Genomic DNA, 115,343 nt, shown 5'->3' on the forward strand with positions numbered 1-115,343 from the left:
CGATCAACTCCGGCATCGCCAAGGTCGACGGGATGCTCCCCGGCTCGCTGCCCAGGATCCCGATGCTGGCGAACGGCGCGATCCTGCGGCAGCCGACGCTGTTCGTCGGCGGTGAGGCCGGCGACGAGGTGGTGGTGCCGCTGACGCGGCCCCGCCGGGCGCGCGAGCTTGCCGAGCAGTCCGGGCTGATGCGGCTGCTCGGCGCGGACGGCGGCGGCGGGGGGTCGATCGTGTTCGCCCGCGACTCGATCCGCGTGACCTTCGAGGGTGCGGTCCCGACCCGGGAGGAGGCGCTGGACACCGGCCGGGCGGTCGGCGAGGGCGTGTTGCAGACGTTGGCCCGGCGGGACGTGGCCACGACAGTGAGGACGATCTGAGTGGGCGAGTACAACCCGGACCGGCCCTACGTGATGGGCATGCAGTGGGCGCCGCTCGTGGGGGACGCGGTGGTGCTCGACACGGCCAGCGAGGTGGGCTACACCTTCCGGGCCCGTGATTCGCACGCGGGCGACGGCGGCTTGCAGCGTGTCCGGCTGGCAGTGGCAGGGCCGCCGCCGGGCCTGCCGACCCGCAAGGAACTGCTGGTCAACCTGTACCCGGCGGACGCGGTGGCAGGCACGGGGCCGGTCCGCAAGCTGGTCATCCCGTGCCGGCAGGGCGAGCTGCTGCCCGGCGCGGCTCTTGCCGGCGGGGCGTCGATGCCGCCCGACGCGGTGCACAACCCGTCCGACCCGCGACACGTCACCCTGACCGGTCCCAACGCGGCGGCCCGCTTCTGGTTCGACACCGGGTCGTCGAGGACGCACGCGGCGCTGGACTACCGGCGGATCCTCGACGTGTCGGTGCTGTACGTGATGTCCGGCCCGTTCGCCGACCTGGCCCCGGCGGTGACGCTCGGGCTGGAGCGGCCGTCGATGGGCGTGAACTGGCTGATGGACGAGACATTGAGCGGCCCGGCGGTCCACCATGGCGTGACGGCCATCGGCCGGTCCCGCCTGGGGGAGCTGAACCCGTGGTGGGACACCACCGCGGCGCCGACGACGCAGCGCGGCCGCCGGCCGTGGCGCCCACAGCTGGTCGCCAGCAGCGGGCCTCCGCCACCGTCGGGGCTGCACTCGCTGCACAGCTCCGGCGGAACGAACATCAACGTGCGGCTCCAGACCAGCGCGGTCGCGCCGGCGAGCGCGGTGTTCCAACTGCACTACCTGGCCTTGGAAGTGACCTACGGGGTGGAGAACCGGATCGGGGCCGGCGGCGTCGACATCTCGCTGGGCGCGTCCTACATCAGCGGCTACTACTACGAGATCCCGATGGCCGAAGTGCGGTTGCTGATTGGGGGCGTGGATCTGGTCCCCGGGCAGGAGTACGCGCTCACGGTCGGCCAGGCGTACGCCGGGCAGTTGTCGGTGGCGTCGCCGGTGCCGGTGAAGGCGGACCGGGCGGGACCGGTCACGCCGTTCCCGACCCACCGGGGTGTGCTGCTGCGCAAGACGCTCCGCGCCGGGTCCGTGCCGAGCGTGGCGACGGTCAACGAGATGCCGTCGATCGTGGCGCTGAACGGGACGTCGGAGCCGGAGCTTGGCTGCCACGGATACCTGACGCAGGTCGTGGCCACGGTGTCGGAGTCGACCCCGCCCGGCTTCACCACGCAGCAGCTCGTCGAGGACGTTGCTGGCTGGTGGGTGTGGGCTCGCTTCTACGCCCGTCGGCTGCCCGAGACGCGCGGTCCGCTGGAGCTGGCGCAGGTCAACCCGGCGAACACGAACCTGCGGCTGGGGCCGCAGGCACGGATCACGGTCGAGGAGTTCGACGCGCTGCCGGAGATCGCCGACGGATGGCGGGAGGTCACCGTCAAGCTCGACCCGCCGTACCAGTCGGCCGGAATTGGAGGGAGGACCTGGTGGGCATGGTCCAGCCCGGCCGACAGTCAAGCGCCGTGGCAGGTCCTCGGCGCCGACGCGAACCCGGCCAACTCAGGCCCGGCCGCGTCGTGGGATGAGGCCGGGTACGGCGGCAAGGCGGCGTTCGCCACCTACGACGGGCAGGCCGACGAGAACGCGGACCTGACGCTGATGGTGGCGCAGGAGATGGACGCGGTGACGGGCCTGACCGTGGTGCCGGCGGTGCAGCCGCTGACCGTCGTCGACCTTGGCTGCCCCCGGCCGGCGGCGCGTATCCCGACCGGCATCCGCTACCACCAGCTGTCCTGGGCGGCGACGAACTCGGCGGTGGTCGGCGGGTGGGCGTACTACGAGGTGCAGCGCCAGGACGACGCGATGGCCGCCGACGAGTGGGAGACCATCGCGAAGGTCGTCGAGCCGGCCGTCACCGCGGTGGACGACTACGAGGCGCGGGTGGGCGTCGAGTCTCGGTACCGCATTCGGATGATGCATCGAACCGGCCTCGCCGGCCCGTGGTCGCCTCCGGTTGCGGCCACGATCGTCGCGCCGGGCGTGACGGGCACGAGGATGGACGCCGGGGTGCTGATCCTGACCAGCAACCACAACCCGGCCGGCAACCTGGCCTACTGCATGGATTGGGACGGGCGGCCCTCCGAGGACTTCACGTTCCCCGAGGCGAGCCAGGTCGAGCTGCAGGAGATGTTCGACCGGGACTACCGGACGGCGTTCCGGCCGCTGGAGCGCGGCGGCGTCGAGTTCACGCGGACGCTGCTGGTCAACGCGGCGGCGGTGCCGCCAGCCACGATGGACAAGGGGTTCCAGGGCCTGCGCGACCTGGCGTGGGACACGGTGCCCTACGTGTGTGTCCGCGACGAGCTGCACAACCGGTGGCTGTCGACGCTGCTGGTGCCGGGCGCTTCGGTGAAGCGCCGCCCCCGCGGCCACCTGCACCTGGCGCAGCTGACCGTGGTGGAGGTGACGGCTACGCCAGCGCCGCTCGACGGCGGGCCCGCCCCCTGCGAGGGCCTGCGGCCCGAGGGCCTCGTCTCGTCGGTCACGGCCAGCACGCCGGCGCCGGCCGACGTCCTCGCCCCCCGGGTGTTCGCCGACCTGTTCGACCGGACCGTGGCGGCCGGGCTCGGGCCGGGCTGGTCGATCCTCAACGGCGCGCCAGCGGACTACTCGGTGGCCGCCGAGAAGGCGACGATCCGGCTGGCGCGACCGCTGAACGCGAACCCGGACTTCGAGGTCAACGCGGCGAACTGGACGGCGTTCGGTGGGACGCTCACGCGGGACACGACGAAGGCGTACCAGGGGTCGGCGTCCGGGCTGCTGAGCCCGGACGGGGTGGCCGCGCTTGTGCGAGCGGAGACGGAGCAGGTCATCGGGATCATCCCCAACGGCACGAGCTACCGGGTCCACGCGAGGGTGTCCTGCCCGGTCGCCAGGGCCGCGCGGATCGGCTTCAACTGGTTCGACGCGGCGGGCACCTACCTGTCGTCGACGTTGGGGCCCGTCGTCAACCTGGCGGCGAACACGTGGACGCGGCTCGACTTCATCGCGTCGGCGCCGGCCGGCGGTGTTCGGGCGGCGCTGAACGTCCAGATGGACGGCACGCCCCCGGTGAGCCACAAGCTGTCCATCGACCGCGCGTTCATCAGCCTGTGGGACCGGCGCTGGGCCGTGGTCGACGCGCCCCGCAGGGACGTCGACGTGCGGGCCCGGTTCCGCTTCAACGAGACTGCGGCGGGCCAGCCGATCAGCGCGTACCTGGTGGCCCGGCACGTCGACGCGGCGAACAACCTTCGGGCTCTGCTGGCGGCGCAGACCGACGGCACGCTGGGCGTGAAGCTCGAATTCACCGCGGGCGGCACGCTGTACTCGCTGGGGAACCTCACGACGGTGCGCACCCCAACGGATGGCTTCCTGGCGTACACGCCCGGGGCCTGGTACTGGCTGCGGTTGCAGGTGCGGGACGAGGCGGTCCGGGCGGCGGTGTGGCCGGACGGGCAGGACCAGTGGCGGTGGGAGACGTACGCGTCGCAAGGGGTGCTGCTGGATCCCGGCCAGGTGGGCGTGCGGGCGCAGCTCACGACCGGCAGCACGAACGAGGACCCGACGGTGGAGTTCGCGGAGCTGCTGGTCGACGAGCCGGTCACCAACGACCTGGACGTGCGGATGGAGCTGCGGCCGACCGGCGATCAGTGGTCCGCCGAGCTGTCGTACCTCTCCGACGGGGTGGGCGGCGAGCCGTCGTCGGGGTGGAGGATGACCGCCGATGCCGTGTCGACCTGCCTCGACATCTTCGGTGGCAACGGGTTCTACGACTGCCACAGCACTGCGGACATGGTGGTGCGCAACCAGCGGCTCTGGTTGCGGCTCACGTATGGCAACGACGCGATGGACGGCGAGGGCTACGGCCAGTGGTGGGCGTCGGAGGACGGGCAGACCTGGACGGCGTTCTGGGCCTACCAGGGGTGGCCCGAGCCGCCGACGGTTGATCCGGGGCGGCTGGCGGTGACGCTGACCGGCGCGGTGACGGTGGCCCGGGCCGAGGTGCGCCGGGGCATCGACGGGCCGCTGCTGGCCAGCCCCGACTTCGAGGCGCAGCCGGCGGCCACGACGCAGTTCACCGACGCGCAGGGCAACGTGTGGGAGGTGGATGGCCTTGGGATCTGCGCACGCGCGTGACCTGCCGGATCTGCCGGCGCACCTCGGGCAGCGGTCGGCGTCGTACCGGTTCGACCTGATCGACGGCCGGACCGGTGTGCGCCGGGGCGCGCTGACGCCGCTGCGGGGCTCGTCGCCGAGCCTGAGCCACGACGGCACGTCGACGATCGCGCGGCGGGTATCCGGGCTGACCCTGGGCGTGGACGACGCCGCGCGGGTGAACCCGGTGACCGACCGGATCGCGGTGTGGATGGTGCTCGGTGATGCGGGCCGGACGGAGTATCCGCTGGGCCGCTACATGATCGGGGACGCGGCGGACCTGGTGACCAGCGCCGGGTCGACGTCCCCGCTGACGCTGTTCGACGAGATGTTCCTCGTCGACCAGGAGATGGAGACCGGCTTCGACGCGGGCGGCCAGCTCGTCGACCAGGCGGTGGCCCGGCTGCTCGACGGGCTGCCCATCGGTGAGGTGATGGTCGACGCGACCGAGTTCACGTCGGTGAGCTCATGGTCGCCCGGCACGTCGCGGGCCAGCGCGCTGCGGGACCTGGCGGCGTCCGGCGGGTACTTCATGCCGTGGTTCGGGCATCAGGGGTTGCTGCGGCTGCGGCGGGCGTTCGACCCGGCCAGCGAGGCGGTGACCATCGACCTGGACGCCTCCGGCCGGGTGATCCGGGGGTCGATCTCGCGGGTGTCGGGCCTGCTGGACGCACCGAACCGGTTCGTGGCGGTCAGCAACGACCCAGGGTCGGACGCGGAACCGGTGGTCGGGGTGTACGACGTGCCGGCGTCGGCGCCGCACTCGATCGCGCGGCGCGGGTTCGTGCTGCCGAAGACGGTCGACGTGCAGGTGCGGTCGCAGGCACAGGCGACGGTGTACGCCCGGACGCTGGGCATCCAGCAGACGGTGTACGAGACGGTGGAGCTGAGCACCCCGGCCGACCCGCGGCACGACGCCTACGACGTGGTGCGGTGGAACGGGCGGCGGTGGCTGGAGGTCGGCTGGACGCTGCCGCTGGTGCCGGGCGGGGCGATGCGGCACACCCTGCGGCGGGCGTACGCGGACACGAACGGCGGCGAAGCATGAGCGGGGGTAGCCCTGTGGCGGGGGTGCCGGTGAAGGCGATCGCAGAAGCCGTCCTCGAGCGCATGGCGCGGCTGGGGCTGACCTGGCGGCTGCGGCCGGCGCGGGTGGTCAGCGTCGCTGGCGACGGTACGGTCCGGGCGCTGCACGACGGCGACACTGTGCCGATCCGGGTGGTGTCGATGGTGGGTCCGGTCGCTGTGGGCGCGCGGGTGATGGTGGTGAAGTCACCGCCGGCGGGGAACCACATCGTGGGGTGGGCGGGCCCGCCGGCGCCGGGCAGCGGGCCGGACGGGCTGGCGTGGTCGGACGCCAACTCCGATCCGGTCACCGCGGTCACGACGATCATGACGGTGCCGATGAGGCTGAGGGCACGGACGGCGTATCGCGTGGAGCTGGGTGGCGGCTTCACCACGTCGACGGCGGGGGCGCTCGTGCAGTTCCGGCTGCGGAGGGGCGGGCAGGCGCTGGGCGAGTTCTACCGGCACCGGGGGGAGGGCGCGTCGGTGATGAGCTGCGACGGGACGCGGTACATCAGGCGGGACGCGGACACCGACCTGGACGCGACGATCGAGGTGACGCTGGAGGCGAGCGCGGGAACGGCGACGCACATCGGCGCGCCGGGACGCCCTCGGTACGTCGAGATCAGGGCCTGTGGGGAGGCGGCGAAGTACCCGCACGCCCCAGCGGTGACGTAGCCCGAGCGAGCCCGAGAAACAGTGCAGCCCCGGACCGCGAAATCCGGGGCTGCTCTGCGTTCACGTGGAGTGGCCAGCATAGCCGCCGGGGCGAGCGGCGGGCAATGCGACCCGCCGGCCGTACATACAATATTGACAGCATGGCCCCCGTCGCATACAATGTCTTTGTACATGTCCCCGCTCTCGACAGGAGGAATGGTGAGCAGGTCACGGCTGAGCATGGCGCGCGACCTGGTGTGTCGCGTGCCGTACTGCGCCGCCAGGGTGGCGGCCTAAGCGTCCCCGGAGGGTGCCGTACATTGACCTTGTATGGCATCCGGCCGTGGGGGGAGAGGAACAGTGAGGGTGAACCAGGTCAAGCTCAAGGCGGTCACGCGGAAGATCGCGGCCGATCTGATGACGCCGGGCCCGCTGGAGCTGCCAGTGATGATCGGGCTCAAGGAGCTGGTCCGCATGTTCGGCGTGAAGGACAACACGCCGTACCAGTGGCGGTCCAAGGGTCAGCTGCCCAAGGAGGACGGCGAGGTCAGCAACAACCCGCAGTGGAAGCTCACGACGATCTACGCCTGGGCCGATGAGACGAAGCGGACGATCGTGTGGGACCCGTGGGACGTCCTCGAAGCCGACGACGAGGCGGCGTAGGTATGAGCACGCCGGAACCCATTGCGGCCGTATATGGCGGGTGTAGGGTGCCGGAAACGCGTCGACCCCGCCAGGCGGTCATCTGGCGGGGCCGGAGTGGAGCCCGCAACGGAGAAACGGGTCGCACGCGCATCGTACGCCAGTTCGGGCGACGGTGCGCTGGCGGCGCTGCACAGAGAGGCCGCCTGCATGGTGGACCGTTGGACGGTCGAGCGCGCGGTGAGGCACGAGCTCTGCACGCTCGACCCTCCCGGCCGGCAGCTCATCCTGACGCTGCTCACGTGGTCCGACGCGGCCACGGCGACGATCCCCGAGCAGTTCACGCCGAGCCTGACCGACTTGCAGAAGGCGACCGGGCTCTCCCGGTCGTCGGTGGCGAAGTATCTGAACCTGCTGGAGGGCAAGGTCGGCGAGGGCGACGAGGAGCGCCCGGAGAACAAGTGGGTGTGGCGCGATCGGCCGACGGTCGCGGACGCCCGGCGCAAGAAGGCCCGCACGGTGTACCGCATGGGAGTGCCGCCGGATCTGTTGCGGAGGCTCACCGAGCGGGGCGTAGTTGGTCCGCGTGCCGGACCAGCCGCGCCCGAATCGCCCAGGTCTGGTAGTCCGGTGGACGGACTAGTGAAGGGCGGTTCTAGTCCGGGTCGCGGACTAGAACTAGTCCGCCAGGCGGACCGAGTTGGTCCGCCACGCGGACGCAAGACATACAGGGAACAAGAAACGGTTGGCCGCCGCGCCGCGAGCGGTGTCGACCACCGGTACGTCGAGGGGCCGAATGGCTCCTGTGCTCATCCCGGGTGCAGGAAGTCGGCTCCGCTGCACGGGCCCGCGCTGCGGGCCGTGCCCGAGGAGGCAAGGAGAGTGATCGGGGAGTGAGGGTCCACCTCGCGCCGGTCGACGTCGCGCAGTGCGTGACGTGCAGCGGCGAACTCGTCCCCGCCGGGGACGACTGGCGACACTCCGAGCAGGGCGGATGCACTGAGCTGGGCGCGCCGGTGATCTGCTGGCGTCCCGACTGCGCCATGCCGGCCGCCGTCGGGAGTGAAGCCTGCGCGGGTCACGCCGCCGTTTTTGTTGCCCTCAGGGTGTAGGGCTACGGTCGTCTATTGCGACCGTATAGAATCTATGTAGGTTCGTTCACGTGGAAAGGAACGAAGGATGAGTTCACGGTTCATGCCAGCCACCCGGAAGAAGGCGAAGGCGCGCATCGCCCTCGCCGGGCCGAGCGGCGCGGGCAAGACGCTGACCGGCCTCAAGCTGCTGTACACGCTGACCGGCGCAATGACGATCGCGGAGGGCATCGAGCGGATCGCTTTCGTCGACACCGAGCGGGACTCGGCCGACAAGTACGCGGTCAACCCGGAGCTGCCCGGCGTCGGCGACATGACGCCCGAGGAGGCCGGCGGCTACGGCTTCTCGAAGATCAGCCCGGTCAGGTACGACCCCCGGCAGCTCGTCGAGCTGATCGACGAGGCGGCGGTGGCGGGCTTCACGGGCTTCATGCTCGACTCGGCCTCGCACTACTGGTTCGGGCCGGGCGGCATCTTGGAGCTGGTCGACCTGTTCGCCCGTAACCACGGCGGCCGGTCGATGGACGGCTGGAAGGACGTGCGCCCGATCGAGCGGGCGTACATCGAGGCGCTGATGAGCTTCCCCGGACACGTCGTGGTGTGCCTGCGGTCCAAGCAGAAGTACGAGATCACCGAAGGCGCGGACGGCCGCAAGCAGGTGTCCAAGCTGGGGATGCAGCCTGACCAGCGCGACGGGCTGGAGTACGAGTTCGACCTGGTGGGCGACCTCGACCAGGGCCACTACCTGCGGGTAACGAAGAGCCGGTGCGACGCCCTGGCCGACCAGGTGATCCACAAGCCGGGCGCGGAGCTGGGCCACCAGCTGCTCGACTGGCTGGACAACGGCGAGCCGCCGAAGGACCTCGACTGGCCGAAGGCCCTCGCGGCGTGCTCGTCGCGCGAGGACCTGGCGGTGCTGTGGCAGCGGGCGCAGCGGCTCGGCAAGACGCAGAGGCTGCGCGACGCCTTCAACCAGCGGGGCGCGGAGATCACGGCCGCCCGGCGCGCGGCGGAGGCCCCGGGCACCCAGCTCGACAGCGCGCTGACCGAGGCGGCCGGCACGCCGGCCGCCAACGGCCGGCAGCCCGAGACGGCGGGAGCGGGCCGGTGAAGGGGCCGCAGGAGCGAGCGATGCGGGCGGCGGTGCTCAAGGCGCTGCTCGACGAGGTGAAGAAGGTCTACGACCTGGCCCGGGCCGAGGCCGACGCCGGCATGGTCGGCTTGAACCAGTCGTTCGGCGTCAAGACGATCGAGGTCCGGCTGCCGGGCCACGACGCGCCCGTGGCGCAGGTGACGCTCTCCGAGCCGAAGACGGGCTACGTGGTCGACGAGGCCGGGTTCCTGGCCTGGTGCAAGCAGGAACACCCCTCGGAGGTCCAGGTGACGACCCCGGCGCCGGTGGAGTCGGTGCGGCCGGCGTGGCGCAAGGCGCTGCTCGGCCGGATGAAGGTCGAGCCGGACGGCACGGTGGTCGACGGCGAGACGGGCCGCGTCCTCGACTTCGTGGAGGTCGCGGAGCCGCCGCCGCCGTCGACGACGCTGACCTTCAAGAAGGGCGGCCGTGAGGAGGTGGCGCGGGCCTACCGGGATGGTCGGCTGGCGCTGCCGGACCTGCTGGCCTTGCCGGCGAGTCCGCAGGAGTAGGGCGGTGCGGGGCCGGGCGAGGGGCGACCTTCGTCCGGCCCCGCTCCACATCGGAGGCCAGGAGGTAGCGGTGGCGATCGACGCGAGGCTGGTGCGTGACGGCCTGGTCGACGTGGAGGCGTTCACCGCGGCCGCCGCGGCCGCCGAGGCCGGCGCGGTGGGCGTGTGCGACGGCTGCGCGGGCCTGCTCGACGGATCGGCGCAGGAGGGCGGCGGCCTGGTGTGGCTGACGACCAACTGCCGGGCGTGCGGCGCCGAACGGACCGCGCCGGGCGGCCGGGCGCTGGCCCGGCCGGCGGGCCTGCGGCCGGGCCCGCCGGCGTGGCTGCTGGAGGCGGCGACCGAGCTGGACGCCCGGCGGCTGGGGGAGCGGTCGGCGCAGTGACCGTCCGCCCCGCCCGGCCACAGCCCGCCTAAGCCGGGTCGCGCCTCCCTCCTCACTCCACTACCCGACCGTGGCCGTTCGGCGGCCTCCGTGGACGGGGGTGGCGCGGCCTGTGTGACCTGCTACACGGCCCGAGGCGTACATAAAAACTGTACGGGAAGAGTGTCGGACGCATACAATGAATATGTATGCACTGCCCCTCATCCTGCGTGAAGGAGTCAGTCCGATGCTGAGCTACGAGGAGATCCTGGAGCGCGCCCTGCGGGTCGCCGTCGAGGACCTCGACCTGGAGACGGCCGCCGAGTCGATCGGCGACGAGCCGCTTGTCGACAACGACGACGAGCCGGTCGAGGTCCGCGAGGTCCAGACGCTGGCCGACGCGGGCTTCATGACGCGGGACAACGGCGTCGTGCTGCGGCTGACCGACGGCCGCGAGTACACGGTGACCCTCAACCGCTACCGCTGACCGAGCCGGCGGGCGCGCCTCGAGCGCGCCCGCCCTTTCCCTGCCCGACCCCGAGCCCGACCTGACCTGAGGAGCCGAAGATGACCGCCCAGACCTGCACCCGCCGCATCGTGATCCCGACCTTCAACGCCGAGTTCGTCCCCGAGGAGGACGGCGGCCGGTGCACCGCGGTGGCCGTCGCCCGCCTGGTGACCGAGCACGACGGCGAGAAGTGCGGGGACGGCGGGCTGTGCCTGCTCGACCCGGAGGAGGGCCTGGAGCTGGACCCATGGAAGCAGACCGAGCTGCTGTGCGTCGACCACCTGTTCGAGCACGAGCGGGCGGTGGCCGAGCGCGGGCCGCTGGTGGGGGAGACGCTCACCCGCCTGTAGTGACCGACGAGGGCCGCCCGGGGCAACCCGGGCGGCCCCGACCTGTTGGAGGAGAACCGATGGAGTGGAACGAGGTGCCGGCAGCTCTGCCGGCACGACTGGCCTTGGCTGCCGGGTAGGTGCAGGAGTGGTTCACGTGGAGAAGACCAACCTGCCGGAGCGGCCAAGCAAGGGCGCGTGGGTGGTCGCCTGGTCGGCATTCGTTGCCGGCATCGGCGCGTCCCTCGCGGCGAACATCGCGCACGCCGGTGCCGGCGTCGGGCAGAAGTTCGTTGCCGGCTGGCCGCCGCTGGCGCTGCTGCTGTGCTCCGAAGTGATGATGCGGGTGCCGGCACCGCGGCACCCGCTGGCGAGGGGCACGCAGATCGTCGGGACGGTGATCGTTGCCGGCGTCGCCGCAGTCGCCAGCTACCGGCACATGAAGGCCCTGGCCCTGGCCTATGGCGAGGACAGCCTTACGGCGAGCACCCTGCCGCTGTCCGTCGACGGCCTGGCGCTGGTGGCGTCGATCGGGCTGATGGTGCTCGCGCACCAGCGGCGCACGGCGGTCGCAGCCGAGCGCGCCCTCGCCCTGGCGGCTGCCGGCGCGTCGGTGCCGCCGGCCCCGGTGCCGTCGCCTGCCGCTGTCGCCTCGGTGCCGGTGCCGGCGGCCGACGCCGACCCGGTGCCGTTGCCGGCGGCCGACGCCGACCCGGTGCCGGTGCCGTTGCCGGCCGCCGACCCGGTGCCGCTGCCGGCTGCCGAGCCCGAGCCGGTGCCGTTGCCGGCTGCCGAGCCCGAGCCGGTGCCGGCGGCCGAGCCCGTGCCGCTGCCGGACCCGGTGCCGCTGCCGGACCCGGTGCCGGTGCCGGCGGCCGAGCCGGTGCCGGATCCGGACCCCGCGCTGGAGCCCGAGCCGGTGTCGCTGCCGGAAGGGCTGCCGGTACCGCTGCCGGCGGCGGCCCGGGTGCCGATGCCGCGCATGGACGCGGTGGTGCCGCCCGAGCCGTGGCCGAACCGGCAGCAGCAGGAGCTGCCGCTGCCGCCGCCCGACCCGGTGCCGGTGTCCCCGGACGCGGCGGCCGAGGAGCTGTGGGCTGCCGCCCGCAAGGAGTGGCGGGACTCAGTGGCCGCCGGGCGCCCGCTGACCGGCCAGGCCCTCGGCCAGAAGTTCCGCCGGAGCGAGCGGTGGGGTCGGAACCGCATCAAGGAGGCGCGGGCCGAGATCCAGGCGATGAAGACAGCCGGCGACGTCGCCGGCGAAACCGACGAGCAGGAAGCCCTGGTGCCGGCCGGCGCCGGGGTCGCGTAGAGGAGGAGAGACAGATGGTGTCGATGGCGATGATCCAGGCCGAGCGGGCGGCCCAGTTCCCCGAGCACCCGTACGCCTGGGTGATTACCCGGGACCGGGATCACGAGCTGCACGGCACGTGGGAGTCGGAGGTCGGCACGGCGGGCCCGCGCCAGGCGACGGAGGCGGTGATCGAGCGCGCCCGTACGGAGGGTCGCCGCTGGCGGATGCTCGACGGCGGCGACATCGACGCGAGCGCGATCGCGGACGGGAAGGACGTCGATCCGGCGGAGCGCGGCGTGGTGTACGAGGGCCTGATCTGGACGCAGGGCGAGCCGGGCAGCGACGAGGACTTCGGACCGCTGGACGACTTCGGCGAGCCGAACTACGGCTGCGTGGAGATCCAGTACCGCGAGGGCGACCAGTGGGTGTCTCTGTAGCCGTTACCCGTATGGGCGCAATCAGGTAATGTGACCGTACTGATCGCGTCCCGGTCGGTCGCTGGGCGGGTCGGCCAGGCCGCAGTCGGGGGACTTAACCCCTGGCCGATCCGCCCAACGGGGTAGCGCGGGGCGGAAGCGTCACGAAGGGCTCGGAATCCCAGCTAATCGGGGATTCCGAGCCCTTCTGGCGTTCCGGGGCGATCCCCCCTGGGTATGAGGTCGGCCGGCAGTATTACGGTCAACTGTGAACGGAACATATACGTAGGCGTACGTAGCACGGTGCGTTGCGGCACTGCTACCGTAGGGGCCAGCCTCTCCCCGGCTGGTGCTCCTGTCGACCGATCGCAGCGGTGATTCCCCCCCGCCGAGGCGACGGGTCTGCTGGTCCCTCCCCGCCAGTTCGGCAGCGTTCGCCGGTCGAGCAGTAGGCGACACATCCGTGCGGCGACTGCCTCCCAGCTCGGCAGGCGGTCGCCCAGGCAGGCCCGGGGGTCGGGGACGTTGCGTTGCTATGGGTACGACGAGACAGGCCGAGAGGTCATTGAGCCTGAGGCGGTAGTGATCCGCGACATCGCCAAGCGGGTGCTGGGCGGCGAGAGTATGCGGTCAGTGGTTGCGGATTTGCGGGCGCGGGATGTCAGGACGTCGGCCGGTCGGCCGTGGACCCAGCAGTCGCTGTCGCGGCTCATGCGGAACCCGCGGCTCGCCGGGCTCAAGACCTACCACGGGGAGGTGGTGGGTGCAGGGCAGTGGGCGGCGATCCTCGACGAGAAGACGCACCATGAGCTGGTCAAGCTCCTGGACGACCCGGCCCGCAAGCAGCCGTTCGCCACCAACGTGCGTAAGTACCTCCTGTCTGGCGGGTTCCTCCAATGTGGGTACCCGCTACAGGGCGCCGACGATAACGGTCCGCACATGTGTGGGAAGTCTCTCTATACGCAGCCGAGCAACAGCGGTAAGCGCGGGTACGTGTGTCGGGCTGGAAGCCCGAGCTACGGGTGTGGTCGCATCCGTATCGCCGCCGAGGCCCTGGAGGAAGAGGTCACGGCGCGGGCGTTGGCCCGGCTGGCGTCGCCGAAGGTGCGTGCCCGCCTGGAGGCGGCGGTCCGTTCCGCCGTGCGCGGCGACGTGCAGGTGGCGGAGGCGCTGGACGCCCTCGACGAGCGCCTGGCCGAGGCCGGCCAGGCGTACGCCAAGCGAGAGATCAGCCTGGTCACGTTGAAAGCGATCGAGGCCGAGGTCAAGGCGGAGCAGAAGGCCATCCGCGAGAACCTGGCCCAGGCGGCGCGGCTGGAGTCCTTGCCGGCCGCCACGCCGGAGGCGCTGGCCGAGTGGTGGGTCGACGCGCCGCTGGAGCGGCGCCGGGAACTGCTCGCGCTGGTGCTCGACCGAGTGATCGTCAAGCCGGCCACCCGGGCGGGGTCGTCGCAGCTTGACCTGGACCGTCTGGAGTTCGTCTGGAAGTGAGCGCGGCATGGTACCAGCCTCGGCGTTTCATTGCTGAAGGGAACTTTGCACTGTCGGTTACAGGCTGAAAGCTTCCTTCGACCTCGCCGACCAAGGCTGTTGCGGTCCGTGTGGTGCGGTTTACGATCTCGTCATCATTCGATTAGGAGCGCCTTAAGTCCGACCGTAGGTAGTGCGGTCACGGTGGGAACGCTGGCGCATCGAAGCGGAATGGCGGGGATCAGGTTTTGCCACGCAAGCGCACGATCGAGGTGCTGACGCTGGCGCAGCGGATAGAGGCTGAGCTGGAGTCGGGCCGAGTGGACGACGTTGAGATGGGCGATGACCGGCTTGAGCGGATCGCGGCGCTGCTGCGACCTGCGCCGCACCTGGCCGGTCAGACCCGCGGAGGCTCGTCGGTCAGGGACCGGGCCGGGAAAGTCGTGTCCGGGGTGACAGTCGCCTTGCTGCCACTCGTGGCCGACGTCAGTGTGGTCGCCCCACATGCTGTGGCGATCTAGGCCGGTCACAGCCCCGAGTTCATACATAAAGTATTGACGGCAAGATCGTTTTCTGACTACAATGAATGTGTACGACACGCGTACATCGTTCACTGTGGAGGAACACGATGGTTGCGACCGCGACGGCGAAGAAGCCGACCCTGCGGACCATTCCGGTCGCCAAGATCGAGGCGGACCCCGACCAGCCTCGCAAGCTGTTCAGCGAGGAGGAGCTGACCGAGCTGGCGGCCTCGATGAAGAAGCTGGGCCAGCTCCAGCCGGTCGCCGTCCGCAAGACGGCCAAGGCGGGCACCTACCGCCTTGTCGTCGGCGAGCGGCGGTGGCGGGCCGCCCAGCAGGGCGGCATCGAGGACCTGGCCGCGATGGTCTGGGAGATGGACGACGAGGCGGCGTTCATCGCGCAGGTCGCCGAGAACGTCAACCGGCAGGACATGACGCCGATGGAGGAGGCCGCGGCCTACGCGCGCCTCGCCCAGGCCGGCTGGGAGACGGGGGCGATCGCCGAGCTGTTCGGTAAGAGCGTGCCGTACGTCGGGTGGCGGATCGACCTGCTCGGGCTGATCGACGACGCGAAGCAGCTGGTGGCCAAGGGGCAGCTCCAGGTGGGCGTCGCCTGGTACGTGTGCCGGCTGTCCGCCGACCAGCAGCGGCGGTTCCTGGTGAAGTGGGCGCGCGGCGAGTTCTCGTCGGCGCGGGACGCGGAGGCGTTCGCCAAGGCGTGCAAGGCGGCCGAGGAGCAGGCCGAGTTCTTCCAGCTCGACAAGGAGGAGCACGGCGAGGAAGCGCAGGAGAAGATCGTCGAGAAGCGAAAGAAGGTCGTCAGCAAGATCGACCGCCTGGCGGCGGCCGGCGAGATCCTGGCCGAGCTGGCGCAGCTGGACGAAATGGAGCTGGCGAAGCTGCTCGCCGGCGCCGACGGCGGCGTGGCCGCGTACCGGCAGCGCGTCGACCACCTGCGGACGGCGGCGGGGAAGGTGTCGGCGAAGCTGCGCAAGGCGCAGGCGATCGCGGCGGCGGTCAAGGTGGAGCTGGACCCGGAGGCCGTGGTGGCGATCCCGGCCGAGGTCGTCGACGTGACGCCGGTGCCGGGCGACCTGCCGAGGGTCGACCCGAACTGCACGTGGGAGGGCCACGACGACGCGGTGCAGGAGCACGGCTGGTGCTCGGTGTGCCAGCACTGACGTAGGCAGAGCGGCGAGCGCCCCGCGCGATCAGCGCGGGGCGCTCCTGCGCGTCCGGGCCGGCGTGCTGAACCCCTGATAGGGGCCGTGACCTGTACGGTCACAATTTGACCGAGGGGGTGTACTGGTGTACAATGTTTATGTATAACCCCCGTCTGTTGGAGGTCATCGGTGCGTGCGGAGTGGTCACGGTCCTGTGGGCCTGGCCGCTGCCGGACTCGCCGGCCGAACTCCAGCAGGCGATGCGAGGAGCGCAGGCCGAGCTGTACAGGCAGGCGCGGATGCTGAACGCGGTCCCGCTCGGGCCGGCGGCCTTCCGGGTCGCCCTCCACGCAGTGTTCGACACCCACGCCGGTCCGGCGCTCGTCGCGGAAGTCAGGGCAGCCCAGCTGCCGGAGCAACCCAACGGAGAGGGGGCCACTGTGCCCGCAAGCTGTACGGCCGCAATGCTTGACTGCGGCCACCCAGGAGCGCGAGGTGACGTCGCGTGAGCCGGAACGTAAAGATCGAAGAGGAGGCCCGCCAGGTCAAGGCGGCCCTGCCCGGCTACATCGCGGTCCGCGAGCTGGCCACCACGGCGCTGACCACGATGGCGGAAGACCTCGCCCTGGACCTGCGCGAGCGGGACGCCCGCGACCTGGCCACCGCCGTGGTCGACGCGATCCACAAGGCAGCCGAGCTGCGCGGCATCGCGTTCGCGTGCGACGTCGCCGACATGGAGGTGGCCGCCAACGAGCGGTGGCTGCTCCCGTCGGCGAGGCAGAAGGCCGAGACCGACCCCGACTACCGGGGGGTGGTCGCCCACCTGGAGCAGTTCGCCGAGGGCGCCGAGAAGGTGCGCAACGAGCTGGTCGAACGGCTGGCGCGCGTCGGCCGGGAGTGGCTGGCAGAGCAGCCGACGGCGGTCGTCGCGCTGCCCACGCCGGCCGAAGCCAACGCCGAGGCGAGGGTGGCGGCGTGACCGCGCCCGCCGTCGTCCGCGCGCCGCAGTTCGACCCGGAGCAGGTCGCCCGCATCCGGGCAGCCCTGGAGCGGCTGGGCCGGCAGGTCGCCGAGGTGTGGCGGCAGTTCGCCGAAGTCCTCGCCCGGCGAGTCGAGGCGGCCCGGGTCGCGTACCGCGGGCTGGTCGCCGTGCTCCGCCGGATCGTTGCCGCCGTGCGCCGGCTCGCCGCCCCGCTAGTCCGCCTGGCGGACCAGCGCCGGGTTCGGCTGCGGGTGATGCACGTCGAGTACCGGCGGTAGCTGCGGCACCGACGGCGGCGGGCCCGGTAGTGGCCGGCACGCAACCGGAGACGGCGCGGGACCGGGCACTGGCCCGGGCCCGCGCCACCCGGCGCGAGACGGGAGCCGAGCTGCCGCCGCGCCGGAGCCGGCCCGCGGCCACCCGGCCGCCCGCCGACGCCGCTCCGGTCGACGACGCCGTGGCGAAGCTGGCCACCCGCTACCTGGTCGACGGCTACCAGCCCGACGAGGTGGCGGAGCGGCTCGGCGTCGACCGCGGATGGTGCCGGGCGACCGCCGCCCGGCTGCGAGGGAGGAGGTAGCCGATGCCTGACCAGGTGGCGGCCAGCCCGGACGAAGAGCCGGTGGAGTGCGAGGACTGCGGGCGACTGCTGCGCACGAAGCGGGCCCGCGCTGAGCGGGTCGGACCGAAGTGCCGGCGGCGGCGACTGGTGATGGGAGCAGGGGCATGAGCGTCGTGTTCAGGATCAACGACGGGCTCTACATCCCGCAGGTGACGGCGAAGGCGGTCATGCCGCTGCCGCCGCTGCCCGGAGACGGGGGAGCGGTCGACGTCGCCGAGGGCGACGAGATCACCGAGCTGGAGCTGCTGACCATCACCGGCCCGCCGGCGGTCGTCGCGTCCGCCGTGGATGCGCTCGCCGCGCACCTGGAGGAGCTGGTCCCGAAGATCGTGCATCTCTACAACGACCACGAGTCACCTCAACATGGAGGATGAGTTGAAGCTGTTCACGAGCCGCTACCAGCGGTTCAGGCCGGATCAGGGCGCCCCGGTCCGCACGACCGTCGGCGCTCCGCGCTTCCCGCTGCCGTACGACCTGGCCGGGTACGCGCGGGTCCTCGCCCCGAGCTACGCGATGTTGAAGCTCGACGAGGCGCCGTACCGGTACATCTACGTCGAGCGGCTGGAAGCGGCCGGCGTTGACGTCATCGCCGACGACCTGGCGGCCATCGCCGACGTCGCCGGCGATGAGCGCCTGGTCCTGCTCTGCTTCTGCGACCTGTCGGTGCCGCCGCCGAACGCGTGGTGCCACCGGCGCATGTTCGCGGCCTGGTGGCAGGAGCAGACCGGCCAGGAAGTCCCCGAACTGGCGGAGCTGCCCGAGCCGCCCGCCCCGACCCTGTTCGACTGACCGAAGGAGTTCACGTGGAACTGACTCTTGAGGCCCCTCGCGTGACCGAGGCAGCCCCGCCGCTCGACCTCGACCGCGCCCTGCAACCCGGCGAGTCCGGGTACTTCGCGGGGGAGTGGCTGGAGTACCCGTACGACGGCGGCCGCCGCTTCGAGTCGGCGTACGCCGGCACGCTGATCGGCCGCTGGAGCGGCTGGGCGGTGTGGGAATGCACCCGCGACGTCGCCGCCGCGGTGGTGACCGACCAGGAGCACGCCCGCCGGCACTGGCGAGCCGTCTACGCGACGTCCGGCCTGACGGAGCCGAGGCTGAGCCGGGCGCTCGACGCCGATGTCTGCCCGATGTGGTGGGACGGTGACGTGATCGTCGTCGACCGGCGCGCCCTCGGCGAGGACGAGCCGTACCTGCGGATCGCGCCGAACGAGCGCGGCCGGTACGTGGTGATGGGCAGCATCTGGTGCTGGGAGGAAGTCCCGGTCGACGCGGCCGACACGGTTCACGGAGCCGTGGAACTGTAGCCGTACAGCAGCGGGGCCGGCGCGGTGCGCCGGCCCCGTTCGCGTGGGCAAGATCAACGGTGATCCCGGCGGGATCACGGGCGGGAACAGAGGGCTACAAGCGGCTACAAGCGGCCACGAGTAGACACATGCTGAGCAGGGTCGATAGGATCGCCGCAGGTCAGAACGCTGTCTACGCGGGGTTCAAGTCCCCCCTCGGACACGAACCGAATCCCAACGGTGCGCGGCAAGGTCAACACTTGCCCGCACCGTTCGTGTTTCCGGGTCGTACGACAGGTGCAGCCCGAGGCTGCGGTAGACCTTCAGCTTGTGTTCCGGCTCGGCGTCTCGCAGGGCGTGCACGAGGTCGCCTGCGCATGGAGAGCGGTCGCCGTGCCCGCGAGGTCGGCACCGGGTCCGTGGCGGTTCCGGAAGCGACGGCGTCCTGGCGGGTCTCCAGCAGGGTTCTGCCGCGAGCGAACCCGCTTGTCTTGTTGCGGCGCGCTGCGGAGGATCGGTGGATGGATCTCCGCACCGCGGAACGGCAACTCCAAGCCGCCCAGCGCGCTGCCGACGTCGAGTCCCTCGACGTGCTACTGCACCCGCAGGTGGTGGGTGCCGGACCGGACGGCACGGTCTTTACGAAGGAAGACGACTTGGAGAGCTATCGCTCCGGTGCACTGCGAATCACCAGGCTGGTGGAGGAGTCGCTCGGCGTCCAGGATGACGGTCAGACTGGGGTGACTCGCATGGTCGCTGCGGTGGATGCCGTTCAGGGCGGTGTCGCTATGTCCGCGCGGTTGCGCTACACCCGACTTTGGGTGCGTGAGGACGGCAACTGGCGGGTGTTGGCCGCCACCTTCGTCCCGGTCTAGGGAGCCTTTTCAACTGCGGTGTACCGCGTTCTCGAGGTGATGAAGGACGAGGATGGAGTGCACGATCGGTGGCGCGGCGTGGGTAGCAGCGCAGCTTTGTCAGGACTTTCAGGTTTTGGAGGTGGCGTTGGCGCGTTCACCGATGGCGCGGATGCGGGCGTGAGCGGCGGTTGACCTTCTTCTGCCAGGGCGCTGCGGGCCGACTTTCACCCGGAATTTGTCACCCCTCGCCAACTCCCTGGACACCATGCTCGCCGAAGCCCGCTGTGCCGGCTGTCCCTCGTGCTGTCCCACCAGGACCTTGCCCAGTTCCCAAAGATCTCCTCGCCGCCGCCTCGGCCAACGCCCGCAACAAGATCTACTTCTCCTGCGCCCCGGAGGACGCACGCGTTCTTACCCGCCACACCCTGCCGGAACTCGACGAGCACGGTTCTTTCGGCTGCCGAACGTTGTCTGCGCTGGTATTTACCGAGCAGTGAGGGGCGCCGACCTCGCGCCTTGTCTGCGGCAGACCCGCGCACGAGGCCGGTCACTCGATGTCGTGCCGGGGTGGTGCGCGCCCCGGACGTCCGGCGTGCGCGTCTATTGGGAACGTTCAGGTGGGTCGGCGAGGGCATACGGTCACCTTGCTTAGATATTCATGTTGCTTGTATATTCGGCACCATGCGATCGACTTCGCGTCCCGCGCTGCGGGAACCGTCGTACTTCGTCCTTGCTGCCCTACTCGGTGGCCCTCTCCACGGGTATGCCGTGATCAAGCAGGTGACTGAGCTGTCTGATGGGCGGGTGACACTCGCTGCCGGCTCGCTGTACTCGGTGATCGATCGGCTGCTCGGCGAGGGGCTCATCACCGCTGACGGTGAAGAGATCGTCAATGGGCGTGCCCGCCGCTACTACCGGCTCACCGACGAGGGCCACCGCGTACTCGCCGAGGAAGCCGACCGGCTCGCCCGGGCCGCCCGGGTGGTCATGGATCGCCTGCCGCACCGGAGCTTCCCGCAGGGAAGCACCCATCAACCTTCTATCGCGAGGATCAGACCAGCATGAGTTCTGATGTTCTGGAGAAGCGTTACCGCATGCTGCTGCGGGCCTATCCGGCCGGTTATCGCCGCGAACGTGCCGACGAACTGATCGACACGTTGATCGGCGAGGAACCGACCACCCGCCGCTGGCCCAGCGTCCGGGAGACGGCCTCGCTGATCCGGGGCGCCCTACAGGTGCACGGTGGCAGCACCGCGGCCCGGCCCACCGCCGTACTGCTCTGGCAGGGCATCCACCTGGGTGCCATGGCGGTGCTGGCGCTGGGTGCGCTCATCGGCCTGGACGACCTCGTCGAGGCGTTCCAGTTCGGCGGATTCTTGGACCCCCTGGCCGTCCTGCGGGATCAGGGCATCTACGTGGTCATGGTGATCGCGGCGCTGGTGGCGCTCGTTGCGGGCCGCACCCGCACCGCCGCCGTCCTGGTGGTAGCTGCGGTGGTGGTGCCGACCGCAATCTCCCCGTACCTGTTCCTCAACGGCCTGCCGCAGTGGTGGGCACCGGTTGTCGCCACGCCTTTGATCATGGTGGGTCTGCGGCGTCCGGCGGACGTGCCGCCGACGCCCCGGGCCAACGCCGTTCTGGTCACCGCCGGCATACTCGCCCTGCATCTGATCCCTGCGGAAGGCTTCCGCAGGGTCGACATGAGCTCGCAGATCGTTGCCGCCACCATGGTGATAGTCGGGGTAGTCGCCTTCCTGTGGGTGGCGACGGCCGACCAGCGACTGCTGATTGCCGTCGTTCCCACCCTCCTGCTGGGCACGCTCTACCAACTGGGCAAAGCCGGGTCGACGGGGGAACTGCTGCACCGGCCCGACGCCCTGCCGTCCCTGGTCGTCGCGGTCCTCATGGCAGTCGGCGCGGTCATTTCGACCCGGCTGCGTCAGCGCACCCGCGCCTGACCAACCGACGGGCGGTCCGGCCACGGCCGGACCGCCCGGGCAAGAATCGGTGGAACAGCCGTACGCCATAACGACATAATCGATGAGCGGCGGCAGCGGCTGGTGGCAGCGTTGGACGGCTGTGTTCCAGGCCGCGATCGACGGTACCGACTTTGCGCGTATCGACTATGGCTACTCGCGACACCTTTCCCGCCGCAGGGGCGGCAGTTCGGACGTAATAGAGCGACACGGAGCTGCACTCGGCTGCTCTTCAATGGTCGTTGGCTGCGTCGCTGATCTCTCACACACCCGGGCCGGCACTCCGCGCCTCCCGCAAATGCCGTGCCAGCAGCTGCTGTGCACCGCCACAGCGGCCGTTGCCGCGAGCTCGTGGATATGGTGCTCGCCGGCCAACCGGGCGGACGTGTTCCGCACCGCCTGGGACAACGGCTGGCTCTGACGGTGCCGCTCAGATGAGCACGCTGCACGTCACCTAGGTCCCACTGCCGGACTCCGGAGGGAGTCTTGTCCCCCATGCGAGCTACCTGCAAGTGTCCACCGCACGGGGACGATTGTGGCGGCCGAACTCCATAGGTTTCTTTGTGTCCGCGGCGCTCCGGTCGCGGTCTGCGAAGGAGTCATCATGCGCTTCGTCAAACAGCTTCTCGCCGTCGCCGTCGTCGCTCTCGTCGGCGGGCAGAGCATAGCCGCCGTCGAGGGCAGTTTCTTCCTCACCTTGGTGATCGGCGCTGTGACGGCGGTGCTGGGCGTGGTCGTCTATCGGTTGGTCGTGCGGCGCACCGAGCGCCGTGAGCCGACCGAGCTCGGCCAGGACGGTTGGGGCGGGAAGCTGGGCCGCGGGACGCTCATCGGCTTCGCCATGTTCGCGGCCGTCATCGCCAACATCGCGTTCCTCGGCGGCTACCACGTCGAGGGCTGGGGTTCGCCGACGCGAGCGCTGGGTCTGCTCGGGCTCATGGCGGCCATCGCGGTCGCCGAGGAGCTGCTGTTCCGGGGGGTGCTGTTCCGGATCATCGAGGAGCGTACGGGCACCTGGGTAGCTCTCGCCCTGACCGGCGTGGTGTTCGGCGCGATGCACCTGGTGAACCCGGACGCCAGCCTGTGGGGGGCGACCGCCATCGCGATCGAGGCCGGGTTCATGCTGGCCGCCTGTTACGCCGCCACCCGGAACCTGTGGGTCCCGATCGGCCTGCACTTCGGCTGGAATTTCGCCGCCGGCGGCATCTTCAGCGTCGCCGTGTCGGGTAACGGCGAGTCGAAGGGGCTGCTTGAGGCCTCGACGTCGGGGCCGGTCGCGCTCAGTGGCGGCGCTTTCGGGCCGGAGGGCAGCCTGTACGCGGTGCTGGCCGGCGTGGTGCTGACCGTGGTGTTCCTGTGGCTGGCCAAGCGCCGCGGGCGCATCGTCCCGCGCCACGGTCGCAAGGCTCAGGCCCCGGCAACCGCTACGGTGTCCCAGTGAGCAAGTTCCGGAGGCTCCCGGATCTGTGGCGGCAGTGGCCGATCACGGTCCGGGACCTCCCGTTCGCGCTGGCCTTGGCCGTCGCGGCGGTGGTCCCGGCCCTGGAGCGGCAGGGTACGCAGCTCGGTGACCTCCCGGACCGCCCGTACGACGCGCTGACCGTCGGCGTCGTCGCCCTGGAGTGCCTGCCGCTGGCCGTACGCCGTCGGTGGCCGGCCGTCTGCCTCGGGCTGGTGTCGCTCGGCTTCGCGATCGACCAGCTCCGCGGCTACCACACCATCGCGGGTACGGGACTGGCCATCGCGCTCATCAGCGCCGGCGCCCACCTGGAGCGGCACCGCTGGGTCGTCGCGGGTCTCGCCTCGGCGGCGTACGTGCCCCTGGCGATCTCCCTCGACCGGCTCGGATCCGGTGAGGGCGTCGCCGGGTTCACCACCTTCTACCTGTTGCTGGCGCTCGCGTGGGGCATCGGGGCGTGGCTGCGCCAGAACCGGGCCGCCGAGGCGGAACGCCGCCGCCATGTCGAGCAGGCCACCCGCACTGCGGAGCGCACGCGCATCGCCCGGGAGCTGCACGACGTCGTCACCCACCACGTGACGGCGATGGTCGTGCAGGCCGAGGCGGCGCGCTACCTGACGGGCGCCCCGGACAAGCTGGACCAGGCCTTGACCGCGATCACCGGCACCGGCCGCCGGGCCGTCGGCGACCTGCGGCAGCTGCTCGACCTGCTCAACCCGGATCACAACGCAGGCGACCCTCGTACGCCGTCCGTCGGCGACCTGGACACCCTCGTCGACCATTCCCGGCAGGCCGGGCAGCCGGTCGAGTTCGTCCGGGAGGGCACGCCGACGACGGCCACCGGCAGCGCCGAGGAGGCGGCGTACCGGGTGGTGCAGGAGGCGCTGACGAACGCGCTGAAGCACGCGCACGGCAGCCGGACCAAAGTTCGCCTTCACCACGGGGAAAGGGAGACGACCGTGGAGATCAGCACCGACGGCTCCGGATCCGCCAGCGCGTCCCCTGGCGGCAGCGGGCGCGGCCTCTCCGGGCTCCGCGAGCGGGTCACCGCCCTCGGTGGCGACTTCAGCGCTGGCGCGCAGACCGGCGGCGGCTTCCTCGTGCGGGCCCGGATCCCGGCCGGGTACCCGTCGTGACCGCGCCGATCCGGGTGCTGGTCTGCGACGACCAGGAGCTGATCCGCGCCGGATTCGCGACGATCATCGACGCCCAGCCCGACATGGAAATCGTCGGCGAGTGCGGCGACGGGCGCGCGGGGGTCGACCTGGCCGCTCGTCTGCGGCCGGACGTGGTGGTGATGGACGTCCGGATGCCGGTGCTCGACGGCATCGAGGCGACCCGCCTGCTGGCCGGCGCCGGGGTCCCCGAGCCGGTGAAGGTCCTCGTGGTGACGACGTTCAACCTCGACGAGTACGTCTACGAGGCACTGCGTGCGGGTGCCAGCGGCTTCCTGCTCAAGGACGCCCCACCGGCGCAACTGCTCCACGGCATCCGCACAGTCGCGACGGGCGCCGCGCTGCTGGCCCCAGAGGTGACCCGGCAGCTGGTGGGCCGCTACGCGGCCCGCATCCGACCGGCCGAAGGCGACCCGAACAGCGGCGCGCTGACCCCGCGCGAGACGGAGGTGCTCCGCCTCATCGCGGAGGGCCTGTCCAACAGCGAGATCGCCGCGGCCCTGGTGATCAGCCAGGAGACGGTCAAGACGTACGTGTCCCGCATCCTCACCAAGCTCGACCTGCGCGACCGGGTGCAAGCCGTGGTGTATGCGTACCGTCGGGGCCTGGTGACCTGAGGTGGCCGCTACTCCTGTCGGCGCTGGCGGTGCCGCTGTCGCGGCATTCCCCGATCCGGGCGCTGCTGCGGATACCGTATGCCGCGCCTCTGGGCGTGGATGATTTCGCGCTGCGGCGACGCAGCCGCTACGCGCCCGTGCTGATCGATGCTCAAACACGGCGGCTGGTGGACGTGCTGCCCGACCGTAACGCTGACACGCGACGCGCCGATTTGCGCCACATCTGCATGAAGACCTTGTCACTGATCGACGGAATCGTTGCCCGAACACGTCCGCGCCATACACCTCAGCCGGGGTGGGCCTGAATCTCACCGGTCGCCAAACCCTTGGCCGACAACGAAATCATGCGCGCTCAGCTTCCGCCAGGGGAGGCCCGCCACGAATCGGCTCATGATGCCGATGTATGACTGCACCTGGGCCGGCTCGTCGGAGCAGAGGACGTGCACGTACTCGCCCTCCTCACGTTCAGACAGAACGATTCTTACGTTCTGAGGATACGCCCAACATCATTTCGTGAGGATTGCTAAGCCCATCTCGTCCCGACCGGCGCAAAGGCCGCTGGCACTCGGTCCGGCCGCGACCTCTGAGGAAAGGCGCCGGTAGCAACACTTCGAGAGCCGTTAGCGTGATACCGACTGCTGCCTGGTCGAGCCGCCGCCCTTCAGGTACGGGCAGCGATCCGGACACAGATGGGCGGTCGGCGATGAAGTCAGGGGTGTCCTTGAGGTTGCTGCTGGCTTCGCGTCCGCCACGTCCCGATGCCGAGACGGGACGTCGGTTAATGAGCTGTACCGAACTCACGGTGTAGTGAGGGCGCCGCAGGAGACTGCGGGAGAGTGGGTCAGCTGACGATGCCGAATCCGCCGTTCCAGGAGACCTTCTCGGTCGAGGCCATGCTGATTTGCAGGAAGCCGAGGGCCTCCATCTCTCGGGCGCGCTTGACCGACAAGCAGTCCGCCACCCGGGTGCGCTTAGTACTCCAACCGGGGATCGTGATCAAGGATCGGCGGCATGAGCAGGACGCCAGTACCATGCGGGGATGGGTAGATTCCTTGCACTCTTCAACGGCGCGGCTGATGAGGTCAGCAGGGCCGAACTCACCGAACAGCAGCAAACCGAGTTCATCCACGCCTGGGCGTCATGGGCGCAGGCCAACGAGAAAGCTCTCATCGATCCCGGCGCTCCGTTGAACGCGAAGAGGCTGGTCACGGCGCAGGGGGTCGAGGATTTTACCGACGCCATGACTGGCTACACCATCGTGGAGGCGGACTCGCACGATGAGGCAGTTCAGATCTTCTCCGGACATCCGCACCTGCGGCTGTCCGCCGGAAACTCGATCGCAGTCCTCGAGTGTCCGCCTCCGCCCGGCTGATACTGGCGCCTGCAAGTTGATCCTGGCTGAGCTCTTCGTTATTGCCGCGGGTGTGTTCATGACCGCCGTCGTCCTCGCCGGCATGCTGGTCGCCAACCTCGCGGCTGGGGTCGAGTGGGCTTCGAGGGTGTCCTGCTGCCGGGCAACTACCTCGCGATCGTCGCTGTCCTGGCCACCTGAGTCCGAATCCGACCGCCTGCGCAGCCGTCGGTTCGGCTCGCGCCAGGGCGTGCTTGCCGCACGTGGGACGCGAAGCCCGAGGCGACGGCCAGGCCGGTAGCGCACACCCACACCATGCGGCGTGGCGCCGGAAGCCCGGCACCACGCCGCGAGGGAACTACTTGCCGCCGGCGAGGGCGACCAGGGCGTTGGCGGTGCGGAAGTACGGGTTGCGGCCGAGGTCGCCGACGGTGGTGATGTTGAAGGCGTCCTTGAGCAGCTTGGCGTCGCCGTCGCTGACCCCGGCGAGGGCGGACACCGGGGCGTCGACGATCTCGGTGAGGGTCTTGTCCTGGTAGGCCTTGTCGACCAGCTTGGTGAGGTCGGCGGTGACGGGCATGCACACTCCTTCGAAGTGCCGGTCGGGCAATCCGACTGGCTATGGACAAACCTGCTGAATTAGATCATGGAGCGGGTGCGTGTATCCACTGTGGACACGGGCGGTTCACGCCTCCTCGTCGTCGCCCTCGTCGTCGCCGAAGGAGTCGAAGACCTCGTCGGCGACCATGCCGCCGGCGAAGCCGAGCGCGGCGCCGCCGACCACGCCTGCGGCGACGGCACCCATGCCGGGGCCACCGTGCCGCTCGTGGTGTTCCTCCTTGTAGTGGCCGCCTGGGTGGCCGTATGCGGCGTGCCCGTAGCCGGGCGGCGGAGGCGGGTAGCCCGGCGCGCCGTAGCCCTGGGCGGGCGGGGCGTAGCCGTGGCCGCCGTGCAGGCTCTGGTAGCCGTCGAGGGCCTGCCGGACCCAGCCGTCGACCTGCGCGGCCCAGTCGACGCGGTCGGCGTCGGCGTGCGCGGCGTGGTAGCGGCCGAACGAGTCGTGGCCGCCGGTGAACAATCCGCCGCGCTTGTCGAACTCGAGCACGACGTCCACGGCGTGCTCGTTTGCGACGAAGGTCAGCTCGACCTCGTTGACGGCGTGGGCGTACTGCGGGGCGGCGTAGTACTCAATCTCCTGGTAGAACGGCAGACCCTGGTACAGGCCCGAGATGTGCCCGCGCTCCAGGTCGGCGCCCTTGAACCCGAAGCCGAGCCGGCCGAAGGCCTCCAGGATGCGTTCCTGCACCGGCAGTGGGTGCACGGACACCGGGTCGAGGTCGCCCTTGTCGACGGCGCCACGGATGGCCACCTCGGTGCGCAGGCCCATGGTCATGCCGTGCAGGTGCTGCCCGTGCAGGTCGGTCACCGGGGTCTCCCACGGCATCGCCACCTGGAACGGCAAGGACAGCCGCTGCCCCTCGCGCAGGTGCAGGCCACCCGCCACCTGAACGCGATGGAACTCGACGAGGGCGTCGTACTCCTCCTCCACGCCCTCCATCTCCACCCGGGTGACCAGGCCGACAGTGATGTGGTCGATCTCCACATCGTGGCTGCCGCCGGTCAGGTTCACCTGCCCGCCCAGCATCAGGCCAGGGCGGGTGCTCGGATTGGACAGGACCGTATCGACGCTGGGGCCGCCCACCCCGAACGCGCCCAGCATCTTCTTGAACACCACGAACCTCTCCCTCGACGACCACCGAACGCGCGACAACCGCAGATCCGGTGGAACTTCCACATAGAACCCTTGTGCCGCAACGAGATCAGCGACGTCCATAATGGAAATTACAGCGCCGGGAAAATACCAACGCCACCTGAGAAGTAGCTGAGTGCATCCGCACCGTTACTCCTGGGTGGTGCCGTGTTCACCAACACCAACACGAACACCAGCGTGACCTGCACGCCATAGCCACCACGGCCTGTTTGACGCCTCCCTCTACCGGCCCCCCCCCGGAGCACCACCGGATCGGCGGTCGGGTGCCGTCTACACCAACGATCTGGCGCAACGGGCAGCCGACGCCTGCTCGCCTTCAGGCGAAGCGCGACCTCTCACCGCGCGGTGTTCCCCAGCTCCGGCGTGGCGGTGAGCACACAGAAACGTCTCAGAATGCCTGCCTAACCTGGCCGGCATGTCCCGCGACGGTGAGCCTCCCAGTCCTAACCAATCCGAGGTCCGGAAGGTGGCGTGCTGGTGACCGAGTGGCTGTTGCTGGCCGTCGCGGTCCTGCTGATCGCGGCGAATGCGCTGTTCGTGGCCGCGGAGTTCGCCTTCGTCACGGTCGACCGGGCGACGGTCGAGCGCCGGGCGCAGGACGGCGACCGCCGCGCCGCCGGACTACTGGCGGGGTTGCGAACGTTGTCCACCCAGTTGTCCGGGGCGCAACTGGGCATCACGGTGACCAGTCTGGTCGTCGGGTTCCTGGCCGAGCCGTCCCTGGCCACGCTGCTGCGCGGCCCGCTCGGGCTCACCGGCCTGTCCGACTCCGCGGTGACCGCGGTGTCGGTGACGCTGGCGCTGGCTCTGGCGACGGGCTTCCAGATGGTCTTCGGTGAACTCGTACCGAAGAACTGGGCGATCTCCGAACCGCTGCGCGTCGGCCGCGCCGTCGCCGGGGCGCAGCGCGGCTTCACCACCGGCGCCGGCCCGCTGATCCGTTTCCTCAACGGCACCGCCAACCGGATCCTGCGCCTGATGGGCGTCGAACCGACCGAGGAGCTGGCCTCGGCGCGGTCCCCGCAGGAACTCGCCTCGCTGGTCAGCCGATCGGGCCGCGAGGGCACCCTCGACGCGCGGACCGCCGAACTGGTCGCGCGTTCGATCGACTTCGGCGAGCGTACGGCGGCCGACGTCATGACCCCGCGTACCCGCGTGCGGTTCGTCTCCGCCGACGCGCCCGCAGCGGAGGTCCTGGCCCTCGCCGCCGGCACCGGGCACGCCCGATTCCCGGCCACCGGCACCGGCGTCGACGACGTCGTCGGCGCGGTGCACTTCAAGCACGCCCTCGCAGTGCCCACGGCACAGCGGTCCACGCAGCCGGTCCGGACGATCATGTCTGGCCTGCCCGAGGTGCCCGAGACCATGCCGCTGGACCCGCTGCTGGCTGTCCTGCGCGAGCAGGGACTACAGATGGCGGCCGTCGTCGACGAGTACGGCGGCACGGCCGGCATCGTCACGCTGGAGGACCTCGTCGAGGAGATCGTCGGTGAAATCGCCGACGAGCAGGACGCCCCCCACCGTCGCCACCACCGCGCCGCCGACGGGACATGGACCCTGTCCGGCCTGCTGCGCCCCGACGAGGCGTCCCGGCTGATCGGCCTCGACCTGCCGGAAGCGCGGGACACCGACACCCTCGGCGGCCTCGTGACCGAGCACCTCGGCCGCTTCCCGCAGGTCGGCGACACCATCACCGTGCCCGTCGCCGACCGGAACCATTCCGACCCGGACGGTCTGCCGACCCCGACCCACGCCGAACTCACCGTCACCCGGCTCGACGGCCGCCGGGTCGACCGGCTCACCCTGCGTCGTACCGACAACCACCCGAGCGAGGAAGCCCGGTCATGAGCGACCTCACCGCGATCCTGCTGGCCGTGGCGCTGCTGGCCGGTAACGCCTTCTTCGTCGGGGCGGAGTTCGCCCTGATCTCCGCCCGCCGTACGCAGATCGAACCGCGCGTCGCGGCCGGTTCGTCCATCGCCCGGATCACCCTGCGGGCGATGGAGAACGTCTCCCTGATGATGGCCGGCGCGCAACTCGGCATCACCGTCTGCTCCCTCGGCCTCGGCGCGATCGGCGAACCCGCCGTGGCGCACCTGCTGGAGAAGCCCTTCGCCGCCGCTGGCGTACCCGAGGCGCTGCTGCATCCCATCGCGTTCACCATTGCCCTGGCGATCGTGGTGTTCCTGCACATGGTGCTCGGCGAGATGGTGCCCAAGAACATCGCGCTCGCTGGTCCCGAACGCTCCGCCCTGGTCCTCGGGCCTGTGCTCTACGGCATCGTCACCGTCCTGCGTCCGCTGATCTGGCTGCTCAACCAGATCGCCAACGCCGTCCTGCGGCTTCTCCGCGTCACTCCGAAGGACGAGGTGACCTCCACCTTCACCAACGAGGAAATCGCCGGCTTCATCGCCCAGTCCCGTCAGGAAGGACTGATCGACCAGCAGGAGCACGACCTGCTCACCGGCGCGCTGTCCTTCAACGACCAGACCGCCGCCACCGTTGCGCTCCCACTGGCCTCACTCATCACCCTGCCCCAGGACACCACCGCCGCGGAGCTCGAACGCCAGTGCGCGGCAACCGGATACTCCCGTTTCCCGCTCACCGACCCGCAGGGTGGGCTCACCGGGTACGTCCACGTCAAGGACATCCTCGGACTGCCAACGGAACAGCACGACGAGCCTCTCGACCCCGGGCTGATCCGCCCGCTCGCGACCCTCGACGCCACCAAGCCCCTGCGCGACGCGCTCACCGTCATGCAACATCGCGGCGCCCACCTCGCCACCGTCGTCGACCCGACCGGCCAGATCCTCGGCCTGGCCGCGCTCGAGGACATCGTGGAGGAGCTCGTCGGCGAGGTCCGCGACGCCACCCAACACACCACCGACCGCGCCATGGTTCCCTCATGACCCGATGCCCGCCCCCATGAGCCGACTCGTCGCTGCCTGGGACCGGGGTTGACCACGCCGTTACGCACTTCGCGGGCGGATCCAGTGCCCCATTCGCTGTATCGCCCGCAGGCAATGCCCATCGTTCGCCGCAGCGAGCACGGATCGATCACCCTCCTCGGCGACCTGGCCCCGGGTCATCCCCGGTGGGGAGGCCGATATGGGTCCATAGACCGACGTTTCCGGTTGGCGCCCCGTGGCACCATCAGCAGCAGTTACGTCACACGGGAGGCGACATGCACCTGTCACGCCGCAGTTTCCTGCTGGCCACCACCGGTACGGCACTCGCGACGCCCCTGCTGGCCGGTGCCGGCCCGGCACTCGCGGCCGGCCGTCCGCCCGCCGGGTCGCTGCCGGACGCGGCGCTCACCGCCGACCTTCGCGCGATCACCGAGGCCGGCATGCCCGGTGTGTTCGCCGAGGCGCGCGACGGACGGGACCGGTGGCGGGGCGCCAGCGGGGTGGCCGACGTGACGACCGGTCGACCGGTGCTGCCCGGGTTCCAGCACCGGGTCGGCAGCATCACCAAGACCTTCGTGGCCGCCACGCTGCTGCAACTCGTCGGTGAGCGCCGGATCGCGCTGGACGCCCCGATCGGCCGGTACCTTCCGGAGTTCGCGGTCGCCGGGGTGACCGTCCGGATGTTGCTCGATCACACCAGCGGGATCAGCGACTACGACCACGTCATCTTCGCCACCCCGGAGGACATCGAGCGGCACCGGTCCACCACGTTCACGCCGCGCCAACTCGTCCGGGCCGGCCTCGGTCAGCCGTCGACCGGGGCACCGGGCGCGGCCTTCTCCTACTCGAACACCAACTACATCCTGGCTGGGCTGATCATCGAGCGGGTCACCCGCCGGTCTGCCACCGACGAGGTGCACCGGCGGATCCTCCGGCCGCTCGGGCTGCGGCAGACGTACTTCCCCGGCGTGCGTCCCCGGATCGCCGGCCCGCACAGCAGGGGCTACGTCCCGTGGTACGAGGGCGAGCTGCGCGATTTCAGCGTCAGCAACATGTCCTGGGCCTGGACGGCCGGGGCGCTCGTCTCGACCATGGCCGACCTGAACACCTTCTTCCGGGCGCTGCTCGGTGGCCGGCTGCTCCGCCCGGCTCAACTGGCCGCGATGAAGACCACCGTGCCGTTCGATCCGGCCCAGCCGGAGGCCGCCGGCTACGGGCTCGGCCTCTACCGGATGACCTGGCCCACCGGCGACGTCTGGGGGCACGACGGCCTGGTCTTCGGACACAGCACCATCTCGCTGCACACCCCGGACGGTCGGCGGCAGGTGAGCCTCGCCCAGAACGTGACGCACTACGCGCTGCCCGGCGCGCCGGACCCGATCGGCGAGGCGGTCGGGAGGTTCCTGAACACGGCACTGGTCGGTGAGAGCGCCGTCGCGGCGCGGACCGCCACCGCCGCCAGGGTACCGGCGGTCGTCCCGGCGCCGGGCGCACCGACCCTGGTCAGGCCACTGCCGCAGCGCTGACGCTGTCGCCCGGCAGCCGCGACCGGCACCGTACTCCGGTCGTGGCTGCCGGACGGCCGGGCCGTGGCGTTCCGGCCAGGCCGGATCGCCTGGGTGCCGCGTTCCGATTGCGTTTCGGACCCCCGAACCGACGGACGACGCAGACCGGTAGCCGTCAGCCTCGTCAGCCAGAACATCGTGCACGACGAGCATCTCGCCCGCCGGTAGCGGCGGAAGTTCAAACACCTCCGCGACCAACCGACGTTCGCACAGCGTGCGTCGACCCGCGGGCGTGGGCACCCCAGCGGACCCGGACACGTTGCACGACGAGCACGGCGACCAGGATGCTGGACAACGCGGGGTAGCGCCACCACGCTTCGGCGGTTCCACGCTGACCAGAGGCAGGACGGGGTCGGGGGTTAGCCCGTCCGGTCGCCGAGAAACGTGGACCGCCACAGCCTCCGCCTCCGCCATCAGCATTGGCGAGAGTTGGATTGCGACGGTGGGTTCTCGCTGCTTCGGATCTCGGGTGCGTATGCGGCGGTGACTTGCGTAGTGTCTCGCGGCATCAGCGTGTAGCTCAGTGAGGAGAGCACCGGGCTTGCATCCCGGAGGGCGCGGGGGCGGGGCCCGCCACGCTGGCGTGAGCGACAACGACATCCGCGTCGGCGTGGGCTTCCCCCTGGGCCAGCTGGCGCGTGCCCTGACGACCGCCGGGACGCATGAGGACGAGGCCACCCGTCAGCGGGCGGAGCTGCGGGTACGCCGCTGGCAGCAGGTCGTGGACGGGATGGCCGGGGGAGGGCTGGACATCGGTTCGCGTACCCCGGTGAGAGGTCTGCCGGCATGGGTGACGCCGCAGGTGGTCCACGGTGGGTTCGCGACCGGGGAGCCGGCGGCGGGCGGTCCGCTGCGCCCGGACGAGACCGACCGGGCGCAGCGGCTGGGCCTGCCCGCCGACCGCCGGGCGTTGTTTTGGTTCTGGTTGACCGACGCGGGATTGGAAGAGCTGGGCGAGCTGCTCGACAGCGGCCGCTACCGGGTGGAGTACGCGGAGGAGACGGCGCTGCCGGTGGTGGCGTGGTTGCTGCGAGCTGGCGGGCGCGACGCCGCCTTGGGCGTTCTGGAGGAGATCGCACCGTTCGCCGAACGGCTGCGGTTCACCCCGGCTCCGAGCGATCAGCGCGCCGACGACCCGGACGTCGTGTATCGGCAGACGGCGGGCGACGTGCGCTGGATCCTGGAGCAGCGGCAGCCGAATGCGCAGATCGAGACGATGCGCGAGGCGCTGACGGTGTGGAATCCGTTCGCCGACGAGTTGCTGACGTTGTGGTGCGAGACCCGTGACGGCGGCCGGATCGGCGCGGTGACGCTGGACGGCTGGCTGCCGCGAGCCGTGCAGCTGCTGGCCCGCTACCAGCAGCTCACCGCCGAGCACACCCTCTGCAGCAAGCATCGCAACCCGAAGGGCAGCATCGGCGTACTGCGAACTGCGCTGGAGCGACGCGTGGCCGGAGCGGAGCTGACGCCACGGGAGCGTGGCCTGGTCCAAAGCGCGGTGGATGCGATGCTGCGCAAGCGCGGCCAGCCGGGCAGCCCCGAGCACACCGCGCTACGCGAGCAGCAGGCCCGCGAGGCGGCGCGGCCCCGCCACCATCAGCTGGCGCAGTTGGTCGCCGCCCGGCTGGCCGGCCTACCTCAGGACATCGGGATCGGCGACGTCGACCACGTGCTACGCCCAGTCGACGCTGACGAGGCCCACCCGGAGGGTGTGGTGGCGGGCTGGCCGACACCACGCCCCGTCGCCCGCGTCGTCACCCGCGCCGCCGCCGGAACCCTGGAGCAGCTGATCGACCGCGGCGTCATCGCCTCGGCGGAGGAGCTGGCACGGCTCACCCCGCGGTTGGCGGCGGCGACTGCGGCTTCGGCGTACCCGGACCCGGCCCTGCGCATTCTGATGGACGCCACGTACCGTGCCTTCCGGAATCGCCGGTCCCTGTTGCTGCTGAACCTGCAGCACCAGGTGCGCGTGGCCGAGCTGCCCTGGGTCCAGGCGGTCGCGTCCGCCCGGACCGACACCAGCGACACCCGCAACCAGGCGCGTCGCACCCTGGTCCGGCTGGCCTCCGCCGCGGTCTGCGGGTTCCCGGCCACGGTCTTGCCCAACCCGCTCGTCGGGGAACTGTCGACGCTGTCGAAGCAGGCGAGCCTGCAGCTGCCGTGGGTCGAGGAGCTCGCGGCCGACATCTTCATGGGCACGTTCTCAGCGAAGTTCCTCCAGGCGGCCAAACTCGCTGGCCGGCGGCTCGCGGACAGCCTGTACGCGCGGTACTACGACATCGACTACCCGGCCATCGCCGCGATCGACGACACCAGCAGGCGGCTGATCCGGCGTACTCGGACCTCGGACGCCTTCGATCACCTGTGCCGCGACCGGGCCGGCGCCTCCGGTAAGCGGTCGTGGTTGAACGTCGCGGCCAACGGGATCATCATCGAGCAGGCGCAGATTATGACCACGCACAACCTGGCCACGATCGCCGAGCTCGGCATCGACCTGCCCTCGACGCACCTAGCGAAGCGGTGCATGGATACGGTGCTGCGGCTGACGGCGCGTATCCACCACAACCCTCGGCCGCTGGGCACCGTCAAGAACACCGCGTACGCGTGGCGGCAAATGCTGTTCTTCCTGTCGCTGTCCTCCTGGGAGGGGCAGAAGGCCTTCGCGGCCTACGCCGAGAAGCGGTTGGCCACCCAGCCAGACCACGTGCGAACCCGGCTAGCGCCGGCCGTGACCGGACTCGCGCACGTGATCAGCGGTGGAAAGTTCGACGCGGACGGCAGGGCGGGCACCGGCCGACGGCTGCTCGGCTGGACCACGACGGAGCACTGGATGCTCGACCCGGGACCGCGGGACTGAGGTTCAGCGAGGCAGGGGCTCCGTGTGGTGGCTACACGCTCCTGCTGGCGAGTGCCGACGTGGACGCCCGCGACGGGCGAGGGCGGCCGGCGGTGATGTACGCAGATTCGATCCTTGGCGCCCGCCAGCACGCTGCTTACCACCATGGCGACTACCTGCGGCTGAACGGCTACAGGTCGGTCGTGCCACCCATCCGATCGGTGCAGACCCGCCAGAGCGGCGGGGCCCCGGCTGCCGACCGGGACACGCGATGGGCGTACCGGTTGGCGGACCTGCTCACCACCAGCAGAGGCGGCCGCTGTACCCGAGCCGGTGGTTGTTGCAGGCGAGCGCACCGTACCTGTGGTATGTGGGGGGCGTGCGGGTCGGTTTTCAAGCCCGCCCCCATCGCCGACTGGTGGTCCGAGCTGCTGGTCGATGATGGTGCCGGTGAGCCGCTCGGCACGCCAGCCCTGTCGCACGAACGCGAGCGGGTGGGGGCACGACGCCGCGCAGCTCACCGCCCAACCACGCGAACTCGCACGGCTGCTCGGCCAGGGACGTACGGCTGCGGTGGTCGCTCTGGGGCCGGGGTCGAACCTCCGCGCACAAGAAGAAGGCCCGCACCGAGCCGGTGCGGGCCTTCTTCTTGCTGTCATCCGGTCAGAGCTTGCCCCAGATCTGGTTGGCGGTGCCGGCGCAGTCCCACAGTTGCAGCGCGGCGCCGTTGCTACCGACCCAGTCCTTGATGTCCACGCATCGGCCGGAGGAGACGTTCACCAGGGTCCGGGCGGAGGTGAGGGTGAATCGCTGCACCGGGTTGGTGTTGCAGGCGGTCAGCTGGATCGGCGTGCCGTTGGCGAGGGCGCCACCGGCCGGGTCCATGCACTTGCCCATCGCCCGCAGCGTGCCGTCACCGTGGAACGCCCAGCTCTGCGCGGCGCTACCGTTGCAGTCGAACATCTGGAGGCGGGCTCCGTCGACCGGGTTGCCGCCCGGGATGTCGATGCAGCGACCGCTGAAGTTGGACTGCAGCATCGTCGCGCCGACCGGCGGGGTCGTCGGCGGGTTGGTGCCTGGGGGTACGCCGGGGTCGCAGTCGTTGGTGGTGACGACGCTGTCGACGTGCACGGTGCCTCCGGACCGGTACCCGTTGATCGCCGCAGCCGCCTGCGTCGGGCTCAGCACCTGCTTCTTGGCGTGGTACACGTAGTCGACCGACTGGATCCAGGTGCTGGTGCCGACCCCCGTGTGCCCCGTCAGGTCGATGAACCACTGGTTGAAGTCGATCGACATGTTCTGCCGCGGGTAGAACTTGCCTGAGTGGTCACCGACCAGCGCGCCGTCGATGTAGTACTTCACGTGACCACCGGAGACCGTCGCCATGACGTCGTGCCAGCCGTTGATGCTGCCGGCCTGCTTGCTGTGCTGGTTGTCGGCGTACCACGGATCGGCCACGTAGGTGTACCAGCTGGTCTGGTAGTTGATCGGGCCCGGCTCACCCCAGCCGCCGTTGGGCAGGTACTCGGAGAAGTCCAGCTCGGAGTACATCGGGTCGCGCGGAGCGGCAAGCGGGGAGATGGCGTAGAAGGTCTGGTTCACGTGATCGCCGTCCGGGCCGCTGACCGGGGCGTCGGCGAACTTTATCCGGGCGAGGTAGGTGCCCTCGAAGAAGCGGCGGTTGCTCTGCGAGAACTCGGCGTGCGACGTACCGCCCGCGGTGCCGTCGGTGACCGCTCTCAACTGGGCGACCTTCTGCCCGTCGACGGTCGGGAACGACACGTTGTCAGCGAGCCAGCGCGCACCACTCACGCCCGGGCCGCCGGGACTGCTCCGGATGCGCCAGCCCCGCTGGCCAAGGGCCGCGTCCGTACGGGATGAGTAGTTGAAGTCATCGAAGAGCACGCCGCAGCCGACCGCGGCGCTGCTGCTCGGCGCGGCGACGATACCGATGCCGGTGAGGGCTGCGACGGTTGCGGCGAGGGTCGCACCAATGGCGACCTTGCGGATTGGCGTTGGCGTAAGCCCCATGGGGGGTGGGCTCCTTCGCATGAGAGGCGCCGGCCGGCCTGGGGCCTGCCAGGACTGAGGCGGACGACGACCTCAGCACCGAACTGACCAGTGGTGTGGCAATCGGCCGTCTGGATACCCTCACCCATACCAATGATCTACGTCAATACCCGCACGTGTGGGCTTCCGACCCTCCAGCGCGGGCCGTCGCGCCTGGGGGTGGGCAACCGGCCCACCCGGGCCATCGAGGACCTCGCTCACGCTGTCCTGTTGTCCGCCACCCGCTGCACCGACGGCTGCCTGGTGCCGACCGGACAGCAGGCTCTCGACATGCCAGCCGGACGGCCCGGTCCAGAGCCACACCGTATCCGGAACCGCGTCGCCGATGGCCGACGCAGGCGCCGGGGTCGCCGGTGATCGCGCCGGCAGCCGGGCCCACGTACAGGGCGTGGGTGCAGTCAGTCGGCCCGGCTGACCTCGTCGTTCTTCGTCGAACATGGGCCGCGTCGTGTGTGGAGCGTCGGCTTGACGCTGATCGAGTCGTCTGCGCTGTTCAGCAGGGGAAGTTTGAAGTACCGCATGTGCACGGTTGTGTCGAGTTCCGCTGCGGCCTGGCGTAGGGCGGAGCGCTCGTCGCGGCTCCGGAGGCCGAAGTCGATTACGACGTTGGTGCCGGCGTCGAGGGCGCGCAGCCCGATCTGGATGAGCCGTCCTTCGATCACGTCCTGAGCCGATGGTGCATTCTCGTGCCCGGAGAGAGCCAACACCCATTCGTCCTTGGTTCACTGATACCGCCGGCCGGCCGACGTAGCGCTCGGCGCGGCATCGGCCTGTCGTCGCGGCGATTCGCCTCGGGCCAGGTCGGGGAGCGGCCGTTTGGCTCACTATCGGCGATGACGCCAGGCCATCGCTCACGCTTCAACCGGTCGTCCCGACCGGGCGAGACGGCCCTGGCGCGGGTACCTCTCCGGTCGACCGGAGCTGGCATCATGGCCGCATGCCAAGCGGTCTCTGGGTGTCGATGGCTTCGGGTGGTGGCGTGGTCCTCGCCTTGCCCGACGCGGCCAGGGCGCCGGTCGGTTGAGCGACGACAGGTGGCACGGTGGTCCGGCCCGGGTCCCCCCGGACAGGAAACGCGACCGTCGCCGGAATGTGGCCCTGCTGCTGGTGACGGTGTCGAGTCTGCTCTCGGTCGTGCTGGCCGTCGTGGTCAACGTCGCGACCGGCGGTGAACTGCCCGAACCGGTCGCGGCGTACGGCTGGCTGGCCTGGCCCACGGTCGCCGCGCTGGCCCTCGCCGGGGTCGGCCTCGCTCTGTGGCAGCACCGGCTGGGACAGGTCGACCACCCTTCCACGTCACCCGCTCTCCCGCCGGCGCAAGCCCCGTCACCGCCGAGCGAGCTTCCGGTCGCGCCGCGCCTCACCGGCCGGGAGACGGAGCTGGCCACCGTCGAGGAACTGGTCGCGGACGGCGCACAGGTCGTCAGCATTTCCGCGGCGGCGGGCACGGGAAAGTCGGCGCTGGCCGTGTTCTACGCCCATCGGGTCCGCGAGCGGTTCCCGGACGGCCAGTTGTACGTCGCCCTGGGCGGCGCCGGCCCCGATCCCGTGCCGGCGCAGGAAGCGTTGATCCGGATGCTCAGGGCGCTCGGCCGCGACGTGGAGGAACGGCGGGGCACGCTGGAGGAGCTGTCGTCACGCTTCCGGTCCGTGGTCGCGGACCGCCGGCTACTCGTCGTACTCGACGATGCGTGCGACACGGCGCAGGTACGGCCGCTGATCGCGGCGGGTTCGGGCTGTCTCACCCTGGTCACGAGTCGCCGGTTGATCGCCGACCTGCCGGGGGGCGCCGTCCTGACCCTCGGCGCGCTGCCGTCCGGGCAGGCGCTCGAACTGCTGACCGCGACGGTCGGCGCGGACCGGGTCGCCGCGGACCCCTCGGGCGCCCGACGGCTGGTCGAGTTCTGCGCGGGGCTGCCGCTCGCGCTGCGCATCGTCGGATCCCGGCTCCGGGCCCGACCCGGCTGGACCCCGTCGGCCCTGGCCGACCGGCTGGCGGACGAGAGCCGCCGGCTCGACGAGCTACGGCTGGGCGACCGGACGATCAGGTCGGCCTTCCAGTCCACGTACGAGGAGTTGAACGACGTGGACCGGCTGGTGTTCCGACGAGCCGGGTCGCATCCGGGTGTGCTGTTCGGGCTCCAGTCGGCGGCGCGTCGGTGCGGGCTCGATTCGTCCGTGGTGCGGGACGCCCTGGACCGGCTGGTGGACGCCTTCCTGATCGAGGCGCCGACACCGTCGAGCTACCGGCTGCACGACCTCCTGCGGCTGTTCGCCGGAGAGATGATGGAGCGGCAGGAGACGGCCGGTGACCGTGCCGCCTGCCTGATCCGGCAGCTGGACTGGTTAAGGGACCGGGCCGGGTCCGCCGGGGGTGTCGCGGATGAACGCGACAACATCCTGGCCGTGCTGCGGACCGCGGTCGCGGAGGGGCTCACCAACCAGGCGTGGGCACTGGTGGAGGCGGTGCACCCGCTGCTGACCGCGGCCGACGACCACAGCTACCGATTGCAGCTGTGGCGATCCGCGGAGCAGGTGGCGGCGTCGGCGGGCGACGACCGGCGACGGGTGCGCGCGTTGCGGTGGGTCTCGCACTCCTTCGGGCTGGCCGGCGAGGTGGAGTCCGAGCTGGCTGCGGCGCGGGAGGCCGTCGCTCTCGCCGAGCGACTCGGCGACGCGGAGGAGTTGGCACAGACCGTTCGCCGACTGGGCGAGGCGCTGCGGTCGTACGGACGTCCGGATGAGGCGGAGGAGTCTCTGCTGCGGGCTCTGCGCCTGTTCCAGCGGTCGCACGCGGTCGAGGAGGAGATCGAGGTCCGCTCCGCCCTGGGGGTCCTCTACAACACCCTCGGTCGTCCCGAGCGCAGCATTCCCACGCTGGAGCGGGCGGCGGCACTCCTTCCGGCGAAGGAGACGGCACTGCACGGCTACGTGTTCCTGGGGCTGGCTGCCGGCCACAAGATCGCCGGCCACCCGACGGAGGCCGCTGCTCTGACGAGGCGCGCCGTCGACATTGCCGACCGGCTGGACGACGAGTTCCTCCGCGGATACTGCTTCCACGAACGGGGCTGGCTCGCCGTCGAGGAAGAGCGGCACCGCGACGCCGAACAGGACTTCCGCGCCATGCTGGAGATCTTCACGCGGATCCGGCACGGCGCCGGGGTGGGCGGGGCACACCACGCGCTCGGCGCCGTCGCGGCCGCTCAGGGTCGTCCGGACCAGGCGGCCAGGGCGTACCGGGCGGCGATCGGAGTGTACGAACGGCTGGGCAACGTGGAGTTCGCGAACAGGGTCCGGAGCTCCCTGTCGGCGCTCAACTCGACCCGACCGAGCGCCGATGGCGACCGTATGAGCCACGACGACACCGACCCGAGAAAGTCGAGTCGGCCCTGAGTACCGACGGGTGAATATCCGTGGCTCTTGCTGGCCTGCCGGACTGCATCCGCAACTGACGATGGGCGGAGGAGGCGGAGCCAGCTGATGCAGGCCGATAAATCGACGGAAGCGCGGATCTTCAGCCGCTAGAGTCGGAGCTGTTGCGGAACGGTCTGCCCGGGAATCGAGGAGCACTGATGTCTAGGTCATCGGCTGGAGCCTCCACTCGCCCCTCGGCGACCGCAGTTGCAGGCTCGTAGCGCCGCTCGTGTAGCGAACCCAGCCCACATCCCGGTCGACGGGGCGAGGTGACACCTGTCACCGGCCCTTGGCGCTTTTCGGCGTCTCCGTTCGCCCCTCCGGGAGCTCTGCTGTGTCCGCTCGGCATTCCTCGAACCACCGGCTCCTTCTCGTACTCCAACGCCTGATCACTTCCTCGTTCGCCAGGAGAGCTCGACGGCTCAGGTCGGCTCCGGCTGCTTCGAAGCATGCTGACGAGACCGTCAGCCGCAACGTCCGCCTGCTGGGCTGGTTCAACTTCCTCGGCGACTTCCGCATGTACGGGCCGATCATGGTCATCTACTTTGCTCAGGTCACCGGCTCGTACACAGCCGCCGCAAGCCTGCTGGCGCTGAAGAAGCTGTCCTGCGCGGCGTTCGAAGTCCCCACCGGCGTGCTCTCCGACCGGCTCGGGCGTCGTGGCACGATGATCGCCGGTGCCGTCGTCATGGTGGCCGCCCACCTCGGATACGCCGGAGCTTCCGGCTATGGTCTCCTCCTGGCAGCCGTTGTGCTGGAGGGATTGGCGGCCTCACTGTGGAGCGGCAACAACGCCGCGCTTCTGTACGACACTCTGCTCGCAGCCGACCGGGAAGCGGAGTTCCCCCGGCACTCGGGCCGTGTGAACTCGATGTTCCAGCTCGCGCTCGCGCTGGCGGCAGCCGTAGGTGGCGTGGTCGCCGGCGTGTGGTCGCTGCGTGCGGTGGTCGTGCTGTCGGTCGTGCCGCAGGTGCTGTGCGTGCTCGTCGCCCTGCAGGTCCGGGAACCGCGGGTGCGCGGCCCACTGGAATCGAGCGTGCTGGTGCATCTCGGGTCGGCCCTGCGCGGCATCCGCCGTAATCCGGTGCTCCGCCGGATGACTTTGGTATCGGCGCTTCGTTACAGCAGCGAAAGCGCGGCTCAGTTGTCGCCTGTCTTCGTGGCAGGGTTGTGGCCCCTCTGGGCGCTGGGCGTGTGGCGCACCTTCGGCCATGGCGTGGCCTTCGTCGGCTTCCGCGTCAGTGGTCGGGTGATCGGCCGAGTGGGTGCCGCCCGCACTCTGCTGTTCGGTGAGTCGTTCAACAACCTGGCGAACTTCGTGGCGCTGGTCAAGCCGACGGTGTTTTCGCCCGTGCTGCTCGGGTCACCGGCCTACGGCATCTCGACGATCGCTCAGGAGACGTTACTGCAGCGCGAGTTCACCGACCGGGAACGCGCGACGATGGGTTCGCTCGGTTCGCTGCTCGGCAGCGTGCTGTACGCGTTCGTCGCCGTGGGGGTCGGCCTGGTGACAGACCGTTGGGGAATCGTCGCGGGGTTGCTCGCGATCCAGGCAGTGGCCCTGGTCGCGCTTCCGTTCGCCTGGTCGGTGCACGCACAGGCTCTCCGACCGCCCGTTCGCCCCGACGCCCCCTCGGCCGCAACGGCGCCGAAGGAGACGGCATGAGCGCCTTCTCAGCCCTGGCGGGCCTGCTGCGGAGAAGCTCGTCGACGACCAGCCACTGCTGCGGGGCGGATTCCGCGCGCTGCTCGCCGCCGAGCACGACATCGAGGTCGTGGGCGAGGCCGCCGACGGCAGCGAAGCCGTTGCGCTGGTCGCTCGGCACAGGCCGGACGTCGTGCTGATCGACATCCAGATGCCCGTCATGGACGGTATCGAGGCGACCCGACGGATCGCCGCGAACCCCGATCTGACCGGCGTACCCGTCGTCGTCCTGACCAACTACGGATTCGACGAGTATGTCTTCAACGCCCTGCGCGCCGGTGCCACCGGGTTCCTCGTCAGGACCATCGAACCCGCCGACCTACTTCATGCCGTACGGGGCGCCGCCCTGCTCGCGCCGTCCATCACCACGCAAACTGATCAGCGAGTACGTGTCCCGGCCGATCCAAACACAAGCCGACTCGACCCTCGAGCGACTGACGAGCCGGGAGCGCGAGGTTGTCACGCTCGTCGCGCGAGGGATGTCCATCGAGGAGATCGCGCAGCACCTGGTGATCAGCCCGATGACCGCCAAAACTCATGTCAACCGCGCGATGGCCAAGCTCCACGTTCGTGATCGCGCCCAACTGGTGATCCTCGCCTACGAGACCGGGCTGGTCACCGCGCCGCAGTCGTGAGCGTCGATCCCGTTGGCGGCGTCTCGTTGCCGGCCGGCAGCCACTGCTTGCCCCGGCTCACCCGCGCGACGGTGATACCTGGACCGGGCTGGCCGTCGGGTTCGCCGCCAGGCTGAGGAGGGCTCCACGCCTGGTGGATGGTCATCGGCGCGAGTACACCGGCAGCGGGATCTCGAAGTGCACCGTCTGGTGGGTGTCCGGGCGCCCGTCGCGGGCGTCGTGGACGGGCACGGCCACCGACCGCCAGAACCCTTCGGCGCCCTCGATCCGGGTGTCGGTGTGCAGGTACAGCGCCCGGTAGCTGGCCTCAGAGGCGACGAACTCGGTGGCCAGGTCCACCAGTGCCCGGGCCAGCCCCCGGCGCCGGTGCTCCGGCCGGACGTACACCCGGAACAACTGGGCGGTGCTCTCCTGCGGGTACCGGTCGACCAGGAACCGCGGATGCGGTGGGCTCTCCGGTGCCGCCGCCCGTACGGCGGTGGTGCCGACCACCTCGTCCCCGAGGGTGGCGACGAACAGCGCGTGACGGGCCGGCCGCAGGTAGGTGTCGGCCAGGTCGATCACGTCGGCGTGCCACTGTGGGCGGTAGCCGTGACCGAAGTCGTGGTAGAAGGTGTCGAGCATGACGCTGCGGGCACCGGCGAGGTGCCGGGGCGCGGCCTGCCGCACGGTGTGGTCGCCGACGAGGTGTCCGGTCACAGTGGTTCGCTCGCTTTCATGATTACATGCTCGGTGGGGCGCAGCAGGGCGCGGGTCAACGGTTGCCGACCGGCGGTGAGCAGGTCCGCGGCCGGGCCGTGCTCGACGATCCGGCCCTGGTCGAGGACGACGACGTGGTCGGCGAGCCGGGCCACGACCTCCCGGTCGTGACTGATCACAACCAGGCTCAACTCCTCCGTCCGGCGTAACTGCCCGACGAGGTTGAGGATGCGGTCCTGGGTTCCGGCGTCGAGCCCGGAGGTGATCTCGTCGCAGATCAGCAGCCGGGGCCGGGCCAGCAGGGCACGGGCCAGGGCAGCGCGTTGTAGTTCCCCGCCGGAGAGCCGCTCGGGGTGCCGGCCGGTGAACTCCCCGGTGAGGCCCACCCGGGTGAGGACGGCCTGCGCCGCGTGGCGGGCCGCCGCCGTCTCCAGGGCACGCAGCCGTACCGCGACCCGGGCCACCTGGTCGAGCAGCGGCAGGTACGGGTGGAAACTGGCCCGGGGGTCCTGGAAGACGTACTGCACGGCGGCGAGGTCGGCCCGGCCGCGCCGGTCGAGGCTCGCCGCCAGCCGCCGCCCGTCCAGCTCGACGGTGCCGCCGGCCGGTCGGTGCAGGCCGGCGATGCAGCGGGCCAGCGTGGTCTTGCCACTGCCGGACCGGCCGACCACGGCGACGCACTGCCCGGCGGTGATGCTGGCGTCGATGCCGTGCAGGACGGTGTGCCGGCGGGCGCCGTCGCGGTGCCGGGCCATCAGTCCCGTGATGCGCAGCACCGGGGGCCGGTCCCGGTCGGGTCGGTCCCCGTCCGCCGGTCGGTCGTCGACGGCTGCGGCGGGCGGCTGGTGCAGGGCGAGGACCTCGGCGGTGGGGCCGGTGGCGCGTACCGTCCCGTTCGCCAGGACCAGGGTTCGGTCGGCGACCAGGCGTACCAGGTCCAGATCGTGGCTGAGCAGCACGACGGCCAGGCCGGCCGTGGCGAGTCCGCGCAGCTCGGTGGCGATGTCGGCCCGGTTCAGGTTGTCCTGTCCGGTGGTGGGTTCGTCGGCGATCAGCAGCCGGGCCCGGGACAGCAGCGCGTGGGCGAGGACGAGACGCTGCTGCTGCCCGCCGGAGAGCTGGTGCGGGAAGCGGCGCAGCAACTCCCGTCCGTTCGGCAGGCCCACCCGGGCGAGTGCGTCGGCCACGGCCCGGCGGAGCTGCGCCCGGCCGGTCGCGCCCGCGGCGGCGTGCCGGTGGGCGATCTCGCGGAGCACCGCCCCGATCCGGCGGACCGGGTTGAGCACGGCAGCGGGCTGCTGGGGTACGTAGGCGACGGTGCCCGGTGACGGTGGGCGGTCCGGGGTGACCGGCTGGCCCGCGATCTCGATCCGGCCGGTGAGCCGTACCCCCGGCCCGGTCTCGCCCAGCAGGGCGCGGCCGGTGGTGGTCTTGCCGCTGCCGGACGCCCCGATGACGGCCAGGACCTGCCCGGCCGCCACGCCGAACGACACGTCGTCGACCAGTACTCTCCCGTCGCCGGTGCGGGCGCCGAGCCCGGTGACACGGACCAGCGCGGGACTCACCGGAGCACCTCCGCCGGATCCCGGTCGACGGTGGACCGCCGGCCGGCCAGCAACTGGTCGGCGACCAGGTTGACGCCGACGGCCATGGCCACGATCAGCGCGGCCGGTACGACGACCGCCCAGGGTTGCAGGAACATGCCGGTCCGGTTGCGGTCCACCATCACCGCCCAGTCGGATGCGTCGGGTGCCACCCCCACGCCGAGGAAGCTGGCGGTGGCCACCAGGTACAGGGCGCCGATGAACCGGACCCCCGCGTCGGCGAGCAGCACCCGACGGATGCCGACGGCGACGTAGCCGACGGCCCGCCGCCACCAGGTTTCCCGGTACAGCCGCATGGCCTCCATCACCGTGCCGTGTGCCAGCGGCAGCGCGGCGGCCCGGGTGACCCGGGCGATCTCGGGCAGGGCGATCAACGCGACGATCACCGTCAGGGTGGCCGGGCCGCGCGGCGCGGTGGCCGCGACGAGGATGAGCAGCAGCAGGGACGGTACGGCCAGCAGCAGGTCCAGTGGCCGCATCAGCAGCTCGTCGACCGGGCGGTGCCGGGTCGTCGCGGCCAGCAGTCCCACCGGTACGCCGACCAGGTACGCCAGCGCGGTGGCGGTGAGCGCGACCAGCACCACGGACCGGCCGCCGAGGAGCAGTTGGTCGACGACGTCCCGGCCGACGAAGTCGGTGCCGAGCGGGCCGGCCGGGTCGAACGGGCGCCCGTGCCCGGCCGGGCCGTTAACCAGCAGCGGCCCGGCCAGGGCGAGCAGCAGCGGTCCGCCGAGCAGCACCGACCCGGCGACGGTTCGCAGCCCGCGGTTCACCGCGCACCCGCCGTGCGTGGAGCGAGCCGGAACGCCACCAGGTCGGCGGCCAGGTTGACGGTTACGGTGGTGACCGCGACCAGCACGCACAGGCCCTGCACGGTGGGCACGTCACGGGCGGTGACCGCGTCGACCAGGGCGGTACCGAGGCCGGGGATGACGAACACCGCCTCGACCACGATCACCCCGCCGAGCAGCCAGTCGGTGGTGCGGGCGAGCTGCTGCACCACCGGGGCGAGGGCGTTCGGCAGCGCGTGCGCCAGCCACCGTCGGCGGGCCGGGATGCCCAGCCGGCGGGCATGGGCGACGTACTCGGAGCGCACCGCGCCGACCATGCCGGCCCGGGTGAGCCGGCTGATCGAGCAGATCGGTCGGGCCAGCAGCACCAGCAGCGGCAGCACCAGCACCGCCGGCTGGGCCAGCAGGTCACCGCCGGTACCGACGGCGGTGGGCGGGAACCAGCCCAGATGTACGCCGAACAGGGCAGCGAGCAGGATGGCCAGCGCGAACTCGGGTACGGCGTAGAGGCCCACCGCCACCGCGGACAGTGACCGGTCGAGCCGGCCGCCCTCGCGGCGTGCCGCCAGCATGCCCATCCCGACGGCGAGGGGAACGAGCAGCAGCAGGGTCGCCGCGGCCAGCAGGACCGTCGGTGCGGCGGTGGCCGCCAGCACCTCGGTCACCGGCCGGTGCGAGATCAGCGATACACCCAGGTCGCCGTGCAGCAGGTCGACCAGCCAGTCCAGGTAGCGTTCCCCGGCCGGTCGGTCGAGTTCGAGCTGGGCCCGGATGAGCGCGATGCGCGCCGGGTCGGGCTGGTCGCCGGCGATCACCACCGCCGCGTCCCCAGGCAGCGCCTCGGTGAGGACGAACACGGCGGTGGCGACACCGGCGACCTGCCCGACGCCGAGCAGTAGCCGCCCGGCGGCGTAGCGGGACAGGCTCAACCCAGCCAGACCTTGTCGAAGCGGGCCCAGTCCAGGGTGTTGGCAGGGGCGTCGGCGGAGACCCCGCCGACGTTCGGGCCGGTGGCGACCAGGAAGTCGGCGAACCCCCAGATCAGGAAGCCGCCCTCGGCGTGCAGCATCCGCTGCATGTCGTCGTACGTCTGCCGGCGGGCCGCCCCGTCGGCGGTGGACACCGCCTTGGCGTAGAGCGCGTCGAAGTCCGGGCGGGCCCAGCGGGTGGCGTTGGTGGTGGAGTTGGTCAGCAGCCGCTGGGAGATGTGCGTCTCGATCGGCATGGCCCCGGAGCGGTAGCAGGCCAGGACCCCGTTGGTCAGGATGTCCTTCCAGTAGGTGTCCTTGTTGCCGGTGGCCGGTACCACGGTGAGGCCGACCTGGCGGGCCTGGTCGGCGAGCACGGTGGCCGCCTCGACGAATCCGCTGGCCACGGCGGCGGTGTCCAGGGTGATCCGCAGCCCCTTCGCGCCGGCCCGGTCGATGAGGAAGCGGGCCCGGTCGAGGTCCCGGGTGCGTTGCGGGATGTCTGCGGCGTAGTACTGGTAGCCCTTGCCGTAGAGGTCGTTGCCGACCTGGCCGGCACCGGAGAGGACCGTGTCGACGAGCTGCTGCCGGTCGGTGAGCAGGAACATCGCCTCGCGCAGGTCCCGGTTGTCGAACGGCGGCCGGTCGACCTTCATGGTGAAGCCCTGCATGGTGCTGTTCGCCATCCGGGTGATGGCCACCCGTCGGTCACCGGCGTGGGTACGGGCGGTGGTGGGGGTGATGTCGTGTGCGTACTCCACCTGCCCGCCGAGCAGCGCGTTGATCCGCGCCGACTCGTCGTTGCTGATCAGGTACTCCAGCTCGTCGAGGTACGCCGCCCCGTCCCAGTGCTCGGGGTTGCGCTTGAGCAGCAGCGACCGGCCCGGCTGGAAGGAGTCGAAGACGAACGCGCCGGAGCCGACCGGCCGGTCGAAGGTCTCCGTGCCCTCCGGCACGATGTAGGCGCCGAACGCGGCGAGCAGGTTGCCGAACTCGGCGAACGGGCGGGTCAGAGCGAACTCGACGGTGCGTTCGTCGACCGCCCGGCTGGCCCGCAGGTCGATCATCGCCAGGCTGGCCTTCGCCCGGAACGTGCGCTTGGGGTCGGTGATCCGGGCGTAGCTGGCCAGCACGTCGGCAGCGCGGACCGGGCGGCCGTCGTGGAAGGTGGCCTCGCGCAGGCTGACCCGCCACCGGGTGAGATCGGCGGTGGGTTCCCAGCGCTGCGCCAGGCGCGGCTGGATCGACACGTCCGGGCCGTAGTCGGCGAGCTTGTCGTACATGGCCTTGGCTCGGGACGCCTCGACGAAGAGGTTCGCCAGGTGCGGGTCGAGGGTCTCGTTGGCGCCGCCCCCGGCGAATGCGGCCCGCAGCCGGCCGCCGCGCCTGGGCTGCCCGGTCGGGGCGGTGGCCGGCGCGTTGTCGGTACCGCAGCCGGTGAGCAGCACCGCGGAGAGCGCGGCGGCACCGCCGAGCAGGCCGCGACGGCTCAGCCCGCCTGCGGTGCCGGTCAGAAAGGGAGTCATGCGTGGCTTGTCCTTCCGAGGGTGTGCGTGGTTCGGGCCGCGTCGCCGCGGCGGCGGGCGACCAGGTGCAGGCGGTCGCCGGAGAGCGTGGTGGACAGCTCGGCGTCCGGCTGCCACGGCGGTTCGGTACGCGGGCCGGGCAGGTCGAACAGGGCGAGTACGTCGAACCCGGCGGTGTCGAGCAGGTGCCGCAGTTCCAGGGGGAACAGCAGCCGCCAGGCGGAGTTCTGCACCAGCGGCTGCCCGCCGCCCGGCCAGGTCCAGACCCGTTCCCGGCGCAGCAGTTGCGCGGCGTGGTCGATCCAGAGCCGGGTCCGTGAGGTGTAGGCGACGCCGCGCCAGGTGACCGTGCGGGTGCGTGGGGCGTCCAGCAGGTCGGTGTTGCCCAGGAAGTACGCGCCGTTGCGCATCTCGGCGACCAGCAGCCCGCCGGGCACGAGGTGGGCGTGGCAGCGGTCCAGGAACGCGGTCAGGTCGGCGTTGCGGTGGCAGTACAGCATCGCGCTGTCCAGGCAGGTGACGACGTCGAAACGGGTACCGAGGTCGAAGTCGCGCATGTCGGTGGCCACGAACCGGACCTGCCGGTGGTGCCGGCGGGCGTGGAGCAGCATCCGGGCGGAGGTGTCCAGCCCGGTCGCCGCGTACCCGATCCGGGCCAGGTGGCCGGCGTCCCGGCCGGTACCGCAGCCGATGTCGAGCAGCCGCCGTCCCGGTCCGCCCTGCGGGGCGAAACGCCGCACCAGGTCGTCGACGAAGGTCGCCGCCGCATGATGCGGGTCCGGGAACTGCGCCTCGTACAGTTCGGGGTTGTCGGTGAGCAGGTTGGCCGTGGCCACGACCGGGTCGGTCATGCGGGCACCTCCGCGTCGACGGGTACCGGTCGGGGTCCGAGCCGACGCCGGCGGTGCAGCAGCCGGACCGCTGCCGCCGAGGCCAGGCCGAGCGCCGCGCAGAGCAGCCAGGCGCCGGCCGGCACCGCGGCACCGTCGCCCATCACCCGGCCGACCGTCGTGGTGGCCGCCGCCGCGACCACTCCGGAGACCAGGTAGAACAGGCCGAAGTAGGTGCCGGTCAGGCCGGCGCGGGCGAAGCCGGGGATCAGTTCCAGTACGAACGGCTGGGCGATCATCACCCCGACGGCGAGCAGCACGGCTGCGCCGAGGACGGGCAGCAGCCCGACCGGCCCGGCGCCGGCCGGTAGCAGCGGCAGCAGGAAACCGCTGCCCATGGCCGCCATCCCGACCGTGATCGCGGTGCCCCGGGCCATCCGACCGGACAACCAGCGGGTCAGCGGGACCTGCCCGGCCAGGGTCACCACGGTCGACGCCACGAACAGTGCCGCCACCGCCACGGGTGACCCGGTGGCGTGTTCGGCCTGGACCGGCAGGACCAGGTAGAGCTGGTTCTGCAGGGCGAACATCGCACTCAGCGCGAGGGTGAAGACGAGGAACCGGCGGTCGGTGAGGCACTCCCGCCAGTCCCGGCCGAGGGCCTGCCCGCTGCGCGCCACCGGCTGCGGGGGCAGGACGAGTGCCTGCGCGACGGTCAGTGCCGCGAAGACCGCCGCCGCGCCCCACGCGGCGGCGGTGAAGTCGACCAGCAGCAGCGCGCTGCCGACCAGCGGGCCGAGCAGCGCGCCGGCGCTGGCGAACACGTTGAAAAGGGCGAACGCCTCGGCCCGACGGTCGGGGGCGGCCTGGGCGAGGTAGGCGCGGACCGCCGGGTTGAACAGCGCCCCGGCCAGCCCGGACAGCACCGACGCGGCGAGCAGCGCCGGCAGGGACACCCCGAGGGCGAACACCGCGAAACCGACGCTACGCAGCGCACAGCCGGCGATGATGACACCCCGGGCACCGAGCCGGTCGGCGGCGGACCCACCGATCAGGAACATGCCCTGCTGGCTGAGGTTGCGTACCCCGAGCACCAGCCCGATCAGGGCGGCGGAGAGGCCCACCTCGTCGGCGAGGTACCCGGCGAGGTAGGGCAGCAGCATGTAGAAGCCGATGTTGACGCCGAGCTGGTTGACCACCAGCAGCCGGACCGGCAGCGGGAAGCTGCGCAGCGTCGCCCAGGTGGCGGTCATCGGGGCGCCACCGCCCGGTCACCGGTACCGGCCGGGGTGACCCCGAGCCCCGACGTGCCGGCCAGCCGCAGGGTCCCGTCGTGACCGCCCAGGCCGGTCCACGGGTCGTCGGCCAGCAGCAGGTGCCCGTCGAGGTCCACCCAGCGGGCCCGCGCGCTCAGGTGTACGGCAGGGGCGATGCCGAGGGAACTGGCGACCAGGCAGCCGAGCATGATGTCCATGCCGTAGCCGGTGGCGACGTCGATGATCTCCCGGGCGGCGGTGATCCCGCCGCACTTGGCGAGCTTGACGTTGACCCCGGCCACCGCTGCGGCCAGCCGGTGCACGTCGGTGACGGTGACGGCGTCCTCGTCGGCGACGACCGGCACCGGGGTACGGGCCGCGATCCAGGCCAGCCCATCCGGGTCACCGGGTGGCACCGGCTGTTCGACGGCGTCGACGCGGTGTGCCGCCATGGCCTCCAGCAGCCGGACGGCCTGCTCGGCGTTCCAGCCGCCGTTGGGGTCCAGCAGCAGCCGGGCCTGCGGGGCGGCGGCCCGCACCGCCGCGACCCGGGCCAGGTCGGTCGCGTCGCCGGCCTTGATCTTCAGCGTGGTGAAACCGGCTGCGACCAGCCGCCGCGCGGCCGCGGCCGCCGCGTCGGGCGCGACCAGCCCGAGGGTGTACGCCGTGCCGACCGGGGTGCCGTCGCGCAGCCCGAGCAGTCGGTGCACCGGTACGCCGGCCCGCCGTGCGACGAGGTCGTGCACGGCGGCGTCCAGCGCGGCCCGTACTCCGGGCGTCACCGCCCCGGTCAGCGTGGACAGGTCCGCGTGCAGTGTCTCCGGGTCGGGGTAGCCGGCGATCCGGCCGGCGACACCGGCCAGCGTGGTGATCGCCGTGGTCAGGTCCAGCCGCTGGTAGTTGCTGGTCACCAGCTCGCCGTGGCCACTGACCCCGTCGTGGCTGACGGTGACCTGCACCGCGTCACGTCCGGCCATGCTGGACCGGGAGATCCTCAGCGGCTCACGCAGCACCAGCGGGTACGACCGCCAGGTCAGTTCCATGCCGGCCCCCGTGCCCCGCCCGGTGCAGCCGTGCCCGGTGCCGTGCCGCTCGCCGTGGTCTCGCGCCGCCCGGTCGGACCGACCGGGTCGACGACGACCCGGCAGCGGCTCCACCGGCTCACCTCGACCGCCTGTGGATGATGGATCTCCACCGGATGCCCCCGGGTCGGACCGAGCAGCCCGTGCCGGGCGCAGTAACCGTCGTCGAAGATGGAGTCGAGGTAACGGTGCGGTCCGTCGGGGAAGACGGTCAGTACCCTGGCGCCAGGCTGGGTACGGGCCGCCCAGGCGGATACCCGGGCCACTGCGCCGGTGCTCCACCCGCCGGTGACGAAGTTGCTGGTCGCCAGGCGCCGGCAGCTGTCCACCGCCTCGGCCGGGCCCACCCAGTGCACCTCGTCGAACGCCCGGTAGTCGACGTTGCGGGGGTGGATGCTGCTGCCCAGGCCCCGCATCAGCCGAGAGCGGGCCGGCTGGCCGAAGATGGTCGAGCCGACGGTGTCGACCCCGACCAGTCGCAGCGCCGGCCAGTGCCGGCGCAGCGCCCTGGCCAGTCCGGCGCTGTGCCCGCCGGTGCCCACACTGCACACCAGCACGTCGACGGCGTCGACCTGCCCGGCGATCTCGTCGGCCAGCCCGGCGTAGCCGGCGGCGTTGTCCGGGTTGTCGTACTGGTCCGGCCAGTACGCCCCGGGCAGGCCGGCCCGGATCTCGGCGAGCCGGTCGAGGCGGGCCTGCTGCCAACTGCCCACCGGGTGCGGTCGGTCCACCACCTCCAGCCGGGCCCCGTACGCGCGCAGCAGGGCCCGCATCGACGGTTCCAGCTCACCGTCGACGACCAGGACCACCGGGTGCCCGAGGGCCTGCCCGGCGAAGGCCAGCCCGATGCCGAGAGTGCCGCTGGTCGACTCGACCACCGGGGCACCCGGGCGCAACTCGCCCCGCATCCGGGCTCCGGTGAGCATGGACACCGCCGCGCGGGCCTTCATCCCACCGGGGCTGAGACACTCCACCTTCGCCCAGAACCCGTCGTGCGGGTACGGCAGCGGGGTGTCCACGAACAGCACCGGGGTGTGTCCGACCAGGTTCAGCAGGTGCGGGGCGGTCACGGTGCCGCCCGGTACTGGTAGAGCGGCGTCGGGCCGCCGTCGAGCCAGAAGAACGGGTACGGCTCGGCGGACACCGCGGTCACACCCGTGCCGACGAACCAGGGAAGCACCCCGCTGCCGGTCTGGGCGAACATCACCAGCGGGGTACCGGTGGCCGCCGCGTGTGCCAGCAGCGGCGCGAAACTGCCGTTGCCCAGGGTCATCCCGGAGGCCAGGATCGCGTCGGCCGCGCCGAGCAGCGCCTGCGCGTCGGGCAGGCAGGCCTCGTCCCACTCGGTCCGGCCTCCCGCGTAGTCGCAGGGCAGGTAGCGCAGACCGCGTCGGCGCAACTGCTCCAGCAGCGAGTTGACCACCCCGATCACCAGTACCGTCTGCCCGGGTGTGCAGGGCAGCAGGTCCACGACGGCCGCCGCGCGGGCGGTCGACTTCGCCAGGGACGTACCGGCGGGCACGGTCAGCACCGTGTCGGCCGCGTCCAGGTGCGGGCGGACCGTGAGCAGGTACGCGTCCAGCGCCGCGACCCGCACCGGCAGCGCCGGATGGGTCAGCAGCTCCGCCACCGACTGGCCGACGCAGGCGTAGGCAACGTCGTCGGGCAGTTCGTCCGGCTCGACGGCGCACGAGCCGACCGCCGCCCCGACCCGCAGGCTGAGCACATGGTTGCGGTAGCCCCGGCCCCGGGTGACGTGCCGGGCTCCCTGGCGGGTGACGAAGCCGACGCTGACCCGCTGCTGTGCCGGATCGGGGCCGACCCGGCCGTCGCGCACGTCGGTGACCAGCGCGCCGAACGACCGGTACCCGGGTCGGACCGCCGGGCCGGTCACGCCGGCACTCCGGCCGGCACCCCGGCGTACCCGACCCGCAGGCCGGCGACCAGCCGGTCCGCCAGCGACCGGGCGCCGGCACCCGTGGGGTCGACGACCATGACGTGACCCAGGTAGTGGTTGTTGCTGCTGGCCTCCCCGGCCCGGTGCCCGGCCGGTTTCACCGCCCAGTCCACCACCCGGGGCTCGGCGGCCACCGCCTCGGTGCCGGTGATCCCGGTGACCGTGCCGGGGCGTGGGGGTAGCAGGAACGCGATCGCCGCGCTGCGTACCCCGGTGTCGGTCGGGGTCAGGTCGGGCCGCTCGCCGAGCGCCAGTTGCGCGTACCCCATCGGCAGGTCGATGCCGGTGACCCGGCGGACCAGTTCGGTGATCTGGTTGCCCGCGGGCCGGGGGTTGACCTCCACCACCCGGGGGCCGTCCGGGGTCAGCCGCAGCTCGGTGTGGGCCACGCCGTGGTCGAGCCCGACCGCGGCCAGGGCGGCGGTGGCCGTCGCGCCGACGGCGCGGGCGAGGGCGGCGTCGACGGGCGCGGGGAACATGTGCCCGCTCTCCACGAATCCGGAGGTGCCGGCCAGGCTCTTGTCGGTCACCCCGATCACGGTGGTGACGCCGTCCACGGTGACCGTCTCCACACTCACCTCCGGCCCGTCCAGCAGTTTCTCCAGCAGCACCAGCGGCATCCTCGGCTGGCGTCGGGCGTTGACCGGGAAACCGGCCAGTGCGTCGTAGGCCGCCCGCAGTTCGGTCCGGTCGTCCACCCGACGGACGTACATGCCGGCGCAGAGGTCGACGGGTTTGACCACCAGCGGGTAACCGATGCCGTCGGCCGCGTGGCTGGTAGCGGTCCAGCCCTGGGTCACCGCGAACGCAGGCTGGGGGACCCCGGCCCGATGCATCGCGGCGCGGGCCAGATCCTTGCGGTACGCGCACTCCACCGCCTCCGGCGCGGCGCCCGGTAGGCCCAGGTGCGCGGCCAGCCGGGCGACGGTGCCGAGGTAGTAGTCGCAGGAGGTGACCACCCCGTCGAAGCGCAGCACCCGATGGACGTCCTCCACAAAGGACATCAGTCTCGGCAGGTCGTTGGTCTCGGTCGTCAGCACGTTCTCGGCCGCCAGTAGCGGGTGCGGCCTGTCTGTCGGCGCGCTGCGGAGGTAGTGGTGCAGGTCGCGGGTCAGGAACGAGAAGCGGTGACCGACCTCTCGGATGGCCCTCGGTAGCAGGCCGCTCATGGCGCCTACCCAACTCTCGACCACCAACAGATGCGCCATCGCCGACTCCGCTCCCTGCGACTACCGGATTCGGTGATGGTAACGGTTTTCATTTCGAATGACTAGGTCGACACTCCCGTCACATCTGGTGTGGATCGGCCCGGCTGACCTCGTCGATCAGGCCGGCGAGCAGTGCCGTCCGGGGTGCGACGGAGCCCAGGTCCAGCCATTCCGAGGGGCTGTGGTCGTTGCCGCCGACCGGGCCGAGCCCGTCGAGCACCGCCGCGCCGGCTTCGGCGAGAAGGTTCGCGTCGGCGCAGCCACCGGTCGCGGTGTGTGACACCGGTACGCCGAGCCCGGCGCCGACCTTCGCGGCGAGTTCGGTGAGCCGCTGCCCGGCCGGCCCCAGTTCCCACGGTGGGGTGGGGGCGTGCACGGCCACCTCGGCGCGCACCCCGCAGACCCACGGCTCGACGACCAGGCGGCGGATCTCGGCGAGCGCGGCCTCGTACTCCCGGCTGTGCCAGGCACGCAGGTCGACGAGCATTCTGGCCCGGTCCGGGACGACGTTGGGCCGGTCGCCGGCGGTCAGGTGGCCGACGTTGACGGTGACCCCCGGCCACCGGCCGTTGAGGGCGTCCAGGGCGACGGTCAGCCGGGCGGCGGCGAGCAGGGCGCTGGCTCCGCGTTCCGGTTCGATGCCGGCGTGGGCGGCCCGACCCCTCAGGGTGACCTCCAGGTCGGCGACGCCCTTGCGCGCCGACACCAGGTCGCCGTTGTCGCGGGCGCATTCCAGGCAGAGGGCCACGTCGGCAGCGGATCCGAGGGTACGCAGCAGCGTCCGGCTGCCCGTCGACCCGATCTCCTCGTCGGGGGTGCAGACCAGCACCAGCTCGGCGTACTCCGTCCGGTCGAGCGCGAGGAGGACCTCGACGGCGGCCAGACCCGCGAGCACGCCGCCCTTGTCGTCGCTGACCCCCGGTCCGTACGCGCGGCCGTTCTGCACCCGGAACGGACGGGCGGCGGCCGTGCCGGGCGGGAAGACGGTGTCGAGGTGGCCGGCGAGCAGGATCCGCCGGCGGCCCCGGCCGCGGTGCCGGCCGATCAGCACGTCGCCGAGGGGCCGGCCGGACGGGTCCGCCACCGGTTCCCGCTCGACGGCCATGCCGGCTTCCAGGCACCAGGTCTGCATCAGGTCGGCGACCTGCCGCAGGCCGTCCACCTGTCCGGACCCGGAGTCGATGTCGACCAGCCGGGCGAGTCGCTCGTGGTAGGGGGCGAGCCGGTTCCCGGCCGCCGCGAGCAGCTCCGCACTGTGCAATGCCCCGCCGCTCACGGTGCCTGCCTTTCGTTCGGGGCTGCGGGGCTCCGCTTCGCTGCACTCCTCGCGCTCACGGTGCTTGCCTTTCGTTCGCGCCTGCGGGGCTCCGCTTCGCTGCACTCCTCGCGCTCACAGGACCTTGTCCAGGAAGGCGCGGGTGCGGTCGTGCTTCGGGTTACCGAGCACGTCGCGCGGTGTGCCCTCCTCGACGACGCAGCCACCGTCGAGGAACGCGACGGAGTCGGCGACCTCACGGGCGAAGCCCATCTCGTGGGTGACCACGACCATCGTCATGCCGTCGGCGGCGAGGCCCTTCATCACGTCGAGGACGTCGCCGACGAGTTCCGGGTCGAGCGCCGAGGTCGGCTCGTCGAAGAGCATCAGCTTGGGGTGCATGGCCAGTGCGCGGGCGATGGCGACCCGCTGCTGCTGCCCGCCGGAGAGCTGACCGGGGTAGCTGTTCGCCTTCTCGGCGAGACCCACCCGTTCCAGCAGGGCCGTCGCCTCGGCGCGGGCCTGGTCGCGGGGGGTGCCGAGGACACGTACGGGTGCCTCGACGACGTTGCCGAGCGCGGTGAGGTGCGGGAAGAGGTTGAACCGCTGGAAGACCATGCCGATGTCGCGGCGGCGACGGGCGACCTCGCGGGCCTTCAACTCGTACAGCTTGTCGCCCTGGCGACGGTAGCCGACCAGTTCACCGTCGACCCAGAGCTGGCCGCCGTCGATGCGTTCCAGGTGGTTGATGCAGCGCAGGAAGGTGGACTTGCCGGAGCCGGAGGGCCCGAGCAGGCAGGCAACCTCGCCGGGGGCGACGGTCATGTCGATGCCCTTGAGGACCTCGACCGGCCCGAACCTCTTGGTGACGCCCTCGGCCCGCACCATGGGTTCGGCCCCGGCCTGGCGGGTGGGGCTGATGGAGGTGTCGGTCTGGGTGGTCATCGGACTCCTCCCCGGGCGAAGCCACGGCCGAACCGCCGCTCGATCGCCCACTGGCCGGCGGACAGCACGCTGACGAGCGCGAGATACCAGATCGCCGCCACGACGAGCAGCGGGATCACCTTGTAGTTGCCCTGGTAGACGGTCTGCACGGCGGTCATCAGGTCACGGCCGGCGATGATCGACACCAGCGCGGTGGACTTGAGCATGGTGATGGTCTCGTTGCCCATCGGCGGGATGATGACCCGCATGGCCTGGGGCAGGACGACCCGGCGCAGGGTGAGCGTGGGGCTCATGCCGAGGGCTGCGGCGGCCTCGCTCTGCCCGGTGTCCACGGCGAGGATGCCACCCCGGATGACCTCGGCGGCGTACGCCATCTCGTTGAGCGACAGGGCGAGGACGGCGGCGACGGTGCCGGTGACCACGACGCTGGTCGGTTTGTCGAACAGGACCAGGTCGGTGAACGGCAGGCTGAACGTGATCCGGGGGAAGAGCGCGCCGAGGAAACCGAAGAAGATGATCTGCACCAGCAGGGGAGTGCCCCGGAAGACCCAGACGAAGGCCCAGGAGACACCCCGCAGTACGGGGTTGGCCGACAGCCGCATCACCGCGAGCAGGACGCCGCCGAGGGTGCCGAGCACCATGGCCAGCAGGGTCAGCCAGAGCGTGGTGACCACGCCGTCGAGGATGTAGTCCCTGAACAGGTACTTGCCGATGGTGGCGGGTTCGAGGTTGGGGCTGTCCAGCAGAGCCCGGAGGAAGAGGGCCGCCACGCCGACCACGAGGATCGCGGCCAGCCAACGTCCGTAGTGTCGTACGGGGACGACCCGTACGGTCTCGGTGTCGCTCGTCATTGGGTTGCCTCCAGCGGGGGACGGGGTGCGGCGGTCGCCGGGCGCGCCTTCCGGGCCCGCCCTCACGGGGTGTCGAAAGGGCGCCCGGCGACCGCGGTTCAGGGAGTCGTCTCCGCCGGGGTCAGTCGATGGCCTGGTCGATGGTGGCCTGCTTGACCGCGATCGGCTCCTGCTTCCACTGGGCGAGGATCTTGGTGTAGGTGCCGTCGTCGATCAGCGACTGCACGGCGGCCTGGTACGCCTGGGCGAGTTCCCTCTGTGCCTTCAGGAACCCGAAGCCGTTGGGGCTGGCCAGCCAGCCGTTCGGGGCGGACGGGTCCTCGACCAGGTCGGCCTTGCCGGTCAGGGCGGGGGCGATGTCCACCAGGTTGACCTTGGTGGCGGCGACCACGTCGACGTTGCCGGCGATGAGGGCCTGCACCGCCTGCGGGTTCTCCGGGTACTCCTTGACCTCGACGGCTCGGCCGGCGCAGTCGGACCTGCTGTACTCCGCGAGGTTCTTGGCCTGGTTGCTGGCCTTCTGCACGGCCACCTTGCGTCCGCAGAGGTCGGCGACGGTCTGCACGCCGAGCGGGTTGCCGGTCTTGACGAGGAAACCGGTGCCGGAGGCGGAGTAGTCGACGAAGGTGGCGACCTGCTGGCGTTCCTTCTTGTCGGTGATGCCGCCGGCGATGGCGTCGTACTTGGCGGCCTGGAGGCCGGGCACGAGGCCGTCGAAGGGCTGCTGGGTGAAGGTCGCCTTGATGCCGAGCCGGGCCGACGCGGCCAGGAACAGGTCGTGGTCCAGACCCTTGAACTCGTCGGTGCGGCCCTCGGTCTTGAAGTCGATGAAGGGTTCGTACGGGGCGTTGGTGGCGACGGTGATGGTGCCCCGGTCCCGGATGTCGCCGGGGACCTTCCGGGCGAGGGCGGCGTCGGTGGTGACCTCACCGACACCCTCGATGGTGACGGAGACGGTCGTGACCTCGTCGCCGGAGCCGGCGGCGGTGGAGTCGCCGCCGCAGCCGGCGGTGACCGCGAGGAGGGCCGAGGCCACGGTGGCCAGGGTGAGGTGACGGATGCGCATGGGGTGTCCTTCCGGGTGCCAGCCGAACCAGCACCCGGACTGTAACGCACATTACTATTTCGGTGGGGTTACAGTTTTCTGTAACGAGCCTCCGGCGCTCTCAGCTGCCCCCGTACGTCTGCTGGGCCTGCTCCATCGCCTTCAGGCGCTTGCCGGCGACCGGCCCGAGACGGTCGATCAACGCCGCCACCAGCGTCTCCACCAGCGCCAACGTGGGTACGAAGCTGTCGTACGGCGACGGCGACTCGACCCGGCTCGGCAGCACCACCTCGGCCAGGCCGGCCACCGGGGAGAGCCACCGATCGGTGAACAGGAGCACCCGGGCGCCCCGTGCGGTGACCTCCCGGGCCAGGGCCAGGGTGGGCTCCTCGTACCGGCGGAAGTCGAAGAGGACGAACAGGTCCCGGCGGCCCACGTCGACGAGCATGTCGGTGCGCTCCACCGGCGTGGACGGCAACAGGCGGCTGCCCCCGCGCACCTGCATCAGGTGCAGCACCAGGTAGTGCGCGAGCAGACCGGAGAACCGGCCACCCACCGCTGTCACCCGCAGTTGCTGGTCGGCCAGGAGGCGGACCGCCGCGTCCAACTCGCCCTGCGGCAACTCGGCCAGCGTCCCGGCCACGGCCTCCGGTAGGCTCGCCGCCGCCCGGGGCAGCGCGCCCTCCGGCCGACCGCCGGTCCGCTCCGCCGCCCGGTACGCCGTCAGCGGCGACGTCTCCCGCTCGGTGAGCTCGTCGCGCAGCGCGCGCTGGAACTCCGGATAGCCGCCGAACCCGAGCCGGCTGAGGAACCGCAGCACGGTCGGCCCGCTCACCTCGGCCCGCTCGGCCAGCGAGGCGACCGTGCCCAGCCCGGCGGCCGGGTACGAGGCCAGCAGCGCACGCGCCACCCGACGTTCGGCCGGGCTGCACTCACCCAACCGCTGTCGGACCAGGGCGGCCACCCCGACTGCGGGCGGCTCGACGGCGGCGTCGTCGGGCAGGTGTTCCGAACCGGCACCCGTGCCCGGCTCACCAGCGAGATCGAAGGTCGACACGCGCTGAGCGTATCCGCCGCTCCGTGCCGGCCCGCCCCGACACGGAACGGGCGAGGTGTCCCCGCCCGCGCACCACCCACTGGAGGATGGTCCCGGTGGTCAGACCACACGGGCCGAGAGCGCGCCCGCCCCGGGGGTGAGGAGGGCGCGCCTTCGACCGGGGGGGATCAGGACTTGGCGACGGTGCAGGCGTAGTCGGCCGTGCCGGATCCGGAGTACGCCTCCACCTCGACGTAGTAGGTGGCCGATCCGGACGACGTACGGGTCAGCGAGACCGACTCGTCCGCGCCCGCCCCGTCGTTGACCGACCGGGTCAGCGTGCTGCCGTTCGAGCTGAGCAGGTAGAGGTCGGCGTCGTACGCGCTCGGGACCGCACAGTCGACGGTGAGCGTCTGGCCACTGGTGAGGCTCACCTTGAAGTAGTCCCGGTCGCTGCCGCTCTTCATGTCACCGGTCACGGTCAGCGGGTAGCTGCGGCCGCTGACGTCGTTCGCGGCGGTGCGGCTGTCGTTCGGCTCGACCTCGGCGTACGCGGAACCGCCCCCGGGCGGGGGCGGCGGCGTGGTCGAGCAGTCGGTGACCGGCGTACCGCTGTAGAGGTTGCTGCTCGGCACCCCGTTGGTCACGCTCTTCAGGTAGTAGCCGCAGGTGGGACGGTTGGCGAAGTCGTAGGTCTGCCCGCCGGACAGCCGCCAGATCTTGAAGTTGGAGTACGTCAGCGGCTGCCCGGAGACCGCCACCTCCGGCTGGTGGTCGCCGAGGACCACGTACGCGTTCGAGCCGCTCAGCGTGGCCATCCCGGACTTGTCGATGAACAGCGACGCGCCCTCGTTGACGCCGACGCCCCAGGCCGCGCCGCCGCTGGTGCGACCGTCCTTGACCGCCCGCGCGACGAACGCCATCGTGCGACCCATCCGGTCGCGCTCCTGGAAGTGCGAGTCGTTGACGGTGTTGGCGTAGTTCGCCCAGCGGAACATGCCGGTGGTGAACGTCATCGACCGGTCGTACGGGTCGTCCAGGGCGACCGCCGACGTGGCGCTGGCGGCGCACGCGTCGTACACGATGTCGCTGTTGATGTGGTGGCCGGCACTGCCGCCGCCGACGCCACCGCCCTTGGCCACGACGGACTCCACGGACGCCTCCAGCGCCGTGCCCTTCCATGCCGCGTAGTTGCACTGGTTGCCGCCGGCGAAGTAGACGAACTCGGCGTTGCGGATGTCGGTGTTCACCTGGCTGTTGTTGCCGTCGTTCGTGGCGGTCAGCGTCAACGTGGTGCAGGAGTTGACCCCGGCCAGGCCCATGATGTCGTCGCATTCCGGGGTGCCGCCGTCGGACGCGGCGACGACCGCCACGTCGATCGTGCCGCTACCACCGCGGATCGCGTTGATCGCCCGCGTCATGGTGGCGGACACGACGCCGCCGGAGCCGTTCATCGTGTACGCCGGGCCGGACCAGCTCGCCCGGCTCACATCGGTGGAGCTGCCCTGCCGGTCGCGGATGACCTGGGCGTGGGCTGCGGTCGCCCCGATCGGGGTGAGGGTCGCGACGAGGCTCGCGGCGGTCAACACCGCGAGACGGGTACGCAGGGGGTTGCGGACAGGGGACATGGGCACCTCCGAGGGGCCACGGATCGATGAAACAGAAGTTACATCGATTAAGTTTCCTGCTCAATACGTAATTTCTGTTACGGCCGATGCCGTGCTCCGGCCCCACGCACGACTGTGGAAGGGCCCCTCGACAGCCGTCGAACGGCCCTTCCTCACCTCTCTACCGGGCGACGCCTACCGGGCGGCGATGCCGATCACGACGCCGGTGAACGAGGTCGACTCACCGGCCCGGAACGCGGCGAAGCCCCGTCCCCGGGTCAGCGTCGCCTCCCACCGCGGGTCGTCCTCGTACGACACGTCGGACACCGACGCGCAGCCGGCGTTGCCGATCAACGCCTCGGCGCCGGTGACCAGGCCGTAGTTCCAGAACACGTCCCCGGTGGGCGTCACGTCGCAGCCCGGCGCCCCGCTGACCCGCTGCTTCGACCGGGCGACGACCGGCTGCCAGCGGTCCGAGCGGTACTGGTCGCCCTCGGTCAACCGGGTCCAGCGCACGCCCCCGACACCCCAGACGGGGGTACGGGTGGTGCGCGCCCACCGCAGGTCGAGCACGCTCACCCCGTGCTGGCCGAGCACCCGCAGCTGCTGGTGCCGCGAGCCGACGCCGGTCACCTCCAGCGCGGTGTTCTCGTCCAGACCGAAGACCCGCTTGTTGCGGGTGTCGGTGGCGAGCCGGATCGACCGGGCCTCCCGGCCGCGCCGGGAGAAGTGGGTGTCCACCAGACCGTCGCGGAAGAAGCCGAACCCGCCCTTCGGCAGGTACCCGAGGACGCTGGAGTCGTCGAAGTAGCCGGCCTTCGACCCGTCCCGCAGGCCGGGGTCGACCGACCCGCCGGTGATCATGTCGCGGCCGGCCATGATCTGCGCGCCCGCGCTGGTGCCGGCGACGACCGCGCCCGCGCGCAGCTTGCGCCGGACCGCGGCCAGCGCCGCCGAGTCGCGCTGCGCCCTGCCCCGCGTCATGGTGGTGACGTACCGGTACTGGTCGCCACCGCCGAAGAAGAAGCCGGTCATCGAGTTGATCTGGGCCACCACGGCCGGGTCGTCGGCCTTCTCGGGGTGGTCGACGTCGATCGGGATCCACTGCGCGTCGGCCACGCCGTACGTCTTGAACAGGTTCGCGTAGTAGTCGCCGTTGCAGACGCTGTTGTTGCAGTCCGGGGTGTCCGCGTCCGGATCCTCCGACGGGGTGGGCGCCGCCGCCGTGAAGATGCCGATGCGGGCCCTGCCGGTGCCGCCGGCCAGCCGGACGATGTCGCCGTAGATGGTCGCGTTGTCGTCGGCGAGCGCGCCGCCGACCAGCACGAGGCTGCCACCGGAGCGGTGGGACGACGAGGTTGCCGAGGCGGGGACCGCAGCCAGGGGGACGCTCAACGCGACCGCCGTGCACGCGCCGACCCCGAGGGCCAGCAGACGGTTCAAGGGCATGACTGTTCCTCACTGGAGACCGTGAGGGCGGGCCGACGTGAGCGTACGACAGAACACCCACCCGACAACGGCCGATCGCGACCGCTCGTCGATGGGTGGGTTCGGCTCACCGGCGCGGCAGACAGGACCGGTCCCCGCGGTGGTCGGCGCGTCGACGATGCCGTGGGTGCGGGCCGCGCCTCGCCAGGCTCGGACAGCCCCGGCCGTCACCCGCCGGACACTCAGCGTCGCGTAAAAGCCGATCGGCGGTACGGCCGCACGCGGGACGGTAGCGCCCACACCGGCGTCGTGGAGCGGATCCTGCCCTTGACCGGGTGGCGCACGTCAACGCAGCACCGCTGTCTCGGTGGGCGGCCGGCCCTGGTGACGCATCCCGAGGCGAACGAGCATGTTCGATTTCTTGACACCTCAGATGGTATCGCTAACACTGGTCCGCAACGCGAGCTTAACGAAGAGAACACACCTGCGCCTGCGCCAGCGTGGCGCATCAGAGCTGCCCGCACGGCAGACCACCCACCGTCAGAATCGCGGAGCCCGAAACCGTCATGCTGCTCCTGTTATCGCTAACATGACAGTCGGGTCCGGAAGGGGGACGTCACCGTGGCCCCACGGCGATTAGCAGCGGCTTCGGCCGTCCGGTGTGCCCACGAGACCTGTGTCAGCACGGATGGCATGCCGGACAGGCCTTCGGGCCGCCCCGCGTGACGAAGCCGAAGCGCTGGCCCTCGGCCGGGCGCCCAGGTCGCGGCAATGTGTCCTTCGTTCGTTGCCGACCCACCAACTGAACCCGGCCGGGTACGGAAACAGCGTTTCCGACGGTCCCCGGACACGCCCCACAAGGCCCGGAGGCGGGCGCCGGCACACCGCCCGCCCGAACCATCCGTGGCGCTGCGGTACGGCTTCCGCGCCGACAACCGGCTGTCGACACAGGGGGCGACGGCGTGCGGCGGATGGGAGGCGCCCGGCACCGACACCTGCTACATCCGCCCCGTCACACCGGCCCTCTAGCTGACTTGAACGCCCCTCCGCGAAGGAGAGAACCCATGTCGAGAGTCCTTGCCCGGCTGGGCGCGGTTTCGGTCGCCGCGTGCCTGCTGTTCACCACCTGGTCGGTGGCGACGCCGAAGGAGGCGGCCGCGCTCGACCCGACCGTCGGCTACCTGATGGCGCACTTCACCGGTGAGTCGTCGACCGATCAGCAGATCCACCTCGCCCACAGCACCGACGGCCTACGCTGGACGGACCTCAACAACGGGGGACTCGTGCTGCGTTCCACCGTCGGCACCCGCGGCGTCCGCGACCCCGCTCTGGTCCGCTCGCCCGCCGGCGACCGGTATTGGATCGTCGCTACCGACCTGTGCATCGGCTGTGGCCAGGACTGGTCGACCGCGATCAACAACGGCAGCCGTAACCTCGTCGTGTGGGAGTCCACCGACCTCGTCAACTGGTCGGCACCGTGGCTGCTGAACGTCGCCGGCGCGATCCCGGACGGACGCAATGCCTGGGCTCCGGAGGCGATCTGGAACCCGGCCACCGGCGACTACGTCCTCTACTGGGCGACGAACGTCCCACTCGACGGGGCGACCAAGCATCGCGTCTACTCCGCGCGCACGGCGGACTTCCGCAGCATCACGGCCCCGCAGATCTACATCAGCCGGCCCGGCAGCCAGGAGATCATCGACACCCAGATCGTCGAGGTGCCGGCCGGCGTCGGCGCCTACCGCTACGTCCGGGCCTCCCGGGACGACCAGATCACCGTCGAAGGCAGCAACTCCATCCTCGGCACCTGGACGAACCTTGGCAACCTGTCCGGCCTCGGACTGACCGGCGCCCAGGTCGAGGGTCCGATGTGGCTGAGGTTCAACAACCGCAACGAGTGGGTGCTCTACCTTGACCAGTACGCGTCCGGGCGCGGCTACCTGCCCGTCCTGACCACCAACCCGTCGAGCCCCGGCGGCTTCCGGCTGCCGGCGTCCGGCTCGTACGCCATGGGCGGCACCAGGAAGCGGCACGGTTCGATCCTGAATCTGACCGCCGCCGAGCAGAGCCGCGTGCTCGCCCGCTGGGGCACCACCGCGGCCAGCCGGATCCAGTCGTACAACTTCCAGGACCGGTACGTACGGCACGCCGACTACGACGCCCGCATCGACCCGAGCGTCAGCCCCGCCCAGGACGGCCAGTGGCGGCTGGTGCCCGGCCTGGCCGGCTCCGGCACGGTGTCCATCCAGTCGGTCAACTTCCCGGGCTACTACCTGCGCCACTACGGGTTCGACCTCCGGCTGGAAGCCAACGACGGCACCGCCGTCTTCGCCGCCGATGCCACCTTCCGGCAGGTCGCCGGCCTCGCCAGTTCCTCGTGGACGTCGTTCCGGTCCTACAGCCACCCGGACCGCTACATCCGGCACTCCAACTACCTGCTCCGGCTCGATCCGATCACCGACGCGCAGGGCCGTGCTGACGCCACCTTCCGCGTTACCGGCTAACCCGGCCCCCCCGTGCGAGGAGGTCCGATCGGATCCACGTCGGCAGGTACCCCAGCGGTGGTATCTGGACGGCGACGAGCGCGAACCTCACCCGTCCCAGGTGGCGACCAATGGTTCGTCGCCTCGCTACGTCGCACCACGTCCGTCGTCGAAAGGACCCGCATCATGCGCACACGTACACGATCCATGGCCATCGCGTTGGTCACCGCTGTCGTGCTCAGCGTCAGCGCGCTCGCCGTTTCCACCCCGAGCAGCGCCGCTCCTGGAGCGTCGTTCCAGAATCCCATCGTCGGTACGCCCAACAGCGCCGACCCGTGGCTCGGTTACCACGACGGCAACTACTACTACACGGCCACCACCTGGACAGGGAACATCTACATCCGTAAGGCGTCGACCCTTGGCGGCCTCCGTACCGCGCCGGAGACGCGGGTGTTCACGATGTCGCAGCCGAACGCGACATCGAACATGTGGGCGCCCAGCATGCATCTGCTCAACGGTCCGAACGGGCAGCGCTGGTACCTGTACTACTCGGCCGGCCCGAGCTCGTGCTGCGGGGGGCAGCGACAACATGTGCTGGAGAGCGCGGGAACCGATCCGATGGGTCCCTACACCTATCGAGGCCCGCTCAACCTGATGCCGAACAACGGCTGGTCGATCGACGGTAGCGTCATGACGGTCAGCGGAGTGAACTACTTCGTGTTCTCCGCGTTCAACAACAACTCCGGGTTCGAGAATGGCGGCCTGCAGAGTCTGTACATCACGCGTCTGACCAACCCGTGGACGCCCGCGTCGTTGGGAACGCTGATCTCTGAGCCCACACTCTCGTGGGAGCGCCAAGGCAACCCCGTCAACGAGGGCCCCTACGTGCTGCAACGCGCCGGCCGCACGTTCCTCACGTACTCGGCCAGCTTCTGCGGCACACCCGACTACAAGATCGGGGCGCTTGAGCTGACCGGCTCCAACCCGCTGAGCCGCACCTCGTGGACCAAGCTCACCAACCCGCTCTTCCAGCGCAACGACGCCAACGGGGTGTACGGTCCCGCCCACCACTCCTTCTTCACCTCGCCCGACGGCACGGAGGACTGGATCGTCTACCACGCCAACTCCTCGTCCTCGCAGGGATGCGGGACCACCCGCACCAGCCGCGCGCAGCGGATCTCCTGGAACCCGGACGGCACGCCCAACCTCGGCGTTCCCGTATCCACCTCGACCGTCCTGGCCGGCCCGTCCGGCGAACTCGACAACGCGGGCGCGGTGCCCGTCCAGCGGTTGCAGTCGTTCAATTTCCAGGACCGCTATGTGCGGCACCAGAACTACGCCGTCCGGATCGACCCGAACGTCAACCCGGCGCTGGACGGGCAGTTCCGGGTGGTCCCCGGGCTGGCGAACAGCGGGCCCGGGTACGTGTCGTTCGAGTCGGTCAACTTCCCCGGCTACTACCTGCGGCACAACAACTATGTGCTGGGACTGGAACCGAACAACGGCTCGACGACGTTCAGGGCGGACGCCACCTTCCGTGAGGTAGCCGGGATGGCGAACTCGTCGTGGTCGTCGTACCAGTCCTACAACTTCCCCGACCGGTACGTCAGGCACAGCAACTACGTGTTACGGATCGACGTGATCAGCACCGGCACCGACCGCGCCGACGCCACCTTCCGCCGGACATCCTGATACCCCGACATCACGTCGCGGTGTGGTGCGCCGTAGCGCGGGCGTGCGACGGCCACCGCGTGACCATCGATCACCAACGGTCACGCGGTGGCCGCGGGCGGCCGGCGCGGTCCGTCGTGGAGCGTCACCGGTGCTCGCGGTGGCTGAGCGGATGGTCGCGGCGGTCCCGCGTCGACGCAGGTAGCGGCAGTTGACCCGACACGTGTACGCCTTGTCCGCCAAACCCGGCGCGGCGGGTGCGGAGGTCGACCGAGCCCGCTCATCCCTCGCCGCGGACCTCGGCCGAGCCCCTACGCCGCGCCGGTCGGTCGCCGGTGACCGCCCGCCGCAACTCGCCCCACGGTGCTCTCCCGTGCCACGAGGCGGTGCGGTGCGCGCAGCTCCATGCCGGGCAGCGGTGTGCGACTGGCGATACGCAGCAGCAGACGCTCCACCGCAGTCGTCGCGATCACCTGCTTGTCCGGGGAGATCGTGCTAACCGGCGGGTTCGAATATGTGCCGTCCTCGATGTCGTCGTAGCCGATCACGGCGACGTCCTCGGGCACCCGCAAGCCGCGCGAGGCCGGTCGGGGGTGTGCGCCGACATTGCCGGAGAGCGGCTCGTACTTCTCGACGAGCCGTGCGCGGACCCTCTCCGGAAACGCCCACCGGTGGCCGGGTGGTGCCGCGCTGCGCAATTCCACGCTCGCTCAAAGTAGTCAATGTGGATCGACCTCCGAGCTTGACATCCATCGATGTTAACGCAAACATTTATTCGTAACGCGGATGTAATGCTGCTGTCACGTCCCTCGGCGGGCGTCGCTCCGCGTGCGAGGTCGCTGTGCTGGGCTCCGTCGTCGAATGGGCGAGCGACCGCGCGTCGTCATGGCGACGTCCCTCACCGGGATCGAGGGCTCGGCGTCCGGGGCGGTCCAGACATTCGAAGGAGATTTCGATGGTGATTGTGGATCGGGTGCCGCGGGTGGGTGCGCGGCGGCGTGGGTGGCGGGTGGGGTTGGCCGCGGGTGTGGCGGTGTTGGTGGCGGGTGCGGGGGTGGTGTTGGGGGTGCCGTCGGCGTCGGCGGCGACGGTGGATACCTCGGCGTCGTACGTGTTCGTGAATCGGCACAGTGGTAAGGCGATGGATGTCTATGACTGGTCGACGGCGGAGGGTGCGCCGGTGAACCAGTGGGCACGTAACGATCTTGCGGTGCAGCAGTGGCAGTTCGTCGATGCCGGTGGTGGGTACTACAAGGTGCGGTCGCGGCACAGCGGGAAGGTGCTGGAGTTGCCGGGCGCCACCGATGGCACCCGTTTGGTGCAGACCAGTGATCGGGGGTCGGCTACGCAGCAGTTCCGGTTGCTGGACTCCGTGGGTGGGTTCGTGCGGTTCGTGAACCGGCAGTCGGGCAAGGTCGTCGATGTGTGGGAGTGGTCGACGGCCGACGGTGGCCGGTTGGCCGGCTATTCCGACGTGGACGGGGCCAATCAACAGTGGCAGTTGGTGCGCCTGGGGGGTGGAACACCCACCACCCCACCGGGCGGCAGCCGGACGTTCACGAACCCGATCAAGCGCAACGGTCCTGATCCGTGGCTGCGCGTGCACAACGGGGTCTACTACCTGGCCACGACGACGTGGAACTCGACGATCACCATGCGCCGGTCCAACACCCTCGCCGGGCTGGCCACCGCCCAGGATCAGGTGATCTTCAACCTGGCCGGACGTGCCAACGGCTGCTGCAACATGTGGGCACCCGAGTTCCACCTGATCAACGGGCCCAACGGGCCGCGGTGGTACTTCTACTACACCGCCGGGCAGAATGTGCCCGACTTCAACCCCACGCAGCGGCTGCACGTGCTGGAAAGCGCCGGCACTGACCCGATGGGCCCGTACACGTTCAAGGCCGATCTCGGTAGCGACTGGCAGCTCGACGCGAGCATCATGACGGTCAACAACCGGCTCTACCTGATGGGTACGTACAACCCCGGTGGCAGCTACGGGCAGAGCCTGTTCATCACGCCGATGAGCAACCCGTGGACGCTCAGTGGCAGCCGGGTCCGGTTGAGCTCCCCGACGCTGGCCTGGGAGCGGCAGACCCACCCGGTCAACGAGGGTCCGGAACCGCTGTACCGCAACGGGCGCACGATGATCGTGTATTCGGCGAGCGCCTGCTGGGGACCGGACTACAAGCTCGGCCTGCTCACCTTCACCGGCAGCGACCCCCTCAACCCGGGGCACTGGACCAAGGCGCCGAACCCGGTTTTCCAGCGCAGTGACGCCAACGGTGTCTACGCCCCGGGCCACAACGGGTTCTTCACCTCACCCGACGGCACCGAGGACTGGATCGTCTACCACGCCAACGACTCCGCTGGCGGCGGCTGTGACATGAACCGGTCGACCCGAGCCCAGAAGTTCACCTGGAACGCCGATGGGACCCCCAACTTCGGCGCCCCTGCCCGGCTCGGGGTCACCCTTACCGCTCCCTCCGGGGAGTGAACCAGCCCCTCCGCCCGGGCGCGACCGCTCGCACCTCGCACCCGGCCCGCACCGAGGCCGGAAAGGAGCCCCCGATGGTTTCCCGACGCACCCTGCTGGCCGCTGGCGCATCCGCGGCGATGGCCACTGGCGCCGGCGTCCTGTCTCACGGCGCCGCGCCGGCCCGGGCCGCCCTGGCCTACGGCGGCTACGTCATGGGCTACTTCACCGAGTCGCCGTCCTCGGCGGCCAACAACTACGGCCTGCATCTGGCTGTCAGCACCGACGGGCTCACCTGGACGCCGCTGAACCAGAACAACCCGGTCGTCACCCCCACCGCCGGCACCGGCGGCCTGCGCGACCCGTTCATCATGCGCAAGCAGGACGACACCTTCGTCGTGCTCGCCACCGACCTCAAGGGCACGGACTTCACCCAGCAGAACCAGTACATCCACATCTGGGATTCTCCCGACTTACGCAGCTTCACCGGCTACCGCCGGGTGCGCATGCACACGATGGCCACCCACACCTGGGCGCCGGAGGCGTTCTGGGACGCCTCGCGGGGCCAGTACGGCATCTTGTACTCCGCCAGGAACAACAACCGGGACTCCTTCTACGTCAACTACACCACCGACTTCCGTACGGTCAGCGCCCACCAGCTGTACTTCGACCCGGGATTCGACGTGCTGGACGCCACCGTGCACGTCGGGAGCGGGGCGAACTACCTGTACTACAAGAGCTTCGCCGACGGCCGGCTCTACGGCGCCCGGTCCAGCAGCCTCGCCCCGCGCAGCTTCGACCGTGGCACGTACACCAGCGGCGTGGTCAATGGCGGCATCGAGGCGCCGATCGTGGTCAAGGCCAACGACCGCAACGAATGGTTCCTCTGGGGCGACTCGTTCTCCCCGAACAACGGCGAACTCTACGTCTGGCGCAGCGGCGACATCGACAGCAACAGCTGGACCCCGCTCGGCAAGGAACGCTACACCCAGCCGCTGAACGCCAAGCATCCCACCATCGCACCCATCACCGCCGCCGAGCACGCGGCGATGCTGGCCCGTTGGGGCACACCGAACTGGAACCGGATCAAGTCGTTCAATTTCCCCGACCACCTGATCCGTCATGCTGGCAACGCGGCGCGGATCGACCCCTACCCGTTCGACCCGTACGCCGACGCCCAATGGCGCCTGCGACCCGGACTGGCGAATTCCTCGGGCGTGTCGTTCGAATCGGTCAACTACCCCGGCCAGTACCTGCGGCACAGCAACTACGTCCTCGTCCTGGCCGGGAACGACGGATCCTCCGGCTTCGCCGCCGACGCCACCTTCCATCGGACCGCCGGCCTCGCCGACGGCGGATGGTCCTCGTTCCGCTCGCACAACTTCAGCAACTACTACCTGCGTCATGCCAACTACGTCCTCCGCATCGACCCGCTCAGCGCGTCCTCGAGCGCGATGGATCGGGCGGACGCCACGTTCCAGATCGGGCACTGAACGGCTGACCCGGATCCAGCGACTTCGAAGACCGCGACCACGTATCCGAGCCGGCATGGTCGGAGCCCGGCCGCACGTCGCATGCCGGCTCCCGCCGTATCAGTCCAGGCGGTCCTTGGCGACGCCTCTTGTCAGAAGGAGATTTCGATGGTGATTGTGGATCGGGTGCCGCGGGTGGGTGCGCGGCGGCGTGGGTGGCGGGTGGGGTTGGCCGCGGGTGTGGCGGTGTTGGTGGCGGGTGCGGGGGTGGTGTTGGGGGTGCCGTCGGCGTCGGCGGCGACGGTGGATACCTCGGCGTCGTACGTGTTCGTGAATCGGCACAGTGGTAAGGCGATGGATGTCTATGACTGGTCGACGGCGGAGGGTGCGCCGGTGAACCAGTGGGCACGTAACGATCTTGCGGTGCAGCAGTGGCAGTTCGTCGATGCCGGTGGTGGGTACTACAAGGTGCGGTCGCGGCACAGCGGGAAGGTGCTGGAGTTGCCGGGCGCCACCGATGGCACCCGTTTGGTGCAGACCAGTGATCGGGGGTCGGCTACGCAGCAGTTCCGGTTGCTGGACTCCGTGGGTGGGTTCGTGCGGTTCGTGAACCGGCAGTCGGGCAAGGTCGTCGATGTGTGGGAGTGGTCGACGGCCGACGGTGGCCGGTTGGCCGGCTATTCCGACGTGGACGGGGCCAATCAACAGTGGCAGTTGGTGCGCCTGGGCGGCAGCACCCCGACCACCACACCGCCTCCGCCGACGGGCAACCCGCCGGCGTCCTACCCGCAGCCCATCAGGGTCTCGGGAGACATCGGTGTCCACGACCCGACCGTGGTCAAGCGGCCCGACGGCACCTACCTGCTCGCGCACACCGGCAACGACATCGCGCTGAAGACCTCGACCGACCGGGTCACCTACCGCAACGCCGGCGCCGTCTTCCCCGGTGGCGCGCCGTGGACCACCACGTACACCGGTGGCGCGCGCAACCTGTGGGCGCCGGATCTGTCGTACCGCAACGGCCGCTACTACCTGTACTACTCGGCGTCGACCTTCGGCTCCAACCGCTCGGCGATCTTCCTGGCCACCAGCACCACCGGCGCGTCCGGAAGCTGGACCAACGAGGGCCTCGTCGTCGAGTCGCGGACGTCGGACAACTTCAACGCGATCGACCCGAACCTCGTGGTCGACGACCAGGGCCGCTGGTGGCTGAGCTTCGGCTCGTTCTGGTCCGGGATCAAGACGATCCAACTGGACCCGGCTACCGGACGTCGGCTCGGCACCTCGATGCAGGGCCTCGCCGCCTATGGTCCCGGCATCGAGGCACCGGTCGTGGTCAAGCGCGGTGCGTGGTACTACCTGTACGTCTCGTTCGATCGCTGCTGCCAGGGCGCCAGCAGCACGTACCGCGTCATGGTGGGCCGGTCGGCGAGCCCGACCGGGCCGTTCGTCGACCGCGCCGGTCGGGACATGCTTTCCGGCGGGGGCACGCAGATCCTCGCCTCGCACGGCAGTGTCCACGGCCCCGGCCACCAGGCGTTCCTCGCAGACACTGACGGCGACTACCTGTTCTACCACTACTACGCCGACAACGGCGCGTCGCTGCTCGGCATCAACCGCATCGGCTACGACGCCGCTGCCTGGCCCTACGTGTACTGACCCGGCTGATTCCGGTGGGCGGGCCCGTGCCTGCCCACCGGGATGCTCCGCACCCTCGAACCACACTCGGGTCACGCCGAGCTGGATGCCTTCACGCTCACCTCGCTGACCGACGATCTCGCCCAACTGGGAGGGCACATGCCGCATCAGCACCCGTTCCGTCCAGTCAACCGCCGGGCAGTCGGCCCGGGGCCCACCGACCGCCGTGCCCGCTGGCGCCTGCGGTCGGTGCTGGCCGCGGTGCTCGCGATACTCGCCGTGTCGGCCGGCCTTCCGGTGGCTGGCCCGGCGCACGCCGCGCCGTCGGTGGACTACACCAACCCGCTGGCGAACCAGCGGGCCGACCCGCACATCGTCAGGCACACCGACGGCTACTACTACATGACCGCGACGGTGCCGCAGTACGACCGGATCGTGCTGCGCCGGGCCACCACACTGCAGGGGCTGGCCACGGCAGCGGAGACGACGATCTGGCGCCGGCACACCAGCGGGGAGATGGGCGCCCACATCTGGGCACCGGAGATCCACTTCATCAACAACCGGTGGTACGTCTACTTCGCCGCCGGGCGGACCGACGACGTGTGGCGGATCCGGATGTACGTGCTGGAGAACGCGAACGCGAACCCGCTGGGCGGGTCGTGGACCGAACGCGGTCGGATCACGACCCCGTGGGACACGTTCAGCCTGGACGCCTCGACCTTCGTGGTCAACGGGGTGCGCTACCTGACCTGGGCGCAGCAGGAGCCCGGCATCTCGACCAACTCCAACGTCTACCTCGCCCGGATGGGCGCCAACCCGTGGCAGATCACGGGTACGGTGACCCGGCTGGTCGTGCCGACGTACGACTGGGAGACCCGCGGCTTCCGGGTGGCCGAGGGGCCGGCGGTGATCCAGCGCAATGGCCGGGTCTTCCTGACCTACTCGGCCAGCGCCACCGACGCGAACTACTGCCTCGGGATGCTGAGCGCCTCCGCCGGCGCGAACCTGCTCGACGCCGCCGCCTGGAGTAAGAGCCCGACCCCGGTGTTCGCCAGCAATCCGGCCACCGGACAGTACGGCCCCGGCCACAACTCGTTCACCGTCTCGGAGGACGGGCAGAGCGACATCCTGGTCTACCACGACCGCAACTACCGGGACATCGTCGGCGACCCGCTCGACGATCCGAACCGCCGGACCCGGGTGCAGAAGCTGTACTGGAACGCCGACGGCACCCCGAACTTCGGCATCCCGGTGCCCGACGGGGCCACCCCGGTGCGGCTGCGCTCGCACGACCTGACCGCCAGCTACATCCGGCACTACGACTACCGTGCCCGCCTCGAACCGAACGTGACCAACCTGGCCGACTCGCAGTTCCGCATCGTCGCCGGCCTCGCCGGCGCCGGAACCGTGTCGCTGGAGTCGACCAACTTCCCGGGCTACTACCTGCGCCACCGCGACTTCGCCCTGTACGTGGAGCAGAACGACGGCTCGGCCCTCTTCGGCGGCGACGCGAGCTTCCACCGCCGGTCCGGCCTGGCCGCCAGCACCGGGCTCTCGCTGGAGTCACAGAACTTCCCGGGCCGGTACGTACGCCACCGCGGTGGACTGCTCCACGTGGAAGCGGTGAGTTCGAGCGCCGAGCGTGCCTCCGCCACCTTCCACCTGGAATAGCCAGCCACCCGGATCAGCCATCCACCGGATCAGGCGACCGCGATTCCCGGCCACCTCGGTGTGTTCGCCCCGGGCCCTTCTACTACGCAGGAGAAACGATGCCCCTGAAGACCATGAGAATACCGTTCAGCGGCGGATCGATCCGCCGCGGCCGGCGTAGCGGCCTGGCGCTCGCCATGATCACGGCGCTGGCCGGCGCGGCCGGTGTCGCTGTGGTCAGCGCACCGCCGGCGCAGGCGGCAACCATCGACACCAACGCCTACTACGTACTGGTCAACCGACACAGCGGCAAGGTCCTCGACGTCCGGGACACCTCGGCGGAGGACGGCGCCGTGATCCAGCAGTGGTCCCGCAACGACGGCGGATGGCAACAGTTCCAGTTCGTCGCCTCCGGCAGCGGCTACTACCGCCTCAAGGCTCGGCACAGCGGCAAGGTCGTCGACCTCTGGGAGTGGAACGTCGCCGACGGCGCCGAGTACCGTCAGTGGCCGGACCTCAACGCCACCAACCAGCAGTTCCAGGTTCTCGACTCCGACGGCGGTCACGTCCGGCTGATCAACCGCCATTCCGGCAAGGCGCTGGAGGCATGGGAGTGGTCCACCGCCGACGGCGCCAGGATCAGTCAGTACACCGATCTCAACGGTGCGAACCAGCAGTGGCAGATGGTTCGGGTGGGTGACGGGGGCACTCCGACCACGCCGCCACCGGGCACCGGTTGTGGCAGCGGGTCGACCAACGCCGAGGCCGTGCTGAGCGGAAGCACCTGGACGGCCCGTCATGGCTCGTCGACGGTCTATTCGGGTTCGAGCATGCTGTCGGCGATGCAGGCGGCGGTGAACTCGCTGTCGGCGGGCCGGACGTCGAAGCAGCGGGTGGTGGTTCGTGGCTCCGGGTCGATGAGCGCGGGTTCGCGGCTGTCGCTGCCGTCGTACACGACCCTTGCGGTGTGCGGCACGATCAACGTCACCGGGTCAGGTTCGGGCGACCAGGCGCCGGTGTACTCGCGGGGCACCACGGACGTCGAGGTGCAGAACCTGACGCTGACCGGGTCGCCGTTGTACGGGATCTTCATGCGTAACGTGAACAACCTGACCCTGGGCCAGATCGACATTCGGGTCTCCTCGGGTCTGGGAGTGCGCATCGACAACCACGGTGGAGACCGGGCGGTGAAGGTGCGCAACGTCCGCATCGACAACGTGTACGTCTCGGGGACCGGTGCGCACGGAGTGGAGACGTACGGTGTGGACGGTCTGACGGTGGGAACGGTCACGGCGCGGAACACCGGCTACTCCGGCCTGCTGCTCAACGACACGATCAACGCCACGGTCGGCACGGTCGACGCGCAGGGCGCCGGCACCGGAACCGGGTACGCGGCGTTCCGCATGGCCAACCGCAACGGCCGCGTGGGTAGCTCGTACCCGACCAACATCCGGGTCGGCAACGTGATCGCCTCCGGCGGCGGCCGGGGGATCTTCTGCGTGTCCGAGTCCGGGGGCGCGGTCATCGACCGGGTGACGATCTCGAACACGGGAAACAACGCGATCCTCGTGGAGAACTGCTACAACGTCACCATCGCCGGGGTGTCCGGGACGGTGACCGGCGGCGGCGAGGTGAGGATCTCCTCGCGCACGGAGTTCCCGATCTCCTCCGGCATCCGGTTCCAGAACCTGACGGTCAGCGGCACCAACATCACCCAGAGTCCCTGCGGCGGGGCGAACAACACGATCAGCAATGTCACCAGGATCAACTCGACGTTGAACTGGTGCTGAGCTCTGGTGCGCCGCGCCGGCTCGATTCGGCCCGTGCCACCTTCAGGAGTCCCTCTCTCGGGTCCCGCACGGGACCGGCCCGCACCGATGCGAGAAAGGGCGTTCGCCGCACCCCCAGCGCTCACCGTGACACCGTTCACCACCGTCGAGAAGAGGCAGGTTCTTGACGAACACTCTCACCAGTCCCGCTGACGAGCGCCTGCGGCGCCGCTGGCGGTCCCTGATCGCTGCCGCCGGTGCCCTCGTCGTCGGCGTAGTTGGCGCGGTGATCGCGTCGCCTCCGGCCCAGGCCGCGGTCATCGACACCAACGCCTACTACGTGCTGGTCAATCGGCACAGCGGCAAGGTTCTCGATGTCGCCGACACGTCGACCGCCGACGGCGCGTCGATCCAGCAGTGGTCCCGCAACGACGGTGCCTGGCAGCAGTTCCGGTTCGTCAGTTCCGGCAGCGGCTACTACCGGTTGCAGGCCCGGCACAGCGGAAAAGCGATCGATCTGTGGGAATGGAACACCGCTGACGGCGCGGAGTACCGGCAGTGGCCCGATCTCAACGCGACCAACCAGCAGTTCCAGGTCCTCGACTCGGACAGCGGCTACGTCCGGCTGATCAACCGGCACTCCAACAAGGCCCTGGAGGTGTGGGAGTGGTCCACCGCCGACGGCGGACGGATCTCCCAGTACGCCGACCTCGACGGATGGAACCAGCAGTGGCAGCTGGTTCCCATCGGCGGTAGTCCGGGAACGCCACAGACCGGCCTCGTCGGTTGGGCCACCCAGAACGGTGGCACCACCGGCGGCGGTAGCGCCGCGACCACCACGGTGACGAATGCGTCCGCTCTCTCCAGCGCGCTCGGCTCGTCCAGCGCTGCGGTCATCCGCGTGTCCGGCACGATCTCCTGCTCCGGCATGCTGCGGGTCCGGTCCAACAAGACGATTCTCGGCAATGCCGGAGCGACCATCTCCGGCTGCGGTTTCACCGTCAACGGGGACCGCAACGTCATCATCCGCAACCTGAACTTCCGCAACTGGAGCGACGACGCGATCAACGTCGAACAGTCGGCCACCAACATCTGGGTCGACCACAACAGCTTCACCGGCGGCTACGACGGCGCAGTCGACATCAAGCGCGGATCCGACTTCGTCACCGTCTCCTGGAACCGGGTCCACGGTCATGACAAGTCGATGCTGCTCGGCCACAGTGACAGCAACGCCAGCCAGGATGTCGGACGCCTACGGGTCACCTACCACCACAACTGGTTCGACGGCTCCAACCAGCGCCACCCACGGGTCCGCTTCGGCAACCCGGTCCACGTCTACAACAACCTGTACAGCAACGTCGGCGGCTATGGCGTCGCATCGACGATGAATGCCGGGGTGCTCGTCGAGGGCAACTACTTCGAGAACACGGCTGATCCCTACCATCTGGGCGAGGGCTCGTCCGGTCCCGGATCCCTGGTCGCCCGCAACAACTGCTTCGTCAACTCGGGTGGTGGGCAGACCGGCGGCAGCGTTGCCACCATCCCGTACCCGTACCAGCTCGACACCGCCTGCAACGTGAAGTCCATCGTCACGGCGGGCGCCGGGGCCGGTCGGATCAGCGTCTGATCCGGCGCCGCTTCGAACGATCACGGCGCCAGCAGGGCCGGGCCGTTCCGGGGCCTCCGGAGGGTCCGGCCCGGCCGTTGGTGACGGGGAGGGGCGCACGCCGGGACCGTGTCCTGGCGCCGCTGGTGGTGGCAGGCCGACGCGCTCGCCCACACAGGCCCGTCGACGTGAACGCCAGTGGGAGCGGCCGGCAGGACACCACCTCCCGCGTCTTGTGATCCCCGTCGATCCCGTCCCGACTCCGAAGGCAGGTCCCCCTTGAGAACAGCTACGCGGCCGCCGACGGCCGTCCTGGCCGCCCTTGCCACCGCCCTGGCAGGTGCGATCCTCGTTTCCGTCCCGCCCGCCGCGGCGGCGCCCGGCAGCCCCGCCGTCCGGCCGCCGCTGGGCTGGAACAGCTGGAACACGTTCGGTTGTGACATCAACGAAGCCAAGATCCGCGCGGCTGCCGACGCCATGGTCAGCTCCGGCATGCGGGCGGCCGGCTACGAGTACGTCGTCGTCGACGACTGCTGGCAGGCGACGACCCGTGACGCCTCCGGCAACCTCCGCTCCGACCCCGTGCGCTTCCCGTCCGGCATGAGGGCGCTCGGCGACTACATCCACGGCAGAGGGCTGAAGTTCGGCATCTACCAGGCGCCGCGCGAGGAGACCTGCGCGCAGTACTTCAACACCATCGGTGGTGCCACGGGCGCGCTGGGCCACGAGCAGCAGGACGCCAACACGTTCGCCTCGTGGGGCGTCGACTTCCTCAAGTACGACTGGTGTTCACCCTGGGGCACCGTCGACGACCAGGTCGCGAGCTTTTCGAAGATGCGCGACGCACTACGCGCCACGGGGCGGCCGGTCGTCTACTCGATCAACCCCAACAGCGCGCACGCCAACACGGGCCCGTCCTACAACTGGGGTTCGGTGGCGGACATGTGGCGCACGACCGAGGACATCACCGACCGGTGGAGCACCGGCTGCCGCGCCGACTGCTTCATGGGAATCACCGAGATTCTCGACGTGCAGGCGCCCCTGCACTCCTGGGCGGGGCCGCAGCACTGGAACGACCCCGACATGCTCGAAGTGGGCGTACGTGGCACGTTCACCCCCACCGAGAACCGGGCGCACTTCAGCATGTGGGCCATCATGGCCGCCCCGCTGATCGCGGGCAACGACATCACCTCGATGTCGTCGGACGTACGCACCGTACTGACGAACCCCGACGTGCTCGCCATCAACCAGGACAGCGGCGGTCGGCAGGCCCGCCGGGTCCGTGACTTCGGCGAGACCGAGGTGTGGGCCAAGGCGCTCAGCGACGGCTCAGGCGCGGTCGCCCTGCTGAACCGCTCGGGCAGCACCGCGACGGTCTCCACCACCGCCACGGAGATCGGCATGGACACGGCAGGTGCCTACAGCCTGTTCGACGTCTGGACCAAGGCGACCCGGAACACCACCGGTGTGATCAGCGCAGCCGTCCCGCCGCATGGCGCGGTCGTGTACCGGGTCCGGTCCGGCTCCACGACCCCCGTCACGACCTTCAGCCTGCGCGGAGCCGGATCGGGTCGTTGCCTGGATGTGCTCGGCGGTGTGCCGAACGACGGCACCCAGGCGGTCATCTGGGACTGCAACGGTGGCGTCACCCAGATCATCACCGCTACTGCCGGTCAGTTGCGGATCGGCGGCAGATGCCTCGACGCCGAGAACAACGGCACCGCGGACCGTACCAGGGTGATCCTCTGGGCCTGCGGCACCGGCGCGAACCAACAGTGGACGATGCAGGCCGATGGCACCGTCCGTGGCGTCCAGTCGGGCAAGTGTCTCGATGTCGGCGAGGCCAGCACCGCCAACAACGCTCCGCTGATCCTGTGGACCTGCACCGGCGCGGCGAACCAACGGTGGACCCGCATCTGAACGCGACGGACGGGACCGGCGCATCGGAACGACGATGGCGCCGAAGCCGCAGGGCGGGGTGACGTCCCGATCAGGGAAGAACGCTCTGCTCGTCGCTTCCGTTACGGAGCTGTTGCGGCCTAGTGTCTTGACGGCGCTGTATGTGAGCGTTAACACTATGCCGGTCATCGATCGGAGGTGGTCATGAGCAGTGCGGATGGTGGGGACGAGCGGTACGTGGTCGGAGTCGACTACGGCACGCTCTCCGGGCGGGCTCTCGTGGTGCGGGTTCGTGATGGCGCGGAGGTCGGGAGCGCGGTGCACGAGTACCGCCACGGCGTGATCGACTCCGTGCTCCCCGACGGCGGCCCTGCGCTGCCCCCTGACTGGGCGCTGCAGGACCCGGAGGACTACCGCGACGTCCTGCGGTACGCCGTCCCCGCCGCGCTGGCCGACGCCGACGTGGACCGGTCCCAGGTCATCGGCATCGGCACCGACTTCACCGCCTGCACGGTGCTGCCGACGCTCGCCGACGGCACCCCGCTGTGTGAGGTTCCGGAGTTTCGGCACCGTCCGCACGCCTGGGTGAAGCTGTGGAAGCATCACGCGGCCCAGTCGCACGCCGACCGCATCAACGCGCTGGCCCACGAGCGGAACGAGCCGTGGATCGGTCGTTACGGCGGCAAGATCTCCGCCGAGTGGCAGTTCGCCAAGGGCCTGCAGATCCTCGAGGAGGACCCAGAGGTCTACCGGCGCGCCGAGCGCTTCATCGAGGCGGCCGACTGGATCGTGTGGCAGTTGTGCGACGAGGAGACCCGTAACGTCTGCACCGCCGGCTACAAGGGCATCCGGCAGGACGGTCGGTATCCGTCGACGGAATACCTGAGCGCTCTGCATCCGGGCTTCGCCGACTTCGTGACCAAGCTGGACGGGCGACTGCTGCCCCTGGGCGACCGGGCCGGCACCCTCAGCGCCCGCGCCGCCGCCTGGACCGGGCTGCCAGCGGGCATTGCGGTCGCGGTCGGCAACGTCGACGCCCACGTCACCGTGGCCGCCGCCCAGGCACTGGAGCCCGGCCGGCTGGTGGCGATCATGGGCACGTCCACCTGCCACGTCCTCAACGGCACCCACCCGGCCGAGGTGGCGGGGATGTGCGGTGTCGTCGACGGCGGCATCAGCTCCGGCGCGTGGGGCTACGAGGCCGGACAGAGCGGAGTCGGGGACATCTTCGGCTGGTTCGTGGAGCACGCCGCCCCGGCGGGGAGCGCGTCGCACGAGCGCCTCACCGAACTGGCCGCATGCCAGCCGGTCGGCGCGCACGGCCTGATCGCGCTGGATTGGTGGAGCGGCAACCGGTCGCTGCTGGTCAATCACGACCTCAGCGGGCTGGTCGTCGGGCTGACGCTGGCGACCCGGCCGCAGGACGTCTACCGGGCGCTGCTGGAGTCCACGGCGTTCGGCACACGGATGATCATCGAGGCGTTCGTCGAGGCCGGGGTACCGGTCAGTGACCTGGTCGTCGCGGGCGGTCTCACCTCGAACCGGCTGCTCATGCAGATCTACGCCGACGTCACCAACCGTCCGCTGAGCATCATCGGCTCCGCTCAGGGGCCGGCGCTCGGCTCGGCGATCCACGCGGCGGTCGCCGCCGGGGCGTACCCGGACGTCCACCGCGCCGCGGAGGCGATGGGCCGGGTGGACGAGGGCGTGTACCAGCCGGACCCGGACAACGTGCGGGCGTACGACGCCCTCTACGCCGAGTACCGGGCACTGCACGACCACTTCGGTCGAGGCGGCAACGACGTCATGCTCCGCCTGCGGGCGATTCGGAACGCTGCCGTGGACGCGGCGCCGAGTGAAACGGTTCTGGAGGTGGTCGCATGAACTCCGATGTGGCGCGGCAGGTGAGCACCCTGCGCGAGACGGTGGCCTCTCTGCACGGCGAGCTGACCCGGTACGGCCTGGTGGCCTGGACCGCCGGCAACGTCTCGGCGCGCGTTCCCGGCCAGGATCTCATGGTGATCAAGCCCAGCGGCGTCGACTACGACGCCCTGACGGCGGACACGATGGTCGTCTGCGACCTGAACGGGGCGGTGCTCGACGGGAACGGGTCGCCGTCCAGCGACACGGCCGCGCACGCCTACGTCTACCAGGCCATGCCCGAGGTCGGCGGCGTCGTGCACACCCACAGCAGCTACGCCACCGCCTGGGCGGCCCGGGGTGAGGCGATCCCGTGCTGGCTGACCGCCCAGGCCGACGAGTTCGGCGGGGAGATCCCGGTGGGACCGTTCGCGCTGATCGGTGGGGACGACATCGGCAAGGGGATCGTCAGCACCCTGTCCGGGCACCGCTCGCCCGCGGTGCTCATGCGTAACCACGGTGTCTTCACCATCGGCAGAGACGCCCGCGCGGCGGTCAAGGCCGCGGTGATGTGCGAGGACGTCGCCCGTACCGCGCACCTGGCGAGGGCACTCGGGCAGCCGCTGTCGATCGCACAGGCCGACATCAACTCGCTCTACGACCGCTACCAGAACGTCTACGGCCAACGTTCGACCATCGGATGACCGGCCACCCTCGAACGTCCTGACCGGGCACGCTCAGCCGGCACAGCCCCTTCTCGCAACATCCCCACCACCACACCGGACACGGCCTGGCAGGCCGCGTGTCCGGATCACCCATCCCGAGGAGAACCGATGAGAACCTGGAGAACGGCACGTACCGTCATTGCGGTCGCCGCCGCCGTGCTGCTCGCGGGCGGCACGGCGGCCTGCGGCAACAGCGACACCGGCGGCGATTCCGCCGCCGACGGCAAGATCACGCTGGGCTTCTCCCAGGTCGGCGCGGAGAGCGGCTGGCGCACGGCGAACACCATCTCGATCAAGGAGGCGGCGGCGGCAGCGGGCGTCGAGCTGAAGTTCGACGACGCCCAGCAGAAGCAGGAAAACCAGATCAAGGCGATCCGCAACTACATCCAGCAGAAGGTCGACGTGATCGCCTTCTCGCCGGTGGTGGAGTCCGGCTGGGACACCGTGCTCAAGGAAGCGAAGGACGCCGGCATCCCGGTGATCCTGACCGACCGCGCCGTCGACTCGGCGGACAAGTCCCTCTACAAGACCTTCCTCGGTTCGGACTTCGTCAAGGAGGGGCGCCTGGCCGGGGAGTGGCTGGTGGAGAACAAGAAGGCCGCCGCCGGGCCGGTCACCATCGTCGAGTTGCAGGGCAGCACCGGATCGGCGCCGGCCAACGACCGCAAGAAGGGCTTCGCCGAGGCGATCGCCGCCAACCCGAACCTGAAGATCGTCGCCTCCCAGTCGGGTGACTTCACCCGGGCCGGGGGCAAGCAGGTCATGGAGCAGTTCCTCAAGGCCAACCCGAAGATCGACGTGTTGTTCGCGCACAACGACGACATGGGTCTGGGCGCGCTGGAGGCGATCACCGCTGCCGGCAAGACGCCCGGCAAGGACATCACCATCATCACCATCGACGCGGTGAAGGACGGCATGCAGGCCCTCGCCGACGGCAAGTTCAACTTCATCGCGGAGTGCAGCCCGCTGCTCGGCCCGCAGCTGATGGACCTGGCGAAGAAGGTCCACGCCGGCGAGGAGGTGCCGCCCCGGATCGAGACCGAGGAGACCACCTTCACCCAGGAGCAGGCCAAGGCGGCCCTGCCCAACCGCAAGTACTGACTGACGTCGGGGTCGCCGTCCGGGGGACGGCGACCCCGACCCGTCGCTCACTGTCGTCTATCGACACTATGCAGAAGAGGTCCGATGGGATGACGGGTAGCCGTCCGCTCCTGACCATGACCGGGATCAGCAAGACCTTCCCCGGGGTACGCGCGCTCGACGATGTCGACTTCCGGCTCTTTCCGGGCGAGGTCCACGCTCTGATGGGCGAGAACGGTGCCGGCAAGTCGACCCTGATCAAGGTGTTGACCGGCGTCCACGGCACCGACGAGGGCACCATCGTCCTCGACGGTCGGCAGGTCGCCTTCCGCGGCCCGATGCAGGCGGCCGCCTCCGGCGTGAGCACCGTCTACCAGGAGGTCAACCTCTGCGCCAACCTGTCCGTGGCGGAGAACATCTTCATCGGCCGGGAACCGCGCCGCCTCGGCGCCATCCGGTGGGGCGAGACGCGACGGCGGGCGCAGACCCTCCTGGCCAGGCTGGAACTCGATATCGACGTCACCGCACAGCTGGGAACGTACTCGCTGGCGGTGCAGCAGATGGTCGCCATCGCCCGGGCGATCGACGTACGGGCCCGGGTGCTGATCCTGGACGAGCCGACGTCCAGCCTGGACGCCGACGAGGTCGCGCAGTTGTTCCGCATCATGCGGCAGCTGCGCGACGAGGGTATGGCGATCCTCTTCGTCACCCACTTCCTCGACCAGGTGTACGGCATCGCCGACCGCATCACGGTGCTGCGCAACGGCACGCTGGTGGGGGAGTACCGGACCGGGGACCTGCCCCAGTTGAGCCTCGTCGAGAAGATGATCGGCAAGGAGCTCGACGTGCTGGAGCGCCTCGACGAGCAGCAGAAGCGAGCCAGTGCCATCCGGTCCGACGAGGCCCCGCTGGTGGACGCGTCGGCATTGGGTCGTGAGGGTGCGGTCGCCCCGTTCAGCCTGCGGATCCACGCCGGTGAGGTGGTCGGGCTCGCCGGCCTGCTCGGCTCCGGCCGCACGGAGGTGGCACGGCTGCTGTTCGGTGCCGACCGCGCTGACCACGGCAAGGTCGTCATCGACGGTGGCGGGGGTGCCCTGCGGAGCCCGGTCCAGGCCATCGACCGTGGCGTGGGGTTCTGCTCCGAGAACCGCCGCGCGGAGGGCATCGTTCCCGAGCTGTCGGTGCGGGAGAACATGATCCTCGCGATGCAGGCAGCGCGCGGCTGGCTACGGCCGATCCCCCGTCGCCGACAGGACGAGCTGGTCGAGAAGTACATCAGGGCGCTCAGCATCCGGCCGGCGAACCCGGACCTGCCGGTGCGCAACCTCTCCGGCGGCAACCAGCAGAAGGTGCTCCTGGCGCGCTGGCTCATCACCGAGCCGCGCCTGCTGATCCTCGACGAGCCCACGCGCGGGATCGACATCGGCGCGAAGGCCGAGATCCAGAAACTCGTGGTGCAGCTCTCCGACGGCGGCATGGCGGTGCTGTTCATCTCCGCGGAGCTGGAGGAGGTGCTGCGGCTGAGCCACCGCGTCGCCGTGATGCGCGACCGGACCATGGTCGCCCAGCTCGACAACGACGACTCTCTCGACGCCGACCGCGTCATGCGCACCATCGCCAGCGGAACGAGCAGTGAGGAGGTGTACCGATGAACGCCGTCGTCGAGCGCTTCCGTCCGCTGACCGGCCACCGCCTGTTCTGGCCTGCGCTCGTGCTGGTGGTCATGATCCTCGCCAACACGATCTACCGGCCCGGCTTCCTCGCCGTTGAGGTCAAGAACGGCCACCTGTACGGGACCCCGGTCGACATCCTCCGGCTGAGCGCACCGCTGATCCTGGTCGCGTTGGGCATGACCCTCGTCATCGCCACCGGCGGCATCGACCTCTCCGTCGGCTCACTGTCCGCGATCAGCGGCGCCATAGCCTGCCTCTTCATCAGCGAGGCAGCCGACCAGAGCAGCCTGTCGACCGTTCTCACGGCGCTCGCGCTGGCCTTCGGTGCCGCGCTCGTGCTCGGCGCCTGGAACGGGGTGCTGGTCGCCGTCATCGGCATCCAGCCGATCATCGCCACGCTGATCCTGATGGTGGCCGGCCGGGGGCTCGCGCAGTTGGTCACCGAGGGACAGATCATCACGATCAACTCTGGTCCGTACCGCGCGATCGGGCTCGGCCACTTCCTGACCCTCCCGCTGGCCGTCTTCATCGCCCTGGGGGCGGCCCTGCTCATCGCCGCGTTCACCCGCCGTACCGCGCTCGGCCTGATCATCGAGTCCGTCGGCGGCAACGCCGAGGCGAGCCGGCTGGCCGGCATCCGCTCCGGGCGCGTCATCTTCCTCGTGTACGTCGTCAGCGCCGCCTGCGCCGCGATCGCCGGGTTCATGATGACGGCGAACGTGTCCAGCGCCGACGGCAACGCCGTCGGCCTCTGGGTGGAACTCGACGCGATCCTCGCGGTGGTCATCGGCGGCACCTCACTCGCCGGCGGCCGATTCTCCCTCGGCGGCACCATCCTCGGTGCGCTGATCATCCAGACCCTCACCACCTCGGTCTACGCCATGAACATCTCGCCGCAGACGGCCCTGCTGTTCAAGGCGGTCGTCGTCATCGCCGTCTGCCTCATCCAGTCGCCGGCGTTCCGGGCCAGGTTCCGCCGCCGTCGCGGCGCAACCACACCCGGGCCCACGGCGGCGCAGCGGGAGAAGGAGCAGGTGCCGGCATGAGCAGTACGTCGCTGACCACCGGCCGCATCCGGCGGCCCGGGGTGCCCCGGCGGCACGTCCCGGTCCTGGCCACGCTCGCCCTGCTGCTGGTCATGTACGGCGTCGGCGTGTCCCAGTACCGCGCGTTCTCCAACGTCCAGGTCGTCTTCAACGTCTTCATCGACAACGGGTTCCTGCTGGTCGTCGCGGTCGGCATGACCTTCGTGATCCTCACCGGCGGCATCGACCTGTCGGTCGGCTCCGTGGTCGCGATGACCGCGATGGTGTCGGCGTCGCTGCTGCGGGCCGGGCTGCCCGCGGGCCTGGTGCTGGTCATCGCGCTGCTGATCGGCCCGACCCTCGGGTTCCTGATGGGCTGTGCCATCCACTTCTTCGAGATCCAACCGTTCATCGCCACCCTCGCCGGGATGTTCTTCGCTCGGGGCATGTGCACCTTCATCAGTGACGCGTCGATCCCCATCACCGACGGCTTCTGGACTGCCGTGTCGCAGGAGCGCATCGGGGATCCCAGGGGGAACTTCGTGACGATCAGTGTGCTGATCGCGTTCGCGGTGGTGCTCGTGGCCGCCTACGTGCTCACGTACACCCGCTTCGGCCGCAACGTGTACGCGATCGGCGGCAACCCGCAGTCGGCGTTGCTGATGGGCCTGCCGGTGGGGCGTACCCGCATCGCCGTCTACACGGTGAGCGGGTTGTGCTCGGCCGTGGGCGGCATCCTGCTGTCGTTCTACACGCTCTCCGGGGCACCGCTGATCGCCGTCGGCATGGAACTGGACGTGATCGCGGCCGTCGTCATCGGCGGCACCGTGCTCACCGGCGGGTCCGGCTACGTGTTCGGCACGGTGCTCGGCGTGCTGGTGCTCGGCGTGATCCAGACCCTGATCACCTTCGACGGGAGCCTCAACTCCTGGTGGACGAGGATCGTGATCGGTGGCCTGCTCTTCGCCTTCATCCTCCTCCAGCGCCTCATCGGCATCCGCTTCAAGTGAACGCCCCTCTCGGAAGGCAATTGCATGGCATCGCACGCTGAACCCGAGGTCTGGTTCCTCACCGGCAGCCAGGGCCTGTACGGCGAGGACACCCTCCGGCAGGTCGCCGACCAGTCCCGGCAGATCGCCGCGCAGCTCGACGACGCACCGGGGATCCCCGTACGGGTGGTCTGGAAGCCGATCCTGACCTCCAGCACCGACATCCTCGACGCGTGTCGGGACGCCGCCGTGCAGGGCGCGGTCGGGGTGATCGCCTGGATGCACACCTTCTCGCCGGCCAAGATGTGGATCGCCGGTCTGGACGCCCTGCGCACGCCGCTGCTGCACCTGCACACCCAGGCCAACGTCCTGCTGCCCTGGGACGAGATCGACATGGACTTCATGAACCTGAACCAGGCCGCGCACGGCGACCGTGAGTTCGGCTTCATCCAGACCCGCCTCGGTGTGGCCCGCAAGACCGTCGCCGGGCACGTGAGCGATCCCCGGGTGACCGCCCGGATCGGGGCCTGGGCGCGGGCCGCGCTCGGGTACTCGGCGATGCGTTCGCTGCGGCTGGCGCGCTTCGGGGACAACATGCGCGACGTGGCGGTGACCGAGGGCGACAAGGTCGAGGCGGAGCTGCGCTTCGGCGTCTCGGTCAACACCTACGGGGTCAACGACCTCGTCGCGGTCGTCGACCAGGTGGCCGACGCGCGCATCGACGACCTGGTCAAGGAGTACGACGACACCTTCCGGGTCGACCCGCAGCTACGGCCGGGCGGGGCGCGACACGACTCCCTGCGCTACGCCGCGCGGCTGGAGCTGGGCCTGCGCGCGTTCCTGGACGAGGGCGGCTTCCGGGCCTTCACCACGAACTTCGAGGACCTCGGCGGCCTGCGCCAGCTCCCGGGCATCGCCGTGCAGCGACTCATGGCCGACGGCTACGGCTTCGGCGGGGAGGGCGACTGGAAGACCTCGGTGCTCGTGCACTCGCTCAAGTCGATGGCGGTCGGGGTGGCGGGCGGGACGTCCTTCATGGAGGACTACACCTACGACCTGACGCCCGGCGACGAACTGGTGCTCGGCGCCCACATGCTCGAGGTGTGCCCGACGATCGCCGGTGACACCCCGAAGGTCGAGATCCATCCGTTGAGCATCGGCGGGCGCAAGGACCCCGTCCGGTTGGTCTTCGACGCCGCGCCCGGTCCGGCGGTGGTGCTCGGCCTCGCGGACATGGGGGAGCGCTTCCGTCTGGTGGCCAACGAGGTCGACGTGGTGGCGCCGCCGCGTCCGCTACGCCGGCTGCCGGTCGCGCGGGCCGTGTGGCGACCCCGCCCGCACCTGGCCGGCTCGGCGGAGGCCTGGATCACCGCCGGCGCCCCGCACCACACCGTGCTGTCCCAGGCGGTGGGCGTGGAGGAGCTGCACGACCTGGCCGAAATGACACGCACCGAGCTGGTCGTCATCGACGCGCACACCGACACGCGCCGCTTCGCCGACGAGATCCGCTGGAACCAGGCCTACTACCGGCTCGCCCGGGGGTTCTGAGCGCACACACCTCGACGACCCGGGTGGCCCCTCGGCACGGGGGCCACCCGGGCGGGTGCCGGGTGGTGTCCTGCTCCTCTCCGCGTTTCGGCTACCGGCCATCGCCGGGGCGGGGGCGCGGAGCGTCGGGCGGGCGCTCATGGTGCGTTGATCGCCCTGAGCACACCGCGGCAGTGCCGCGCCGGATCGCCGGGTCAGCCGTTCCCTGGTCAGTGGGACGGCTGGCGTAGACTGTCGGGGTTCCAACCTGGGCCACCGCACACACATGCGCGCGGCGGTCGCGAGGGCGGATTTCGTACCACGAAGGCCGCTCCCGTCGACCTCGACGCGCGATCGCCGACGGGCAGGCGGGGAGAGTGAGGTGGCCGTGCGCGGTCCTGCGATGACGGACGTTGCTCGCCTCGCCGGCGTCTCCCACCAGACGGTGTCCCGGGTGCTCAACGGGCACCCGAACGTGCGTGAGCAGACCCGGCTGCGGGTCCAGGCGGCCATCGCGGAGCTCGGCTACCGACCCAACCGGGCCGCGCGGGCGCTGGTGACCGGTCGGTCCCAGGTGATCGGTGTGGTCGCGCAGAACACCACCCTCTACGGTCCGGCGTCGTTGCTGGCCGCGTTGGAGCAGGCGGCCGCCGAGGCGGGGTTCGCGGTCAGCGTCGGCAGCGTGAGCGACCTGGACCACCGGTCCATCTCCGCGGCGGTGGAGCGGCACCTCGTGCACCGGGTCGCCGGCATCGTGGTGATCGCGCCGGTCGAGTCGGCGGGGGAGGCCCTCGAACGGCTCCCCAAGGACGTTCCGTTGGTCACCGTCGACGGCGACCCGCGCCGTCCGGTGCCCCTGGTGACGGTCGACCAGGTCGCCGGGGCCCGGGCCGCCACGCAGCACCTCCTCGACGCGGGGCACCGGACGGTCTGGCACGTCTCCGGGCCGTCGGACTGGTTCGACAGCGCCGGCCGGATCGAGGGATGGCGGGAGACGCTGCGGGCGGCGGGCGCCGAGGTGCCGCCGCTGCTGCCGGCGGACTGGTCGGCGGCAGCGGGGTACCGGTGCGGACAGATGCTCGCCCGGATGCCGGAGGTCACGGCGGTCTTCACCGCCAACGACCACCTGGCGCTCGGTGTGCTGCGGGCGTTGCACGAGCACGGCCGACGGGTGCCCGACGACATCAGCGTGGTCGGCTTCGACGACGTGCCCGAGGCGGCCTACTTCATCCCGCCGCTGACCACGGTGCGGCCCGACTTCGCCGCCGTCGCCCGGGCGAGCCTGGACCTGCTGCTCGCCCAGATCGAGTCCGGTGTCGTCGGCCCACTGCGACGGACAGTCGCACCGAGCCTGGTCGTGCGCGGCAGCGTCGGCGCCCCCGCGCGCTGACCCGGCCCGGCTCTCACCAACGGGGGCGTCGGCGGCGTGGAGCGGGTCGCGCCCGCCGACCCGCCCGCTCGGTCAGATGAATCGCCAGCGCCGGTCGGCTGCCCCGCTGTCGTCGGCGAGGACGATCAGGGCGCCCTGGCTGCCGGAGCCGCCGCTGACGCCGAGGACCCGACCGCCGTTGGCGCACTGGATGCGGAAGTAGCCGCTGCCGCCGTAGCGCAACCGCCACCGGTGGTCGGTCGCGCCGTTGTCGGCCCACTGCACGATCCGGGCGCCGGCGGCACTGGAACCGCCTTCGACGCCGAGCACCTTGCCGCTGTGCGAGTTACGCAGGCGCAGATAGCCGCCGGTGTCCACGATCGCGGTCCACAGGTGGTCGGCGGTGCCACTGTCGCCCCATTGGAGGACGAGCCCGCCGTCGGCGGTGGACATGTCCCGTACGCCGAGCACGAGCCCGCTGGCGAGGTTCTGGATCCGGCGGGCGCCGTTGGGCACGAACCGCCACTGGTTGTCCGGGCTGCCGTTGTCCCGGTCCTGCACCGCCTGGGCGCCCTGCGCGGTGGCGTCGCCGGCGATGGCGAGCAGCTTGCCGCTGTGCACGTTGCGCACCTTGTGCGTGCCGTCGCCCACGTCGACGGGCGTCCACAGATGGTCGGCGGTGCCGTTGTCGGCCCACTGGAGGATACGGGCGTTGTCGGCGGTGGACATGTTCTCCACCCCGAGCACCTTGCCGCTGTTGACGTTGCGCAGCCGGACCGCCGATCCGTCGACCAGGATCTGCCAGTCGTGGTCGGCGGTGCCGGTGTCGCCCCATTGCAGGGCGAGGCCGCCGTCGGCGGTGGACATGTCCCGGATGCCGAGTACGAGACCGCTGGCCGCGTTGACGAGGCGGAAGCTGGCCTCGCTGCCGCCCCCACCTGCGACGCTCCAGTAGACCGTGTAGTTGTGTCCGTGCGCGTCGTAGAACGGTCCGAGGTTGACCGTGGCGCCGTTGGCCACGGCGGTGAACGCGAGCGCGCTGGTGCTGGTCCGGGTGATCGAGGCGGTGTTCAGCGAGGGCAGCCCACTCAGAGCGGTGTTGCCGTAGTTGCCGGAGAGCACCACCGGCCCGTACGTGATCGCCTGCACTGCGGCGTTGTCGTTGGCGGGGGACAGCACGACCCGCATCGGCAGCTGGACGGTGACCACGTCGCCGGAGGCCCAGGATCGGGTGAGGCTGGCGTAGCTGCCAGGTGTCGTGGCGATGTTCTGCGGCGTGCCGTTGACGCTGACGGTGGCTCCGCTCGTCCACCCGGGGATCCGGATCCGCATCGTCCACGATCCGCCGGCTGTGCCGGTGACGGTCAGGGTGGTGGTGTCGCCAACCGGGTACGAGGTGGTCTGGGTGACGGTGATTCCGCGCTGGGACCAGGTGAGCACAGAAGGCATGAAGAGGTTCACCGTCAGCGTGCTGCCGTTGTGGAAGTAGATCGAGTCCATCAGCGTGGTGTTGGTCTCCAAGCCGGTGCCCTGACAGCACCAGAACGAGTGGTAGTCGGTGCTCCAGGTGCCGCCTCCCCACGCCGGGCCGACACCGCGCCGGCCGCCCGGGCTCAGCGGCGTGAAGTAGGTGATGTGCCCGTGGTTGTCGGCCGGGTTCTGCTGCCCGATCATGTGGTTGAGCAGGGCCCGCTCGTAGAAGTCGAAGTAGGCGGCCCGGTTCGGGTCCAGCAGCCACAACTCCCGGGTGAGCTTCAGCATGTTGTACGTGTTGCAGGCCTCGCAGGTGTCCGAGCGTAGGTATCCGGCGATGGCATGGGGCGCCCGGAAGTGCTCGGCCTGGCTGTTGCCGCCGATCACGTAGCTGTGCGCGTTGACGGTGATGTTCCACGCGTTGCTGGCGATGTCCCGGTAGCGGGTTGTGCCGGTGGCCTTGAACTCGCGGGCGGCGCCGATCCACTTCGGCACCTGCGTGTTGGCGTGCAGGCCGTTGAGCTGGTCGGAGTTGGCGGCGAGGGGGTTGAACACGGCGTCGTGGTCGAACCGCTGGGCGGCGGTGAGCCACCGGACGGTGCCGGTCTGCTGGTAGAGGTCCGTCAGAACGGCGTTCATGCCGCCGAACTCGGTGCCCAGCATGGCCTGCATCTGGGCGGTGGTGAGTCGGGCGGTACGCCAGTCGACCCAGCCGGCCAGCGCCAGCAGCACGTCGCGGGCCTGGGTGTTGCCGATGAGGCGCCAGACGTCGAGCAGCCCTGCGAGGGTCTTGTGAACGCAGTAGTACGGCACATTGCCGTTGCCCAGCGTTCGCGCCTCCAGCGCGGTGAAGTCGGACTCGGGGAATCCGGACAGGTAGCCAGCGTTGAAGCCGGCGGCAGCGTTGTTGGCCTGACACTTCGCCAGTTCGGCCACCATGAGGTTGGCCTTGTCCCGGCAGGTGGTGTCGCCGAGGACCACCCACGCGTGGGCCCACGCGGTCAGGAAGTGTCCCTGCACGTGGGTGCGGAACGGAAACGTCGGGGCGTCCCACCCGCCGGTTGCGGCGGCACCGGCGGTGGAGAGGCGGTGGTTGGCGCGAAAGTTGTACAGAAGCCGGTTGACGTCGACGAAGCGTAGGTAGTTCAGCGTACGGCCCTGGTTCTCCTGCCAGCGGCTCGCGGACAGCCGGACCTGACCCGGCTCGAAAGCGTAGGCGGAGACGCCGATGTCGGACCGGGCCGGGGGCAGGGCGGCGCTGGCCGCACCGCCGCCGCTGACGGCGCCGAGAACGGACCCGCCGGTGCTGGCGACGGCGACCACGCCAGCGGACCTGAGCAGGAGTCGACGGTTGAGGAAGGGAGAGGGCATCACGGCCTCCGGGCGCGGTGGGCGGGTGGTGGTCGGTCCGGCCCACGCGGTCCATCGCTGGACGAGCACCGCCGGGCCGGGTTGGGCGTACGGGGTGGGCGGCGCTGCCCCTGTGGAGGAGGACTCCGTCAGCGCACCCATCGCTGGTGGGAGCGCTGTATCGGGAAGGCGGTGCTGAGCGGGGCGTGCCTGCCCCGGGTCCGGTGGCAGGGTCGGCCAAGAGCCCGATGGATACGAAGCATGTCGATGTTATCGATAACATTACATGGATCGGCGACATTCGGTCGAGTGCCTTGGTCGGCTTTCGACCGATCAAGGTGGCGCGCCGGATGACGACCGCGATCACCCCGGGGCAGGGCCAGCGGGTGACTACGTGCTGCCGACCAGGCCGGCCGCCTCGACCGGCGACGGCGTCTGACCCGCACGTAAGAAAGCGGTAATGCTGCCCGACCAGGAGGCCGGGCTAGTATCCGCTCATGCCCGGTCCCCGTACCGCATCCCTGCCCGGTGTGGCCGCCTTGACGGCGGTCGTTCTCGCCCTCGCCGCATGCGGCGGCACCGAGCCGCCCGCCGCCCCGGACGGCACGACCGTCGGGCCAAGCGCAGCGGCCCCGCAGACCACTGCGGGCACTGGCGGCCCGGCGGCCAGCGGTGCGACGAACGCCGCAGCCCCGGAGACGATCTCGTTCACCGGCCGGACGATCGATGGCGGGTCCTTCTCGGGTAGCAGCCTCGCCGGCAAGCCTGCGGTGCTGTGGTTCTGGGCGGCCTGGTGTACCCGCTGCCGTGCGGTCGCCGACGAGGTCGCCGCCGTGCAGCGCGAGAACGCCGGCCGGGTCAACGTGGTCGGCGTGGCCGGGCTCGGCAGCGGCGACGAGGCGATGCGACGGTTTGCGAAGGAGACCGGGATCGAGGGCTTCCCCCACATGGCCGACGACAACGGTCAGGTCTGGCGCCGCTTCGAGGTGACCAGCCAGGAACAGTACGTGCTCATCGACTCAGCCGGCACCGTCGTGCACACCGGACCACTGTCCCCGGCGGACCTGCGCAAGCGGGTCGCCGGGCTGAACTGACCATGCCGGACACGCCATACGGCCTCGCCGTCGGCGCCGGGCTGCTGGCCGCGGTCAACCCGTGCGGCTTCGCACTGCTGCCCGCGTACCTGTCGATGCTGGTGCTGGGCGACGAGCCGTCGGCCGAGCGGGGCCTGCTCGCACCGGTCGGCCGGGCGGTCGCGCTGACCGGCGCGATGACGCTGGGGTTCGTCGCGGTGTTCGGCGCGTTCGGGCTGCTCGCCGCCCCTGCGGCGGACGCGGTCGCCCGTCACCTGCCCTGGGTGTCGATACTGATCGGTCTCGCCCTGGTGGCCGCCGGCTGCTGGTTGCTGGCCGGACGCCAACTGCCGGCCTTCACCCCGAAGGTGACGACCGGACCGGTGGTCCGCCGACGGTTCGGCTCGATGGTGCTGTTCGGCATGGCCTACGCGATCGCCTCGCTCGGCTGCACCATCGGCCCCTTCCTGGCCGTCGTGGTCGCCGGCTTCCGCGCCGGGTCGGCGCTCTCCGGCGTCGGCCTCTTCGTGGCGTACGCGATGGGTATGGGGCTCGCGGTGGGGGCCGCCGCACTGGCCGTCGCGCTGGCCCGCGATTCACTGGTGCGCCGTACCCGTCGGGCCGCACCGCTGCTGGGGCGTGTCGCCGGCCTGCTGCTGATGGTCACCGGTGGATACGTGGCCTGGTACGGCTGGTACGAGGTGCGGGTCTTCACCGGTCGAGGTGACACGGACGACCCGATCATCGACGCGGCCGGCGCCGTTCAGACAGCGCTCAGCGGCTGGCTGGCGGATCTGGGGCCGTGGACCGTCGCCGCGTTGGCGCTGGCGCTGCTCGCCCTGGCCGCCGGCGTGACACTGACGCGCCGGCGCCGGGCACTGGCCCAGCAGGGCCGTCGCCCATCCACCTGAGGGATCGGGACAGCACTGATCGCGCGGCTGCGCGGGCAGAGCACCATCCCCGCGACGTCGCCATCACCGTGCGGCTACGACCCACCGCGGCCGGCGGCGTGCCGTGCCGCAAGTGCACACGTCCATTGTCGAGGCTCAGACGGCCGCGAGTCGGACGACAAACCGGCATCCGTCTGCGGTGTTGCTTACCTCGACCCGGCCGCCGTGCGCTTCGACCAGTCCGCGCACGATCGCTAGTCCGAGACCTCCGGACGCGCTGTCACCACCTGAAGCGCGGGGGGTGCGGGCGGGCTCGCCCCGGAATGCGACGTCGAACAGTCGAGGTAGATCGGAAGGGGGGATGCCGCCGCAGGTGTCGGCGACGGACAGCCAGGCGAGGTCCCGGTCGCGGCCGGCCTCGACGACTACGGTGCCGTCCGGTGGCGTGTAGCGCACCGCGTTGAGCAGCAGGTTCGCCACTACCCGGGTCAGCTCTGGTTCACTGGCGGCGACCGTCGGCCAGCCGGACTCCGCGGCGACCAGCTTGATTCGTCGGGCTGCGGCCAGAGGGGCGGTGCTGGCCAGTGCGTCCGAGACCACCTCGCCGAGCGGTACCGCCGCCATGGACAGCCGCAGGGCCCCGGCGTTGATCCGGGACAGTTCGAACAGATCGTCGACGAGCCTGGTCATCCGGTCCGTCTCCAGCCGGATACGCCGGTGGTACTCCTCGACCGTCGCGGGATCACGGACGACGCCGTCCTCGAGCGCCTCCGCCATCGCCCGCAGCCCGGCGAGTGGGGTCCGCAGGTCATGGGAGACCCAGGCGACGAGGTCCCGACGCCCGGCCTCCACCTGCCGCTCCCGTTCGCGGGCCTGGTCGGCCCACACCGCGGCAGTGGCCAACCGGCGGCCGAAGTGCCCGCCGACGCCGAGGCTGACCACCGCCGCCGCGCCAACGGTGATCAACACCACCTCCAGGTCGTGCGGGGACAGGAACATCGCCTCCGCGACCGCCACGACTCCGAGGACAACCGCGACCACCGCCGTGGTGAGCAGCACGCAGAGGTGCACGATGATCGAGCTGCCTCGGAGCAGACGCAGCAGCAGCGCTCCGACGACGCCGGCGGCGAGCGCCGCGCCGAGAGCGATCGCGAAGATCAGTGCCAGATCACACATCGGCGGGCCCGTACCGGTAGCCGATGCCCCAGACAGTCACGAGCCGTCGGGGGTTGGCAGGGTCGGTCTCGATCTTCTCGCGCAGGCGCCGGACGTGCACGGTCACGGTCGAGTGATCGCCGAAGCTCCAGCCCCAGACCCGCTCGAGTAGTTCGGCTCGGGTGAACACCCGGGCCGGGTGCCGCATCAGGTGGACGAGAAGGTCGAACTCGCGCAGGGTCAGAGCGAGTTCCCTGCCGGCGAGATGGACCGTGCGGGGGCCGGTCTGCACCATCAGGCTGCCGTCGGTGAGAGTCTCTGGCCGCCCGAGGGCCTGCTCACCGCCGGCACGGCGAAGCACCGAACGGACCCGCAGCACCAGCTCCCGCGGCGAGAAGGGTTTGGTCAGGTAGTCGTCCGCACCCAGTTGCAGGCCGAGGATCCGGTCGGCCTCGTCACCAAGCGCGGTGAGCATGATGATCGGTACGCCGTGTGGCCCGGCCCGCAGTTCACGACACACCTGCAGGCCGCTGACCTCGGGCAGCATCAGGTCGAGCACCACCAGGTCTGGCGTCTGCCTGGCGACGGCCGCCAACGCCGCTGCCCCGTCGCCCGCGTGGCTGGCCTGGAAACCGTCGTGCTCCAGATAACGGCAGATCACGTCGCTGACGTTGTGATCGTCGTCGACCACCAGCACCTGCTTCTTGGCCTGCGGCCCTCGTTCCCGCCATGTCCCGGCCGCATCCATCCGGCCAGCGTAGCGACGAATCGGTTGCCGACGGCCGGCCCAAAGCTTGCCAGGTTCTTACGGCTGCGGCCTGCCAGGGGCGGAGGTCATGGCGCGGCGGGACGGTCCAAGCGGGTCAACTCGGCGAACCAGCGACGGTCAGACCGGAACACCTCGCCGACCGCCAGTCCCGCCGCAGCAGCGACACCTGACACCGCATCCGTGTCCAGCCACGCCCAGCGGAAGGTAGGGCCCCGATGTCGTCCGGTCGCCACGTGGACCTGCCCCTGCCAGGCGCCGGCGCCAGGCGGTTCCAGCTCGACCAGCACCGTGCCGGACGGACGCAGCAGCGCCCCGCACCGTCGCAGCAGCGCGACCGGGTCGCCCCCGATGCCGATGTTCCCGTCGAGCAGCACCGTGTGTGCCCACCGCCCCTCGGCTGGCAGCGGGCCGAACAGGTCGGCGTGCACGGCGACCGCGCCGCGCGCCCGGGTCAACGCCACCGCCTGCGACGACACGTCCACCCCCACGGCGCTCAGCCCGGCCCTGGTCAGTGCCATCGACATCCGGCCCGGACCGCACCCCAGGTCGAGGGTGGGGCCGGCACAGCGGGCGACCACCGTCGCGTCCGCGGGGTTGGCCGGTCGATGCCACCGCTTCACCGGCAGGCGGCGGCGGGGCCCGTCCGCAGGCATCAGCCAGTGCACGTCTCCAGCGTGGTCGCGTAGCGCGGAGGCGAATCCGTCCCCGTTCACGCGCGTACCACCATGGCGCGACGCACGGCCTCGACCTGGCGGGCGAACCGGCCATCCGGGATCGCCGCCGCCACGGCGCGCGCGTCGGACCAGTTGTCGACGTCGCGCAGCACGGGCAGCGGCACGGCGCGTAGCCCGCGTCCAGTCAGTGCGGACCATGTCGATCGGCCCGTGTCCGGCGTCGACATCGGCACCGCGCGCAGCATCACCGCCTGCCGGGGGTCGCGTAGCCCCAGCGCCCACCAGCCGCCGTCGTGGGCGTACCCAAGCGCTGCGTCGGCATCTTCGAGCCGGCACATGGCGGCGGCCAGCCGCGCCGGGGTCAGTTGCGGGGTGTCCATCCCGATCTGCAGCACCCGACGGTCGGGGAAGGTCTCGGCGACGTCGAGGTGGGCGTGCGCGAGTCGGTCGGCGAGATCCGTGCCTCGCTGCGGCAGGACCGACCAACCGGCGAGGGCGGCGGTCAACTCCACGCCGTCCACGGCTTCCGCGAGGTGTCCGGCCAACGCCAGAACGGGTGTCACCCCTGGTGTCTCCCGGACGGCATCCAGGGTGTCCCGCAGCGCGGCGGCGGCCAACTCAGCGGCCTGGACGGGAGTCGCCGGCGGGCACAGCCGGGTCTTCACCAAGCCGGGCACGGGCGCCTTGGCCATCACCAGCACGACGGTCACCGGGGCTCCCGTACGGTACGCAACACGGCGGCGAAGTCTCGGGTGGCCCGCAGGGTGCCCCGTACAGAGCCGGAGACCTTGGAACGGGTGCCGGCAGCGCGCGGGGCGTAGGTGACATCCACCTCGTGGATGCGCCAACCCGCCGCGGCGGCCCGGATCAACAGCTCCAGCGGATAGCCGAAGGCCCGGTCTGTGACTCCGAGGGCGAGCAGTGCCTCCCGGCGGGCCACCCGGATCGGGCTGAGGTCACGCAGCGGCACGCCCCGGTGCCGCAGCAGCGCGGCGACCAGCGCCGTGCCCGCCCGGGCGTGCCAGGGCCACACCCCGACACCGACCGGTCGACGACGGCCGACGGCCAGATCAGCGACCCCGTCGGCGACGAGGGCGACCAGGGCGGGTAGCTCTCGGGGGGCGAAGGATCCGTCGGCGTCCAGCACGCAGACGAGTTCGGTGTCGGCCACCTCGATCCCGGTGTGCACGGCCGCTCCGTACCCCCGCCGTGGTTCGTGCACCACCCGCGCACCGTGCCGGGCGGCCACCTCGGGTGAGCCGTCGCGCGACCCGTTGTCAACGACGATCGCCCGGTATCCGGGCGGCAACGCGGTCAGCACGGCGGGCAGGGCAGCGGCCTCGTCCAGGCACGGCAGCACCACGTCGATCTGTGTCGGCATACCGCCGACGCTAGGGCCGGCCCAGGGCGGCCCGCGCCCGATCCGACCTTACGGAACACTTACCGCACAGACACTTCTTACCGTCCGGTGACATACCGACGAAGTGGCTGACGGGGGCGTGGACCGAGCCGTACCGTCCGGTCGACATGAGACCCGGTGCCACCGTTTCCCGCTCGTCCGTCCACCACCGCATCCCGAACCGCCACCGGGGCGACCTGCTGGTGCTGGGCGTCGAGGCGACGCTGTTGGTCACCGCCGTGGCGGTGGGCGCGATGCTCAACCGCGCAGGCGTGGGCCTGCACGCCGACGCCGCGCCGCTCTACGCCACCTGGAGACCGCACCTGGGCTGGGGCACGCCGGCCGCGTTGGCGATCGCCGTCGCGGTGGTCGGGCCCGGATCGCAGTGGGCCCGCACCGCCCGATGGGGCACTCTGCTGTCCGTCGGCTACCTGGCGGCGGTCGGCTGGACGCTCGCCCTGGCCCTCGTGGACGGCTGGTCGGAGGGGCTGACGAGACGGCTCACCCCGCAGGCGGAGTATCTGCACGAGGTACCCCGGGTGACAGACATCGGGCGGATGCTGGCCGGTTTCGCGGACCGCATTCTGGACTTCCAGCCCGGCTCGTGGTCCACCCACACCGCCGGCCATCCACCAGGTGCCCTGCTGGTGTTCGTCGCACTCGACCGGGTGGGCCTGGGTGGTGGCACGGCGGCGGCGCTGGCCTGCGTCCTGGTCGGGGCAAGCGTCGTGGTATCCGTGCCGATCGCCTTACGGGCCCTGGGCGCCGGCGGGGCCGCCCGAGCATCGCTGCCGTTCCTGGTGCTGCTGCCCGGAGCGGTCTGGATAGGTGCCTCCGCCGACGGTCTCTTCACCGGGGTGGTAGCCGCCGGCCTCGCGCTGCTGGCAGTACGAGGAACCGCGACCGCGTTGGCCGGCGGCGTACTGCTCGGCTTCGCGCTGTACCTGTCCTACGGCTTCGTGCTTGTCGCGCCCCTGGCTCTCGTCGTGCTCGCGCTGCGTCCAGGAGGCCGGGGTGCCGCGCTGCTCGCTGGCGCGACCGGTGTGGCCACGGTGGCAGTGGCGTTCACCGTGGCGGGGTTCTACTGGTGGCAGGGGTACGACCGGGTGGTCGAGCGCTACTACCAGGGTTGGGCGGCCGACCGTCCCTACACATACTGGGTCTGGGCCAACCTGGCGGCGCTGCTGCTCTCTGCCGGGCCGGTGGTCGGGCCGGCGCTGCGCCGCACTCTGCACTCGGCCCGCGGGGCCTGGCGGGCGTGGGCCAGCCCCCCGGAACTGACCGCGCCGACGCCGAGGACCAGCGGATCGGGACCGGGCGGTGGACTGCTGACCCGCGTCGCGGTGCGAAACCGGCGGCTCGGCGCGCTCGCGCGACGGGTCGAGACACTCGGGCCTACCGTTCTGCTACCGGCCGCCGCGCTGCTGGCGGTGCTCGCCGCCGACCTGTCGGGCATGAGCAAGGCAGAGGTGGAGCGGATCTGGCTACCGTTCACGGTCTGGCTGCTCGTGGCCACCGCGCATCTGCCCGCCGCGACGCACCGCTGGTGGCTGGCCGGGCAGGCGCTCACCGCCCTGGCCGTCAATCACCTGCTGTTCACCGTCTCGTGAGCCGGCCCCCCGCCGTCGCTGGGTGGGGGTGGGGCGAGTCTGCTCAGACCGACACGACGGCGGGTTCCCGTAGCGGATCGGTGGCGAAGGCGCTCACTCCGTCGACGAAGCTGACCCGGGCGGTGTATCCGAGCAGGTCGCGCGCGCGGCCGGGGTCGGCGACCACGTGCCGCACGTCGGCGGCCCGGGCGCCGCCGACGACCACCGGTGCTGGCCCGTCCATCGCCGCCGCCAACGCGGTGGCGAGATCACCGACGGTGTGCGGCTGGCCGGAGCAGACGTTCACCGGTACCAGACCGTCCGGAGCCGAAGCGGTCAGCGCCAGCACGTTCGCGCGCGCCACGTCGGAAACGTGCACGAAGTCGCGCCGCTGCAAGCCGTCCTCGTAGACCCGCGGCGGCCGACCATGGGCCAGCGCCGACCGGAAGATCGACGCGACGCCGGCATAAGGGGTGTCGCGGGGCATCCGGGGGCCGTACACGTTGTGGTAGCGCAGTGCCCAGACCCCTGCCCCGGTCTGCCGGCTCCACGCGGCGGCCAGATGCTCCTGGGCCAGTTTGCTGGCCGCGTAGGTGCTGCGCGGTTCGAGCGGGGCGTCTTCCGGCACGAGTGCGCTGGTGAGTGGGCCGGCGCATACCGGACAGGTGGGGTCGTACCGGCCGGCGGCGACATCGGCCTCGCGACGTGGGGCCGGTCGAACGACCCCGTGCCGGGCGCACGTGTATCGCCCTTCACCGTAGACGACCATGGAACTGGCCAACACCAGACGAGACACGCCAGTCCGGTGCATCGCCGCCAGCAGTACCGCCGTGCCGTAGTCGTTGTGGCTGACGTAGTCGGGAGCATCCGACGGGTCCAGTCCGTGCCCGACCATCGCCGCCTGGTGACACACGGCATCGACCCCGGCCAGCAGATCGTCGAGCAGGTGCGGATCGCGGATGTCGCCAACGACCGGATCATGGCGGCGGAACCACGCGGGCAGCACGCTCCCGTGCGCCTGGGGCAACAGCGCGTCCAGGCACACCACCTGGTGCCCCGCCGCGACGAGCAGGTCCGCGACCTGCGATCCGATGAACCCGGCGGCGCCGGTGACGAGTACCCGCATTGCGTCACGCTAGGTCAGCGGGGCGGCCGTCGGGGCCGGTTCGGCTCCGACGTCAGCACTTCGTAAGGGGACGGCCGGTAAGCCTTCGGTAATGCCGCAAAGCCCGCCCGAGGGCGCCGTTGCCGGTTAGCGTCCTGCACGAAGCCCGTCGCGTCCGGTTCGACGCCCTCGCCGACTGGAGGAACCGTGCCAGCCGACCCGCCGTCTGACGATCCACCTGCGGGAGCTGACCGTGGTGAGCCGAGGCGCATGTCCGACGGGCCTGGGCGGTCCGCCGGGGCGATCGGTAAGCGAATGGACGCCTACCCGGCGTGGCTGTGGCGTGCGTTGGATCGGCATCGCCCTCCTGGAGCGGACGCCGCCACCAACGCGTGGCGCAGTCCGGTGCGTGGCCCGTGGTTGACGTCCGTGTTCGGCGTCGTCCTGCTCGCCACGCTACCGTTGGTGATCATCACCGGCCTCCTGGACTGGATCGCGTACGGCCCTCGGCTCGGTCAGGCATTTCCCCGCGACGTGGGCTGGTTGCGCCCTCTCGTCTTCGACTGGCCGACCCGCCCCGCCTGGTTGTTCCGGCTCACCCAGGGGCTGCACGTGACGCTCGGCATCGTGTTGGTTCCGGTGGTGGTGGCGAAGCTCTGGTCGGTGGTACCCAAGCTGTTCGACTGGCCGCCGGCCCGTTCGCTGGCCCAGGTGCTCGAACGGCTGTCGCTGCTGCTGTTGGTGGGCGGAATCCTCTTCGAGATGGCGACCGGCCTGCTCAACATCCAGTACGCGTACCTGTTCGGGTTCGACTTCTACACCGCGCACTGGTACGGCGCCTGGATCTTCACCGCCGCCCTCGTCACGCACGTGGTGATCAAGCTTCCTCGTACGATCTCCGCGCTGCGTGGCCCGCGCTTCACGCGTACGACGGCGGAGGAGACCACGCCGGAGCCGGCGGATCCGGACGGGCTGGTAGCCCGCCGGCCCGGCCCGGCGACGATGAGCCGACGTGGCGTTCTCGCCCTGACCGGGGGCGGCGCGTTGCTGTTGGCGGCGCTGACCGTCGGGCAGAGCCTGGACGGGGTGCTGCGCCGGACCGCGCTGCTGCTACCCAGGGGGCGGCAGCCCGACGAAGGACCGAACGGATTCCCGGTCAACCGGACCGCCGCCGCGGCCGGTATCCGACCCGCTGACACCGGGGCCCGGTGGCGACTGACGGTGCGCGGCGGCAGCCGTACGGTCGAGGTGGACCGCGATGGCCTGCTCGCGATGACGCAGCACACCGCGGACCTGCCGATCGCCTGCGTCGAGGGTTGGTCGACGACGCAGACCTGGACCGGGGTCCGGCTACGGGACCTCGCCGCTGTGGTCGGCGCACCCGACAGCGCCGTGGCGCGGGTCGAGTCGTTGGAACAGGGCGGTCTGTTCCGTCAGGCCCGGTTGCAGGTCAACCAGGTCCGCCACCCCGACTCGTTGCTCGCCCTGCGGGTCAACGGCGTCGACCTCTCGGCCGACCACGGCTATCCGGCGCGGATCATCGTTCCTGCGCTGCCTGGCGTGCACTGCACGAAATGGGTCCGCGGAATCACCTTCGAGGAACAGCCCCATGACTGAGTTCCGGCGCACCTATGGCGCCGCGCTCTGGCATCTACTGCTCCTGCTCGGCTGCTTCGCGGTGACCGGCTGGATAGCCTTGCGACTGGCCGCAGAGCCGACCGCGGGGCGGATGCTGCTCTGGTTCATCGGCGCGGTCATTGCCCACGACCTGTTCCTGTTCCCGCTCTACGCGCTGGTCGATCGGGCGCTGCGCGCGGCGATGGGTGGCCCCGAGCGTCGATCGGCGCTGAATCACGTGCGGGTGCCCGCGCTTGCCTCCGGGCTGCTCCTGCTCGTCTACCTTCCCAGCATCCTCGGACTCGGCGGCAACACGTACACGGCTGCGACCGGCCTGCCCCCGCAGCCGCTGCTGGCCCGCTGGCTGGTGGCCAGTGCAGCGATCTTCGCCGTCAGCGCGGTGCTCTACGCGCTACGGCGGCGTCCCACTCAGAAGGTTGAGGGTTCGAGTCCGGACACCTCGTGACCAGCACAGATAGTGGACCGCCCCGGACACGACCGAGGGCAGGGCAGGGCGGGGCGTCGCGGCAGGAGATTCCCGCGACGCCCCGCTGTCCGTCAGACGGGACTGCCGGTGACCGAGCTACCGGACTTGGTCAGGCGGTGCGGGTCACGTAGACCTGGTCCGCGGACGCGGTGGCGGACCAGGTGGGCCTTTCTGACGTACTGCACATTCATCAGGGAACTGTTCGCCACCGTGTGGAAGGTGATCAACGGCCGGGCCGGGTCGCCGCGGACACCCGGGCGCGCGTCGAGGCGGCCATCAACCAGCACGGATACCGCCGGCCGTCACCAGTCACCCGCAGCAACACGATGGAGCTGGTCTTCGACGAGTGGCCCAGCTGGACGAGATGCAGCGCCGCCGGTTGCACGTCGGGGTATCCCGTTCGTGGTCTTCGACCCCACCATCGAGCTGACTGACGATGTTCCGTTCGTCGGAGGCGACGAACTGGGTCGGCGGCCGGTCCGCCACCCGTCACCTGATCGGGCTGGGGCACCGACGCATCGCGATGATCGGGGGCCCCGAATCGGTTCTGTGCTGCCGAGCCCGGCTGGACGGCTACCACTCCGCCCCCGACGCGGCCACTCTGCCGGTGGATCCCGACCTGGTGGTCCACGCCGGCCTGAACCACGAGGACGGCATGGCGGCGGCGCTGGAGCTGTTGAGCCGTCCCGACCGCCCGACGGCGATCTTCGCCTGCAACGACCTGCAGTCCCTCGGCGTCTACCGGGCTGCCCGGGTCAGGGGCCTGCGGATCCCGCCGACCTCAGCGTGGTGGGCTTCGACGACCTGCCGATGGCCGCCCTGGTCGCCCCCCCCACTGACCACCGTTCACCAGCCGCTGATCGAGATGGCCGTCACCGCCACCGGGTTGGCGCTCACCCTGGGGCGGGGGAGCGGGCGGCGCAGCTCCGGCTGGAACTGGCGACCACCCTCACGGTCCGTCACCACCGCGTCCCCCGCAACCTGACGTACGCCGGCGGCAGCGCGGCGCGACAAGACGCAGCCCCGAACCCGCCGCTCGGCCGGCAACGATATCGCTAACAGGAGTTGCTGCCGACTTCTCTGCCCAAGGTCGCCGCACGGGGGCACCCGGTCGGGATGTCGCGGTCGGGCGTGGCCGAGGTCGGCTTCTCGTTCGCCGCAGCCGATCGCGCGGGCGTGCGCCGAGGGTGATGCGGGCCGAGTTCGGCGCGCTCCGACGGTGTCCCGGGCTGTGTGGCATGGCGGCGTTTGCACGTCTTGACGAACCTGATGTTATCGCTCACCCTCGATGTCGAGGATGACGGCAGCCGTGGCTCACCGGGCGAGCTCGCTGGCCGGACCTCGCGTCCAGGGCATCCCAGGCGCCGCCTCAGGACCATCAGCAGCCGTGCACGACAGCCGATAGGGCCGCCGTGCCAGCGCGGACCGGCCGATGACCGGCGGAGCGCGCCCGGGGGGGGCGTCGCTACCACCCGTCCGACCGTCAGCGAACCGCGTCCGCCGTCCGGACCGGCTTGCCTGAGCGAAATGGCACATCACCACCACCGCTGAGGACAACGAGAAGGAACGACATGAGAACCAAGAGAACCCTGCTGTCGACGGCGACTCTCGTCGTCGCACTGACCGCGGGTATGACGGTGGCGCTGGCCTCGACGGCCAGTGCCGGCACGACCCTGAAAGCGTCCGCCGCCGAGAAGGGTCGCTACTTCGGCGCGGCCGTCGCGACGGGCAAGCTCTCCGACAGCCAGTACGTCGGCATCCTCAACCGCGAATTCAACAGTGTCGTCGCCGAGAACGAGATGAAGTGGGACGCCACCGAGCCGCAACAGGGTCGGTTCAACTACACGGGCGGCGATCGTCTCGTCAGTCACGCACGGGCCAACGGCATGAGCGTGCGCGGTCACGCCCTCCTGTGGCACGCGCAGCAACCGGGTTGGGCGCAGGGACTGTCCGGCACCACCTTGCGTAACGCCGCGATCAACCATGTCACCCAGGTGGCCGCCCACTTCCGTGGGCAGATCCACTCCTGGGACGTGGTCAACGAGGCGTTCGCCGACGGCGGCAGCGGCGGTCGGCGTGACTCGAACCTGCAGCGTACGGGCAATGACTGGATCGAGGCGGCGTTCCGCGCAGCCAGGGCGGCCGATCCCGGCGCCAAGTTGTGCTACAACGACTACAACACCGACGGCGTCAACGCGAAGTCGACCGGCATCTACAACATGGTGCGGGACTTCAAGGCCCGTGGCGTGCCGATCGACTGTGTCGGTTTCCAGTCCCACCTGGGCACCTCGGTCCCGGGCGACTACCAGGCCAATCTGCAGCGCTTCGCCGACCTCGGCGTCGACGTGCAGATCACCGAACTCGACGTCATGACCGGCTCCAACCAGGCCAACATCTACGCGACGGTCACCCGCGCCTGCCTGGCCGTCTCGCGCTGCAACGGCATCACCGTCTGGGGTGTGCGGGACAGCGACTCCTGGCGCGGCACCGACGACGCCCTGTTGTTCGACCGATCAGGCAACAAGAAGGCGGCGTACACCTCCGTTCTCAACGCCCTCAACGCCGGCGCCAACCCGCCCTCCACACCTCCGCCGGGCACCCCGGTGGACACCAGTGCCTGGTACGTGCTGGTGAACCGGCACAGTGGCAAGGCGTTGGACGTGTACAACCTCGCGACCAATGACGGCGCCCGGATCACCCAGTGGGCCAGGAACAACGGCAACCAGCAGCAGTGGCAGTTCGTGGACTCGGGTGGCGGCTACTACCGGTTGAAGTCCCGGCATTCCGGCAAGGTGCTGGACGTCTACAACTTCTCCACCTCCGATGCCGCAGCGATCGTGCAGTGGAGCGATGGCAACGGCACGAATCAACAGTTCCGGCTCGCCGAATCAGCCGGCGGTTACGTGCGTGTGATCAACCGCAACAGCGGCAAGGCCGTGGAGGTGCAGAATGCGTCCACCGCCGACGGTGCCAACATCGTCCAGTACGCCGACTGGGGTGGCAACAACCAGCAGTGGCAACTGATCCGCATCGGTTAGGACGGCCGTACCGTCGGCCCAGCGAACCGCACCAGGATTCCTGAGAAGGCGTCGGCTGGTCGCGGAGGTTGTGAACCGGTACCCACGGTGGCGCGGACGGCATCGTCCGCGCCACCGTGAGGCGTCGCTCACCCCGAGAACCACCTCGCGCTCGACCCCACGTGCAGGGGCAGGCCGTCGAGGGCCTGCCCTCCGTTCACTGCGCAGCGGTGGTACTCGTCCAGTTCTGCCAGCCGCCGGTGCCTCCCGCGGTGCAGGTGCCGACGACCGGGCCGTTCGTACTGTCCAGCCGCAGCTCGATCCACCGTTGGGCGGTACGCCCGCAGCTGGCGAGTCCGGGAGCTGCGGGGCTGGCGGGCGCAGCGTCCCCTCACTACCGGAGTCGCCGGCTCGCTGGCCTGGTGCGACCGAGGCGGGCAGGTGCTGGCGGATCTGGCCCCGCGCCGGCGGCAGACCTCGGGCTGACCCGTGGCCGGGGCGGGTGGGTGCGGGTGGTGCGGTACCTGCACCCACCCGCCCGAACGCGATGCGACGAGCGTGGTGGCGAATCTTCAGGGGGTGAAGACGACCGTGGAGATGCTGCGTGCCCGATGTTGACGCTGACCTGCCCTGCGTTCACGCTGGTCGGCTGGCTGGCCGCATTGGCGTTCTGCGAGGTGAGGTAGTGCTCCGCCCTCGTCACGTCCTGCGGTGCCTGGATCACGGCATTGTCGACCGCGCTTGCCGAGCGGTTGAGGATCACCAGCGTGATCCTTCCACCTTTCTGGTAGGCGGTGACCTCCAACGGTGAGGCCTTGGAACTCTTCGTCAGGGCGACCCGCTGGTAGCCGGGGCGGACGTGCTTGGCGTACTGCGAGAACGCGTACCCACGCTTCAGCGGAGCACCCGCGGTCGTGCCGTAGGCGGCCTCCCCGTCGCCGATGAAGGAGTAGTCACCGGGGGTGCTGGAGTGGCTGTCGGCCGCCCTCTCCGACCCTTCGAGTGCCTCCACCACCGACACGGCATCGCCCACCGTCGGTCAATCAGGTGGCGGGGAAGTCGCCGCCGTCCCGGGAAGTCGGAATGCCATGACCGCCCCACGGGCGGTAGTCGCGGAGCGGCTTCTAGTAAGGCGTCATCGACGGAACCTGGAATCCTGCTTGAATATGCCAAGTGTGGACAGGAGTCGTCCCGTGTTGGCTGACGATGATCGGGGCCACTTGAACCGGCCTAAATCCCCTGACGCGTTCCAAGTGTCCAAGCGCCAAAGACGCTCAACCCGTCCAGGTCGCCAGCCTTTCCAGCAGTGAAGATAGCCAGGGGTGGCCTCGAACGCGGGGGAAAGATCCCACCGCCGCTAGGGCGCCTAGGCGGATGCTTCGGAGCCGGGCGCCGGGATGAGTAAATACGACCTGTACCAGACATAGCGCGCGAATGCGGTTCCTTGCGTGGGACGGGGGGCGCGGCTACGCTCGCCCCATCGAAGATCGCTTATTGGCGCGAACTGCAGTTCCACGCTCCGTTGCTTGCGCCATTGTGTAGTCGCTCCACGGGGGAGTTGGCTTGATGTCTGTTGACGGCAGACATCGAATTCGTCCAGCGCCGCCGATCGCGCCTTCCCTTGTGGATCGTCGCACCTTCCTCAATGACTGTCTTTCATTCGAGGCGGTCTGACCCGCAGGCGACGTCACGCGCCGCAAGGCGCGGATTTGCGCTGCGGTCCGGCCGTGCAACAGCGTAACGGAGGTCTTCAGTTGCAGCTCGTACCCGAGGGCTCCGCCCTGATGTCGGGACGCTTGTCCAGCGGTCCGTCCCGTCAGGTGCATGAAGAAATCCTCCGGCCGCAGTTCATCTTCGACATGACTCACCTGCTTCCTCACTATCTCGCCGTGGAAGTGGCTCTCCTGTTCGAGTACGAGCGGATGGGAGTCATCACCGGCGATCAACGGCGAGACATCACGGACAAACTCGGCAGGATCGACGAATCCACGATCAGCGCGGACCCCGCCACCAACATGTCCGACACGTCGATGGCCATCGAGCAGTGGGTGCATCGTCAGCTGACCGAGCCCGTCCCGACCTGGCACGTCGACCGCAGTCGCAACGACTCCCAGGCGACCGCACACGCTCTCGCGGCACGCGAGTGGTTCGGTGGCGCGGCGGAGGACCTGCTGGGCCTCGGTGAGGCTGTCCATCGACTCGCCAACGCTACGACCGACATCCTGATGCCGGGATACACCCATCTCCAGGCAGCCCAGGTGATCACTCCCGGCTTCTATCTGGCCGCCCTCTCCCAGCAGATCCTGCACAACCTGCGCCGCTGGCTCGCCACCTATGACAGCAACGACCTCTCGCCGCTCGGCGCGGGCTCGATGGCAGGTCAGCAGCTGCCCTGGGACCGTCACCGCATGGCGCACCTGCTCGGCTTCGCGGGACCGGTTCCGCACGCCCTCACCGCGGTCGCGTCCCGGTCGCTGGCCCTGGAGATGATGGCGGAATTCTCCATTCTCAGTGTCGAACTGAGCCGCTTCGTCACCGACCTCATGACCTGGGGTAGCAACGAATATGCCTTCATCGACCTACCTGACGGGCTTTCCGGAATCTCGGCGGCGATGCCGCAGAAGAAGAACTTCCCGATCCTGGAGCGGATCCGCGGAAAGCTGGCGCATCTCGGCGCCTTCGGTGTGGACATCGTCCTCGCCCAACGCTCGACGCCCTATTCCAACATGGTGGAGGTGTCCAAGGAGGCGACCGCGAACCTCCACGTCTCCGTCTCCACCACGCGGACGGCTCTGCGGCTCTTCTCGACCGTCATCGACAACCTGCGTTTCCGATCCGACCGGATGCGGGAAGCCTGCCGGCGGGAGTATCTGGGCGCGTTCGCACTGGCGAACGACCTGACCCTCAACGACCGGATCCCCTGGCGCGACGCCCAGATCGTCGTCGGGCAGTACATCGCCGCCGTCGTCTCCTCCGACATCCCGCCCCATCCCGGAGACCCCGGGCTGTTGACCGAGGTCGCCGGCCGGCACGGATATCAGGTCTCCGACGCCGAACGCGTGCTAGCCAACGCCTTCGACATCGAAAACGCAATTCGTGACAAGCGGTCGACGGGCTCGGTCAATCCCCAGGCGATGACCGACCTGCTCGCCAGCCAGGCAGACGATTTCCGACTCCTCCGGCAGCAGTGGGACGACCGTCGTGAACGGCGAGGTTCCGCTCGGGCACTGCTCGGACGTCAGCGTCGAATCGGGGAAGAATGACGATCTTGAGCGGAACAGTCCGGATGGGCGCGAACGACGTCGGCACCTACGCACGATCGGGGGCCAGCGCGTGATCTTCCAGAACGTCGTCGACGCCATCGGGCACACGCCGTTGATCAGGCTGAGGATGGATGTCGACCCGCGCGTCCAGGTGTACGCCAAACTCGAACTCCAGAACCTCTTCGCGATGAAGGACCGAGTCGCCCGCCACGTGATCCTCGAGGCCAGACGGCTGGGCGTACTCCAACCGGGCGCGCCGATCGTCGAGAGTTCCTCCGGCACGATGGCGCTGGGAGTCGCACTCGTCGGAACCGCCCTCGGACATCCGGTGCACGTCGTCACCGACCCCCGGATCGACCCCGTGACGCTCGCCAAGCTGCGCGCCCTGGGCTGCCGGGTGCACGTCGTCGACCGGATGTCCCGCCAGGGCTGGCAGGGTGCCCGCCTCGAACGGCTGCACGAGCTGCTCGAAGGCCTGCCGGGTGCGTTCTTCCCCGAGCAGTACCGGAACCCGGACAACCCGGGTGCGTACCGGTCCCTGGCCGCAGAGCTGCTGGGGGACCTCACCTCCTTCGACGTCCTGGTCGGGGCGGTCGGCACCGGTGGATCGCTGTGCGGCTCGGCCCGTGCGCTGCGACGCGCGCTGCCCGAGCTGCGAGTGGTGGGGGTGGACTGCGTCGGCAGCGTGCTGTTCGGTCAACCGGACGTGCCCAACAGGCTGCAGGGCGGCCTCGGCAACAGCCTCGAACCCGCCAACCTGGACCGTCGCCAGATCGACGAGGTGCACTGGCTCAACGACCGGGAGGCGTTCGGCGCCACCCGTGACCTGGCCCGCGAGCAGCAGATCTTCGGCGGGAACACGTCGGGATCGGTCTACCAGGTGTTGAAGGACGTGGCCCGCCGGGCGGAGCCCGGGACCCGCATCGTCGGCATCTTCCCCGATCGCGGCGACCGGTACGCGCAGACCGTCTACGACGACGGATGGGCCACCGACCGCCTCCACGAAATGGACGCGGCGGACCGGCCGCGTCCGATCAACCCCGGCGAGGTCGCCGTGAGCTGGTCGCGGACAGCCGACGTCCCGCGCACGGCCGACGAGCGGTACCTGCTGTTCCTGGAGGCGAACACGAGCGGGACCGGCGTGCTCGCCCTGAGCGTCGCGCGACGGATGGGGCTGCGTCCGGTACTGCTCACCGACCGTCCCGACCGCTACCCGGGGCTCGCTGACACCGACTGCGAGGTCCTCGTCTGCGAGACTCACGACCTGCCGGGCCTACGCTCGCTCATCCAGGGCAGGTTCCGTCGTGAACAGCTCGCCGGGGTGACGACGACGAGCGACTTCTACACCGTGCTCGCCGCCGAACTGGCCGACTGGCTGGGACTGCCGGGCAACCCGCCGGCAGCCGTGGCCGCCTGCCGGAACAAGGCCCTGCTGCGGGAGGCGCTGCGGGACAGCGGGATCCGGCAACCCCGCTTCGTCGCGGTGACGGACCCGGCACGGGCCGCCGCCGCGGTGAGCGAGGTCGGACTGCCGTGCGTGGTGAAGCCCGCGGACGACTCCGGATCGAACGCCGTACTGCTCTGCGCCACCGTCGAGGAGGCGACCGCGCACGTGGAGGCGGTCCTGGGGATGCGCTTCAACGTCCGGGGAATGCCGACCGCCCGCTGCGCACTGGTCGAGGAGTACGTGCGGGGTGCCGAGTTCAGCGTCGAGGTGTTCGGCGAGAGCACCGGGAACCGCTGTCTCGGGATCACCGAGAAGCGGGTGACCGGTGGGCCGCACTTCGTGGAGCTCGGTCACGTCTTTCCCGCGGACCTGCCGGCGGATCAGGCGATCGACATGGTGGATGCCGTCCTGCGGGCGCTCGCCACGGTCGGGATGTCACACGGAGCGACCCACACCGAGGTACGCCTCACGCCGTCCGGCCCGGCCATCATCGAGATCAATCCCCGCCCGGCCGGCGGGATGATCCCCGAGCTCTACCGCCTCGCCACCGGCTCCAACCTGCTCGCCGCGCAGCTGGCGGCGGCCGTCGGCGAACCGACCCGGCTCTCCTCGACCACGAACTCGTACGCCGGGATCGAGTTTCTGGTGGCTCCGCGACCCGGGACGCTCCGGGGTACCGCGGGCGGGGCGGAGATCGAGCGCCTCGACGGCGTCGAACAGATGACCGTGACGGCGTCCCCCGGCACGTCCGTGCGACCACCACGAAACGCCTACGACCGCCTGGGGCACGTCATCGCCACGGGCTCCAGCAGAGCGGAGGTGATCCACCGGATCCACACCGCCGTGGACCGGGTCCAGCTGCTGGTCGACGAGGAGCGCCCGGAAGTCTTCAGCGACGAAGCGTCCCTGGCCCCGGCCCACTGAGAGACGACCATGACGCACACCTCTCTCATCGCGGCTCTGTCAGCCTGGGCGGACACCCGGGCCGACGAGCACGCTCTGACCTTCGTCGACAGTGCCGGGGCGGCGACCAGCACCACGTACGGGCAGCTCGACGAGGGCGCCCGTACCGTGGCCGGCCACCTGCGGTCGATCGCTGAGCCGGGCGACCGGGCGCTGCTGCTCTTCCCGCCCGGCCTCGACTACGTCACGGCCTTCCTCGGCTGCCTCTACGCCAACGTGGTCGCGGTCCCGCTCTACCCGCCGGGCCCCAACGCGCGCCTCGACCGCGTCACCACCGTCGTGCGCGACTGCGGAGCCACCCACGCGCTGACCACCGCGAAGCTGGTCGAACCGCTGTCGGGGCTGGCGGCCGAGCCGGACGGATTGGCGGTGCACCCGATCGAGGCGGTGCGGGCGCAAGCCGCTCCGGTGGGGCCCCACCGGCCGGGGCAGGACGACCTCGCCTTCCTCCAGTACACCTCCGGATCGACGGGCGATCCCAAGGGGGTCATGGTCGGCCACGGCAACCTCACCGACAACCACCGGGCCATCGCTGCCGGCTTCGGGATCACCACCGACGACGTGGTGCTCAGCTGGCTGCCGATGTACCACGACATGGGTCTCATCGGCACCACGTTGCTGCCGCTGTTCGTGGGCATTCCGGCGATCCTGCTCGACACGTTCGCGTTCGTCCGGGATCCGCTGCGGTGGCCGGCGGAGGTGTCCCGTTTCAAGGCGACCTGTTCCGGGGGACCCAACTTCGCCTATCAGCTCCTGGCGGACCGCTTCGACGCCGGGCTGCTCGACGGGACAGACCTCAGCTCGTGGCGGATCGCCTTCAACGGCGCGGAGCCGGTGGACAGGCGGACGATGGACGCGTTCTCCGCCGCGTACGCGCCGCTCGGGTTCGACCGCCGGGCGTTCTATCCGTGTTACGGCCTGGCGGAGGCGACGCTCTTCGTCAGCGGCCCCGAGGCGTCGACCGGCTACCGTGCCAGCACCTTCGATCGGGACGCTCTCGAAACGGGTCGGCTGACCGAGGCGACCGGAGCAGCAGGGACGGACTCGGTCACGCTGGTCTCCTGCGGTACCCCGCCACCGGGTACGACGGTCGCCGTGCGCCGCCCGGACGGCGAACCCTGCGCCGAGGGCGAGGTCGGCGAGATCTGCGTGAGTTCCGGCGGGGTGGCCGCCGGGTACTGGGGCAGGTCCGACTCCGCCGCGACGTTCGCCGCCACCGTCGGCGGCCGGCAGGGGACGTTCCTGCGTACCGGGGACCTCGGCGCGATGTACGACGGCGAACTCTACGTCGCCGGGCGCCAGAAGGACCTGATCATCCGAGCGGGCCGCAACTACCACCCGCACGACATCGAGGCCTTCGCCACCGCGGGCGACGAGTACCTGCGCCCGGGCGGTGCCGCGGCGTTCCAACCGGAGACCGGTGATCAACGGGTGGCGCTGGTGGTCGAGGCCTCCCGCAGCGGGCTGGCGCGTCTGCGCGCGGACCCCGCGCTGCTCACGTCGTTGACCGGTGGGCTGCGGCGTCGGGTGGTCACCGAGTGCGGGTTGGACCTCGACGACGTGGTCGTCGTCATGCCCGGCGCGATACCGAAGACCTCCAGCGGGAAGATCCGCCGGCGTGCCACCAGGGAGCAGTTCGTCGGCGGACGGCTCAAGCTCGTCGTGCCGGCGGTCCCGTCCGCGGCACCCGAGCGGGCCGCCGCCGACACCCACCCCGGCGACCGGTCCACTGCGGTGGAGCAGCTCGTGCGGCGGTACGCGAACCTCGGCGGGGCCGAGTTGGACCCGTCGCTGCCGCTGGCGGCGCTGGGACTCGGTTCGCTGCGGCTGATCGAACTCAAGGCGGCGGTCGAGCGGTTGGTGAACGGCACCCTGGACGCCGAGCTGTTCTTCGGCGACCGGTCGGTGGCCGAGTTGGTCGCCGCCGCCGCGGCTCCCGGCCCGGCCGCCGTACCGCTGCCGGCGCAGACCGGCGCGGTGAGCCCCGCCTCGGCCGGCCAGGTCGAGCTGCACTTCTACGACGAGGTGTCCCGCGGCAACCGGGCGAACAACCTGGCGATCGCCCTGCGCCTCTGCGGCCGCGTCGAGGAGGAACTGCTGCGTGCCGCGATCGACACGGCCGTCGCCCGGCACCCCGCGCTGCGCACGACCCTCGGACCGCTCGGCTCCGGCGTCCAGACCGTCCACGACCACGGCACGGTCGACTGGGAGTGCCGGGCCTTCCCGGACGGCCCCGACGAGGCGGTACGGGCCTACCTGCACGAGCGGGCCTACCGCCCCTTCGACCTGGTGAAGGGCCCGTTGGTGCGGGCCGGGGTGGCGTACCCGCCGGACGGCACGGTGCTTCTCGTGGCGTGTCACCACGCGGTCGTCGACCACTGGTCGCTTCAGCTCCTGCTCGCCGAGATCCTGCCCCGGATCACGGGCGGCGACGCCCCGCCGGCCACGGGGGGACCGGGCGCGGCGGACGCCACCGACTGGGCCCGGCTACAGCAGCAGGCGCGACTCGATCCCGGTTGGCGGGACCGGGTCACGGCCCTGGCGCAGAAGTGGCGGCCACTGCGTGACCTCGTCCTCTTTCCGGAACGACCTGCTTCAGCCCGCTCGCCACGACGACGACCGGACCCGGACCGGCACCGGGCCGGCTGGATCGACTTCGAGGTCGACCCGGACGTCGTACGGACGCTCCACCGGCACGCGGCGAGGCGCGGCTTCACCCCCTTCGTCTCCCTGCTGGCCGCCTACGCCGGAGCCCTGCACCAGGTGACCGGCGAGCCGCGGATCGTGATCGGCGCGCCGCACCACGGGCGCACCGACCCGCGCTTCGCCGGCACCGTCGGCTACCTGGTCAACATGGTGCCCCTCCTCGGTGACCTGACCGACCGGCCCGATCCGTCGGCGCTCGAGGAACGCCTGTGGCGGGAACTCCGGGCGGCGCTGTCGACCGCGGACGTTCCCTTCAGCGACCTGGTCCGGGCACTCGCTGCGGATCGGCACGGCCAGAATCCGCTCTTCCAGGCGACGTTGACGCTCCAGCAGCCCGTGGACGGCAGCGACGTGGGACTGTC

Annotated in this window: 94 protein-coding genes, 1 tRNA gene and 3 pseudogenes (2 of these 98 cut by a window edge); 67 read left to right on the forward strand and 31 right to left on the reverse strand. The window is 70.6% G+C overall.

All coding sequences use genetic code 11. From position 1 onward, the window contains the following. The 32 genes and pseudogenes from AC5L34_RS15425 to AC5L34_RS15580 all read left to right on the forward strand — a co-directional run. Window positions 1–377, forward strand: partial view of a phage tail protein gene (locus tag AC5L34_RS15425; RefSeq protein ID WP_494825520.1) — the end only. Its footprint begins 2,446 nt before the window's first position; 377 of the gene's 2,823 nt are visible here — the last part of the coding sequence; its start codon lies off the left edge, out of view; the stop codon is at window positions 375–377. Beyond that, complete coding sequence (locus tag AC5L34_RS15430) at window positions 378–4,592, forward strand: hypothetical protein (protein ID WP_494825522.1); 4,215 nt, start codon at window positions 378–380, stop codon at window positions 4,590–4,592. Next, window positions 4,570–5,658 (forward strand): hypothetical protein, encoded by a 1,089-nt coding sequence (locus AC5L34_RS15435; RefSeq protein ID WP_494825524.1) that lies wholly within the window; start codon window positions 4,570–4,572, stop codon window positions 5,656–5,658. Before AC5L34_RS15430 ends, AC5L34_RS15435 begins: the two co-directional genes overlap by 23 nt. Window positions 5,659–5,687: 29 nt before the next feature. Further along, window positions 5,688–6,353 (forward strand): hypothetical protein, encoded by a 666-nt coding sequence (locus tag AC5L34_RS15440; RefSeq protein ID WP_494825526.1) that lies wholly within the window; start codon window positions 5,688–5,690, stop codon window positions 6,351–6,353. 339 nt (window positions 6,354–6,692) lie between these two features. Further along, complete coding sequence (locus tag AC5L34_RS15445) at window positions 6,693–6,995, forward strand: hypothetical protein (RefSeq protein ID WP_494825528.1); 303 nt, start codon at window positions 6,693–6,695, stop codon at window positions 6,993–6,995. Window positions 6,996–7,184: 189 nt separating this feature from the next. Continuing rightward, window positions 7,185–7,871, forward strand: coding sequence for a hypothetical protein (locus AC5L34_RS15450; protein WP_494825530.1), 687 nt, complete (start codon window positions 7,185–7,187; stop codon window positions 7,869–7,871). A 282-nt stretch (window positions 7,872–8,153) separates the two neighbouring features. Next, window positions 8,154–9,176, forward strand: a complete 1,023-nt coding sequence (locus tag AC5L34_RS15455) for an AAA family ATPase (RefSeq protein ID WP_494825531.1) — start codon at window positions 8,154–8,156, stop codon at window positions 9,174–9,176. Continuing rightward, a complete protein-coding gene (locus tag AC5L34_RS15460; protein WP_494825532.1) occupies window positions 9,173–9,709 on the forward strand; it encodes a hypothetical protein in 537 nt (178 codons plus the stop codon). Before AC5L34_RS15455 ends, AC5L34_RS15460 begins: the two co-directional genes overlap by 4 nt. Window positions 9,710–9,779: 70 nt before the next feature. Next, entirely contained in the window at window positions 9,780–10,094 is a 315-nt protein-coding gene (locus AC5L34_RS15465; RefSeq protein ID WP_494825534.1) for a hypothetical protein, read from the forward strand. Window positions 10,095–10,320: 226 nt separating this feature from the next. Beyond that, a complete protein-coding gene (locus AC5L34_RS15470) occupies window positions 10,321–10,560 on the forward strand; it encodes a hypothetical protein (protein ID WP_494825536.1) in 240 nt (79 codons plus the stop codon). Window positions 10,561–10,640: 80 nt separating this feature from the next. After that, entirely contained in the window at window positions 10,641–10,931 is a 291-nt protein-coding gene (locus AC5L34_RS15475) for a hypothetical protein (RefSeq protein ID WP_494825538.1), read from the forward strand. A gap of 136 nt (window positions 10,932–11,067) precedes the next feature. Continuing rightward, entirely contained in the window at window positions 11,068–12,222 is a 1,155-nt protein-coding gene (locus AC5L34_RS15480; protein WP_494825540.1) for a DUF2637 domain-containing protein, read from the forward strand. Window positions 12,223–12,236: 14 nt separating this feature from the next. After that, window positions 12,237–12,641, forward strand: a complete 405-nt coding sequence (locus tag AC5L34_RS15485; protein WP_494825542.1) for a hypothetical protein — start codon at window positions 12,237–12,239, stop codon at window positions 12,639–12,641. 561 nt (window positions 12,642–13,202) lie between these two features. Next, a complete protein-coding gene (locus tag AC5L34_RS15490; RefSeq protein ID WP_172896462.1) occupies window positions 13,203–14,111 on the forward strand; it encodes a recombinase family protein in 909 nt (302 codons plus the stop codon). Window positions 14,112–14,338: 227 nt separating this feature from the next. Beyond that, window positions 14,339–14,611, forward strand: coding sequence for a hypothetical protein (locus AC5L34_RS15495; RefSeq protein ID WP_494825544.1), 273 nt, complete (start codon window positions 14,339–14,341; stop codon window positions 14,609–14,611). 107 nt (window positions 14,612–14,718) lie between these two features. Next, window positions 14,719–15,792 carry a ParB/RepB/Spo0J family partition protein gene (locus AC5L34_RS15500; RefSeq protein WP_494825546.1) on the forward strand — a complete coding sequence of 358 codons (1,074 nt, stop codon included), beginning with the start codon at window positions 14,719–14,721 and terminating at the stop codon, window positions 15,790–15,792. 487 nt (window positions 15,793–16,279) lie between these two features. Beyond that, window positions 16,280–16,753 carry a hypothetical protein gene (locus AC5L34_RS15505; RefSeq protein ID WP_494825548.1) on the forward strand — a complete coding sequence of 158 codons (474 nt, stop codon included), beginning with the start codon at window positions 16,280–16,282 and terminating at the stop codon, window positions 16,751–16,753. Next, complete coding sequence (locus tag AC5L34_RS15510; protein ID WP_494825550.1) at window positions 16,750–17,034, forward strand: hypothetical protein; 285 nt, start codon at window positions 16,750–16,752, stop codon at window positions 17,032–17,034. Before AC5L34_RS15505 ends, AC5L34_RS15510 begins: the two co-directional genes overlap by 4 nt. Before the next feature lie 29 nt (window positions 17,035–17,063). Next, the gene (locus AC5L34_RS15515; protein WP_494825551.1) at window positions 17,064–17,336 is read left to right on the forward strand and encodes a hypothetical protein; all 273 of its coding nucleotides are present in this window, start codon (window positions 17,064–17,066) and stop codon (window positions 17,334–17,336) included. A 3-nt stretch (window positions 17,337–17,339) separates the two neighbouring features. Continuing rightward, window positions 17,340–17,486 carry a DUF6011 domain-containing protein gene (locus AC5L34_RS15520; protein ID WP_157747084.1) on the forward strand — a complete coding sequence of 49 codons (147 nt, stop codon included), beginning with the start codon at window positions 17,340–17,342 and terminating at the stop codon, window positions 17,484–17,486. Then, complete coding sequence (locus tag AC5L34_RS15525) at window positions 17,483–17,752, forward strand: hypothetical protein (RefSeq protein WP_494825553.1); 270 nt, start codon at window positions 17,483–17,485, stop codon at window positions 17,750–17,752. Before AC5L34_RS15520 ends, AC5L34_RS15525 begins: the two co-directional genes overlap by 4 nt. Before the next feature lies 1 nt (window position 17,753). Beyond that, the gene (locus tag AC5L34_RS15530) at window positions 17,754–18,167 is read left to right on the forward strand and encodes a hypothetical protein (protein WP_494825555.1); all 414 of its coding nucleotides are present in this window, start codon (window positions 17,754–17,756) and stop codon (window positions 18,165–18,167) included. A 14-nt stretch (window positions 18,168–18,181) separates the two neighbouring features. After that, the gene (locus AC5L34_RS15535; protein WP_494825557.1) at window positions 18,182–18,685 is read left to right on the forward strand and encodes a hypothetical protein; all 504 of its coding nucleotides are present in this window, start codon (window positions 18,182–18,184) and stop codon (window positions 18,683–18,685) included. 500 nt (window positions 18,686–19,185) lie between these two features. Next, a complete protein-coding gene (locus AC5L34_RS15540; protein ID WP_441175967.1) occupies window positions 19,186–19,539 on the forward strand; it encodes a nuclear transport factor 2 family protein in 354 nt (117 codons plus the stop codon). A 211-nt stretch (window positions 19,540–19,750) separates the two neighbouring features. After that, window positions 19,751–19,967, forward strand: a pseudogene (locus tag AC5L34_RS15545) (hypothetical protein); the annotation flags it as partial. A 235-nt stretch (window positions 19,968–20,202) separates the two neighbouring features. Then, window positions 20,203–20,586, forward strand: a complete 384-nt coding sequence (locus tag AC5L34_RS15550) for a PadR family transcriptional regulator (protein WP_441175966.1) — start codon at window positions 20,203–20,205, stop codon at window positions 20,584–20,586. A 29-nt stretch (window positions 20,587–20,615) separates the two neighbouring features. Next, window positions 20,616–21,479 carry a hypothetical protein gene (locus tag AC5L34_RS15555; RefSeq protein WP_494825559.1) on the forward strand — a complete coding sequence of 288 codons (864 nt, stop codon included), beginning with the start codon at window positions 20,616–20,618 and terminating at the stop codon, window positions 21,477–21,479. Between the two features lie 622 nt (window positions 21,480–22,101). After that, complete coding sequence (locus AC5L34_RS15560) at window positions 22,102–22,938, forward strand: CPBP family intramembrane glutamic endopeptidase (protein ID WP_494825561.1); 837 nt, start codon at window positions 22,102–22,104, stop codon at window positions 22,936–22,938. Beyond that, window positions 22,935–24,092 (forward strand): sensor histidine kinase, encoded by a 1,158-nt coding sequence (locus AC5L34_RS15565; protein WP_494825563.1) that lies wholly within the window; start codon window positions 22,935–22,937, stop codon window positions 24,090–24,092. Before AC5L34_RS15560 ends, AC5L34_RS15565 begins: the two co-directional genes overlap by 4 nt. Then, window positions 24,089–24,748 carry a response regulator gene (locus AC5L34_RS15570; RefSeq protein ID WP_441175962.1) on the forward strand — a complete coding sequence of 220 codons (660 nt, stop codon included), beginning with the start codon at window positions 24,089–24,091 and terminating at the stop codon, window positions 24,746–24,748. Before AC5L34_RS15565 ends, AC5L34_RS15570 begins: the two co-directional genes overlap by 4 nt. Before the next feature lie 11 nt (window positions 24,749–24,759). Further along, window positions 24,760–24,966: pseudogene (locus AC5L34_RS15575) on the forward strand (ISL3 family transposase); the annotation flags it as partial. Between the two features lie 821 nt (window positions 24,967–25,787). Next, window positions 25,788–26,120: a YciI family protein gene (locus tag AC5L34_RS15580; RefSeq protein ID WP_441175961.1), complete on the forward strand. Its 333-nt coding sequence runs from the start codon at window positions 25,788–25,790 to the stop codon at window positions 26,118–26,120. Between the two features lie 337 nt (window positions 26,121–26,457). Here AC5L34_RS15580 and AC5L34_RS15585 read toward each other — a convergent pair whose 3' ends face one another. Together AC5L34_RS15585 and AC5L34_RS15590 are read right to left on the reverse strand one after the other, a co-directional pair. Further along, a complete protein-coding gene (locus AC5L34_RS15585) occupies window positions 26,458–26,679 on the reverse strand; it encodes a hypothetical protein (protein WP_088977233.1) in 222 nt (73 codons plus the stop codon). A gap of 105 nt (window positions 26,680–26,784) precedes the next feature. Next, window positions 26,785–27,834, reverse strand: a complete 1,050-nt coding sequence (locus AC5L34_RS15590; protein ID WP_494825566.1) for a sporulation protein — start codon at window positions 27,832–27,834, stop codon at window positions 26,785–26,787. 513 nt (window positions 27,835–28,347) lie between these two features. Between AC5L34_RS15590 and AC5L34_RS15595 the strand changes: the two genes are divergently transcribed. The 5 genes from AC5L34_RS15595 to AC5L34_RS15615 all read left to right on the forward strand — a co-directional run bounded on the left by AC5L34_RS15595 (window position 28,348) and on the right by AC5L34_RS15615 (window position 35,201). Then, window positions 28,348–29,718: a hemolysin family protein gene (locus AC5L34_RS15595; protein WP_494825568.1), complete on the forward strand. Its 1,371-nt coding sequence runs from the start codon at window positions 28,348–28,350 to the stop codon at window positions 29,716–29,718. Continuing rightward, window positions 29,715–30,779: a hemolysin family protein gene (locus tag AC5L34_RS15600; RefSeq protein ID WP_494825570.1), complete on the forward strand. Its 1,065-nt coding sequence runs from the start codon at window positions 29,715–29,717 to the stop codon at window positions 30,777–30,779. Before AC5L34_RS15595 ends, AC5L34_RS15600 begins: the two co-directional genes overlap by 4 nt. A gap of 440 nt (window positions 30,780–31,219) precedes the next feature. Then, the gene (locus AC5L34_RS15605; protein ID WP_441176019.1) at window positions 31,220–32,305 is read left to right on the forward strand and encodes a serine hydrolase domain-containing protein; all 1,086 of its coding nucleotides are present in this window, start codon (window positions 31,220–31,222) and stop codon (window positions 32,303–32,305) included. Window positions 32,306–32,853: 548 nt separating this feature from the next. Then, window positions 32,854–32,926 (forward strand) — tRNA-Ala (locus tag AC5L34_RS15610). Between the two features lies 1 nt (window position 32,927). After that, window positions 32,928–35,201 (forward strand): hypothetical protein, encoded by a 2,274-nt coding sequence (locus AC5L34_RS15615; protein WP_494825572.1) that lies wholly within the window; start codon window positions 32,928–32,930, stop codon window positions 35,199–35,201. Between the two features lie 642 nt (window positions 35,202–35,843). Here the strand turns inward: AC5L34_RS15615 and AC5L34_RS15620 are convergent. Further along, window positions 35,844–37,211 (reverse strand): ricin-type beta-trefoil lectin domain protein, encoded by a 1,368-nt coding sequence (locus tag AC5L34_RS15620; protein ID WP_441175955.1) that lies wholly within the window; start codon window positions 37,209–37,211, stop codon window positions 35,844–35,846. A gap of 437 nt (window positions 37,212–37,648) precedes the next feature. Next, window positions 37,649–37,957, reverse strand: coding sequence for a P-loop nucleotide/nucleoside kinase family protein (locus tag AC5L34_RS15625; protein WP_494825574.1), 309 nt, complete (start codon window positions 37,955–37,957; stop codon window positions 37,649–37,651). A gap of 385 nt (window positions 37,958–38,342) precedes the next feature. On the opposite strand from AC5L34_RS15625, the gene AC5L34_RS15630 reads away from it, so the two are divergent. From AC5L34_RS15630 to AC5L34_RS15640, 3 genes and pseudogenes are all read left to right on the forward strand, one after another. Next, the gene (locus tag AC5L34_RS15630) at window positions 38,343–40,643 is read left to right on the forward strand and encodes an ATP-binding protein (protein WP_494825576.1); all 2,301 of its coding nucleotides are present in this window, start codon (window positions 38,343–38,345) and stop codon (window positions 40,641–40,643) included. A 355-nt stretch (window positions 40,644–40,998) separates the two neighbouring features. Further along, window positions 40,999–42,330: an MFS transporter gene (locus AC5L34_RS15635; protein WP_494825578.1), complete on the forward strand. Its 1,332-nt coding sequence runs from the start codon at window positions 40,999–41,001 to the stop codon at window positions 42,328–42,330. Window positions 42,331–42,385: 55 nt separating this feature from the next. Next, window positions 42,386–43,004, forward strand: a pseudogene (locus tag AC5L34_RS15640) (response regulator). Between the two features lie 141 nt (window positions 43,005–43,145). On the opposite strand, the gene AC5L34_RS15645 reads toward AC5L34_RS15640, so the two are convergent. The 18 genes from AC5L34_RS15645 to AC5L34_RS15730 all read right to left on the reverse strand — a co-directional run bounded on the left by AC5L34_RS15645 (window position 43,146) and on the right by AC5L34_RS15730 (window position 63,113). Then, the gene (locus tag AC5L34_RS15645) at window positions 43,146–43,703 is read right to left on the reverse strand and encodes a GNAT family N-acetyltransferase (protein WP_494825580.1); all 558 of its coding nucleotides are present in this window, start codon (window positions 43,701–43,703) and stop codon (window positions 43,146–43,148) included. Then, entirely contained in the window at window positions 43,700–45,268 is a 1,569-nt protein-coding gene (locus tag AC5L34_RS15650; RefSeq protein ID WP_494825582.1) for an ABC transporter ATP-binding protein, read from the reverse strand. The genes AC5L34_RS15645 and AC5L34_RS15650 overlap by 4 nt, the downstream gene beginning before the upstream one ends. Then, window positions 45,265–46,080 carry an ABC transporter permease gene (locus tag AC5L34_RS15655; protein WP_494825584.1) on the reverse strand — a complete coding sequence of 272 codons (816 nt, stop codon included), beginning with the start codon at window positions 46,078–46,080 and terminating at the stop codon, window positions 45,265–45,267. The genes AC5L34_RS15650 and AC5L34_RS15655 overlap by 4 nt, the downstream gene beginning before the upstream one ends. Then, window positions 46,077–47,027 carry an ABC transporter permease gene (locus AC5L34_RS15660; protein WP_494825586.1) on the reverse strand — a complete coding sequence of 317 codons (951 nt, stop codon included), beginning with the start codon at window positions 47,025–47,027 and terminating at the stop codon, window positions 46,077–46,079. Before AC5L34_RS15660 ends, AC5L34_RS15655 begins: the two co-directional genes overlap by 4 nt. Next, a complete protein-coding gene (locus AC5L34_RS15665; protein WP_494825588.1) occupies window positions 47,024–48,592 on the reverse strand; it encodes an ABC transporter substrate-binding protein in 1,569 nt (522 codons plus the stop codon). Before AC5L34_RS15665 ends, AC5L34_RS15660 begins: the two co-directional genes overlap by 4 nt. After that, window positions 48,589–49,443 carry a class I SAM-dependent methyltransferase gene (locus AC5L34_RS15670; RefSeq protein WP_494825590.1) on the reverse strand — a complete coding sequence of 285 codons (855 nt, stop codon included), beginning with the start codon at window positions 49,441–49,443 and terminating at the stop codon, window positions 48,589–48,591. Before AC5L34_RS15670 ends, AC5L34_RS15665 begins: the two co-directional genes overlap by 4 nt. Further along, window positions 49,440–50,675, reverse strand: a complete 1,236-nt coding sequence (locus AC5L34_RS15675; RefSeq protein WP_494825592.1) for an MFS transporter — start codon at window positions 50,673–50,675, stop codon at window positions 49,440–49,442. Before AC5L34_RS15675 ends, AC5L34_RS15670 begins: the two co-directional genes overlap by 4 nt. Beyond that, window positions 50,672–51,721, reverse strand: coding sequence for a dipeptide epimerase (locus AC5L34_RS15680; protein WP_441175943.1), 1,050 nt, complete (start codon window positions 51,719–51,721; stop codon window positions 50,672–50,674). The genes AC5L34_RS15675 and AC5L34_RS15680 overlap by 4 nt, the downstream gene beginning before the upstream one ends. Continuing rightward, the gene (locus AC5L34_RS15685; RefSeq protein WP_441175942.1) at window positions 51,712–52,830 is read right to left on the reverse strand and encodes a PLP-dependent cysteine synthase family protein; all 1,119 of its coding nucleotides are present in this window, start codon (window positions 52,828–52,830) and stop codon (window positions 51,712–51,714) included. The genes AC5L34_RS15680 and AC5L34_RS15685 overlap by 10 nt, the downstream gene beginning before the upstream one ends. After that, window positions 52,827–53,654, reverse strand: coding sequence for a Rossmann-like domain-containing protein (locus tag AC5L34_RS15690; RefSeq protein WP_441175941.1), 828 nt, complete (start codon window positions 53,652–53,654; stop codon window positions 52,827–52,829). The genes AC5L34_RS15685 and AC5L34_RS15690 overlap by 4 nt, the downstream gene beginning before the upstream one ends. Next, window positions 53,651–54,886 carry an ATP-grasp domain-containing protein gene (locus AC5L34_RS15695; protein WP_494825594.1) on the reverse strand — a complete coding sequence of 412 codons (1,236 nt, stop codon included), beginning with the start codon at window positions 54,884–54,886 and terminating at the stop codon, window positions 53,651–53,653. Before AC5L34_RS15695 ends, AC5L34_RS15690 begins: the two co-directional genes overlap by 4 nt. Window positions 54,887–55,004: 118 nt before the next feature. Further along, complete coding sequence (locus AC5L34_RS15700) at window positions 55,005–56,201, reverse strand: M20/M25/M40 family metallo-hydrolase (protein ID WP_441175939.1); 1,197 nt, start codon at window positions 56,199–56,201, stop codon at window positions 55,005–55,007. 114 nt (window positions 56,202–56,315) lie between these two features. Further along, complete coding sequence (locus AC5L34_RS15705) at window positions 56,316–57,125, reverse strand: amino acid ABC transporter ATP-binding protein (RefSeq protein ID WP_441175938.1); 810 nt, start codon at window positions 57,123–57,125, stop codon at window positions 56,316–56,318. Beyond that, complete coding sequence (locus tag AC5L34_RS15710; protein ID WP_441175937.1) at window positions 57,122–57,976, reverse strand: amino acid ABC transporter permease; 855 nt, start codon at window positions 57,974–57,976, stop codon at window positions 57,122–57,124. Before AC5L34_RS15710 ends, AC5L34_RS15705 begins: the two co-directional genes overlap by 4 nt. A gap of 121 nt (window positions 57,977–58,097) precedes the next feature. Then, the gene (locus AC5L34_RS15715; RefSeq protein WP_441175936.1) at window positions 58,098–59,042 is read right to left on the reverse strand and encodes a transporter substrate-binding domain-containing protein; all 945 of its coding nucleotides are present in this window, start codon (window positions 59,040–59,042) and stop codon (window positions 58,098–58,100) included. 100 nt (window positions 59,043–59,142) lie between these two features. Further along, on the reverse strand, window positions 59,143–60,078 hold the full coding sequence (locus AC5L34_RS15720) for a MurR/RpiR family transcriptional regulator (protein WP_441175935.1): 936 nt from the start codon (window positions 60,076–60,078) through the stop codon (window positions 59,143–59,145). A gap of 167 nt (window positions 60,079–60,245) precedes the next feature. After that, window positions 60,246–61,685: a pre-peptidase C-terminal domain-containing protein gene (locus AC5L34_RS15725; protein WP_441175934.1), complete on the reverse strand. Its 1,440-nt coding sequence runs from the start codon at window positions 61,683–61,685 to the stop codon at window positions 60,246–60,248. 174 nt (window positions 61,686–61,859) lie between these two features. Continuing rightward, window positions 61,860–63,113 (reverse strand): cyanophycinase, encoded by a 1,254-nt coding sequence (locus AC5L34_RS15730; protein ID WP_494825598.1) that lies wholly within the window; start codon window positions 63,111–63,113, stop codon window positions 61,860–61,862. Window positions 63,114–64,156: 1,043 nt separating this feature from the next. Here AC5L34_RS15730 and AC5L34_RS15735 point away from each other — a divergent pair. After that, window positions 64,157–65,596 carry a glycoside hydrolase family 43 protein gene (locus tag AC5L34_RS15735; protein WP_441175932.1) on the forward strand — a complete coding sequence of 480 codons (1,440 nt, stop codon included), beginning with the start codon at window positions 64,157–64,159 and terminating at the stop codon, window positions 65,594–65,596. A gap of 165 nt (window positions 65,597–65,761) precedes the next feature. Beyond that, window positions 65,762–67,267, forward strand: a complete 1,506-nt coding sequence (locus tag AC5L34_RS15740) for a family 43 glycosylhydrolase (protein ID WP_494825600.1) — start codon at window positions 65,762–65,764, stop codon at window positions 67,265–67,267. 290 nt (window positions 67,268–67,557) lie between these two features. On the opposite strand, the gene AC5L34_RS15745 is transcribed toward AC5L34_RS15740, so the two are convergent. Further along, the gene (locus AC5L34_RS15745; RefSeq protein WP_494825602.1) at window positions 67,558–67,950 is read right to left on the reverse strand and encodes a substrate-binding domain-containing protein; all 393 of its coding nucleotides are present in this window, start codon (window positions 67,948–67,950) and stop codon (window positions 67,558–67,560) included. 251 nt (window positions 67,951–68,201) lie between these two features. Between AC5L34_RS15745 and AC5L34_RS15750 the strand changes: the two genes are divergently transcribed. The 15 genes from AC5L34_RS15750 (at window position 68,202) to AC5L34_RS15820 (ending at window position 90,025) form a co-directional block, all read left to right on the forward strand. Then, the gene (locus AC5L34_RS15750) at window positions 68,202–69,743 is read left to right on the forward strand and encodes a family 43 glycosylhydrolase (protein ID WP_494825603.1); all 1,542 of its coding nucleotides are present in this window, start codon (window positions 68,202–68,204) and stop codon (window positions 69,741–69,743) included. 74 nt (window positions 69,744–69,817) lie between these two features. Beyond that, complete coding sequence (locus AC5L34_RS15755) at window positions 69,818–71,215, forward strand: AbfB domain-containing protein (protein ID WP_494825605.1); 1,398 nt, start codon at window positions 69,818–69,820, stop codon at window positions 71,213–71,215. A gap of 81 nt (window positions 71,216–71,296) precedes the next feature. Next, window positions 71,297–72,853 (forward strand): family 43 glycosylhydrolase, encoded by a 1,557-nt coding sequence (locus AC5L34_RS15760; protein WP_494825606.1) that lies wholly within the window; start codon window positions 71,297–71,299, stop codon window positions 72,851–72,853. Between the two features lie 138 nt (window positions 72,854–72,991). Then, window positions 72,992–74,503, forward strand: a complete 1,512-nt coding sequence (locus AC5L34_RS15765; RefSeq protein WP_494825608.1) for a family 43 glycosylhydrolase — start codon at window positions 72,992–72,994, stop codon at window positions 74,501–74,503. Between the two features lie 98 nt (window positions 74,504–74,601). Beyond that, on the forward strand, window positions 74,602–76,272 hold the full coding sequence (locus AC5L34_RS15770; RefSeq protein ID WP_494825610.1) for an RICIN domain-containing protein: 1,671 nt from the start codon (window positions 74,602–74,604) through the stop codon (window positions 76,270–76,272). A 163-nt stretch (window positions 76,273–76,435) separates the two neighbouring features. Beyond that, window positions 76,436–77,878: a pectate lyase family protein gene (locus tag AC5L34_RS15775; protein WP_494825612.1), complete on the forward strand. Its 1,443-nt coding sequence runs from the start codon at window positions 76,436–76,438 to the stop codon at window positions 77,876–77,878. A 258-nt stretch (window positions 77,879–78,136) separates the two neighbouring features. Next, entirely contained in the window at window positions 78,137–79,777 is a 1,641-nt protein-coding gene (locus AC5L34_RS15780; RefSeq protein ID WP_494825614.1) for a glycoside hydrolase family 27 protein, read from the forward strand. 183 nt (window positions 79,778–79,960) lie between these two features. Continuing rightward, the gene (gene araB, locus AC5L34_RS15785) at window positions 79,961–81,640 is read left to right on the forward strand and encodes a ribulokinase (RefSeq protein WP_494825616.1); all 1,680 of its coding nucleotides are present in this window, start codon (window positions 79,961–79,963) and stop codon (window positions 81,638–81,640) included. Next, entirely contained in the window at window positions 81,637–82,320 is a 684-nt protein-coding gene (locus AC5L34_RS15790; protein WP_494825618.1) for an L-ribulose-5-phosphate 4-epimerase, read from the forward strand. The genes araB and AC5L34_RS15790 overlap by 4 nt, the downstream gene beginning before the upstream one ends. A 129-nt stretch (window positions 82,321–82,449) precedes the next feature. Then, a complete protein-coding gene (locus AC5L34_RS15795; protein ID WP_441175920.1) occupies window positions 82,450–83,442 on the forward strand; it encodes an ABC transporter substrate-binding protein in 993 nt (330 codons plus the stop codon). An 89-nt stretch (window positions 83,443–83,531) separates the two neighbouring features. Beyond that, window positions 83,532–85,073, forward strand: a complete 1,542-nt coding sequence (locus tag AC5L34_RS15800; RefSeq protein WP_494825620.1) for a sugar ABC transporter ATP-binding protein — start codon at window positions 83,532–83,534, stop codon at window positions 85,071–85,073. Beyond that, window positions 85,070–86,140 carry an ABC transporter permease gene (locus AC5L34_RS15805; protein WP_494825622.1) on the forward strand — a complete coding sequence of 357 codons (1,071 nt, stop codon included), beginning with the start codon at window positions 85,070–85,072 and terminating at the stop codon, window positions 86,138–86,140. Before AC5L34_RS15800 ends, AC5L34_RS15805 begins: the two co-directional genes overlap by 4 nt. Then, window positions 86,137–87,129, forward strand: a complete 993-nt coding sequence (gene yjfF / locus AC5L34_RS15810; RefSeq protein ID WP_441175917.1) for a galactofuranose ABC transporter, permease protein YjfF — start codon at window positions 86,137–86,139, stop codon at window positions 87,127–87,129. Before AC5L34_RS15805 ends, yjfF begins: the two co-directional genes overlap by 4 nt. A gap of 24 nt (window positions 87,130–87,153) precedes the next feature. Further along, complete coding sequence (gene araA / locus AC5L34_RS15815; RefSeq protein WP_494825624.1) at window positions 87,154–88,656, forward strand: L-arabinose isomerase; 1,503 nt, start codon at window positions 87,154–87,156, stop codon at window positions 88,654–88,656. Between the two features lie 382 nt (window positions 88,657–89,038). Then, the gene (locus AC5L34_RS15820; RefSeq protein ID WP_441175915.1) at window positions 89,039–90,025 is read left to right on the forward strand and encodes a LacI family DNA-binding transcriptional regulator; all 987 of its coding nucleotides are present in this window, start codon (window positions 89,039–89,041) and stop codon (window positions 90,023–90,025) included. Window positions 90,026–90,097: 72 nt separating this feature from the next. Here the strand turns inward: AC5L34_RS15820 and AC5L34_RS15825 are convergent, their stop codons facing one another. After that, on the reverse strand, window positions 90,098–92,848 hold the full coding sequence (locus AC5L34_RS15825; protein ID WP_441175914.1) for a beta-L-arabinofuranosidase domain-containing protein: 2,751 nt from the start codon (window positions 92,846–92,848) through the stop codon (window positions 90,098–90,100). 476 nt (window positions 92,849–93,324) lie between these two features. Here AC5L34_RS15825 and AC5L34_RS15830 point away from each other — a divergent pair, with 476 nt between their 5' ends. Both AC5L34_RS15830 and AC5L34_RS15835 read left to right on the forward strand, forming a co-directional pair. Continuing rightward, entirely contained in the window at window positions 93,325–93,921 is a 597-nt protein-coding gene (locus AC5L34_RS15830) for a redoxin domain-containing protein (protein WP_494825627.1), read from the forward strand. A 2-nt stretch (window positions 93,922–93,923) separates the two neighbouring features. After that, the gene (locus tag AC5L34_RS15835; RefSeq protein WP_441175912.1) at window positions 93,924–94,811 is read left to right on the forward strand and encodes a cytochrome c biogenesis CcdA family protein; all 888 of its coding nucleotides are present in this window, start codon (window positions 93,924–93,926) and stop codon (window positions 94,809–94,811) included. Between the two features lie 135 nt (window positions 94,812–94,946). Here the strand turns inward: AC5L34_RS15835 and AC5L34_RS15840 are convergent, their stop codons facing one another. The 5 genes from AC5L34_RS15840 to AC5L34_RS15860 all read right to left on the reverse strand — a co-directional run bounded on the left by AC5L34_RS15840 (window position 94,947) and on the right by AC5L34_RS15860 (window position 98,769). Beyond that, the gene (locus AC5L34_RS15840; protein ID WP_494825629.1) at window positions 94,947–95,966 is read right to left on the reverse strand and encodes a sensor histidine kinase; all 1,020 of its coding nucleotides are present in this window, start codon (window positions 95,964–95,966) and stop codon (window positions 94,947–94,949) included. Then, window positions 95,959–96,693 carry a response regulator transcription factor gene (locus AC5L34_RS15845; protein ID WP_494825631.1) on the reverse strand — a complete coding sequence of 245 codons (735 nt, stop codon included), beginning with the start codon at window positions 96,691–96,693 and terminating at the stop codon, window positions 95,959–95,961. Before AC5L34_RS15845 ends, AC5L34_RS15840 begins: the two co-directional genes overlap by 8 nt. 86 nt (window positions 96,694–96,779) lie before the next feature. After that, window positions 96,780–97,427 (reverse strand): class I SAM-dependent methyltransferase, encoded by a 648-nt coding sequence (locus tag AC5L34_RS15850; protein ID WP_494825633.1) that lies wholly within the window; start codon window positions 97,425–97,427, stop codon window positions 96,780–96,782. Then, complete coding sequence (locus AC5L34_RS15855; RefSeq protein ID WP_494825635.1) at window positions 97,424–98,098, reverse strand: TIGR04282 family arsenosugar biosynthesis glycosyltransferase; 675 nt, start codon at window positions 98,096–98,098, stop codon at window positions 97,424–97,426. The genes AC5L34_RS15850 and AC5L34_RS15855 overlap by 4 nt, the downstream gene beginning before the upstream one ends. Then, entirely contained in the window at window positions 98,095–98,769 is a 675-nt protein-coding gene (locus AC5L34_RS15860) for a glycosyltransferase family 2 protein (protein WP_250101218.1), read from the reverse strand. The genes AC5L34_RS15855 and AC5L34_RS15860 overlap by 4 nt, the downstream gene beginning before the upstream one ends. 146 nt (window positions 98,770–98,915) lie before the next feature. Between AC5L34_RS15860 and AC5L34_RS15865 the strand changes: the two genes are divergently transcribed. Beyond that, the gene (locus AC5L34_RS15865) at window positions 98,916–100,397 is read left to right on the forward strand and encodes a hypothetical protein (RefSeq protein ID WP_441175907.1); all 1,482 of its coding nucleotides are present in this window, start codon (window positions 98,916–98,918) and stop codon (window positions 100,395–100,397) included. Window positions 100,398–100,440: 43 nt separating this feature from the next. Here AC5L34_RS15865 and AC5L34_RS15870 read toward each other — a convergent pair whose 3' ends face one another. Then, window positions 100,441–101,502: an NAD-dependent epimerase/dehydratase family protein gene (locus tag AC5L34_RS15870; RefSeq protein WP_494825638.1), complete on the reverse strand. Its 1,062-nt coding sequence runs from the start codon at window positions 101,500–101,502 to the stop codon at window positions 100,441–100,443. A gap of 249 nt (window positions 101,503–101,751) precedes the next feature. Between AC5L34_RS15870 and AC5L34_RS15875 the strand changes: the two genes are divergently transcribed. From AC5L34_RS15875 to AC5L34_RS15890, 4 genes are all read left to right on the forward strand, one after another. Then, window positions 101,752–103,098: a molybdopterin-dependent oxidoreductase gene (locus AC5L34_RS15875; RefSeq protein ID WP_494825640.1), complete on the forward strand. Its 1,347-nt coding sequence runs from the start codon at window positions 101,752–101,754 to the stop codon at window positions 103,096–103,098. Beyond that, a complete protein-coding gene (locus AC5L34_RS15880; protein ID WP_494825642.1) occupies window positions 103,091–103,564 on the forward strand; it encodes a hypothetical protein in 474 nt (157 codons plus the stop codon). Before AC5L34_RS15875 ends, AC5L34_RS15880 begins: the two co-directional genes overlap by 8 nt. A 457-nt stretch (window positions 103,565–104,021) precedes the next feature. Beyond that, entirely contained in the window at window positions 104,022–104,570 is a 549-nt protein-coding gene (locus AC5L34_RS15885) for a substrate-binding domain-containing protein (protein ID WP_494825644.1), read from the forward strand. A gap of 586 nt (window positions 104,571–105,156) precedes the next feature. Further along, window positions 105,157–106,623: an endo-1,4-beta-xylanase gene (locus AC5L34_RS15890; protein ID WP_441175903.1), complete on the forward strand. Its 1,467-nt coding sequence runs from the start codon at window positions 105,157–105,159 to the stop codon at window positions 106,621–106,623. Between the two features lie 196 nt (window positions 106,624–106,819). Here the strand turns inward: AC5L34_RS15890 and AC5L34_RS15895 are convergent, their stop codons facing one another. Beyond that, complete coding sequence (locus tag AC5L34_RS15895) at window positions 106,820–106,924, reverse strand: carbohydrate-binding protein (RefSeq protein WP_441176018.1); 105 nt, start codon at window positions 106,922–106,924, stop codon at window positions 106,820–106,822. 1,432 nt (window positions 106,925–108,356) lie between these two features. Here AC5L34_RS15895 and AC5L34_RS15900 point away from each other — a divergent pair. From AC5L34_RS15900 to AC5L34_RS15910, 3 genes are all read left to right on the forward strand, one after another. Beyond that, window positions 108,357–109,865: an argininosuccinate lyase gene (locus AC5L34_RS15900; RefSeq protein ID WP_494825646.1), complete on the forward strand. Its 1,509-nt coding sequence runs from the start codon at window positions 108,357–108,359 to the stop codon at window positions 109,863–109,865. Between the two features lie 70 nt (window positions 109,866–109,935). Beyond that, window positions 109,936–112,236 (forward strand): pyridoxal-phosphate dependent enzyme, encoded by a 2,301-nt coding sequence (locus tag AC5L34_RS15905; protein ID WP_494825648.1) that lies wholly within the window; start codon window positions 109,936–109,938, stop codon window positions 112,234–112,236. 9 nt (window positions 112,237–112,245) lie between these two features. Then, window positions 112,246–115,343, forward strand: partial view of a fatty acyl-AMP ligase gene (locus tag AC5L34_RS15910; RefSeq protein ID WP_441175898.1) — the 5' portion only. It continues 262 nt past the right edge of the window; the window shows 3,098 of its 3,360 coding nt (coding positions 1–3,098); the start codon lies at window positions 112,246–112,248; its stop codon lies off the right edge, out of view.

Source organism: Micromonospora sp. ZG13, from assembly GCF_059359355.1.

Bases quoted from the DNA above. Each gene is read 5' to 3' on its own strand.
- AC5L34_RS15885 (WP_494825644.1), top strand. From the start codon at position 104,022: ATGTTCCGTTCGTCGGAGGCGACGAACTGGGTCGGCGGCCGGTCCGCC.
- AC5L34_RS15715 (WP_441175936.1), bottom strand. From the start codon at position 59,042: ATGCGCATCCGTCACCTCACCCTGGCCACCGTGGCCTCGGCCCTCCTC.
- AC5L34_RS15835 (WP_441175912.1), top strand. From the start codon at position 93,924: ATGCCGGACACGCCATACGGCCTCGCCGTCGGCGCCGGGCTGCTGGCC.
- AC5L34_RS15790 (WP_494825618.1), top strand. From the start codon at position 81,637: ATGAACTCCGATGTGGCGCGGCAGGTGAGCACCCTGCGCGAGACGGTG.
- AC5L34_RS15730 (WP_494825598.1), bottom strand. From the start codon at position 63,113: ATGCCCTTGAACCGTCTGCTGGCCCTCGGGGTCGGCGCGTGCACGGCG.
- AC5L34_RS15665 (WP_494825588.1), bottom strand. From the start codon at position 48,592: ATGACTCCCTTTCTGACCGGCACCGCAGGCGGGCTGAGCCGTCGCGGC.
- AC5L34_RS15800 (WP_494825620.1), top strand. From the start codon at position 83,532: ATGACGGGTAGCCGTCCGCTCCTGACCATGACCGGGATCAGCAAGACC.
- AC5L34_RS15585 (WP_088977233.1), bottom strand. From the start codon at position 26,679: ATGCCCGTCACCGCCGACCTCACCAAGCTGGTCGACAAGGCCTACCAG.
- AC5L34_RS15710 (WP_441175937.1), bottom strand. From the start codon at position 57,976: ATGACGAGCGACACCGAGACCGTACGGGTCGTCCCCGTACGACACTAC.
- AC5L34_RS15555 (WP_494825559.1), top strand. From the start codon at position 20,616: ATGCTGCTGCGGGCCTATCCGGCCGGTTATCGCCGCGAACGTGCCGAC.
- AC5L34_RS15825 (WP_441175914.1), bottom strand. From the start codon at position 92,848: ATGCCCTCTCCCTTCCTCAACCGTCGACTCCTGCTCAGGTCCGCTGGC.
- araB (WP_494825616.1), top strand. From the start codon at position 79,961: ATGAGCAGTGCGGATGGTGGGGACGAGCGGTACGTGGTCGGAGTCGAC.
- AC5L34_RS15875 (WP_494825640.1), top strand. From the start codon at position 101,752: ATGTCCGACGGGCCTGGGCGGTCCGCCGGGGCGATCGGTAAGCGAATG.
- AC5L34_RS15765 (WP_494825608.1), top strand. From the start codon at position 72,992: ATGCCGCATCAGCACCCGTTCCGTCCAGTCAACCGCCGGGCAGTCGGC.
- AC5L34_RS15755 (WP_494825605.1), top strand. From the start codon at position 69,818: ATGGTTTCCCGACGCACCCTGCTGGCCGCTGGCGCATCCGCGGCGATG.
- AC5L34_RS15750 (WP_494825603.1), top strand. From the start codon at position 68,202: ATGGTGATTGTGGATCGGGTGCCGCGGGTGGGTGCGCGGCGGCGTGGG.
- AC5L34_RS15805 (WP_494825622.1), top strand. From the start codon at position 85,070: ATGAACGCCGTCGTCGAGCGCTTCCGTCCGCTGACCGGCCACCGCCTG.
- AC5L34_RS15830 (WP_494825627.1), top strand. From the start codon at position 93,325: ATGCCCGGTCCCCGTACCGCATCCCTGCCCGGTGTGGCCGCCTTGACG.
- AC5L34_RS15880 (WP_494825642.1), top strand. From the start codon at position 103,091: ATGACTGAGTTCCGGCGCACCTATGGCGCCGCGCTCTGGCATCTACTG.
- AC5L34_RS15525 (WP_494825553.1), top strand. From the start codon at position 17,483: ATGAGCGTCGTGTTCAGGATCAACGACGGGCTCTACATCCCGCAGGTG.
- AC5L34_RS15770 (WP_494825610.1), top strand. From the start codon at position 74,602: ATGCCCCTGAAGACCATGAGAATACCGTTCAGCGGCGGATCGATCCGC.
- AC5L34_RS15450 (WP_494825530.1), top strand. From the start codon at position 7,185: ATGGTGGACCGTTGGACGGTCGAGCGCGCGGTGAGGCACGAGCTCTGC.
- AC5L34_RS15735 (WP_441175932.1), top strand. From the start codon at position 64,157: ATGTCGAGAGTCCTTGCCCGGCTGGGCGCGGTTTCGGTCGCCGCGTGC.
- AC5L34_RS15820 (WP_441175915.1), top strand. From the start codon at position 89,039: ATGACGGACGTTGCTCGCCTCGCCGGCGTCTCCCACCAGACGGTGTCC.
- AC5L34_RS15605 (WP_441176019.1), top strand. From the start codon at position 31,220: ATGCCCGGTGTGTTCGCCGAGGCGCGCGACGGACGGGACCGGTGGCGG.
- yjfF (WP_441175917.1), top strand. From the start codon at position 86,137: ATGAGCAGTACGTCGCTGACCACCGGCCGCATCCGGCGGCCCGGGGTG.
- AC5L34_RS15560 (WP_494825561.1), top strand. From the start codon at position 22,102: ATGCGCTTCGTCAAACAGCTTCTCGCCGTCGCCGTCGTCGCTCTCGTC.
- AC5L34_RS15795 (WP_441175920.1), top strand. From the start codon at position 82,450: ATGAGAACCTGGAGAACGGCACGTACCGTCATTGCGGTCGCCGCCGCC.
- AC5L34_RS15760 (WP_494825606.1), top strand. From the start codon at position 71,297: ATGCCGGCTCCCGCCGTATCAGTCCAGGCGGTCCTTGGCGACGCCTCT.
- AC5L34_RS15455 (WP_494825531.1), top strand. From the start codon at position 8,154: ATGAGTTCACGGTTCATGCCAGCCACCCGGAAGAAGGCGAAGGCGCGC.
- AC5L34_RS15580 (WP_441175961.1), top strand. From the start codon at position 25,788: ATGGGTAGATTCCTTGCACTCTTCAACGGCGCGGCTGATGAGGTCAGC.
- AC5L34_RS15705 (WP_441175938.1), bottom strand. From the start codon at position 57,125: ATGACCACCCAGACCGACACCTCCATCAGCCCCACCCGCCAGGCCGGG.
- AC5L34_RS15890 (WP_441175903.1), top strand. From the start codon at position 105,157: ATGAGAACCAAGAGAACCCTGCTGTCGACGGCGACTCTCGTCGTCGCA.
- AC5L34_RS15485 (WP_494825542.1), top strand. From the start codon at position 12,237: ATGGTGTCGATGGCGATGATCCAGGCCGAGCGGGCGGCCCAGTTCCCC.
- AC5L34_RS15870 (WP_494825638.1), bottom strand. From the start codon at position 101,502: ATGCGGGTACTCGTCACCGGCGCCGCCGGGTTCATCGGATCGCAGGTC.
- AC5L34_RS15740 (WP_494825600.1), top strand. From the start codon at position 65,762: ATGCGCACACGTACACGATCCATGGCCATCGCGTTGGTCACCGCTGTC.
- AC5L34_RS15520 (WP_157747084.1), top strand. From the start codon at position 17,340: ATGCCTGACCAGGTGGCGGCCAGCCCGGACGAAGAGCCGGTGGAGTGC.
- AC5L34_RS15680 (WP_441175943.1), bottom strand. From the start codon at position 51,721: ATGGAACTGACCTGGCGGTCGTACCCGCTGGTGCTGCGTGAGCCGCTG.
- AC5L34_RS15675 (WP_494825592.1), bottom strand. From the start codon at position 50,675: ATGACCGCCACCTGGGCGACGCTGCGCAGCTTCCCGCTGCCGGTCCGG.
- AC5L34_RS15600 (WP_494825570.1), top strand. From the start codon at position 29,715: ATGAGCGACCTCACCGCGATCCTGCTGGCCGTGGCGCTGCTGGCCGGT.
- AC5L34_RS15695 (WP_494825594.1), bottom strand. From the start codon at position 54,886: ATGAGCGGCCTGCTACCGAGGGCCATCCGAGAGGTCGGTCACCGCTTC.
- AC5L34_RS15845 (WP_494825631.1), bottom strand. From the start codon at position 96,693: ATGGATGCGGCCGGGACATGGCGGGAACGAGGGCCGCAGGCCAAGAAG.
- AC5L34_RS15475 (WP_494825538.1), top strand. From the start codon at position 10,641: ATGACCGCCCAGACCTGCACCCGCCGCATCGTGATCCCGACCTTCAAC.
- AC5L34_RS15470 (WP_494825536.1), top strand. From the start codon at position 10,321: ATGCTGAGCTACGAGGAGATCCTGGAGCGCGCCCTGCGGGTCGCCGTC.
- AC5L34_RS15860 (WP_250101218.1), bottom strand. From the start codon at position 98,769: ATGCCGACACAGATCGACGTGGTGCTGCCGTGCCTGGACGAGGCCGCT.
- AC5L34_RS15840 (WP_494825629.1), bottom strand. From the start codon at position 95,966: ATGTGTGATCTGGCACTGATCTTCGCGATCGCTCTCGGCGCGGCGCTC.
- AC5L34_RS15620 (WP_441175955.1), bottom strand. From the start codon at position 37,211: ATGGGGCTTACGCCAACGCCAATCCGCAAGGTCGCCATTGGTGCGACC.
- AC5L34_RS15540 (WP_441175967.1), top strand. From the start codon at position 19,186: ATGGATCTCCGCACCGCGGAACGGCAACTCCAAGCCGCCCAGCGCGCT.
- AC5L34_RS15725 (WP_441175934.1), bottom strand. From the start codon at position 61,685: ATGTCCCCTGTCCGCAACCCCCTGCGTACCCGTCTCGCGGTGTTGACC.
- AC5L34_RS15500 (WP_494825546.1), top strand. From the start codon at position 14,719: ATGGTTGCGACCGCGACGGCGAAGAAGCCGACCCTGCGGACCATTCCG.
- AC5L34_RS15670 (WP_494825590.1), bottom strand. From the start codon at position 49,443: ATGACCGACCCGGTCGTGGCCACGGCCAACCTGCTCACCGACAACCCC.
- AC5L34_RS15550 (WP_441175966.1), top strand. From the start codon at position 20,203: ATGCGATCGACTTCGCGTCCCGCGCTGCGGGAACCGTCGTACTTCGTC.
- araA (WP_494825624.1), top strand. From the start codon at position 87,154: ATGGCATCGCACGCTGAACCCGAGGTCTGGTTCCTCACCGGCAGCCAG.
- AC5L34_RS15865 (WP_441175907.1), top strand. From the start codon at position 98,916: ATGAGACCCGGTGCCACCGTTTCCCGCTCGTCCGTCCACCACCGCATC.